The following is a 115,343-nucleotide window of genomic DNA, read 5'->3' as shown; positions in this document are numbered from 1 at the left end:
CGGTTGACGATGCCGGAAGGGTCGCGATGATCCGACAGTATCGGCATCCGGTGGGGCGGCGCCTACTCGAACTACCCGCTGGTCTACTCGACGGCGGACCCGACGAAACGGCTCTCGTTGCGGCGCAACGAGAATTGGCCGAAGAAGTCGATCTCGCCGCCGACGACTGGGCGGTGCTCGCCGACCTCGTCCTCTCGCCGGGGTTCTGCGACGAGGCCCTGCGCGTCTATCTCGCGCGCGGGCTCCACGAGCTACCCGAGGCGAAACGTCACGATGAAGAGGCCGATCTGGCTCTCGAGTGGGTCGATCTGGACACCGCGACGCGGATGATCGGGACGGGTGAGATCGTCAATGCCACCGCGGTTGCCGGAATCTTGGCAGCGGCCGCGGCGATCGCCGATCCAACTCTGTTGCGCGGGAATGACTCCGAGTGGGTCGATGAGCCGACGGCGTTCACTCGCCGACGGGACGCCCGGAACTGACGGCCGATGGTCGACGGGCTGGTGTCACGGTATCTCGACCATCTGGTGGTCGAACGAGGTGCCGCGCGGAACACAGTGGCGTCGTATACGCGCGACTTGTCGCGCTACGCCGACTACCTGACGCGCCGGGGCATCGGTGATCTTTCCGCAGTCACCGAAGAGGATGTCCGCGAGTTCCTGGTCGAATTGCGGCGAGGTGATGTCGACCGTGACCAGGCGCCCCTCGCCGACAGCTCCATCGCGCGAACTCTGGTGGCAGTCAGGGGTTTTCACAAATTCGCCGTCCTCGAGAATGTGGTGCCGGCCGACGTCGCGCACGCCGTGTCGCCGCCGCGTCCGGCGCGACGGTTGCCCAAGGCGTTGTCGATCGACGAAGTGACCGCCATCCTCGATGCCGCCGGTGATGCGGAGACCCCGCGTGGCCTACGCGATCGGGCGATGCTCGAACTGTTGTATTCGTGTGGGGCGCGTATCTCCGAGGTGGTCGATCTCGACGTCGACGACCTCGATACCGATCATCGCTCAGTTCTGTTGCGCGGCAAGGGGGGAAAGGAACGGATCGTGCCGGTCGGGCGTCCGGCGGTCGAGGCTGTCACGGCCTATGCGGTGCGTGGCAGACCCGCGTTGGCAAAGGGGCGTTCGCCAGCGCTATTCCTCAATGTGCGCGGCGGTCGATTGTCGCGGCAGTCGGCCTGGCAGACGCTGTCCGATGCCGCGCAGCGCGCCGGAATCGAGAAGACTGTCTCGCCGCATACGTTGCGGCACAGTTTCGCAACGCATCTGCTCGATGGTGGGGCCGATGTTCGTGTCGTACAGGAATTGTTGGGGCACGCGTCAGTCACCACCACTCAGGTCTACACATTGGTGACGGTCAACACGATGCGCGAGGTGTTCGCGGTTGCACATCCACGGGCCCGGTAGACGTCGATCGTGGGGTTGAAGTTGGCGAAGTGGCAGATGGGGCGAGAGACCAGTGTCCGGCGCCCGTTTGCCCGGCGGGTTGTCGCCGGGAGTTTTGATGTCCTGCATTAGGCTGGGTGACCAGATGTATATGGCCACCATCGAGAGGAGTGTCGCGGAGTGAATACGCCGGAGTCGTCCACACCTCAGGCAACGCCGCGACCCGACCCCACCGATTACCAGTTGGCGGTCAATCCCCGCCCAGTCGACGACGTCGATGACCGCGCTGAACCTGAACTGGGGCCTACCGGGCGTCCGACCCGGCCAGTTCCCGAGCCGGAGCTGATCGACCATCATGGTCCGGCGACCATCATCGCCGTGTGCAACCAGAAGGGCGGCGTCGGCAAAACGACGTCGACGATCAATCTTGGTGCGGCACTTGCCGAATGCGGTCGACGGGTGTTGCTGGTGGATCTCGATCCGCAGGGTGCGCTGTCGGCCGGATTGGGTGTCGCTCATCACGAACTCGAAGAGACCGTCCACAATCTGCTCGTGCCTCCGCACGCGGCGACCGACGATGTCTTGATGCGCACGCGGATCGAAGGACTCGATCTGCTGCCATCGAATATCGATCTGTCGGCCGCGGAGATTCAGCTCGTCAACGAGGTTGGCCGGGAGCAGACGCTGGCCCGCGCGCTGCATCCGATCGTCGACCGCTACGACTTCATCCTGATCGACTGTCAGCCGTCGCTGGGGCTGCTCACCGTCAACGCGTTGGCCTGCGCGGACAGTGTCATCATCCCAATGGAGTGTGAGTATTTCAGCTTGCGCGGACTCGCGTTGCTCACCGACACCATCGACAAGGTGCGCGACCGGCTGAATATGAAACTCGAGCTGGGCGGCATTGTCGTCACCATGTTCGATGCGCGGACTTTGCACTCGCGCGAGGTAATGGCCCGTGTAGTCGAGGTATTCGGCGATGCCGTGTACGACACCGTGATCAGTCGTACCGTGCGATTCCCGGAGACCTCCGTCGCGGGTGAGCCAATCACGTCGTGGGCTCCGAAATCGACTGGGGCAAAGGCATATCGGGCGCTGGCGCGTGAGGTCATCGCGCGCAACGGCCCCAAGAAATGACCGACGAGCCAGACTCGAATGAGGCGGCGAGCGTTGCCGACGCTGCGGCGCCGATCGACGTCGCATTCGCAGATGCCGCTGCCGCCAACAAGTTTCAGGTCAAACTCAAGAATTTCGAGGGCCCGTTCGACCTACTGCTCAACCTCATCAGTCAGCATCGACTCGATGTAACTGAACTGGCGCTACACCAAGTCACCGACGAGTTCATCGCCTATACGCGAAGTATGGGTGCGCAAATGGGCCTGGAGCAGACCACCGAGTTTCTCGTAGTCGCCGCGACATTGCTGGACCTCAAAGCGGCGCGACTGTTGCCGTCGGGGGAGGTCGACGACGTCGAAGACCTCGCGCTGCTTGAGGCTCGCGACCTGCTCTTTGCCCGGCTGTTGCAGTATCGCGCCTACAAACAGGTTGCCGCACTTTTCGCCGAGTTGGAAGCTGCTGCGCTGCAACGGTACCCGCGTGCGGTCTCATTGGAGAGCCGGTTCGAAGAACTGATGCCCGAGGTAACCCTCGGTGTCGACGCGGATACCTTCGCATCGATCGCGGCGTCGGCGATGACGCCAAAGCCTAAACCGTCCGTCGGGCTGGGGCATATTCACCAGCATCAGGTGTCAGTACCCGAACACGCCCGCCGGATGGCGGAACTACTGACCGCCAAGCCGGGCACGTGGCTGACTTTCGGCGAGCTGGTAGCCGATTGCACCGAAGGAATCGAAGTGGTCGCGAGCTTTCTGGGGCTACTCGAATTGTTCCGGGAACGCGCCGTGGTCTTCGAGCAGGCCGAAGCGTTGGGCGATCTCTCGGTGAGTTGGACCGGCGACCGGGAAGCAGAAGAAGTCAGTATGGACGAGTCAGCGGAGGAGTACGGATGAGCGGGCAGGACGAGACGCTTGACGAGCCGGCGCAGATCGGCATCGACATTGGGCAGACCACACTCGACGCCGAAGACGAACGCGTCATGGACGAACAAGAGCTGCGTTCGGCGCTAGAGGCGGTCCTGCTCGTGGTCGACACTCCGGTCTCGACAGAGGAACTGGCAACCGCCCTCGAACAGGATCTACTGCGCATCAATCGGACCCTCAAGCAGATCTCGGCCGATCTGACCGAGGCGGGAAGCGGCATTGATCTGCGGTTCGCCGGCGATGGCTGGCGGTTCTACACCAGGTCGGATTATGCGCCCTACGTCGAGCGGCTATTGCTGGATGGGGCACGTACCAAGCTGACCCGCGCAGCTTTGGAGACTCTTGCCGTCATCGCCTATCGACAGCCGGTCACGCGTGCTCGGGTGAGCGCGATTCGCGGCGTCAACGTCGACGGCGTAATCCGCACGCTGGTCGCGCGCGGACTGATCAGCGAGGCGGGAACCGATCCGTCGACCACCGCGACGCTATATGGCACAACCGAGTTATTCCTGGAGCGCCTTGGTTTGGCGTCGTTGACTGACCTGCCCGATCTTGCGCCGCTGCTGCCCGACGTCGACGTCATCGACGACTTGTCCGAGGAGCTCAACGACGACCCTCGATTCGCCAAATTGGCTGACCGGCGGGCACAATCAGATGAGGCCGACGCGTTATCCGACGCCTCGGCACCTACTGACGATCAGGACTGATACTCAATGGCATCCGCTAGCCGAGACGGCAAACCGGGACGTGGACAAGATGACCGACGAGGCTCCAAGCGCGGTGGCGCAAAGGGCGGATCGGGCAAGAAGCCCACCAAAAAGCCCGCAGCCCAACAGGTCTCACGTAAGAAACCGCACCGTAAAGGCGCGCGGTCGACGCCGGATGTGGCGTCGGGCCGGGTGCGCCTGAACAACGCGAAGCTCGCGCGCACGCAGTTGACAGGGGAGGGCGGCAGCGGTGCGACCTACGAGGCTGACGGTGTGCGATTGCAGAAGGTGCTCGCGCAAGCCGGTGTCGCATCTCGACGCGGAGCCGAAGAACTTATCGCAGCCGGGCGAGTGTCCGTCGACGGCGAAATCGTGGTCGAGCAGGGTATGCGAATCAATCCCGATACCTCGATCATCCGGGTCGACGGCGCACGTGTCGTCATCGACGAGACACGCCAGTATCTGGCGCTGAACAAGCCCAAGGGGTACCAGTCGACGATGGCCGACGATCAGGGCCGTCCCTGCGTGGGCGATATTGTCGCCGAGCGGGTCATGGCTGGTCAGCGGCTATTTCATGTCGGCCGCCTGGATGCCGATACCGAAGGTTTGCTGCTTCTCACCAACGACGGCGAGTTGGCGCACCGGTTGATGCACCCATCCTTTGAGGTGCCCAAGACGTATCTGGCGACGGTCAAGGGCGAGGTGCCGCGCGGAATCGTGCGCACGCTGCGTGACGGCGTGGAACTCGACGACGGGCCGGTGCGGATCGACAAGGCCACGATCCTGGAGGTCCATGAGGGGCGGTCGCTGTTGCGGCTGACGTTGCATGAGGGCCGCAAGCGCGTTGTGCGTCGGCTGCTCGACGAGGTCGGGTTCCCGGTGACCAGGTTGTTGCGCACCGATGTGGGTGCGGTGCACCTGGGTGAGCAGCGGCCAGGCAGTTTGCGGGTGCTGGGCAGCGACGAGGTTGGGGCGCTGTATAAGTCGGTGGGAATGTGACCGGGGCGACGGGAAATGCGACGGTGATCGCTATCGACGGGCCGGCTGGTACCGGTAAGTCGTCGGTGTCGCGGTTGCTGGCACAGCGAGTCGGTGCGCACTACTTGGATACCGGCGCGATGTACCGGGCGGCGACGCTGGCGGTATTGCGTTCGGGTGTCGACGTCGAGGACGCCGAGGCGATGGCGCGGGTTGTCGACGACGCGCGGGTCGAGTTGGTCGAGCGGGATGAGAGTCCGTCGGCCGTAGTGCTTCTCGACGGCGAGGATGTGTCGAGTGCCATCCGCGAGGCCGACGTGACGGCGAATGTGTCTGCGGTATCGGCGAATTCGGCCGTGCGGGCCAAGTTGGTGGAGCTGCAACGCCGGCTCGCCGGCGACCGCTATGTCGTCGTCGAGGGGCGTGACATCGGCACCGTGGTTTTTCCGGATGCCGAGTTGAAGGTGTATCTCACGGCCACTCCCGAGGCGCGGGCGGCGCGTCGCCTGCGGCAGGATACCGCGGCTGGTCGGGACACCGACTACGAAACCGTGTTAGCGAGTGTGAATCGACGTGATCATCTCGACACCACCCGCGAGGCGTCGCCGCTACGGCCGGCTGACGACGCGGTGATATTCGATACCAGTGAGTTGACGTTGCCGCAGGTGCTCGACGGGCTGATTACGTTGACTGAGAAGCGAATTGGGGTCAAGTAATGACGGAACCAACGATCGGCGGCGACGTCGAGGGCATCGGGTCGCTGCCCGGCGACGGTGTGTGGACTGACGAATCCGATTGGGACCTAGACGATTTCGATCTCGACGGTGACGAGGGTGGGGTAGCGGCACTGCCCGTCGTCGCCATCGTCGGGCGGCCCAACGTCGGCAAATCGACTCTGGTGAATCGTATTCTGGGTCGACGCGAAGCCGTCGTCGAGGATGTTCCGGGAGTGACGCGCGACCGGGTGTCGTACCGGGCCGGGTGGTCGGGGCGTGATTTCACGCTCATCGACACCGGTGGTTGGGAACCCGACGCCAAGGGGATGCACCAGGCGATCGCTCGGCAGGCGGAGCAGGCGATGTCGACCGCCGATGTGATCGTGTTGGTGGTCGATGCCACGGTTGGCGCAACGTCGACCGATGAGGCGGTGGCGCGGGTCCTGCGTCGATCCAAGACTCCGGTTGTGCTGGCAGCCAACAAGATTGATAGCGATAAGGCCGAGGCCGAGGCGGCGGCGTTGTGGTCGCTCGGGCTGGGCGAACCGTATCCAGTGTCGGCGGCGCATGGTCGGGGAGCGGGCGATCTGCTCGATGAGATCCTCAAAGTGTTGCCGGAAACCACGCAGGTTGTTCCGCAGTTGGGCGGACCGCGACGCGTCGCGCTGGTCGGTAAGCCGAACGTCGGGAAGAGTTCGCTGCTGAACAAATTGTCGGGCAGCGAGCGGTCCGTCGTCGACAATGTTGCCGGCACCACCGTCGATCCGGTCGATGAGCTTATCGAATTGGGCGGTCGCCCTTGGCAATTCATCGATACCGCTGGGTTGCGACGGAAAGTGCGGACGGCGTCGGGGCATGAGTATTACGCCTCGCTGCGAACCAAGTCGGCGCTTGAGGCGGCCGAGGTGGCGATCTTGTTGATTGACGCCTCGCAGCCGATCACCGAGCAGGATCTTCGAGTGTTGTCGTTGATCATCGAGACCGGGCGCGCGCTGGTCGTCGCGTTCAACAAGTGGGATCTGGTCGACGAGGACCGACGTCTCCAGTTAGACAAAGAGATTGACCGAGAGTTGGCTCGCGTGCCGTGGGCGCAGCGAGTGAATATCTCGGCGATGACCGGACGTGCGGTGCAGAAGCTGGTGCCGGCGCTCGATACCGCGCTCGAGTCGTGGGATAAGCGCGTTTCGACTGGGCGACTGAACAATTGGGTCAAGGAAGTGATCGCGGCCAACCCGCCGCCGTTGCGCGGTGGTCGGCAACCGCGGGTGATGTTCGCGACGCAAGCGGCGACGCGACCCCCGACCTTCGTCTTCTTCACCACCGGTTTCCTGGAGGCTGGCTACCGCCGCTTCCTGGAGCGGCGGCTGCGTGAGGAGTTCGGCTTCGACGGGTCGCCGGTGCGGGTGAATGTGCGCGTGCGGGACAAGCGGGAGATGCGTAAGCGCTGAGATTCATCTGGTTTAGGTGAGGCGCATCGTTCCGGCGCGTCTAGGCTTTGATGATGCTGATTATCGGAATCATCCTGTTCGGAATGCTCATCGGTGCTGCTGCGCAATTGATTCTGGGCGCCAAGGCTCGGAGTATCGACTGGGGTCTGGCAATTGTCGCCGGCCTCGTTGGGTCGTTCGTCGGCGGTTTGCTGATCAGCCTGCTCAGCGGCGACGGACTGCATTTCCGGGCCAGCGGGATCATCGGATCGATCGTCGGTGCGCTGATCGTGACCGGTGGGTGGTATTGGTTCACGAAGCAGCGGGCTTCGAACGTCTAGTTCGCGGAAGCGTTTGTGCGCCAGGTGATTTGATCTGCTGGTCGAGTGCCGTCGTGCGAGCTTGCGAGCTCGTCGGTGTATCGAGGCCTCGCGGGTAGATGCTGCTGCCAGGCGATTGGCGTTTAGGTGCCGACGTCGGATAAGATTTTCCAGGTTGTCGGCGAGTAGTCGGTGACAACGGGCTGTGGCGCAGCTTGGTAGCGCACTTGACTGGGGGTCAAGTGGTCGCAGGTTCAAATCCTGTCAGCCCGACGTAAGATCCAGTGTAAATACGCTGGATCAGGGTCACCGCGCAATAGCGACCTCGGCTCCGTTGGGAGTCGGGGTCGTTTTCTGTTGCGGGTAACCATGTCAGGGTGACCGACTATCGTGCTCACATGACTACTGATGACTCCGTGCGGAGAACCGCTGAGGCCTTCAGCCGAGCGAGAGAGCTAAACGAGCGCGCCGTGCCCATGGGGTACGCGGTGCTCACGACTGCCGGGGAGGAGCAGTCCCAGAGTGGTCGGGTGTTCGAGTCTCATTATGCGGTTCGGCCGTTCGGCACGGAGGACGGTCGAGCGGACCGCTACTTCCCCGACATTGAAGCGGCCGCGGAGTACATCGATTATCTGGAGACACTTCCACGCTGGACCCTCGATCTGACTGACAGTTCGATTGAGGTGGACGGTGTGCGTAGGACCATCGCAGTCAAGGAGACAGGGCAGGTGCATGACCTGTCCGGCGGTTGGCTGTCGCTCGGCGGCAAGAGTAGGAGCGGTGTCATTGGTGACGGTTTGACCTCGCTTTCCATCCGCGCCAGCCAACCTCCGGCGTTCGGTCGTTGGCGGAAGGACGCGTAACGGTGCACAACACTGTTTGCTGGCACTGCAATGCGGTGTCTCACCATGTGCTCAAGGCCGCAGTTGCCGTTACCTCTGCGCGCGATCCGGCGATTGAAACGAGGTGGACTCACGTCTACGGCGCGTTTCAGTGTTCGTCATGTCTGATCTACTCCGTGGGCATCGCCGCTCTGCACGAGAGCGATGTGTGGGGAAGTGCCTCTGAGATGCTCGCACGTAGCGAGATCCAGGTTTGGCGGCCGTCGCCTGGCATGACAAGGAGTTACGAAGATGTACCGACACATATAGCTGACGCGGCGACTGAGGCCTACGAATGCCATGCGCAGAGCCACTACCGTGCCTCAATTCTGCTGGCCCGCTCCGTGATAGAGGCGAGTGCCAAAGAGGTTGGGATCACCAAGGGGCGACTGATCGACAAGATTGAGAAGCTCTACGACGACCAATGGATTCGCGAGCATGTCAAGGACGGCGCGGACAGTATCCGAGACTTCGGTAATGACATGGCTCATGGTGATTTTGTCCAGCCTGTTACGGAGGAGGAGTCGGCGTTGGTGATCGCTCTAATGGAGGAGATCCTGGTTGAGGTCTTTCAGTCTCGCGCCAAAGTAGCCAAGGCCCAGGCCGCGGTGGCCGCGCGAAAGCAGCATGGTCAGGTCACTCCGTAGTCACCAGTGCCAACGGCCCCGATCTCCCACCCGGAGATTCGGGGCCGTTGGTCATGCGGTGGGTTACGCGGCCTGGGTGGCTACCCGGCAGATCGCAGCGGGCTGGTAGACCTCACGCCGATCCGGGTCTCCGCTCGGGCGTGGGCCTGGTTGTGGGAGAACAACTCACCGGACTCGGTGGACCATTCGACATCCAGGCCAGGCCGCCGAGGGCGTTGATGGACACCGCGTACGGGCACAGGACGCACTCCCGCCCTGGCGGGAGCGCGGTGTACAGGGATCACGCGCAAGAGGTGAGCCACGACGATTACGTGGCCGCCTATGGTCTGGTCTCCTATGGCGGGGGCATTCTCAGCTCGCCCGAGATGAGGATGTGCGCTCAATACCTGCCGCCCGCCAGATTAGTCAGCGCGTCCGGCGATGTTGAAGTTCTGCCGAGTAGTCGCGTTACGGCAGCTCCTGCGAGGACCATTAGGGCGGTGCCGACGCCGGCAAGAATCAACCCCGAGGGAGGCGATAGGGCCGCGACAACGGGGGCGCCGAGCATGAATCCACACAGCATTGCCGCGGTGTTGACCGAGCCCATCGTGGACAGAGCACGGGGTTGTGTTGCTTCTGGTACAGCGTCGACGATGACTAGTCGGATTGCGGCGACTTGTACGGCGTTCGCGATTCCTGCGACTGCGAAGAATATGCCAGCGAGCCACGGATTTGGGACGAGGCCTGGGATGGCCAGGGCGACTCCCATCGCGAGTCCGGCGTATACGAGGATGCGGGGAGCCTGGTCGCTGGTAATTCTGGCCGCGACGCGTGATCCCGCAAGTCGGCCGGCGATGAAACATTGCCCCAGTACCGCGTATCCAAGCGGTGGGAGGCTCAGTGTGTGTAGGGCGTAGAGGGCTTCGGCGACTGAGTAGACCGAGGTGAAAACAATCGCCGCGCACAAGCCCATCATTGCTCCGCGCACCCGGACGTCGGACCACAGTAAGGCTGGAGCTTCACGTACTTTTGTCCACCAGCTCGCAGGCTTAGACATACCCTGTTCGATGGCTTCCGGTACCCATGCCGCAACTAATGCCAGCGTGATGGCACACGCGGCATCGACGAGCAGAACAACGGAGATTGACGACCATTGGACTAGCGCACCGCCGATCGCGGGACCGAGGAACATTCCGGCGATCCGGGCGGTGTCCATCCGTGCGAATGATCGCGCTGTGGTGTGCTCACTGGATCGTTGCGCCAGCGTCAGCAGCGCGGGTGCGCTCAGTGTGCTGACCACGGCGATCACTCCGGCCATCGCAATCAGTAGGCCGACGTTCGGATGGATCGCAGTCAATGCCAGGGCTATTGCTTCGGCAAGGCCGGCGGTCATCACCAGCCTGCCCAAACGGCGTCCATCGAGCAGGGGAGCGGCGAGCGGCGCGAGTACTAATGACGGCAGTGCCCCAATGAGCAAGATTGCGGCGATTGCCCAGCTTCCGTACCCGGATTTTGCAACCACCACGGCCACGGCTGTCGATGTTCCCATCGACGTCGCCGTGGCCGTGAGTTGGGCGCACGCCAACGCCAAACCTGGATCTGGAGTGCGCGGTTTCAGCGTCATGCAGCTGCGGCGTCCTTGACCCAGTGCTCTACCGACACATCGTCGGCAGTGAAACCGAGTCGGCCGAACATGCTGGTGTGGTCAGATGCGGAGAAAATTTCCCGTTTTGCACGGTAGAAGTCTGTGTCGTACCAGACCACACCGAAATGCACTTTGCCCGACCCATCTGCCATGTCTTCGCGGAAAACGATCTGCCAATCGTAGCCGCCAGTGCCGGGCCCCATTGTCGCCAGGCGGCGGTCGGACTCTTCTAACGCAGTTAGACACTTTTCCATAGTCGCTGCGTCGGGGACCACGATTGTCACTTTCGACTCGGCTACTGGTGTGCGCCCCTTGCGACGTTCTTCTGTCGAGCCACCCCATGACACCACTTCAGTTGAACCCTCGATATACATCAGCACCCCTTAGTCGTCCAGTAATGGATGTCGGACGAAGAGCCTCGTTCCCAGGGCATCATTAGTGACGCTAACGATGAGCTGTGATCAGTAGAAACGTGTGATCCCAACCTGAAAATTGAATCCCCTACGACCCGACACCGCGAGCATAACCCCACCCCACGACAACCGCCACAGATAACGCATGTTGACTGGCGCCCTTCCTCGTCTGCCATCCTGACGTCCGCGAGTGCAAGAAGCGATCGCGGCCGAATCCAGGCGGTACTGTCGTGAAATGGTCAAGCGGATGCGATCGATTAAGCGCATCGCTTCGGTGGTCGTCGTTCCCATCGCGCTGGCTGGTGCGTTATCCGGCTGCGGCGACTTGATGGAGCCAGATGTAAGCCCCAAGGATGTCGACGCAACGGAAGCCCGCAATGCGTTGGGTGGCGAAGACCTGAAGCTCCCGGACGATTACGTGTTCATCGCCGGGGTTGCGTTCCCGCCGGGCTTCTCGGGGCATACCGGGTATCAACTGAAGTTCGAGGCGCCTGGCGAAGTCTTCGACAACCCAAGGGAACTCGCGGACACATATGTCGGCGACGTCTATGGACACGAATTCGGCGTGTTCCGCCCAATCGCTTGCACCGCTGGCCTCCTTGCCGCGGCCCGACAGAAGCAATGGGTGACGTGCACCGCGGCGACACGAGCCAAGTACAGCACTAATGACGCCGACAACCCTGACAGCACCGACGTCGGTTATGGCTCAGAGGCGATCGTTCTGGTCGCCGACGCGGGAAAGACTCAGGTCCACGTGGTTATCGGTGGAACTTAGATCGTCACGTGCCCGACTTAGGGCGGACCGACAGTTGGCGGACAAGTCGCCCTACTCGAATGGATTGCCTTGCGCCGCATCAAGTCTCGGCCTCATCCTGCTGAACTTGCGTCGGGTCCCACAGTCCCGCGACGCTACCGTCGCGCAGGTGTTCCGCGTAGACCTCCGACTTCCACGCGATGATTTCCCGCGCATGCTCCAGCGCGTGGATCTGAGCATCGACGCGTTCGCGTTGCGCGTCGAGTAACTGCAGGCGTGCGTCCTCGTTGCCAGGTCCCTCGCGGACGAGGGCCGCGAACTTTTTGAGCTCGGCAAGCGGCATGCCCGATTCGCGCAACCGGATACAAATCCTTAACCAGTTGACGTCGACCGGGCTATAGCGACGTTGACCGCCGCTAGTTCGCACGACGTCTCCGACGAACAGCTGCTCATGCTCGTAGAAGCGGAGAGCGTGGACACTCATCTCCACCAGCTGTGCGACCTGGCCAATCGTCAACGACGGTTCGTTGCTGTCATTCACCTAAAACGCTCACTTGACCTAGAGGGAACTCTAGCTTTTAGCGTAGAGCCATGACCCTGACTGAACAGCGTCCGATCGGCTCCGGCTTCAACTATGCCTCGACTGCCGCCGACGTCATGTCCGGTATCGACCTGACCGGAAAGACTGCAGTTGTCACCGGCGGATATTCGGGCCTAGGCCTGGAAACGACGAAGGCGCTCGCTCTAGCGGGAGCTCGGGTCTTCGTGCCGGCCCGTCGGGCCGAGGCGGCTCGCGAGACATTGACCGGCATACCTGGTGTGCACGTCATCGACGGTCTTGATCTCGCCGACCTAGCGAGCGTCACTCGCACCGCCGAGGCGATCTCGGCGAAAGTGGAAAGTATCGACCTGTTTGTCGCCGCCGCTGGAGTGATGGCGACGGTCCAACGCCGCGCCAGAACTGGGTGGGATTACCAACTCACCGTCAATCACCTGGGTCATTTCGCGCTGATCGTCCGCTTGTACCCACTGCTAGCAGTCCGTGGAGCTCGCGTTGTGGTGTACTCGTCGGCCGGGCATCATTCGTCCGACATTCGTTGGGATGACCTGCATTTCCATGCCGGCTATGACAAATGGGCGGCGTATGGCCAGTCCAAGACGGCGAATGTGCTCTTCGCGGTTCAGCTGGACCGGCTCGGATCCACTGACGGTGTTCGAGCGTTCGCGTTGCATCCGGGCAAGATTGCGACTGGACTGCAGCGTGAGATTCCCCTCGACGAACAAGTCGGGCTCGGATGGGTCGATTCGACCGGAAAAGTAATCGGCTCGGATTTCAAGACACCTAGTCAAGGCGCGGCCACCGGCCTCTGGGCTGCCACTTCGCCGCTTCTAGACAATAGGGGAGGCCTCTACCTCGAAGATTGCGACGTCGCGCGGGTTGCATCGTCGGACGGGTCGATGGATGACGGCGGAGTGAAGCCGTATGCAGTGAATCCTGTTGCTGCTGAACGGCTTTGGAAGATTTCAGTGAACGCCGCCGGGGTCGATATCTAACTGTTCTCGCTTACGCCGTTCGGTGAGAACCTACTGGACGATACCGGGGTGGCCACGCCTCCGCGTTGCCGCCGGAACGGTTCATCCTGCTCGGCAGGCAGCGCCGATGCATCATGAATCAGATACAGTTCATGATCTCAATGTCGCGTTGAATGCTTCAGAAGGGGAGGATCCGATGACCGATCGAATGGCTGCGAGTGTCGTGCTCGGATTGGCGACTGGCCTGGTAACCGCGGAAGTCATTGGTAATACGCGAATCGGCTTGGCGATCGGGCTGGCGCTCGGCGCGATCTTAGGTTGGGTTCCAACAAAGCTGTTGCCGCGAACGATCGTTGCCCTGGCGTGTCTTGCCGGGCTGATTGGTGGCTTCGTCTTTGGCAACCTATGGCTGTTGATCGCATCCGTCGTCAGCGTCATTTCGCTATGCGGGTACTTGGTGCGTGTGCACCCGAACAACCAAACCCGAACCCAGACTCTCCGAAAGTAGCAGCGCGTAAGAGTTCATCTCTCGGGTCGCTCGATGTGTGATGCAGCGCCCCATCGAGTACGTCCCTCGGTGGGGCGCTGCAAGTCCGGGACGCCGTAAGCGCTCGGGAAGGCGGGCCCGAGCGGCGGAGGTCCGGAGTCCCGGGGCAACAACTTTACAACTGTCCAAAGAATTTCGCGCGGTGGACTACTGGCGGGTCATAACTCATGGCGCTCACCCCCACGCCTCCGACGTCACCTCGGCAACAGTGCGACGTGTTCGAGTGGATGCTCCAACGTCGGCGGCTACCCCGACCGCGATGATCGAGCGGATCGACCAGCCATACGCCGGCGCCAGTTCTACGGTCAGTCCATCCAGATCGAAGCCGCGGAACTGATGGCATGAAAGCCCTACAGCCTGGGCTTGGATCGTGAGATACGCGGCGGCCTGCCCGAGGTCGTAGTCAGCGAATTCGGAATAGGCGATTGCCTCATCGACCCAAAGATGGGCAGCGGTCACGATCAGCGCGCTCGCGTCGAGTGCCCAGGAGCGAGAACTGGGCGCCAGATGCTCGACGATGCGCGCATGCCGGGCGTCCCCGCGCCGAGCTGGCAGAAAACCCCACGGCTGCGAGTTTCCGGCCGACGGCGCTGACCGCGCGGCGTCGAGCAGCGATGTCAACGCGGCGTCGTCGAGGGTGTGGGCGGCATCGAAGCGGTACGGGCTGAATCGGGATGCGATGAGTGGATGCAGCGTTTCCGGCCCGGCCTCAATGTCCATGAACGTTGCAACAGGAGTTCCTGGGCCGATGTTCCGAGCCCGGTATCCGCCGAGCCAAGCATCTAGGGCAGCGCCCAGTCCGACAGTCATGGCGGCCGCTGCGGGAGATATGGAAAAGGCGTTGCGCGGCGAGGCGACCGGAGCCCGAGTGAATTCGACAAGGTGTCGCGTGAAGTTGCTTTGCAATAGCGGGGCAACATAGTGTGCTACTAAGCGTCGAGTTACGTGTTCGAGTAACAATCACGACGAAATTTAATATGTCGGTCACGCAAATGACTCGAGTCCCCACTTTGGCAACGCAGTGTTATTATCGCACGCTTCTATTCTCATTCGTGGGCGAGATGTATTCCATCCAAGGGTGGGCAATTCCCCTGCTCGCTGATGTAGCCCCATTGAATGAATAGTTCCGAATCTACGTGGGTGAGTAACGATAGGGCTCGCGTGAGGCGGTCCTGCTGACTCGACACAAAACCCGCTGCGACCTGCAATTACCTTGCCTAGGTCAACGTCATTTGACAGACCTACTCGCAACTCTCTGCTGCGCCAATCTCGATTCCTGGTTGTAACGATCTTCGTTCGCCGGTCGAAGTACCCCATACGAAATTAATCGCGCACACACCGGAAAATTAGTGCATTGACGAGGAGAGCGAGGCGACGCATGTTACATAGTGCAAATGTTGGTGAGGGTCCGGCGTACGGAATTATCGGTATGGGCATGCACCTGCCCGAAGGCGTGGTGAGTAACGATGTGGTCGCCGCTGCTGCCGGAGTCACGCCGGAATGGATAGTCGAGAAGACGGGTGTGGAAGAACGACGTCGCGCTGGTGAAAATGAGACCGCCGCTGGCATGGCGTCAGTCGCATTGCGCAAGGCCATCGACGATGCCAAGGCGCGTAACGGTGTCGACGCAGACCCGGCAATGCTGATTGCCGCCACGTCTACTCCTGACCGAGTGGTGCCGGCCCCCGCGTTCGACATTCACGGCCTGTCCGAGCTTCCCCAAATTCCGACGTTGAGCATAGATGGCGCATGCGCCGGCGTAGCGCAGGGAATGATTACCGCGCTGGGCTTCTATCGGGCAGGTATTGCCGACACCTCAATAGTGGTGGGCACCAACCGAAGCGAGGTCTACTTCGACCCCGCCGATCGGAAGACGGCAGCCCTATTTGGCGATGGCGCGGGCGCGTTCATGCTCGGCCCTGTGCCGGAGGGTTACGGAATTCTCGGGATGCGCATGCTGACCGATAGCGTGCACCGTGAGGCGGTTCACGTATCTGACGTCGTATCGCCTACCAACGGCCGGAAGTTCAACATGAACGGTCGGCAACTCGTTGAAATGTTTGTCAACGAACTCCCCAAGATGATCTATGAAGCACTTGGCGAGGCGGGGTTGACGCTTGCCGACGTCGATCGACTGATGATTCATCAAGGAAACGTCCGGATGGTGGAAGCATTCACCGCGTTGCTCGGACTCGATAGCTCGCAAGTACCGACTACGGGGAGAGTTGTGGCAAATACGGCGTGCGCGTCGCTACCGATCACTGCGGTTCTCAGTGACCGGGAGCGTCCACTCAAACGTGGCGACATCGTGGTCATGGCCACCGCCGGCGCAGGCGTCAACGGCGCCGTAATCGTCCTACGTTGGTACTGATGCCGACCATGGATAAGCAACGAGTGGCATTGGTGACCGGCGGGTCGGGCGGAATTGGCCGGCAGATCGTCAAACAGCTTGCTGGCGACGGGTTCCGAGTGGTGCTGACCTATAACCGAAGCGGTGGGGAAGCCGCTTCACAGGTCAAGGAATATACGAGCGCGGGACTCGCTGTCGAAGCAGCCCAGGTCGATCTAGCTGATTCCGATGAACTGAGTCGTTTTCTCGACGAATTCGTCGGGGACTACCAAAAGGTCGATGTTCTGGTACATGCTGCTGCGCACGGCGTGTTCACCTCTTTGCCGAAATTGGTTGATCGCAAATACGACGACTACTTGAAGACTTTCGCGGTGAACACCCATGCGCTGACACAACTAGTGGCGTGGTGCGGCAAATCGATGGCCGACAACGGGCGCGTAGTGAACGTGTCGTCAGTGAATTCCGCGGTGGGAATGTACGGCAGTGCGGCCTATTCGGGCAGTAAAGCTGCGGCGGAAGCGATCATTCGGGTCGCTGCGCGGGAGCTGGGGCCTCGTGGCATTACCTGCAACACTGTCCAGCTCGGGTTGGTTGAAACCGAGTCGATGCGCGCCGTGGTCAATCAGCAGGCAGTGGACTGGTACGCGCTGCAGGCTGCTCTCGGTCGGATCGGCACTCCCGAAGAAGCTGCCGGCCTAATAAGTCACCTGGTCTCCGAAGGGTCGTCGTGGACGACGGGGCAAACAATTCGTATGGACGGCGGGTATCACTTCTAATGCTCAAACGACAACGCTTCCTGGATGCCGATGGATGCGATGCGGTGGCGTCATGGTTGGCCGATCGGTTGCCCGGTGACGGCCCGGTCGCCATCGCCGAACTCGATCAATCCGCGGGCAATAGCCATCAAGTATTTCTGGTGAAGCGCGCAGCGAAACAGTGGGTAATGCGGGTCGCGCCAACTGGTCGTGAATTCACCGGCGACGGCAGATTCGACCTGCACCACGAATGGCGGATACTCAACGCGATCTCGGAAAGCGCGATACCGCATGCCAAGGCGGTGCTGGTCAGTGATTCGTCCTGCCCGGTCGGCAACGCGATCCTCGTCATCGAATACGTCGACGGACATGTATTGCATGGTCAGCTACCAGAGGAATACGCGACTCCCGAGTCTGCACGGCAGATCGTCGATTCCCTTGTCGACACGCTGGCGACGATTTCGCACTTCGATTGGGAGCGTGCCGACATCGCGCCTCCGGGCATTGATACCGACACCTACCTCGAACGGCAATGCACCAAGGGGCGTCGACTCATGGAGTCGGCGAGGACGCGCGAGGCGCCGCTCGTGGATAAGTTGTTCGACCACTTAGAACAGGCGATGCCGTCAAGCTCGACGTTAGGTCTTATCCACGGTGACTACAGTTCGATGAACGTCATGGTCCATCGAACTGGCGATCCATCGGTGGCGGCCGTAATCGATTGGGAGACAGGGACTGTCGGAGATTCGATGATCGATATTGGGTATCTCACGGCACGATGGGTTTCGCCCGAGGAGAATCCACTGCTCGCGAATTTCGCTCTGGGCGGCGGCAACGCGGAGCACCACCGAATACTGCCTGATCGGGCATACGTCGCCCGGCGATTTGCCGAGTCGGCCGGGAAGTCAGTCGACTTGTTGCCCTATTACCAAGGTTTCGCGATGGCTCGGTTGGCCGTTGCCATCGAACCCCGAGTGCAGCGGGCACGTCAGCGCGAGGATGAGCAGACGGCATCGATGTTCGCGGCGATGGTCGACACCTGTGCACAGCATGGGTTGACGCTGGCCGGCGCATGACGACCGCCGGACTTCTCGAGGGCGTGCGAGTGGTCGAATCCGCTTCGCTATTGACCGGCGCCGCAACCGGATTGCTGTTGGCCGACATGGGCGCCGACGTCGTCAAAGTGGAGTCGCCATCGGGCGATCTGATGCGATTCGCGCTTGGCCAGATCACCGCTGGAAACAGCCCGGCACATTTGCAGCTGAACCGAAACAAGCGCAGCGTGACTGCTGATTTGCGGAACCGGGACGACGTCGCGCGGTGGGAGAACTTGATCGCGGGCGCCGATATCCTCATCGACGGCAACGCGGTCGGTACGTTGGCGCGGTTCGGCTACGACGCCGTGCGCTTGGCGGCGTTGAATCCTCGACTGATTCGCTGCACCGTGACCGGGTTCGGGAGAACCGGGCCGTACTCGTCGATACCCGCGCACGGCCTGCTGATGGGGGCGGTCGCCGGTGCCTACCCGGGTGACGGGGCGGCTGAGGGAGCGGCCGTCGATGGCCGCGGCGGGGGACCGGCGTTGTCGGCGGCGACGGCGGCGGCGACCGCGATCTGCGCGGCGCTGTATCGACGGGAGCGCAGCGGGGAAGGCATCGACATCGATATCTCGGCCGCGGATGCGCTCCTGGTGGGGTCGATGCTCCCAATCACGTACGCCGCCAACAAGTCTCGTATGAGCGATACCAGTACGCTGCCGATACTCGCCGATGGCGTCAGCGGACCTCGTTACCGGATGTACCAAACGGCTGAGGGTAGAACGGTTGCGTTCGCCGCACTCGAGCCCTCGATGTGGTTGCGTTTCTGCAAGGCGGTCGATCGCGCGGATTTGGTTGACGCCGGCTACGAAAGTGACTGGCTGAGTAGTCAACTGGCGGAACTGATTGGTGATCGCACATTGGCCGAATGGCTCAGTTTCGCTGCGACACACAGAGTCTCAGTCGGGCCAGCTAATCAGACGGTAGAGCATCTGCTGATCGACGAACAACTGACGAGTCGCAACGTCTTTTGTGAGACCGAACATCCGACGGCCGGGGCGTTCACCGCGGTTGGTTTGCCGGCGGTGATCGATGGGAATGAGTTCGTGATCCGCAGGCATGCACCTGATCTCGGTGAGCACAATGACGAGTTGGCAGACGGCTGGGGTTGCGCGGGCGGCGGCTAGTAGCTGCGAGACGACTCGGATATCGCTGGGATCGTCGGGAGTCGAACTAGCGGCGATGTTTTGCTGGCGGCAACGTCGTAGGTCGTTGTGACAGTGTGGGTTTCGACGGCGGGTTGCGGGGTCTCGATACACCGACGAACTCGCAGGCTCGCTCGTCGGCACTCGACCATCGAGGGGGGCTGTCTCGCTCGTCGGCACTCGACCATCGAGGGAGGGGGCTGTCTCGCCTTTCGGTACTCGACCATCGAGCGTGATGGCTGTCCGACGGCACTCGCCCGGTCCACCTAAGCTGGATCTTCGATACGAGTCGGAACGGGAGAGCGCATGCCACGCGAGGGTGAACCACTAGACAAACTCGGCTTTCTGACGATCGGCCGGTTCAACGAGGACGATCCGCGAGCCGGACATCTTGAGACCTTGGGCATCATCGAACGTGCCGAACAACTTGGCTACGACAGTGTCTGGCTGCGTGATCGGCATCTTCAATTCGGCATCTCGTCGCCGGTCGCGATGCTCGCCGCGGCGGCGGTACGCACCAGCCGGATCGAGTTGGGTACGGCGGTAATTCCGCTTGGGCTGGAGAATCCGCTGCGCCTCGCCGAGGACCTGGCCACGGTCGACCTGCTCAGTGGCGGGCGACTCAATCCTGGTGTCTCAGTTGGGACTCCGATGCGGTACGACGACTACAAGACCGCGTTGTATCCGGACTCTCACGATGTCGAAGACTTCTCCAAGCGACGCGTGACTCGATTGCTGGAATGTTTGAGAGGCGAGCCGGTCAGCGAATTCGAGGGCACGGTTGGAATCGAAGTGTTTTCGCGTCGGGTGCAACCACATTCGCCGGGTCTGGCGGGCCGGGTGTGGTACGGCGGCGGTCGGGAGTCGGCGATCTGGGCCGCTCAGAATGGGCTGAACTATCTGACGTCGTCGGTGGTGACCATCGAAGACACCGACTCGCGCGATTTCGCGACAATTCAGGCGGAGCATATCGATGCCTATCTGAAGCACGTTGCGGATCCGACGTCGGCGCGAGTATCCCAAGGGTTGGTCGTGATTCCGACAGATTCGGCGACACCGGATCAAGTGCGCCGGTACACGGAGTACGCGCAGTCCCGATTTGAACGCACCCAGCAACCGCAGGGGCCGCGCGGCATGATGTTCGCGCCCGATCTGGTGGGGCGTTCGGATGAACTCGCCGAGCGGCTGTACGCGCATGCGGGATTCCAGCGAGCCAATGAGGTCGCGTTCGCGCTGCCGTTCAGTTTCGAGCCAGCCGATTATGAACAGATCATCGAGGACCTGGCTGGCAACCTGGGTCCCGCGTTGGGATGGACGCCGAAGGTATAGACGAATCACCAAGGGCCACACGATCTAGTCAAAATCAAACGGTCAGCAGCACTTTCGTCGCGCGACGTTGATCCATCGCGGCATATGCCTCGGCGGCTTGCTCAAGTGGCAACGTCAGATCGAACACCGGTCCCGGATCGATGGCGCCGGACATGATCAGATCGATCAGTTCGGGGAGATATTGCCGTACCGGCGCGGGCCCGCCGTGCAGGTGAACCGTCGCCGCGAATAGGCCGCGACCATCGATCTCGACGCCGTGGTTGACTCCGACGAACCCGATATGGCCGCCGGGACGCGTTGCGCCGATTGCCTGCTTCATCGATTCGTCGGTGCCGACGGCCTCGATAACCGATTGTGCGCCAAGGCCATCCGTCAATTCTTTGATTCGTGTGATCCCGGCGTCGCCGCGTTCTTCGACTATGTCGGTCGCACCGAATCGTCGGGCGAGTTCCTGGCGGTCGGCGTGGCGACTCATCGCGATGATCCGCTCGGCACCAAGGTGGCGGGCGGCGAGAATCCCGAGCAGCCCGACCGCACCGTCGCCCACCACGGCGACCGTCTTACCCGGACCAGCTTGAGCGGCGATCGCGGCGAACCAGCCGGTGCCTAGGACGTCGGATGCGGCGAGCAATGCGGGAATCTGTGCCTCGGTCGGCTGCGACGGGGTGGCGACCAGTGTGCCATCGGCCAGCGGTATGCGCGCAAAGGTCGCTTGCGTACCGATCGCGCCCATCGGATGCACATTGACGCACCGACTTTGATAGCCGGACCGGCAGATCTCGCAGGTGTTATCCGACGCCATGAACGATCCGACAACGAAATCGCCGACGCTGAGCGTGGATACCTCGGAACCGAGTTCGGTGACTACACCGACGTACTCGTGGCCCATCGGCGCATCGGCAGGGAATTTCTGAATTCCACGGTAGGGCCACAGATCCGAACCACAGACACAGGTCGCAGCCACTCGGATGATCACGTCCGTTGGCTCAATGATCACCGGATCATCGCGATCTTCGACGGTGATATTTCCTGGGCCGTGCAATATGACTCCACGCACTGTGCGGCACTCCTTCGATGGCTGGTTGTGGCGTAACCAAATATCAATGACCCGGGAACATTTCCTCGGTCATTGAACTCGAACACAAGTAAGACTACGCAGACGTCACACGTAACTTCCGGCTGTGGCGAGTGGACAGATGGGGCGAAGATCGACAAATATTTGACCAAGGGGGAGCGATGGACGTCGACTTCAATCTTTTCGAAGCGCTTATATTTTGGTTCGCGATAGGAGCCATAAGCACCGCGTGGATCTGGCTGCCACTGGGAACCATCGTTCTGGTGTGGGTGTCGCGGAGGCGATTTCGCACGCGCAGGGCGTTGTTCGACCAAGGCGTGGAGCCTCGGTTCGCGTGCATGGCCGCGAGTAAGTCACTGTGGTGCTGGATCATCGTCGTAGTGGCGACGTCGCTGTTCGGAGCAGGACTGTTCGGCGGACGCGTCTGGATTGCCTTCGCCGTCTTGGCGACCGTCTCGCTGGTTGTTGGCGCATTGTTACTGGTGTCGGGCTGGTCGACACGCTCGGTTGGGACCGTAGTCATCGTTTTGGGTCTGGTTCAGGCGACGCAGACCTATTTGTATGGTTCCGCGCCATCGCTTGGGACCGACGCACCGTCGATTCCAGTCGACAACTACGTGGTCGCGCTACTGTGCACGACCGCCGCGATACTGCTGGCTACCGAACCACCCTGGCCGGCAACCGATGGAATCCGCCGCAAGCGGACGGGCGTCGCCGGCGCCTCAAACGGCCCCGGTCAGGGCCTGTGAAATCGTGGCGGTTGCCCGACGCAGTGCCGGGATAGCTCGGTGTTCGAAATCGGCATCGACGCGGGGGACCGGGCCGGACACTCCGATCGCCATCGGCGTCGGAGCACCGGGAACTGACATGGCATAGCAGCGAACGCCGAGTTCTTGTTCTTGATCGTCGAGTGCGTAGCCCTGGTTGCGGATGCGTTCGACTTCGGCGAAGACCGTCGACAGACTGGTCAGCGAATTTGGCGTGGTGGCCGGTAGGCCCGCTTGGGTTAGCAATCGCGCGATACGCGGGTCATCGAGTGCGGCGAGTACCGCTTTGCCGACGCCGCTGTTGTGTAGATTCACGCGCCGCCCAACTTCGGTGTTGGTACGCATCGTGTGCGGCGACGGTACCTGACCGGTGTAGATGACCATGTCGCCGTCGAGAACCGCGAGGCTGGCCGATTCTGATAGCTCCTCGACGAGCGAATGCAACACCGGCGCGGCGAGCGCTCCCAATTGTCGATTGGCGACTTCCCCGAGTCGGATCAGGCGGGGGCCTAGGGAATAGCGGCGATTGGGCAACTGACGCACATAGCCGATACCGACGAGGGTGCGCAGCAGGCGATGGATGGTGGGCACTGGCACGGGTGAGTGTTCGGAGATTTCACTGAGCGAGCATTCGCCGCCGGCCCGTCCGATAATTTCGAGGATCTCGAAGGCGCGCTCGACGGATTGGACGCCGGGACTCGATTGCGCGGGCATGGACTTCTCCTCATCGTTGGAGCGGCGGTGGCGGCCCGCCGAATATGTTGTGAGCGTAACGCCTCTGGAAGACTCTACTTCCGCATCGTGGAATACCGAGGATATTCGGCACGTCGGCGTTCTTGCGTCTGTCGAACTCGAAACACTAGACTCCACTATATGGAAAAATGTTTCCATAACGATCTTTCGCCCTACCGGAGGTTCACTGTTGTCGATACCAGCACGCGTCACCCTGGGTGTCGCCGAGTACGAGGCAGTCGACACCGCATTGGCCGCATGGGATACGACTCTGGCGAGTAACTACCCCGGTGATGATGGGCGACGCCAACCGGTCCAGACGGCCTATGTGTCGGCGGAACGCTTCACTCCGGGATTGGGCGCCGAGTGGGGCGGTTTGGCCAAGTCGGCCGCCGATTCGGTCGGTGGGCTTGCGGCGGTCGCTCGCCTGGTAGGGCTGGGCGATGCGTCCGACGTCGAGCTACTGGCCGAACTCGTGGCTCGCAAACTGGACACCGAGCCGATCGAAGATCTTCGCCTCGACTTCGAAGACGGTTATGGCGACCGTGGCGACGAGGCAGAGGACGCGGATGTGTCACGCGCGGTCGAGCGGGTCGCCGAAGCCCTGGCCGCCGGAACCGCACCGCCGTTCATCGGCATTCGATTCAAATGCCTTGAGTCGTCGACTCGGTCGCGCGGTCTGCGGACGCTCGATCTTTTCGTGAGCGGCCTGCTCGCGGCGGGGGAACTTCCCGCCGGGCTGGTATTGACATTGCCGAAGGTCACGTCGGTCGCGCAGGTCGAAGCGATGACGGACGTAGTCGGAAAACTTGAGTCCGCGCATGGCCTGTCATCGGGCCGGTTGCGGTTCGAAGTGCAGGTGGAAACCCCGCAACTGATCCTCGGGCCCGACGGCTCGGCGCCGGTCGCCAAACTGTTGCATGCGGCGCCGGGCCGAGTGTCGTCGCTGCATTACGGCACCTATGACTATTCGGCGTCGATGGGGATCGCCGCGGCGTACCAGTCGATGGATCATCCGGTCGCCGACCATGCGAAGAACGTCATGCAACTCGCCGTCGCGGGCACCGGAGTGCACCTGTCCGACGGCTCGACCAATATCTTGCCGATCGGTGACGCCGACCATGTCGCGTCCGCGTGGCAATTGCATGCCCGTCTCGTCCGGCGGCACCTGGAGCGGGGGATCTACCAGGGGTGGGATCTGCATCCGGCGCAACTGGTGACTCGCTACCTCGCGACCTATGCGTTCTATCGCGATGGGTTCGACTCTGCCGCAACACGATTGAGAAACTTCGTGCACCGCTTCGAGTCGGCGATCCTCGATGAACCCGCGACCGCGAGGGCGTTGGCGTCGTTCCTTCACCGTGGCGTCGAATGCGGTGCGATTACCGCCGACGAGGTGCGGGTCGCCGCCGACATCGACGTGCCGACGTTGCGCGACATCGCGCTCAGTCGACCAACTTCCTGACCGTCAGCCCAGCTCGAGAGGAACCCTGATGACCCGAACCGGACTGCCGGCAACCGTCGCTCCCTACTACGCGCCGCATGGCGGCTTGCCCCCGCAGACAGATTTGCTCACCGACCGCGCAATCGTCACCGAGGCGTATACGGTGATTCCGCGCGGCGTGCTCAGCGACATCGTCACCTCCGTTTTCCCCGGTTGGACCGGGACACGTGCCTGGATACTCAATCGCCCGGTGGCCGGGGGAGCAACGACATTCGCGCAGTCGATCGTCGAGGTGGAACCGGGTGGAGGGTCGTCGGATCCCGAGCCGCAACCCGAGGTCGAAGGGTTCGTATTCGTGCTCGACGGCGAGCTGACGGTGACTCTCGACGGGCAGGCGCACACGCTGACTCCCGGCGGATTCGCGTTCGCGCCAGCGGGGGTCGAGTGGAGTGTCGCCAACGAGGGTGCGGCCCCGGCGAGGTTCCAGTGGATCCGAAAGCGGTATGAGCAATTGGCGGGATTCACACCGCGGGTCGTCGTCGGCAATGAGCGGGATATCGAGCCCACCGCTATGCCCGGTACCGACGGAAAATGGCGTACCACCCGCATGCTGGACCCGCAGGACCTCGCCTATGACATGCACGTCAACATCGTCACCTTTGAGCCCGGCGCGGTAATCCCGTTCGCTGAGACCCATGTGATGGAACACGGTCTTTATATGCTCGAAGGCAAAGCCGTGTACCGCCTCAACGATGATTGGGTTGAGGTCGAAGCGGGGGACTATCTGTCGCTACGCGCCTTCTGCCCGCAGGCGTGCTACGCGGGCGGTCCGTCGAATTTTCGGTACCTGCTCTACAAAGATGTGAATCGTCAGATCTTGTTGTAGATAGGGCTCACGCTACCCAGATTCGAATTATCCCCTGTCGCGTTGGCAGCTCTTACGAGTTTGCGGGGATTCTGGCCTCTGAGCGCCGTCGGAGTTCCTATGCGAACGGCCAGCCGGTGATCTTCTTCGGACGCGGGGCGGCATAGGTTCGCACCTTCGACGTCGACAGCCCCATTCGTACCAGTCCTTCGGCGATGGTTACCGCGGCTCGCACGCCATCGACGATCGGCACGCCGGTCGCCGCTGCCACCGACTCCTCCAATTCGGCCATACCGCCACAACCGAGGCAGATGACCTCCGCGTGATCATTCTCGACGGCCTCGCGCGACTGGGCGACGATCGCCGCCACCGCGCGCCGCGGATCGGATTCCAATTCGAGGACACCTAACCCGGACGCTCGCACAGAGGCACAGCGAGCGTCGAGGCCAGCGAGTTTCAGTCGGTCCTCAATCAATGGCACGGTTCGATCGAGGGTGGTCACCACCGAGTATTTGTGACCGAGGTACATCGCGGTCGATGCCGCCGCCTCGGTGATGTCGACGACCGGGACGTCGAGTAACTCCTGGAGCCCCTCGCGGCCGTGTTCGCCGTAGCCCGCCTGGATCACGGCGTCGAACGGCTCGGGGTATGAGGTGATTGCGTCCATCACCGCGAGGGCGGCGAGATACGATTCGAAGTTGCCTTCGCACGAGTCAGCGCCGAATCGTGGTGTGACGCCGACGATCTCGGTGCCAGCGGAGGCCACCGACCGTGCCGACTCGGCGATGGCCGCGGTCATCGACTCGGTGGTGTTGACGTTGGCGACCAGGATGCGCATCGGTTCTCCTAATGTTTGCTCGGCACGGCGATCGACTCGCCGGAAACGTCGACAAAGGTGCGATGGCGATCGGCCACCGCGAGGTAGATGATCGCGCCGAGTCCGGCTCCGATGAACCAGGAGAACGACGACGTCGACTCGAAGGCCGGGACAAACGCGAGTAGCAATGCGACAGTCGCAGTTGGGATCAGCGCGATGATCGCTCTGGGGTTTACACCCGAGCGGTAGTGATAGTCCGAGTCCGGTGCCGCGCGGTACAGGTCGGGCACGTTGATACGCGCACGTCGAATCAGCCAGTAGTCGGCCATGATGATGCCGAACAGTGGTCCGAGGACGGCACCGAGTCCGCCTAGGAAATAGGTGATGACCGCAGGGGAGTTGTAGAGATTCCAGGGCAGGATAACCAGCCCGATCACCCCCGACACGACACCGGCGCGGCGGAAGTTCAATTTGGTGGGGAACAGGTTGGTCAGCGCGTAAATGGGTGCGACGAAATTCGCCATGAGGTTGACGGCAATCGTCAAGATAAGCAGCGCCAAGCAGCACAGGACAAGGAGCAGCGTGTTAGGGACGGTCTGCACGATATCTGCGGGGGACTCGATGATCTTGCCGTCGATCTTGAACTGCGCACCGGCGAGCACCACGACGATGGCGCCGAAGACGAGCATGTTGATCGGGATGCCGAAGAAGTTGCCGCGGACGATTGCCCGGCGTGAGGTGGCGCTGCGGGTGAAGTCGCAGAAGTTGAGTACGAAGGTGCCGTAGATGGCGACCCACAGTCCTGCGTCCCCAATGATCTTGAGCCACATATCAATTCCGGTTTTGGAATCCGGTGTCGACCAGGCGATCGATCCCCCGGCTCGGATGAACATCCAGATGGCCAAGCTCGCCATCGTGACGAGAATGATCGGCCCCGCGAAGGCTTCGTATTTTCGGATGGTCTCCATGCCGTAACTCACGATGACCATCTGCACCACCCAGAGGATGAGAAACGCGATCCAGCCGAGGGTGGACAGTCCGAGGACGCGGTTGTCATCGAGTGAGCTCGCGCTGGGCGCTACTGCCACGATCATCACGCGGAAGACCACCGACGCCAGATAGGTCTGAATGCCGAACCAGGCGACCGCGACCGCGCCGCGGATCAGTGCCGGGATCTGCGCCCCGCGTGTGCCGAAGGAGATGCGGCTCATGACCGGGAATGGCACGCCGGTCTTCTCGCCCATGAATCCGGAGAGATTGAGCAGTAGAAACAGGAACAGCCCGCCCAGCCCAAGTGCGACCAAGATTTGCCACCCGCCCAGCCCGAGTGCGAACAAGCCGATGGCGAATGCGTAGTTGCCAAGACTGTGCACATCGTTGGCCCACAGCGTGAAGATGTTGTACGACCGCCAGGTGCGCCCGGCGCGCAATGTGGGGGCCAAGTCCTCGTTGTAGAGATGCGGCGACAAGCCGGACGGGGTGGCGTGCGAAGAATCGGTGTGCGGTGTCGGGGCGGTGGCCACCGTGGCATTCTCGGAGGTGCTCATGGGCCGTCTTTCGTTGATCGGCCCGCGGGCCTCGGTTATTCCATATAGTGGAATATTCATTCCGATGTTCTGGTTCCAAGTAACCACTATTACCCGACCAACTGTCAAGTGTTCTCGTATTATGGAAATTTGAGACCATAAAGTGGAAGTCGTTGCGTTGACAGCGATCCGGAGCTATCCATACTCTTCTCGCATCGGGGAACTACGCTTCCGCATTATGGGAGCCGACGAAGGAGCAGTGAGCCGATGAGTGACACCCGAGACCAGCTAGGCGACGCTGCTGCCGCCGGCTCCGCCAACTACGACCTGGTTGTTCGTGGCAGCCGCATCTTGACGACGGCCGGCATCGTCGCGCGGGAGATCGGAATCCGTGCCGGACGAGTCGTCGCCATCGAGCCCCTCGGAAACAATCTGTCTGCCGATGATGTCATCGAACTCGACGATTCCCAGGTAATGATTCCCGGTCTGGTGGACACGCATGTCCACGTCAACGAACCTGGGCGTACCGAATGGGAGGGTTTCGACTCCGCGACCCGGGCAGCCGCGGCAGGTGGGGTCACCACGTTGATCGACATGCCGCTCAACTCGATTCCACCGACTGTCAATGCCGAGGCGCTGGCGCTCAAACGTGCGGCGGCACAGACGAAGTCCCATATCGACGTCGGCTTTTGGGGTGGGGCCATTCCGGGGAACAAAGGCGACCTGCGGCAGTTGCACGACGATGGCGTCTTCGGATTCAAATGTTTCCTGCTGCACTCGGGGGTCGACGAATTTCCGCATCTCACCGCCGATGAGATGGAGGAGGACATGGCCGAGTTGGCGTCGTTCGATTCGCTGATGATCGTGCACGCCGAGGATTCACGCGCGATCGACCGTGCGCCGCATGCCGAGGGCGATCAATACGCCCGTTTTCTGGCATCGCGCCCGCGAGGTGCGGAGAACGTGGCCATCGCCGAGGTCATCGAACGTGCCCGCTGGACCGGCGTCCGCGCACACATTCTTCATCTATCGTCATCGGACGCGTTGCCGATGATCGCATCGGCCAGGCGCGACGGAGTCAAGCTGACGGTCGAGACCTGCCCGCATTATCTGACCCTTCTCGCCGAGGAGATCCCCAATGGCGCAACGGCTTTCAAATGTTGTCCGCCGATTCGTGAAGCGTCCAACCGAGAATTGCTGTGGAAGGGCCTACTCGATGGGACCATCGACTGCATCGTCTCCGACCACTCACCGTCAACGATCGATCTTAAAGATGTGGAAAACGGAGACTTCGGTGTGGCCTGGGGTGGCGTGGCATCACTGCAACTCGGTCTGTCGCTGATTTGGACCGAGGCCCGTAAGCGTGGCATCTCGTTGGAACAGGTAGTGGAGTGGATGGCGGTGAAGCCGGCGCAGCTCGCCGGTATGACACGTAAAGGCCGCATCGCTCTCGGCTGCGATGCCGATTTCGCCATCTTCGCGCCGGACGAGGGGCAGATCGTCGACGTCCGCGAACTTCATCACCGCAACCAGATTTCACCGTATGACGGCCGGGCCCTGGCCGGCGTGGTCTCGGGCACCTGGGTGCGCGGGCGCAAGGTCGATTTTGCGACACCGCACGGCCGATTGATACGCCGGGGAGAGGCGTAGCTATCGGTCCGATTCACCTGGACCTCGACGTCGGCACGTGTTGTACCGGCATACTCGACGGGTGAGTACGCATCGAGTTCGGCGCCGCGCGATCGGCCTCGGGATAGTCCTCTTGTCGGCGATGGGAGTTGTCGTCGGATCGCCTTCGGCGCTTGCCGAACCGTCAGCCACGCGCTTACAACAGGTCGACACCAGGCTCGCGCCGGGGACTGCTGGCCTCACCCCGACGCTGGCTCGTGCCTATACGCGGGCACATAACGAAGCTCGACGACAAGGCGTGACGATGTGGATCACGTCGGGCAAGCGTTCGGTGAGTGAACAACGCGCGTTGTGGCGAGATGGCATCGCGAGATACGGAAGTCCAGGGGCGGCCCGGCGCTGGGTGCTGCCGCCCAATGAATCGACCCATGTCACCGGAGACGCCATCGACGTCGGCCCGCACGCCGGTGCGGCCTGGCTTCAGGTCAACGGTCGACGGTGGGGGTTGTGTCGCACCTTCGACAACGAATGGTGGCATTTTGAGCGTGCGACGCTCCCGGGGCTGCCGTGCCCGCGGCGGATACCCGACGCGAGTTCACGCTGATCGACGAACATAAAACTCGGTTGACGACGCGGGTGACATTCGAGAACCTCGATCAATGGACGTGACTTTCACCAAGTTGGATCGACGCTACGAGGTGACTATCGAACGGTCGGTGTCGCCGGCTCTCGCGCCGCGTGTTGGTCCGGGTTTTCACAAGTGCGTACCCCATGACGCCGCGCACCTGTTCGTCGAACTGGAAGCCGGACTGCGCGGCGCTGTATTCGGAAGGCTCGCAACGGGATCCGATGACGGGCTGTTCTGGCCGAGGGAGACACGCGACCGCAAGAGGCCGCGTCGTCAAGCGGTCACCGCGCAAGACCGAGCCGATATGGCACTTTCGGAGAAACTCGCGGGCGTGACCGTTCCGCTGTGGGAGGTCGAGCGAGGCCTTGCTGAGAAAGATCCGACGTGGCCGGGTACAGCTCGCGACAACGACATCGACCCGCGGCTGCTGACTTCCATTTACGCGCGGTATGACGAATTTTCCCGACGCTGGCATGAGGCACGAATCGGGGAGTCGGTAACGGTCGTGTGGCCCTCACCCCGCCGATAGTGTTGGACCCATGACTCTTTCGGTAGCCATGATCACCGTCGACACCACCGATCCGCTGCCGCTGGCACGATGGTGGGCCGAGCAGACCGGTGGAACGATCCTCGCGGAGAACGACGGATGGTTCGTCACCGTCAAAGTGGCGGGCGAAGGACCGCTACTCGCGTTCCAAAAGACTCCTGACCCGACACCGGGAAAGAACCGCATCCACCTCGACTTCGTCGCACCGAATCGCACCGCGACAGTTGAGCAGTTGCTGACGGCGGGCGCGACTCGTGTCGCCGATCATGAGATGTCCGGGTTCGGTTGGACGATTCTTGCCGATCCCGACGGCAATCAGTTCTGCGTGGCGCAGCACGACAACTGATAGCGATGGGGTTCACACGCGACGAGCTCGCGTCATTCGCCGGCCGCAGCGTCGATGACTTGATCGGTCCGGCGTGCAAACTGCTTTTCGTAGGCATCAATCCGGGGCTGTGGACCGCCGCGACCGGCGCACACTTCGCCCGACCGGGTAATCGCTTCTATCCCGCATTGTTTCGCGCCGGGATCACCCGGACTCTGATCGACGCGTCAGAGGGGATGAGCGCCGCCGACCGGGATCACCTGCTGGAGCGCGGCATCGGTATCACGAATGTCGTCGAACGGGCATCAGCAAAGGCGTCTGACTTGAGCGCCGACGAGCTTCGCGAAGGTGGACGTCGACTCGTCCGTACCGTCGAGCGAGTCTGCCCGAATGTCGTTGCGATAGCAGGGATTACCGCCTATCGGACCGCGTTCGGTCAGCGTGCCGCACAAGCCGGGCGGCAAGAGTCGCGATTGGGTGACGCGGCGAACACACAGGTATGGGTCGTGCCCAACCCCAGCGGACTGAATGCGCATGAGACGGTTGATTCGCTGGCGGCCGCCTACAGCGCCGCGGCGCGAGCGGCGGGCATATCGCTGTTCTGACTCACCGCGCTGACGAGGCCCTAGCATTACGACCATGCCCATACTGAACAAAGACATGTTGCTCTGTATCTCGCTGTCCGGGCGGCCGTCGAATATCGGAACCCGTTTTCACAACTATCTGTACGACGAGCTCGGCGTGAACATGATCTACAAGGCATTCAGCACCGCCGATATCGCCGCCGCGATCAGCGGCGTGCGGGCGTTGGGTATCCGGGGTTGTTCGGTCTCGATGCCATTCAAGGAAGCGGTCATACCGCTGGTCGATGAGATCGAAGAATCCGCAGCGGCAATCGAATCGGTGAATACGATCGTCAACGAAGACGGGCGGCTGGTGGCATCGAATACCGACTACGAGGCGATCGCGGCGTTGATCGCCGCGCATCAGCTCGATCCGGCCCTACCGGTTTTCGTACGCGGTTCGGGTGGGATGGCCAAGGCAGTCGTCGCGGCGTTCCGGGGCGCTGGCTTCGACGATGTGACGGTGATCGCGCGCAATGTCGAAGCCGGAGGCGCTCTGGCCGCCAAATACGGCTATCGACATGTCGTCGCCGAACCCGCGCCCGGTCCGGCCATCCTGGTCAACGTCACACCACTGGGAATGGCCGGGGCTGATGAGAACGCATTGGCATTCTCCGCCGAGCAGGTGGCTGCGTCGACGGTCGCCTTCGACGTCGTCGCGTTCCCGGCCGACACGCCGTTCATCCAGGCTGCCCGCGCCGCGGGCAAACCGACAATCACCGGGGCCGAAGTGGTCGCATTACAGGCGGCCCGACAATTCGAGCGATACACCGGAGTTGCCCTCAGCGCCGACCAGATACGGCGAGCGTCTGAGTTCTCGCGCTCGGTTTAGGCTTCCGTCAGCGTCGAATTCGGCTCTGGCGCACCGTGACCGGCCACCGCCGGGCGCTCAGAGCAGGTGGCGCTCACCGCGGCTCGACACTCGCCGGCGACCGGTTGGTGGACGAAACGGTGGTGTTCGGTAGGGTCGTCCGGGTGAATTCGAGCGCTCCCGCGAAGTCTGTTGTTGCCCGTCTTGCCGACGAACTATCGGTTGCCGAGCGTCAGGTGGCCGCGGCCGTGCAACTTCTCGACGACGGCTCCACGGTGCCGTTCGTCGCACGGTATCGCAAAGAGGCCACCGGCGGCCTCGACGACGCACAGTTGCGCACCCTCGAAGAACGACTACGGTACCTGCGGGAACTCGACGAGCGACGGGACGCAGTCATCGCCTCGATCGAGGAACAGGGCAAGCTCACTGATCAGTTGCGATCGGATCTTCTTGCGGCTGAGACGAAGTCGCGTGTCGAGGATATCTACCTGCCGTATAAGCCGAAGCGTCGGACCAAAGCGCAAATCGCTCGCGAGGCGGGTCTCGAACCGCTCGCGGATCGGCTATTGGGCGACCCGTCCCTTGACCCGACGGCCAGCGCACAGGAGTTCGTCGCCAACGGTGTGGTCGACAGCGCAGCCGCTCTGGACGGCGCGCGACAGATCCTGATCGAGCGCGCCGCGGAGGATGCCGAGTTGGTCGGCGCGATCCGCGAGAAGTTCTGGAACGAGGCTTTGCTGCGCACGGCCGCGCGATCCGAACAGGTCGCGAATACGGCTGCCGCACAGAAGTTCCGCGACTACTTCGACTACTCGGAGTCGCTTGAGACGATGCCATCGCACCGAGTGTTGGCGGTGCTGCGCGGCGAGAAAGAGGAAGCGCTGTCCGTCAGCTTCGACGGCGGCGAAGACGAGGCATACCAGGCCCGGGTCTGCGCCACCCTGGGGATCGACGCGTCGCGTGAGGGACCGGCGACGAAGTGGCTGACCGATACCGCACGGTGGGCGTGGCGGACCAAGCTGATGATCATGGCCACCGTCGATGCCCGGATGAAACTACGCCAGCGCGCGGAAGAGGAAGCCGCGGCGGTATTCGCGACTAATCTCAAGGATTTGTTACTCGCCGCACCGGCTGGAACCCGCACCACCCTGGGGCTGGATCCGGGATTTCGGACCGGAGTCAAGGTCGCGGTCGTTGATGACACCGGCAAGGTTCTCGACACCGCCGTGATCTATCCGCACCAGCCGCAGAATCAGTGGGCCAAGTCGAAAGCGGCGCTCGCCCAACTGGTTTCCCGGCATAAGGTGCAGCTCGTCGCGATCGGAAACGGGACGGCTTCGCGGGAAACAGATGCTCTGGCAACAGAACTCATCGCTGAGTTGGCAAAGGCGGGTGCCGGTGCACCGGCGAAAGCCGTGGTAAGTGAAGCCGGCGCCTCGGTCTATTCGGCGTCCGAATACGCCTCTCAGGAGCTGCCGGACATGGATGTCTCGTTACGCGGCGCGGTCTCGATCGCACGTCGTCTGCAAGATCCGCTCGCCGAACTCGTCAAGATCGATCCCAAGTCAATCGGGGTGGGGCAGTATCAACACGACATCACTCCGGGAACTCTCGCTCGTAGTCTCGACGCCGTCGTCGAGGATGCGGTGAACTCGGTCGGTGTCGACTTGAATACCGCGTCAATCCCATTGCTGGCGAGGGTATCTGGGGTAACCTCCACCCTTGCCTCAGCCATTGTCACCTACCGGGACAGCGTGGGTGCTTTCCGGAGTCGCCAAGACCTCCTCAACGTTCCGCGCCTCGGCCCCAAGGCTTTCGAACAATGCGCCGGCTTCTTGCGGATTCGTGATGGCGACGATCCGCTGGACTCCTCCGGCGTGCATCCGGAGGCGTATCCGGTGGTCCGACGTATCCTCGATCATTCCGGATCGACACTCACCGGACTCATCGGCGACTCTCGGACGCTGAAATCGTTGCGGCCCAGCGACTTCGCCGATGATCGTTTCGGCATCCCGACGATCACCGACATCTTGGCCGAACTAGAGAAACCCGGCCGCGACCCGCGTCCGGCATTCGCGACCGCGACCTTCGCTGCCGGGGTTGAGAAAGTGTCGGATCTGAAACCCGGAATGGTCCTCGAGGGTGTCGTCACCAATGTCGCCGCGTTTGGCGCGTTCGTCGATGTCGGGGTGCACCAGGACGGACTCGTCCACGTGTCGGCGATGGCTGATCGGTTCATCTCCGATCCACACGCGGTGGTGCGGTCGGGGCAAGTCGTTCGGGTAAAGGTGATCCAGGTCGATGTCGATCGTCAACGCATCGGACTTTCCTTGCGCCTGAACGACGAAGTGGGCGGAGATAGCCGACGGCAGTCTCGCAGCGGCGATCGTGCGGAATCGAAAGATCAACGCCGTGGCAACGCTAACGGTCGTGGCGACAGCGGCCGGGGCCGAAATCCCCGGGGAAACAACCAGTCTCGCGGTGACCGCGGCGGCGTCCGTCCGCCGTCGGGATCGATGGCGCAGGCGTTGCGCGAGGCCGGATTCGGTAAGTAGCGAGCTTTATCCGAGGGCCGAATTCAGGCCTTCGCCGACGTCGGTGCGACGGGGACATAGGACTGCGCGGACTTTGGCTTGGCGGATCCGATCTGACCCGAATCGGCCAGGAAGGCAACCAGATCGGCGAGGGTCTGCTCGGAGGAGCGTGGCTGGTATCCGAGTTCGGCGGTCGCTTTGGAAATGTCCACCACCGGATGTGCCTCCAGCGCGCTGATCGACGCCTTGGACACCAAGTCCGATCCGAATAGCTGACTGATCGGCTCGATCAACGGGACCACCATCTTCAGCACGCTCAGCGGGATGGCGAAGAGGGGCCGAGGGCGCCCGCAAAGTTCTGCCACCCGTCGCATCGCGTCGAATAATCGGACGGGTGCGCCGCCGAGGAGGTAGTTCTCGCCGGTCACTCCGCGCTCGCCCGCGGCGATCAACCCCAGAACCACGTCACGGACGTCGACGAGGTCAAATGTGCCGTCAACGAACAGTGGCACGCGCCCGCGTGCGGCATCACTCAACATTCCGTTGATTCTGGACAAGCCGTGATCGACGGGTCCGTAGACGCCAGTCGGATTACAGATGACGGCGTCGAGCCCGTCGGCGACGACTGCTCGTAATTCCTGCTCGCCGGCCCACTTAGACCGGTCGTATACCGGTAGCGCCGGGTCTGCCGATCGGGCAGATGTCTCGTCGACCGTGCCGCTGTCGGTGTACTGGTCAAACGAATGGATCGAACTGCAGTGCACAAAACGTCGTACCCCGGCGGCCAGTGCCGCCCGTGCCACCGAGGCCACCCCTTCGGTGTTCACCCGCCACGCCAACTCGTCCCGCTGTTTGAGGGTGATCATGGCGACCAGGTGATACACGGTGTCTACGCCGTCGAAGGCCGTGGTCATCGCGTCGGTATCGAAGATATCTGTCAGTATCCACGTCGCCGACGTCGCTGAATCAGGTTCGGGCGCAACACGATCGATGGCTACTACGGTGTGTCCGTCGGTGAGCAACTGGTTGACCAGGTTTGTCCCGACGAAACCGGCCGCACCGGTGACAGCGACTCTCATCTATTTTCTTACCTCCGCCGAGCAAACGTGAGAATTAGAACACGTTCTAGTAACGCCCACGGTAGCACGAGGTAGTCGAAGTACGCGTCCGGGGAAGGACGAGGCCAGGAGTCTTCGGCAACTCAGCACGCCCGCCGGTCCACTCCGGCTCCGCCGTCGCGGCCGGATAGACTCTGGACCGCGAAAGCGCTTTTCGTATGTGGCGAAGGAGAACACTGGTGCGCAACTACGACCCGGCCGATCCCGCGGTTCACATGCATTCGCTGCTTAACGCGGTGGTACTGCCCCGGCCGATCGCCTGGGTAGGTTCGCGTAGCGCCGACGGCATCGACAACCTCGCGCCGCACTCGTATTTCACGATCTCCTCGCTCAACCCACCGGTCATTCAGTTCACATCGATCGGTACCAAGGACACGCTCCGCAATGTACGACAAACGCGCGAGTTCACCGTCAGCCTCGCCAACCGCGAATTGATGGCGCAGATCAATACCTCCTCGGCGCCCGTCGCCCCGACGGTGAGTGAATTCGATATCACCGGCCTCACCAAGCGTTCGAGTGTGAAGATCGACGCGCCGTCAGTCGCGGAGTCGCCGGTGTCGATCGAGTGTCAGCTCTTCGACACGATGGAGTTCGCCGGGGGAGACGTGGTGGTGTTCGGGGAAGTGGTCTGGGTGCGCGTCGATGAAGACTGTCTCACCGATGGCTACCCCGACGTTGAACTTCTGGCACCACTATCTCGATTGGGTGGTCCGTTCTGGGGTGACATCGGCACAGTTTCGGCCTTGAACCGGCCATCGGCTGATGAAGCTCTGCATGACAGCGACAATTGACCGTCGTTACGAAAGAATCAGGGGCACAAGCTGTTCCGCGGGTGTCCACGCACCGTGATGCCCGGCCATCGTTGATTCGACCGGCTCGGCGATACTGCGCGTCAAGATCGTATGACCGGTCGCGACAGCGACGATGTCACCGATTCGCGATGCGATGTCGGGGCCGACCCGATCGCCGAACCATCCCTCATCGATTGCACGATCGCGTGTGACCACATGTGCATCAGTGCCGAGAGTCGCGCTCCACGCGTCATAGACGGCGCCGTCGGCACCGTCATGTGTATAGACATGTCGTACCCGCGCCTCGCCGGCAACCGCGAGAACGTCCGCCATTAACTCGGGCGTGGTCTCGACGTCGATCACGTGTCCGGCCGGCACCATACCGTGGTCGCCAGTTACCACCAAGGTGCACGACTCAGGCAACCCGTCCACTATTTCGCTCACCATCGTGTTGACCTCGGATAGGGTCGCAGTCCACTCCGGCGATCCCGGACCGTGCAGGTGCCCCTGCATGTCAAGGTCGCCGAAATACGCGTATACGAAACGCCGTCCGGCATTGGGTGAACCGACAATCCGGCGCACCGCGTCGCGAATCTCACCAGTCGTTGAGGCGGGATGGTGCTCGCCGCGCTCGCGGAACGCGGCCCGGGTAAGGGGAGAATCGCGTTGGTAGGCGGGAGTGACGTGACTTATCTTGACGCCTGATTCGGCGAAGCGTTGCAGGAAGCTCGTACTCGACTGAATCGACTCGGGTGGGTACTCATACACGGCCGTTTGCCCGTCCGCGGTGTCCAGGCTCCAGCGCAGCGAATTGAGTATCCGTCGGTGCGATGTCGCCCCGGCTGTGATATCGGGGATGAAGCTGTATCCGATGATTCCATGTACTCCGCAGGGGGCTCCGACCGACAGGCTCGTCAGACTGGTCGCGGTCGTCGCGGGGAAGCCCGCACGTATTGTCGTAGTCGCTAGTGAGGCAAGGGTCGGCGCCAGATCGGTATGCGCGGCAAGCAATTCGGAGCCGAGGCCGTCGATCAGGAGCAGTACGACCGATTGGTTGACTGGGATTCGCATGGCGGTATCGTCGCTCGCCCGGTCCGGAAGCAATCCGAATCCCGCGGCTATGGCGGGGAGCACGTCGGACAGCGAGTTCGTGGGCAACGAGTCGAGCGGATTGATCATGGTGCGTCCTCGGCAGGTTTTATTGCAACGGTTGACAATTGGTGGACCAGAGTGACCGAGGTGACTGCCGTGGCAGCCATGATCGACGCTAAGACGATTAGCTGGAATCGGCCGGCCTCGACCGGAGAGGCGCCGCCGAACAATGCCCCGACGAACGCACCCGGCAGCGTTACCAGGCCGGTAGTCTTCGTCTGGTCTGTCGAGGGAATCAGCGCCTGCCGGACCGCCTTTCGGGCAAGTCTCGATGTCGCCTGGCGCGCGTCGGCGCCGATCGACAGCCACCCCTCGACTTCGTCCCAGCTAGCCGCGGTAGTGGCGCCGAAATGCTGCGAAGTCAGCGTCGCGACAGTCATCGTCGCCCCGATTACGATCCCACCCGCCGCGAGCACGTATCGGCCTTCGAAACTTAATGCGCCGCTGGCGAATACCGTCGAGAGCGACACACCAGCACCCGCTCCCATCGACATCGCGACAATCAGCAGATGGTGTGGCGACCAGCCGACTCGGCGCGCGGCAGTCACCACCGCGACCGAAAACATCACTGCCAGAGCCACTCCCACCAGAACGCCGTTCGTCAGGACGCCGGACAAAATGAGGCTCAGTGCGACCAATTGCGCTGCCCCACGCGCCAGGGCGGTGACCTGTCGCCACGGTGCCCGAACCTGATACGACCGCAACAAGAGCATCGTGATCGTGGCGAGCACGAGCACACAGATGAGGGTTCGGACCCACGTGTAGTCGACTGTCATCGACGCGCGTACCTGTTGTCAGACAATGTGACCGCCACCTCGGAGACTGTCAATCCACTGGCCTATCGGATAGACCACGACGACCGGGCCCGGCTCGACCATGACCATCTCATTTCGGCGGAAGGAGGTTCTAGTCGACACTAACGCACGCGGGGCATCCGAAACCTGCTCGACAGTCGGCTCGGATAGATGTGCTGCGCCAATTGACGTTTGCGTTCGACATTGGTGCGACGCGCCGCTTCGGGGAAACCGCCCGCTGTCGGCCTCGAGGGCAGTTGCTCAGGGTCGCTAATCAGACTCCAGCGAGATCCGGCGTCGATGAGAGACTGGTGCTTGGTTGCGTAGTAGTCGGGGTGCGGCACAATTGCCACCCCGCAATCGCCAGCGGCAGCCGCGAGAAGATGTGGATGAAATCGAGTGCTGATCCATGTTTTACCGACGCCGAGCGGCAAGCCATCGCGCCAGACATCGAGGAATGGCACCACCGTGGCGCCGTCGAGTCGCTCTCCCATGAGTTTTGGCACCGTAAAGTCAATGCCTGGAATACATTCGACGACAGTGACTTGGGAGCCCGCCACGTTCCACTCGTCGAGAAGCGCGGTGACAAGCGCCGCGATGGCGTCCACCCCCGTCTTGCCGTGAGCGACGAAATCGTCGGTCAGATCCGACTGCAGACACAATACGATGTCGTCTGATGCCGCTGCCTGGGGTGCTTTTGTCGGTATCGATAGCCAGGCGTCGTCGCCGGAATGACTCGGCTCGATCGCCGCGAATGCGGCTGCCGAAGCGCGATCGCGTACGTCGACCACGGTGAACCGGCCCAAGGCCTCGGTCAAGATATCCGCACGCTGTCCTGCGATCGTCGGCGTCAGTCCCTGTCCGGTGGTGTACGTCGCCGCACCACTACGTTCGCCGACCGCGGCGATTGCGGTGACCAGTGAAAGATGTTGCGGCCAAATGTTATTCACATAACCGCCGCCCAAGAGGTGGATTGACGCCGCACGTAGGAGCAGATCAACCCCCGCGTCCAGGTGGGACGCGACGCCGAGGTTGCTTGCGGCGCGGGTGACCCATTCCCACCCGCGCTCAGGATCAAGACCGTCCGGCCGCTCGATGTCGTGCCGCTCCACACCAGCCGCGAACAGCGTTAGCCGCCACAGGGTGTCGACGAAAATGACGCGAGGATGGCTGCGCCGCAACATGATTGCCGCTTGTCCTGGCGAGTGGCAGTCCAGCACAACCAATGCGTGCGGTCGAACTCGGGCCAGATACTCCAACCAGGTCTTGGCGATGAATTCGTCACCGAAATTCGGATTACCCGACGGCGCGACCAGATAGATGATCTCGTCACGAGTCAGGCGGTTGCGTACCCGCGCGGGAAACTCCGTTAGCTGCACCCGCAAATGCTATCCGGTTTTGCCGAGATGTCAGCTCTCAGCGTCGCCGACCAGTGTCGCGACGTGGTCGGGAACATATTTCGACAGTGACCGAGGTGGTCGGTGGTAGTTGCCACTGTGTACCGGTTTGCGAGGAAGGGAGACCGGTGCGTGTTCGACCGGGTGATAGTCGATGGTGGAGAGCAGATGCGAAATCATATTCAGCCGCGCATGTTTCTTGATGTCGGATTCGACGACATGCCACGGACAGACCGCCGTATCGGTATGCACCATCATTTCGTCTTTCGCGCGGGAGTAGTCCTCCCAGCGGTTGATCGACTCGAGGTCCATCGGACTCAGCTTCCACTGTCGCACTGGGTCCTTCATTCGCGACCGAAAGCGCCGTAGCTGTTCTTCCTCCGATACCGAGAACCAATATTTGCGCAGGATGATGCCATCGTCGATGAGCATCTGCTCGAATTGCGGTGTCTGGCGCAGAAACAGGCTGTGCTCCTCGGGGGTGCAAAAGCCCATGACCTTCTCGACGCCCGCACGGTTGTACCAGGAGCGATCGAACAGCACGATCTCACCCGGAGCGGGCAAGTGTGCGACATACCGCTGGTAGTACCACTGCCCACGTTCCCGATCGTTGGGCGCGGGCAGCGCCGCTACCCGCGCGATGCGTGGGCTCAGGTATTCGGTGATCCGTTTGATGGTGCCACCTTTACCCGCCGCATCACGTCCTTCGAATACGACGACCACGCGGGCACCGGTGGCCTTGACCCATTCCTGAAGTTTGACCAGTTCAGTCTGGAGTCGGAACAACTCCGCCTCGTAGATCTCGTTGGAAATCTTCGGTGACTTCTTGGGAGCATCCTTAGCTGATCGGCCGTTCTTCGACTTCGACGCCATCGGTTAGCGATCAGTGCGTGCGACGAATCCCACGCCCTCGGAGTTGACGACCGTTAGCTTCTTTCCGTCGACGACGTAGTTCTGCAGTCCGCCCAACGCCTTAAGCAACGATTTCTGCACTTGGCGTTGTCCCGGATCCTTGCACGGGCGCCCCGACGTTGATACCGGCCCGAAGACGATCATCGACGTCACCGGTATTGCCACGCCGCTCAAACTGTTACAACCGGTCGTTCCGGAAATCTGAAAGTTGTTGAACCGCAACGTCGGAGCCGACTTCGTCAACGATGGTGCCGCAACCACGGCGCCCTTGTTGAGCAGGGCGGTTACCGTCCACTTGGTGCCGATAAAGGGTCGGTCCGCGGCCTCCTTGCGGTCAACAAGTCGTACCCGTACGTTGCTGGTGTTCAACGTGAGATCGGCATCATCGAGGCGCCAGGTGGGCTTCTTCATGAGGAAGCCGGTAATCCACGCGTCCGCGCCCCGGACCGCACCAACGCATGCCTTGCGAGTCGAAACCATCGGTTGTGCGACCCGTAGCCGGCCCCGCGCCAGGTCGACGGTAGAGCGCATCTGATTGCAGCCCGCATTGATGCTTACCTGATTGGTGGCACCGAACACCATGGTGATCGGTCCGCCGCCGGGGAGCGGGTTGTTGCCGCTGACAGTTTCGGATACGAAAGTCCGGCCCGACAGTGGGTTTTTGCCCGGCTTTGCGGGCGCCGCGGTGGCGGCAGAACCTACGAGCAATGCCGCGATAGCAGCTATCGCGGCCGCTACGGTAATACCGACTGCTGATCTATGTGGGTTCAACGGAGTGCGCGAAAGTCGCGTAGACGCTGGCATGGGAAATAATTTACCCAATCGCGGGCTCGGCGGGACAGCAACACAGCGGTAGCTCGGACGAGTCGCGTCGCTGACACGTCGACGGAGTCGGATCTCGCATAGAAGGAGTGGGCTGATGGATTCGGTAACTTGTCGGACCGAGTACCTCACTTCACGCCACGAGTGGGGTGCTCGCGGTGCCTGGATAGCGCTCGTCGCCGGATTGCTCGCATTCGTGGCGCTCAAGGTAGTCGGCGTCAGCGGATCGACGACGGCACTAGTTGTGTTCGGAGCGGTGGCGGTGTCGTTGACGATCGCGGCCTGGGGGCGATTGGGTGCGCGTGGCGCAATGCTTCTGGCTGTCAACGGTGAGACCGTCACCTTAGGCAACGAGGGAAAGAGACTGACGTCCTATCCGCTGTCGACGTTGGTGTCGGTGTCCAGAGAAGGACCGGCCTCGGCTACTTCCCAATCAGGTCAGAACCTCACCGTGGCGGGCTTGAACTATTTGGTGTTGGAATTCTCCGATGGGGTGACGCCGGACCGGTCGACCGATATCTGGCAGATCGCCGTGGTTGAGACCGACCCGGCCGCCACCGTGCTTCTCGATAGGCTGCGCCCCGCATCGGCCTCATCGCCGGTAAATCTCGCGAAGCCGTTCACGCCGGACGCGTACCGCGACACATCAGCTCCGAATACCTCCCGCAGAGCGTCGGCAACTCCGCGAGTCGATCTCAGCCGCGAAACTTCGGCTGCGGTGAGCGACACCGGCTATGACGATCCGCGAATCGCCAATGCCAGTAGCGACGAAGCCGCACAACGTCTTTGGGAATCAGCGACCGGCCGCCATGACGAGATTCTGCGCGCCTACGGGGCTTACGAACTGCAGCCCGAACAGATGTTGCGCTATCCGGCGGTCACCGACGTCACCCTCGAACCGGTCCAGGACTTCCACGACGCGCTCAGCGACGCGCAGGCGTTGCGTAGTGAGAGCTTTCCCGATGAGCGCGAGGTCGCCGACGATTACCAGCAATCGGTCCGGAGGTTGTCGCGGGCCTGGATCGCGTGTGAGGCCAATGGCCGCAAATTGGGCACCGAATATTTGGGGACCGACGAACGCGATGGACTCGACACGGCATTGAAACTCGTCAGTCATGCTCGCGGCAGCGCTACTGGCGAGGAGGAAGCCGCCTATTATCAGCGCGCGCATCGCATCGTCGTCGATTTACGTGACAAAGGGGCCATACACCTGCCGGCCGGCGCCGTCGCGCAACTGGAGGCAAGCGCGCGCCGCGCGTTGAAGTGATACTTCCACCTCAATACGGTTCGTCGCTTGCCCGATGAGGTGACAGGCATTCAGTAGTAGCCCGACATCAAGAACGTCCCGGTCATCGAATACCTGCCGCTCGCCGCCTCGGATTTCGACATTTTCACCCGAATGAACGGTGGGTCCACGTCGTATGACGACGAATCCGTTGCCTCGATGTCGATGGCGTTCCGGTCGAAACTCTTCACGTTTCCACGCGCCATGGCCTGCGCCCGGACCGAGTCGAACACTGTAGGACTGAGTTCGTTGAAGGAGAAACCTGCGGTCGGCAACTTCCCTGGAGGCCGAATTGCTCCTTACCCGCGGAAACTGACCGGGGCGAAGAGCGATATCACCCCACCGGGTAGTCGTGGTGAAGTCGAGCAACACGCCGCCGCTGTTCTGGATACTTCCGGCGAACATGATGGGCGTCGACGGTGCGGTGCCGCGGATCTCGAAGCGATCGAAAATCTTCATACTCAGTGGCAGTCGCTGAGCGATCAGAGCGTCGCGAGCGATGCGGAATGATGTCGCGAAGTCGCCTGGATCGAAATACTCGGCGACTACACCGTTGGCGTCGGCCTCCATATCGTCGATGTCTGAGTCCTCGAAAGACACTGATATCAATGGCTTCTCGTAGTCGTATGGCTTCGTGATCGCGATGTCATCGACGGTCGTAGGTCGAGCGGCACGTGCCAGTGCGTCCTCCGTCGTCGTGACTACCGCGGCGAGGTCGGTGGTCAGAAACTGATTCGGATCGAAGGTATCGTCGTCGCGAGACTGGGAAGCGCGTCGAGTCGGCTCGCTGAACTCGCCGTCGGATTGCCGGTAGAGCGAGATCTGCTGACCGGTGTCGGGATCGTAGAAGTCGGCGTAGTCCGAACCCGACTCGCCCAGTCGAATGCTGAGCGCCGTCCGAACTGTGGTCGGCGCGATGGTCCGCATTTTGTCGATAAGCGCCCGCAGCCGACTGTTGAGGTTTCGGTCCGACGCCGTGGACGAACTCTCACCCGGCGATTCCGAGCCGGACGTCGATATCGACGGCAATGACACGTTCACCTGCCACGCGGTCGCCGGCACACCGAAGAGCACGATTGCGCAGACCACCAGCGTCACCGCCGGGTAGATGACCGCCCACGCTCCGGGGTAGTTGCTGAATTGCGGCGTCGTCGTCCGACGTCCGCGAGCAGGGCGGGGCGGCACCGACACCGGGAGCAGTTTCGCATCGCCCGAACTCAGCAGGGAGTCGGCAAACGACTTGTTCATCGCGGTGATCCAGGTCGTGCGGTACGACACGTCGCCGGCAGGTGTGACCGTGGCGGTCACCGACGTCGGCTGAACACTGGTCGCGTTGATGGCACTGCGGGTTACCGACTCCACCTGCACGCGTGTGCCCGGCGCACTGCCCGCGAGTTCCCACTGTCGCACCTCGGTGAGGCGCGAGGGCCGGGGACTGATCGCCAAACCCGCCACAATCCCACACCCGCCGAGAATGGCGACCCAGACCGGATTATGCGCGCCCAGACCGATGCTGACCGCGATGATCACGCCGGAGGTGACGGCGGTCAGCAATCGGACGGTTACTCGACGACGCGTCGAGAAGCGGGGGAACATCGCCATCACAGCACCTCCGGGCATCGACACACGGCGCGGCCGCCGGGTGCGCCACTGGATGGCCGCCGCGTCGACACACCCGAACTCTATGTTGACTCCTCGCGCACCTGGCCGGGCAAGTACCGTGGAGGCCGTCAGGTGCGCCGACACCGGTAACGTTCCGGTGCCCGCTGCGTCGAATACCGACAATACGCGCGCGACGCGCCCGTCCCGCGAAGGGACGCGCAGGTGAAGAGGAGAAGGTAGCCGGTGGGAAAGCTTTCCAACAGCATGTGGCGACTGCTGGGGTCGCAGACGACCCGCAATCAGTCCAAGTCGATCAGCCTGATCAAAGATTCGGCTGACCACGACAAGTGGGCCGCCAAGCTCGGCGACGAGGATTTCGTTACTGAAGCGGAGAAGCTGGACATCGGCGCCAATCTGGGGGATCGGGCGAAGTTCTTGGCTCTGGTACGCGAGGCATCCGACCGTGCGCTCGACATGCGCGCCTTCGATGTCCAGTTGCAAGGCGCGCTGCGTCTGCTCGAAGCGGACATCGTGGAGATGGCGACCGGTGAGGGCAAGACGCTCGCCGGCGCGATCGCCGCCATCGGTCACGTGCTCAGCGGCCACCGCGTGCACGTCATTTCGGTGAATGACTATCTCGCCACCCGCGATGCCCGGTGGATGAAGCCGCTATTCGAGGTTTTCGGCATCGACGCCCAATCCATAGATGAGAACTCGACCCGCGAGGAGCGCAAGGCCGCATACGCCGCCGACGTCACCTATGCCTCGGTCAATGAAATCGGCTTCGATGTCCTACGCGATCAGCTCGCGCAAACCGAGGATGATCTGGTGTCCCCGACACCCGATGTCGCGATCATCGACGAGGCCGACTCGGTCCTAGTCGACGAAGCCTTGGTTCCGCTGGTGCTGGCCGGGTCCACCGAGGGAGATGTGCCCGACCAGGCGATCCACACTGTCGTCGCGAGTTTGAAAAAGAAGCACTACGACATCGACTCCGACGGTCGCAACGTGACGCTCACCGACGAGGGCGCCGAATTCGTCGAAGCCGAACTCGGCGGCGTCAACCTCTACAGCGAACAGCACGTCGGCACCACGCTCGTACATGTCAACGTCGCACTGCACGCGCATTATCTGCTTGAGCGCGATGTGCACTACATCGTGCGCGATGGCGGCGTTCATCTGATCAACGCCTCGCGTGGGCGGGTTGCCCAATTGCAGCGCTGGCCCGATGGCGTGCAGGCCGCGGTCGAGCTGAAAGAGGGCCTGGCACAGACTGATTCGGGTGAGGTCATCGACACGATGACGGTGCAGGCGCTGATTGGACGCTACCCCACGGTGTGTGGCATGACCGGTACCGCCCTGGCCGCCGGTGAACAGTTCCGCCAGTTCTACAAGCTCGCGGTTTCACAAATACCGTCCAATACCAAGAACATTCGCGTTGACGAGCCCGACCGCGTGTATGACTCCAAGGCCAACAAGGTCGAGGCGATCGTCGCCTACGTGGCCGAGGTCCACGAGACCGGGCAACCGATCCTCATCGGCACCCACGACGTCGCCGAATCCGAAGAACTCGCCTACTTCCTGGAGAAGGCGGGAGTCACCTGCGTCATCTTGAACGCCAAGAACGACGCGCAAGAAGCCGCGATCATCGCCGAGGCGGGCAAGAAGAACGCGGTCACCGTGTCCACCCAGATGGCCGGGCGCGGCACCGACATCCGCCTGGGCGGGTCGGGGAGCGGCGGTGCCGTGGAGGGCGTAGCCGAAGGCGATGAGAAGGCGCGCGAAGAGATCGTCGAACTTGGCGGGCTATGTGTTGTCGGTACCGGTCGGCATGACACCGAACGTCTCGACAGCCAGTTGCGCGGTCGTGCCGGACGTCAGGGCGATCCGGGCGTTTCAGTTTTCTTCTCCAGTCTCGAAGATCCCGTCGTCACCAAAAACCTTGCGTTCAAACGTGATCCGGTCTCGCAGGAAGAGGACGGTTCGATGGGATCGAAGGGTATCGAACTCATCGAACAGGCCCAGCGGGTCGCCGAGGGTGTCATGTTGGAACTTCACGCCAACACCTGGCGCTACAACCAACTGGTGAACCAGCAGCGCGACATTGTTGTATCTCGTCGGATGGAGGTGCTCACCACCGATACCGCGATCGATGAGCTGAAGAAGGCCGAGCCCGCCCGCTATGCGCAGTTACGCGGTGAAGAGGTGCCCGCCGACGTCGACGGCAAGGACGAGGACGAAAAGACCGACAAGAAGGCCGGCAAAAAGTCGAAGGCCGCTCGACGTGTGACCGACAGTGCCGAAAAGGCGGCGGTCGACAAAGAGTCGGACGACCAATCGGATAAGTCGGAATCGGACTCAGTCGCCGACGCAGCCGAGTCAGTGTCGACCGAAACCGCGTCTGCTACCGACGATGACGTCGAAGCCTTCACCCCGGCCGAACCGGTCGATGAGGAAGTGCTTGCCGCCGCGGCCCGCGAGATCATGCTGTTCCATCTCGACCGCGCTTGGGCCGATCACCTGGCCTTCGTCGCCGACGTTCGCGCCAGCATCCACTTGCGGGCGATCGGCAAGCAGAGTCCGCTCGACGAATTCCACCGGTTGATCGTCGACGAGTTCAACAGACTGCCCGACGAAGCGGTTGCCAACGCGCGCAAGACATTCCGTGAAGCCACGATCACCAACGACGGTATCGACCTCGGCACGGCAGATCTGCATCGATCGACTACCACCTGGACTTATATGGTCCACGACAATTTGTTCTCCTCCGGCGGTGCCAAGACCCTGCAGGGGATCATCGGTGTCTTCCGCTGAAACTCCCGGCGCGCAGACGCCAGCCGCGGCGACCGTCGACGGTCCGATAACCAAAGATCAGATCTGGACTGTTCCCAACGCGTTGAGCGTCGGGCGCCTGATTCTCATCCCGGTATTCATCTATGTATTGCTGGTGGCGAAGGCCGACGGTTGGGCATTCGCGATTTTGATGGTGTCGGGTTTCACCGACTGGCTCGACGGCAAACTCGCACGGTTGCTCGATCAGTCGTCGAAGCTCGGCGCATTACTCGATCCGGCCGCCGATCGTCTCTACATCATCGTCATCCCACTATGTTTCGGCATCCGGGACTTCGTGCCGTGGTGGCTCATCGGAGTGATCATCGGCCGTGACATCCTGCTCTTCGCCACCGCTCCGCTGCTCAAATCGCGTGGCCTGGTCGCCCTGCCGGTGCTCTACATCGGCAAGGCGGCAACCTTCGCGTTGATGAGTGCCTTCCCGTGGATTCTTGCCGGACAATTGGATTCGGTTTTCGGCGACATTTGCTATCCCATCGGGTGGGCGTTCATGGTGTGGGGAGTGGGCCTGTATCTTTGGTCCTTCGTCCTCTACTGGATTCAGACTGTGTCAGTGGTAACGAAGATGCCACGAGCGGGCAGTTCGCCTGTGTGATCCGGGCGAAAGTTGACACAATTATCGGCGACCTACAGGAAGGTTCAAATCTCGTGAGCAATGTGCCCGATTCCCTGCGTTATACCGCTGAACACGAATGGGTTGAGAAAATCGACGCTGATACAGTGCGCGTCGGGATCACCGCGTATGCGGCCGAACAGCTCGGCGACGTCGTTTTCGTTCAGCTGCCCAGCGCGGACGACGACGTGACGCCCGGCGAATCGTTCGCCGAGGTGGAATCAACCAAAAGCGTGTCAGATATTTTCGGTCCGCTCGCCGGCGCGATCGTGGAGGTCAACGAGGCGCTTGATGCGTCGCCCGACCTCGTCAACTCCGATCCTTACGGACAGGGCTGGCTAGCGGTCATCCGCGTATCGGGTGATATCGATGCTGAGCTATCGAGCATGCTTGACGCCGCCGGGTACCGCGCACTGACCGACGGATAACGGGTCTCCGAACGCCAATCGCCGTTCCGGCCGCTGCACGACTATGCTGAACCTGATCACCCGCATACTCACTCGACGGCAAGCAGAACCTGCCGCGATACGGTTTAGGTGAACCAGCAACGGCTTAGAAAGATTATCGGTGCCGACACAGCAGGGTTTGAAACGCCCTCGACTGTGTCCGCCGCCCGCAGGCGCGTCCCAACCAGGGATTGCCCGGGGAAATAGTGAATAAACGATGACGATAGACCGACGACGACAGGAGACGTGGTGAGCGAGAGCGACAACGGCTACGAAGCACCGGTGGAGACAACTTCGGTATTCCGTGAAGACTTCATCAACGAGGTTGATGGTGCCCCAGCGGCCGCGAGTGAACCCACCGATACGGGCGTCGAGCGGCTCGCACCGGGAACGGCACTGCTCGTAGTCAAGCGCGGTCCCAACGCCGGTTCGCGTTTCCTGCTTGACCAGGCCACCACCTCTGCGGGCCGGCATCCCGACAGCGACATCTTCCTCGATGACGTCACCGTGAGCCGCCGCCACGCCGAGTTCCGTCTCGGCGACAACGACTTTCAGGTCGTCGACGTCGGCAGCCTCAATGGCACCTACGTCAATCGCGAACCGGTCGACACCGCCGCGCTAAGCAATGGCGACGAAGTGCAGATCGGCAAGTTCCGCCTGGTCTTCCTGAGCGGTCCGCGCGACGGCGAGAGCGCCTAAGAACCGTGACGGCAGCGTCTGCCGGGCAGCGCGGGGCCGGAGTCATGTCTATTGGCTCTGTCCTTGGACGCCTGCGCGATGACTTTCCCGACGTCACCATCTCCAAGATTCGGTTCCTGGAATCCGAGGGGTTGGTGACGCCCGAACGGGCGCCATCGGGCTATCGGCGGTTCTCCGATTCTGATTACGAACGCTTGCGTTTTGTGCTGACCGCACAACGTGATCGATACCTTCCGCTGAAGGTCATCAAGGAACAACTCGACGAGATGGACGCGGGTTCGTCGACGACGGGGGGCCAGCCGACACTGCTGTCGAGCGCGCGTGGAGCGGTTGCGCCGGCGACTGATTTCGGAACGCGCGGCTCACGGGTGTCGCGCGACGATCTGATCGAACGCACCGGGGTGGACAGCGCGTTCATCACCGAATTGATGCGTAATGGTTTGCTTACCGCCGGACCCGGTGGATTCTTCGACGAGGACGCGGTGCGGTTAGTCGAAGCCGCTGGTTCGTTGGCGAGCTATGGTCTCGAGACACGCCACCTGCGCGCGTTCAAAGTATCGGCGGACCGCGAAGCCGGACTCGTTGGTCAGATTGCCAGTCCGATCGCAAAAGGTCGCGGTACTGGTGCTCGTGATCGGGCGGAAGAGTTGGTACGCGAAATCGCGGCGTTGTCGGTAACTCTGCATACTCAACTGGTGAAAGCAGCGGTCCGCGATATTCTGGACTGAGCCACTTCAATGTTGGCCGGGGAGTCATCCCGACCGCTGGTTAGGCGAGCGGCGAGTGCGACCCGCGAGGAAGGTGGAGTCATGGGTGAGATGAAAGTTGTCGGCATTCGTGTCGAGCCACCGCAGAGTCAGCCGGTCCTCCTATTGCGTGAGGTTGACGGCGAGCGTTATTTGGCGATTTGGATCGGCCAAAGTGAAGCGGCGTCGATCGCATTGCGGCAGAAGGGGATTGAGCCCCCGCGTCCATTGACGCACGACCTGATCGTCAATCTGGTCAAAGCGCTGGGGCGCGAGCTGGTTCGGGTACGCATCGTCGACATGCAAGAGGGCACCTTCTACGCGGAGATGGTTTTCGACGATGAACTGACGGTCTCGGCGCGTCCCTCCGACGCGATCGCGGTCGCACTGCGCGCGGGCGTACCCATCGTCGCCGACGAGGATGTACTCGTGGAGGCTGGCCTGATCATCCCCGACGAAGACGCCGAAGGCAGCGGCGAGACGGGGGTCGACGCCGATGGTGAACTCTCCGAAGACGAGGTCGAACGATTCAAAGAATTCCTCGACAGCGTTTCACCAGATGACTTCAAGGCCGGGGAATAGGTCACGGTACGGCCACCGCAGCGTCACGGTAACCCTACATCTCAACTTTAGGTTTAGCCTCCAGCGCGTCGCGTTGAAGTAGTTTGCTCACGCGCATACGGTCTATTTATTGCCTTCCAGATCAGGCTGGCAATAGGAAAGAATGGCTGACACGGGTACCGTGAAGGTCGGCGCCGAACATCGTGCGCCGCCTAACGCAGTTTGAGGCCATCCGAGTGCTGCGAGGAGTGTGGAGTGGGCGATCAGCCGATCGACAACGGCGACAACCGTACCGAGGTGGGTGCGGGTGGGCAACAAGCCACCCTCGACGACATCGCGCCGGGTTTGTTCCCGAACGACACCGTGCCCGACGATCTCGTCGGTTACCGGGTGCCAAGTGCATGCCAGATCGCTGGTATCACCTACCGCCAGCTCGACTACTGGGCGCGGACCTCGCTGGTTGTGCCATCGATCCGCGGCGCCGCCGGTTCCGGTAGTCAGCGTCTCTACTCCTTCAAAGACATTCTGGTTTTGAAGATCGTCAAGCGTCTGCTCGACACCGGTATCTCCTTGCAGAACATCCGAGTCGCCGTCGATCATCTTCGCCAGCGCGGCGTCGAAGATCTCGCGCGGATCACCCTGTTCTCCGACGGCACCACCGTGTACGAGTGCACATCGGCCGAAGAGGTCGTCGACCTTTTGCAGGGTGGCCAAGGCGTGTTCGGTATCGCGGTGAGTGGTGCCATGCGGGAGCTGTCCGGCACGATCGCCGACTTCCCAGGCGAGCGCGCCGATGGCGGCGTCAGCGAAACCGCACCCGAAGACGAACTGGCGGCACGTCGTAAGAACCGGACGCGCAAAACAGGTTAGATAACCCACCGTCGAGGCGGGCCACTTACGGTCGTCGAGCCGGGCCACCGCCGATCGTCGAATGCCAGCCGGGCCACCGCTGATTGTCGAGTGCCGATTCGGACCACCGCCGATCGTCGAGTGCCGAAGCGAGCTTGCGAGCTTCGGTGTATCGAGACGCGGTGACCCCAACTCAAAACCCAGCCAAAAACCTTATGGCGCAGTAACTTTCACAGAACCTCCGAAACCGCCGCACCCCGGTTCGCGCCAATCTGAACCGCCCCCTCCGATCCAACCGATACCCTAAAGCCATGCGAAATCTCGTGCTATCCGTCATCGGCGACGACCGGCCCGGTTTGGTCTCAGCACTCGCGGACGCGATAGCGACAAACGGTGGTAGCTGGGATCGAAGTCAACTCGCCCGATTGGCCGGGAAATTCGCCGGCATCGTCGTGGTTACGGTCGCGGCCTCCGATGCCGACCAGGTGATCTCCTCGGTGACGAAACTCGACGGTCTACTCGACGTTGTCGTTCACGACGGCGGTGGAGACGTAATTTCCGGTAATGACTGGACTGCCCTGCGTATCGGATTGCTGGGCAACGATCGCGCCGGCATCGTGCAGGAGATCTCGACAGCCCTCAGCGCCAGTGGCGCCACCATCGAGAACATGGTCACCGGCACCCGAGAGGCGCCGATGGCCGGCGGGATTCTCTTCGAAGCCGACTTCGACGTCCGCATTCCGCCGGGAACCGAATTGTCAACGGTCCGTAGCGATCTCGAGCGCCTCGCCTCGGAGTTGCTGGTCGATCTCGAGATCGACGCCCCCTGACCGTGGCGGCGTGCCGGAAATACCCCACAGATTTTCGGCCGTTCACGTCAATTATTGCTATGTGGCCGCAAATTCCGGTGGGGTAGTCGGCGGCCATGATGTGATACACCCGACGCCCCGGCGAATGAGGTGTCTTCACGTGGGCGGTTAGTATTGACAACGCATCGCTGCGCAGCGGGAGAGCGCCGGACCGCAACTCGGATCTGGCCGCCGAAGGAGCAACACCTCTCCGTCAATCTCTCAGGCACCCCGGACCGTTGCGTTGACGATGTCTCTGGAAAGTGACACGTGTAGTAGCGTGTCCGCCCACGGTGAAAAGTCGTGGTCGTCTGCCCTTACCGGGGTAGCGGCGCGACCGAAACTCTCAGGCGCCGACCTTAGTCGGCATTGACAGAGGGAGAGGGCACTGATCGTCGATGCATCGGCATCGGCTTCGCGAGAGGTTGCCCTCATGGCACTGGAGTCCTCCCACACATCCGCCCAGTCGGCACTCTTCGCCGACCGTCACATCGGACCCGACTCCGACGAGACCACCCGGATTCTGGCTGCCGTCGGTGTATCCGACCTCGACGAGTTGGCCGCGCGGGTTGTGCCGTCCAGCATCGCTGATGGCGCGGATGGACTCGACGCCCTGCCGTCGGCACTCTCCGAACCTCAGGTGGGCGCAGAGCTCGCCGGCCTGGCGGCCAAGAACACCGTCGCTCGTTCGATGGTCGGCCTCGGCTACTACGACACGCATACGCCTGGCGTGATATTGCGCAATGTCGTCGAGAACCCCGCTTGGTACACCGCGTACACGCCGTATCAGCCAGAGATCAGTCAAGGCCGACTCGAAGCGTTGCTCAACTTCCAGACGATGGTCTCCGACCTCACCGGCATGGAGATCGCCAATGCGTCCATGCTCGACGAAGCGACCGCCGCCGCCGAGGCGATGACTCTATTGCGCCGGGCCGGAAAGTCCAAATCGCCGCGCCTGGTCATCGACGCCGAACTCTTTCCGCAAACCAAAGCCGTCATCGCAACCCGCGCCGAGCCGCTTGGCATCGAGGTTGTCGAAGCACGTTTGGATCCGGCAGCTCCCGACGCCGGTTTGCCCGACGGCGAGTTCTTCGGAGTCATCACCCAGGTACCGGGTGCGTCGGGCCGGGTCGTCGATGCCGAACCGATCATTACCGCCGCCCACGACCGTGGCGCGCTCGTCGCGGTCGGCGCCGACTTGTTGGCGATGACGCTGCTCACCCCGCCCGGCGAGCAGGGGGCCGACGCGTGCTTCGGTACCACCCAGCGGTTCGGCGTCCCGATGGGTTTCGGTGGACCACATGCCGGCTACCTCTCGGTCCATACCAAACATGCTCGTCAGTTGCCCGGTCGTCTCGTTGGCGTTTCCAAAGACGACGATGGCAATCTCGGGTACCGGCTGTCGCTCCAGACGCGTGAGCAGCACATCCGCCGGGAGAAGGCGACCAGCAATATCTGTACCGCTCAGGTGCTGCTCGCCGTCGTCGCGGCGATGTACGCCAGTTATCACGGACCACAGGGGCTTACCGCGATCGCTCAGCGGGTCCACGCTCACGCTGACACTATCGCCGCTTCACTCGGTGATCTCGTCGTCCACGCGAACTACTTCGACACCGTTCTCGCACATGTGCCGGGGCGCGCCGACGATGTCGTGGCCGCCGCGAAAGCTGGCGGTATCAATCTGTGGCGCGTCGACGCCGACCATGTATCGGTCGCCTGTGATGAAACGACCACCGACGCTGACGTCGCCGCGGTCCTCGACGCGTTCGGGGTCGACGCCGCGACCGGTAGCACCCCCATCGCCAACCGAACTTCAGAGTTCCTGTCCCACCCGGCATTTCATCGCTATCGCACCGAAACGGCGATGTTGCGGTACTTGCGCCGGCTTGCGGACAAAGATATCGCGTTGGACCGCAGCATGATCCCGCTTGGGTCGTGCACCATGAAATTGAACGCCACCGCCGAGATGGAGCCGATTACCTGGCCGGAGTTCGCGGGTTTGCATCCATTCGCGCCGGCTGAAGACACGGTTGGCATCCGGGAGCTGATCACCACGTTGGAAGGGTGGTTGGCGACAATCACCGGCTACGACCGAATCAGCTTGCAGCCCAACGCCGGATCGCAAGGCGAGTACGCCGGGCTACTGGCGATCCGTCGCTATCACCTCTCGCGCGGCGACGAACAGCGGACGGTGTGCCTCATTCCGTCTAGCGCGCACGGGACGAACGCGGCGTCGGCGGTGATGGCGGGTATGAAAGTCATCGTGGTGGCGTGCCGGGAAAACGGCGACGTCGACACCGCCGACCTCAAAGAAAAGATCGCTGCCCACGGCGACGAGCTTGCTGCCGTCATGATCACCTATCCGTCGACCCACGGTGTGTTCGAACATGAGATCACCGAGATCTGCGGTGCCGTACACGATGCGGGCGGCCAGGTCTACATCGATGGCGCGAATCTGAACGCGCTTGTGGGAGTTGCCCGTCCAGGACATTTCGGTGGCGATGTCAGCCATTTGAATCTGCATAAGACCTTCTGTATCCCGCACGGCGGCGGCGGACCCGGCGTCGGCCCCATCGGGGTGCGCGAGCATCTGGCGCCATTCCTGCCGGGCCACCCACTCGCGGCCGAACTGCCCGGTGATCTGACAATCTCTGCGGCACCATATGGTTCGGCCTCGATTCTGCCGATTACCTACGCGTACATCGCAATGATGGGTGGCGACGGACTTCGTCGTGCGACGTTGACCGCGATCGCGTCGGCGAATTACATCGCACGGCGTCTCGGCGAGTTCTATCCGGTGCTGTACACCGGAGACAGCGGCTTCGTGGCCCACGAATGTATCCTCGATCTGCGCGGGCTGACTAAAGAGACCGGCGTCACCGTCGACGATGTGGCAAAGCGGTTGGCGGACTACGGTTTTCACGCCCCCACTATGAGCTTCCCGGTGGCCGGCACCCTGATGGTCGAGCCAACCGAGAGTGAAAACCTTGATGAGATCGATGCCTTCATCGACGCGATGATCGCTATCCGCGGCGAGATCGACAAGGTCGCGGCAGGGCAGTGGTCAGTGGACGACAACCCCATGCGTGGTGCGCCGCACACGGCGGAATGTCTTGTCGCGGAATGGAATCACCCGTACACGCGGGAAGAGGCCGTTTACCCGAATGGCCTGCCGTCGGCCGGCGGTCGGGACAAAGTATGGCCCGGCGTGCGTCGTATCGACGGCGCGTTCGGTGACCGAAACCTAGTCTGCAGTTGCCCGCCGATCGAGGCCTTCGCGGAGTAGCAGCGGCGCGCGAACCCGGCTGATCGAGCGCCCGCCGGGTCGGGTGTGGCGCCTAACTTGGCTGGTCGAGTGCCGCCCGCCGAGGTCGGGAGTGCCGCTCAACTGGCTGGTCGAGTGCCGCCCGACGAGCGCAGCGAGACGCGCGGTGTATCGAGACCCCGCAAGCCGAACACCGAACGTGCCCACCACAACCCGGCGCCAGGCATCGACTGAAACCTGCGTCCTGAGCCTCGGCAAGGGAGGTATCCCCTCAGGTCGCCTAACGCCGCAGGTTTCAGCCTGACTTTCCGTACAACGCCTTGTTCACCGCGACGACGGCTCCGGGCTCGGGCACCGGCATTGGATTTGGGATGACCGGGAAGCTAACGGTCGAATTGGCTTGCGGCAGAGCGGCATCACCACGGAAACCGAGAGCGGTGAGCTTCTTCATTTGCTCGGCCTGGCGCACAAATGCGAAAAACTCCCCGACGCCGTCGGCCTGTGCCGTCGAGACTTTATCGCCGGAGAGGTGAGTGACCGGAAAGTCGGCCAGCGGTGAGGTTCCACCAAGCGTCAGCTCACGTAGATTCGCGCTCTTGCCGGCTCGGCTGAGGATGTACAACTGCGCCTCGGTAATCGGGACCGCGTGAATAGTTGCCTTGGCCGGATCGGCGGCATTCGCGATGGTGTCCGCGGCCCACGCCGACGTGTTCTCGTCGAGTTTGGGTGCCTCGTCTAGAAGCACCTGGATACTCGATCGCACTCGGGTCGAGTCGGCGTCCGAAGCGGTGAGCAACGACTGGCTGCGCGTTACCTCGGTAGCTACGGCCTGCGCGGAAAGTGCCGTCGGGTCGCTATTGGGCCCGGTGGGCATGGCCAATCGCAATGCGCCCCAACCGGTGAGCCCGAATCGCGACAGACTGCCGGCAGTGCGGGCGAGGGTCGGCAACTGTCCCCAGTCGATCTTTCCGTCGACCTTCTCCTTGAACTCCGGCGACACGGCAAGCACGATCGGCGACGTCACCAGCGACTCGGGCGTTCCGTCGAGCAGGGCCGGCTTAGTCACTTGCAACTGCGATGTCCACACCGACGATTGCGGCACCCACGCAGCAGGGAAGGCGCCCAGCGTCGACGAATCCCATTGTGACTCGGTCAATCCCTGGTACGTGATGCGAGAATCGCCCGGCCGAATATCGATGGTAATGCAATGATCTCGTACCACCGGATGAGTTTGGTTGTAGGACTTGGCAATTCCACGCAGTGCATCGGTGATATCCGGATCGGCGATGATCGATACCATCGCCTTACCCTCGACGCAGGTTCCAGCCGCCTGGTTGCCTTGCCTGTCGACGCGGTCGCCGAGCTGCCACCAGAGGACCCCGACGGCGACGATCAAAATAACGCAGAGCGCCGCGAAGACCAGTCCTCGACTGACTCCGCGGCGCCCCGCATCGGTCCGGTGGTGGGCCACCAACTAACTCCTTATGGATATGACTGTCAGTTGTTGGCAGCCTTGTATTCGCGACGACGCCGATGCAGGATCGGCTCGGTGTAGCCGCTCGGCTGCTTCGCGCCCTCGAGAATAAGCTCTTTCGCCGCTTGGAATGCGATGTTGGTATCGAAATCCGGAGCCAGCGGGCGGTAATCGGGGTCACCGGCGTTCTGCCGGTCGACCACTGGTGCCATCCGCTTGAGAGCTTCGACGATGTCGTCTTCGCTCACGATGCCGTGTCGCAACCAGTTGGCGAGCAGCTGACTGGAGATTCGCAGGGTCGCGCGGTCTTCCATCAAGGCGACGTCGTGGATGTCGGGGACCTTGGAACATCCGACGCCCGCGTCGATCCAGCGAACCACATAGCCCAGAATCGACTGCGCGTCATTGTCGAGTTCCTCGCGCTTCTCCGCGTCGGACCAGTTGGTATTCGCCGCGAGCGGGATGGTCAGCACGTCATCGACTGACGCTGGATCGCGTTTGGCGATGTCATCCTGACGCTCGAACACGTCCACCTCGTGGTAGTGCAGCGCGTGCAAGGTGGCGGCGGTCGGTGACGGCACCCAGGCAGTATTCGCGCCCGCCCGCGGGTGGGCGATTTTCTGCTCCAGCATGTCGTGCATCAGATCGGGCATGGCCCACATGCCCTTGCCGATCTGCGCCTTATGCTGCAGTCCCGCGTGCAGGCCGGTGTCGACGTTGAAGTCCTCGTAGGCCTTGATCCAGGTCTGCTGCTTCATGTCGGCCTTGCGCACCACGGCGCCGGCCTCCATCGATGTGTGGATCTCGTCGCCGGTGCGGTCGAGGAAGCCGGTGTTGATGAACACCACGCGATTCTCGGCGGCCTTGATCGCGGCTTTGAGGTTGACCGTCGTGCGGCGCTCCTCGTCCATGATGCCGACCTTGATGGTGTTCTCCGGCAGACCGAGCACCTTCTCGACGGCGCCGAACAGGTCAGCGGTCAGTTTGACCTCGTCGGGACCGTGCATCTTTGGCTTCACAATGTAGATCGATCCGGTGCGCGAGTTCTGCAAACCTTCGGAGGACAACCCATGGATGCCGATCAGCGAGGTCACCAACGCGTCGAGGATGCCTTCGCCGATCTCGTTGCCGTCGGCGTCGAGGATCGCGTCGGTGGTCATCAAGTGCCCGACGTTGCGCACGAATAGCAGTGAGCGACCGTGCAGTTCGAGTTCGGAACCGTCGGGCGCGGTGTAGACCCGGTTCGGGTTCAACACGCGGGTAAAGGTTTTGCCGCCCTTGGCGACTTCTTCCGACAGGTCGCCCTTGTTGAGGCCCAGCCAATTGTGGTAGCCGAGCACCTTGTCGTCGGCGTCGACCGCGGCGACTGAATCCTCGAAGTCCATGATCGTGGTGATCGCGGACTCGACCAGCACGTCTTTGACGCCAGCGGCATCGGTCGAGCCGATGGGGGAGTCCGCATCGATCTGAATTTCCAGGTGAAGTCCGTTGTGGCGCAACAGAATTGCCTTCGGCGCCAGCGCGTCGCCCTGGAATCCAACGAATGCCGCCGGATCGGCAAAGGTGGTGGTGTCGGTGTCATCGCCGAGAACCACCGTGACCTTTTCACCGTCGACCACATACTTGGTCGCGTCGGAATGAGAGCCATGCTCCAGCGGAACGGCCTTGTCCAGGAACGCCTTTGCGAACGCGATCACCTTGTCGCCGCGAATCTTGTTGTAGGACTTGCCCTTCTCGGCACCGTCGGTCTCCGGGATCGCATCGGTGCCGTAGAGCGCGTCGTATAGCGAACCCCAGCGGGCATTGGACGCGTTCAGCGCGAAGCGCGCGTTGAGAATCGGCACCACGAGCTGTGGACCGGCCGTGTCGGTGATCTCGACGTCGACATTCTCAGTGCCGATGGCGAAGTCGGCTGGCTCCTCGACGAGATAACCGATCTCGGCCAGAAACGCCTTGTACTCAGCGAAGTCGAGGGTCTGATGCTCCCGGTGCCACGCGTCGATCTTCGCCTGCAGGTCATCACGCACCGCGAGGAGTTCGCGATTACGCGGGCCGTGCTCGTTGATAACCGACGCGGCTCCGGCCCAAAACGCGTCCTGATCTACTCCGGTGCCAGGTAGCGCCTCATTGTTGACGAAGTCGTAGAGAACGGGAGCGACCTGCAGACCATGGACGGTGACGCGTTGCGACATGACAGCCTTTCTGTGCCCGGCGAGCACGTCGGACCCGACGCCCCGCGCAGCCTTGAAATGATCGACGACGACAGCGTTCCGCCGAGTACACGCTGCGGTGCGCTGAAGCCGCCACTCATGCTACTCGGAACTGTTTGCGCAGTTCCCAACACCTCCCAGTCGGCTACCGGCAAGTAACTTCAGGCGCGTGACAGAGTCGATCGCAACTCGGTGATGTGACGTAGCAGCTCGGTCCGCAAACGCGAACCTTGCTCCGCTACAACGGTTTGCGCTCGCACATATTCCGCCCGCCCGGCCGCCGTCTCTATTGCGATGGGGGCATACCCGTAGTCGCGCAGATCGTATGGGCTCGCACGCATGTCAATCTCTCGCGCCGCATACGCGAGTTCGAAAGTGCGCAACAACAGCCCCGAATCGATCAACGGCATCAACTTCGCCGTCAGCCGATACAGATCCATCGAGGCGTGAAGACACCCGGGCTGCTCGAAGTCCACCTGCGATGCCCGCGTCAGCGGTGCGGAGTTTCGCCCAACGGCGGGTTCAGTGAAGAACCGGAACGCGTCGTAATGCGTGCACTGCAACGACATCGACTCGACCACCCGGTCGGTACCGTCCACGCCCAGCCGCAGCGGCACCGAATGTTGGGGCGCGGCGGTCATATTCGGCCCGCTCGCTTCGCTCCCGGCGCTCGTCGTATTCGGCCCGCTCGCTTCGCTCCCGGCGCCGCGGTAGACCATGGCCCACTCGTGCAAACCGAAACACCCGAGTCGCGCCGGCCGGGAAGCGGTGGCCGACAACAACTCCGACGTATACGCGATCGTCGTAGCGCGTTTACGCAGGTACGCCTGGGACACGGTGACACCATCGCCGACGCGTTCATAGCCGCGCTGATCCGCATACGGGTGCGTGCGCCCGTCGGCATCGGCCAGTACCACCCCGAAGCCCGGATGCCAGCGCTGCAACAAAACAGGCCGATACGGGTAGTAGGTGAACAAGAAATCGATCACCGGATGTTTCGCGCCGCGACGACGTGCGGCCAAGTAGTCACCAATGAGCTCATCGACGCGGGTCCGATGCCGCTGGGCGGCGGCGCGCCAAGAGTCAGCCGACATCAACACGCCAGTGTCGGTCATCGAGCTGCTCACCTCACAGCCGGTTCGTTTCGTCGCGGACGGTGCCGACGACTTCCTCCACCAAATCAGCCAGCGCGACAACACCGATGGTGCGTCCGGAATCGTCGACGACAGCACCGAGATGAGAACTGGTCCGCCGCAGCGCGGAGGTTCCCTCATCGATAGGTGTGGTTGCCGAAAGCACCGGCAGTGGCCGGATCTTGTCGATGCCGATGATGGTGTCCGGCCCGATCTGCTCGTCGAGGATGTCGTCGAGAACATCTTTGAGGTGCAGATATCCGGTGTAGGTGCCGTCCGGAGAGCGAACGGGGAACCGGGAGAACCCGGTGTCGGACACCGCGCGCTCGACCGACCCCAGTCGCGGTCCCACTCCGCCGGTGGCCGGATCGCGGCGAGCCTGCACCGAGCGCAGACTTTCCAGCGGAATCATCACCTCGGACACCGTCCGGCCGACGCTCTCCAGCGCCCGCGTGAGTCGCTCATGCTCCTCGGCGTCGATCAAACCTTCGGCCTTCGATTCGCCGATCATCTGGGCGAGTTCACCGGTCGACACCGTCGCGTCCAACTCATCTTTGGGTTCGACCCGCATCGCACGGAGGCTGATATTCGCCAGCCAGTTGTAGAACGCGATCAGTGGCCGGACCACCTTGATGAAGGCCAAGTGCATGGGAACGAGCAGCATTGCCGATCGTTCCGGACCGGCCAGCGCGATATTCTTCGGCACCATCTCGCCGAGCAGGATATGGAGTACCACCACCAGCGACAACGCGATGGTGAACGCAATCGGATGCAGGAAACTCTCCGGAACGTGTACCCATTCCAGCGGCTTCTCGATGAGATGAGCGACAGCGGGTTCACCGACTCGACCGAGCAGGATCGAACAGATGGTAATTCCCAGTTGAGCCGCTGCGAGCATCAGGCTCAAGTGTTCGGAGGCGCGAATTACGGTGCGCGCCCGCGTCTTTCCGCTTTCGACGAGCGCTTCGAGTCGATCGCGGCGCGCCGAGATCAACGAGAACTCGGCGGCGACGAAGAACGCGTTGCCGGCCAGCAGCACGACGGTGAGTACTACACCCCACAGGTCGTTCATCGCGACACCTCCCCGCCGTCGGCCGATGGGCCGGTTGCATCAGATACCGCCCGGTCGTCCTCAAGTGGCTGAAGTGAGACGACATCGATCCGCCGTCCGTCCATCGTGGTGACCATCGCTCGCCAACGGGGCTGTGACAATTCGTCGTGTTCACTCGACGGGTCACGGCTCTCGTTGTCGGTGCCGTATTCGACGGTGGGGAGTTCGACGCTGTCGCCGACCGTCGCGATGCGGCCGAGACTGAACATCACCAGGCCACCGAGGGTGTCATATGCTCCCTCAGGCGCGCGATAGCCGATCGCATCGGTCAGCTCGTCGAGCCGGAGCAGGCCCGCACACAGATACCCGGCACCGTCTCTAGTGACGTCGGCGCGTTCGTTGTCGTGTTCATCGGTGACATCGCCGACGATCTCCTCGATGACATCCTCGGTGGTCACGATGCCCGCGGTACCGCCGTATTCGTCGATGACCACGCAGACTTCCAGTCCGTCGGCCCGCAGTTGTTCCATCACCGCGTCGCCGTCAAGGCTGGTCGGCACGGTGGTGACCGGTCGGGCGATACTCGCGAGGGTCGTGGTCCGTTGCGCCTCGGGGGGCACGGTGAACGCCTGTTTGATGTGGACGATGCCGAGCAGGTTGTCCAGATCTCCCTCAATCACGATCGGGAAGCGGGAATGCCCGGTCTGCGACGACGCGGTGATCAGATCGCGAATCGTTTCATCGCCATCGAGGCATTCAACGGTGACGCGCGGGGTCATCAGATCTTCGGCGGTCAGTTCACCGAACCGCAGGGAACGGTCGACAAGCGCGGCCGTCGTCGAATCGATGGCGCCGTGCAGAGCCGAGTTTCGCACCAGCGACCCCAGTTCCTGCGGCGACCGCGCCGAACGCAATTCTTCGGCCGGTTCGATTCCCAGCCGCCGCACAATCCAGTTCGCCGTGCCGTTGAGGCCGTTGATGGCCCAGCGGAAGATCGCGGAAAAGGCGGACATCGCGCCGGCTGTTGCCCGTGCGACATCCATCGGCCGGGCGATTGCGAGATTCTTCGGGATGAGTTCACCGAGCACCATCGACAGTGACGTGGCGATGATCAACGCGATGGCCAGCGCCACCGCGGTGACGGCAGCGTCGGGCAGATGAACGAGTTCGAGCAACGGCCGAATCGCCGTCGCTACCACCGGCTCGGCGATATAACCGGTGATCAACGTGGTGATGGTGATACCCAGTTGGGCGCCTGATAGCTGGAAGGACAGGGTCTTGTGGGCCCGTTCCACCTGCCGTGAGCGTCGATCGCCGCGGGTGGCGACGTCGTCGGTGATAGCCGACCGCTCCAACGCGGTCAGCGAAAACTCCGACGCCACGAACAGAGCAGTTCCCAGAGTCAGGGCAATGAACCCGACTACGCCGAGGACGTACAGCGCGATGTCCACGATGGTTTTACCAGCCTCCTGGCAGTGGGCGGCCCTCGGCGAAACCGGCGGCGGATTGGATTCCGAGTACGACCTTCTCGTGCAACTCGGTCAGGCTCCGGGCCCCGGTATAGGTAGCGGTGCTACGCACGCCGGCACAGATCTGGTCGATGAGATCTTCGACGCTCGGCCGGACAGGGTCGAGTCGGATGCGCGAGGACGAGATGCCCTCCTCGAACAGACTCTTGCGCGCGCGGTCAAAGGCGCTATCGGATGCCGAACGCGCTGCGACGGCGCGTTTGGATGCCATTCCGAAACTCTCCTTGTAGAAGCCGTGCTCGTCGCGTTTCAGGTCGCCGGGGGATTCGTAGGTTCCGGCGAACCACGACCCGATCATCACATTCGACGCTCCCGCGGCCAGGGCTAGGGCAACGTCGCGCGGATGCCGAACACCGCCGTCGGCCCATACGTGGGCGCCGAGTTCTCGTGCCGCAGTGGCACATTCGACGACAGCGGAGAACTGCGGCCGTCCCACTCCGGTCATCATTCGAGTCGTGCACATGGCGCCGGGCCCCACACCGACCTTGACGATCGTGGCGCCGGCATTGACCAGGTCCCGTGTTCCGGCGGCTGAGACCACATTGCCCGCTGCGATCGGCAGACCCAGGTCGAGCTCGGCTACCGACTCCAACGCGGTGATCATCTTCTCCTGATGCCCGTGCGCGGTGTCCATCACCAAGACGTCGGCACCAGCGTCGGCCAGCGCCCGTGCCTTACCCACGACGTCGCCATTGATACCGACGGCGGCGGCGATACGAAGATGCCCCTCGGCGTCGACGTTGGGTTCGTAGATACCGGCGCGCAACGCGCCCACGCGGGTCAGCACCCCGGCAAGGGTGCCGTCCCGGTTGGTAAGAACAGCTAGTCCCACATGCAGTTCGGCGACGGCGTCGAATATTTCGCGCGGTGGGGTGTCGATGCTCATGCTGACCAGATCCGGGTCGAGTACTTCGCTGACTCGGGTGAAGCGGTCCATATCGCGGCAGTGTTTCTCACTGACCAGACCGAGGGGTTTGCCGGCGTCATCGATAACAACGGCTACGCCATGCGCTCGTTTGGGGATCAGCGCGAGGGCGTCGGCAACCGAATTGTTCCGCGTCAAGGTGACCGCGGTGTCGGCGATCAGGTGACGCGATTTCACAAAGGCGATCGCCTCGGACGCCGCGGGAATTGGCAGGTCCTGGGGGAGGACCACCAATCCGCCACGGCGCGAAACGGTTTCGGCCATCCGCTTACCGGCGACGGCGGTCATATTGGCGACCACGATCGGAATCGTGTTGCCGGTGCCGTCAGCGGTCGACAGATCGACGTCAAAGCGCGACGACGCGTCGGACCGGTTGGGGACGATGAACAGATCGTCGTAGGTCAGGTCATGGTCGGGACGATGGCCTTCGAGAAACTGCACTTACTCCGAAACCTCACTTCTGTCTTCACTCCACAGGGTGTGGAACGTACCGGGCTTGTCGACGCGCTGGTAGGTGTGCGCGCCGAAGAAGTCACGCAGCCCTTGCGTGAGGGCTGCGGGCAGCCGCTCGCTGCGTAGACCGTCGTAATACGACAGCGAGGACGCGAATGCCGGCACCGGCACTCCCATCGTCGTCGCGGTGGCGACCACTCGACGCCAGGCGTCGATGCCAGCTTCCACGGCATCGCGGAAATACGGCGCTAGCAGCAGGCTTGGCAGCTCGGGGTCGGTCGCGTATGCCTCGCGGATTCGATTGAGGAATTGCGCACGGATGATGCAGCCGCCGCGCCAAATGGTGGCCAGTGAGCCGCGGTCGACATTCCAGCCGTATTCGGTACTGCCAGCGGAGATTTCATCAAAGCCCTGCGCGTAAGCGACCACCTTGGACGCGTAGAGCGCGGCCTTGATGTCGTCAACGAAAGCTTTCTTGTCGGCCGGTGCCGCCGACAGCGAACCCGACGCAAGACCTTGTGCGGCCTTGCGCTGGTTCGTCGAACTCGACAGCGCCCGTGCGAATACCGCCTCGGCGATGCCGGTTGTCGGGATGCCGAGGTCGAGGGCGGCCTTGACCGTCCAGCGGCCGGTGCCCTTCTGGCCGGCTTCGTCGACGATGACGTCGACGAGGGGTTTGCCGGTCTCGGCGTCGACCTGCGAGAGCACCTCAGCGGTGATCTCGATCAGGTAGCTCTCTAGCTCGGTGGTGTTCCATTCGCGGAAGACGTCAGCGATCTCGGCGACCGGCAGATCAAGCGCGCGGCGCATCAGGTCATAGGCCTCGCCGATCAGCTGCATGTCGGCATATTCGATGCCGTTGTGCACCATCTTCACGAAATGACCCGAACCGTCGGCACCGATATGGGTACAGCACGGCTCGCCATCGACCTGTGCCGCAACCTTTTCCAGCATCGGACCTACCGACTTGTACGACTCGGCTGGGCCACCGGGCATGATCGACGGGCCGTTGAGCGCGCCCTCCTCGCCGCCGGAGATGCCGGCTCCGATGAAAAGTAGGCCGCGGTCGGCGAGTGCCGCTTCGCGTCGAATGGTGTCGGTGTACAGCGCGTTACCACCGTCGATGATGATGTCGCCGGGCTCCATCGCATCGGCTAGCTCGTTGATGACGGCGTCGGTAGCATCGCCAGCCTTGACCATGATCAAGACTCGACGCGGCCGCTCAAGCGCGTCGACGAATTCTTCAACCGTCTCGGTGCGGACGAAATCGCCGTCGCCGCCATGCTTTTCCAGGAGCGCGTCGGTCTTGCCGATGCTGCGGTTGTGCAGCGCCACGGTGTAGCCGTTGCGGGCGAAGTTGCGGGCGATATTGGAACCCATGACCGCGAGACCGGTGACGCCGATCTGTGCGGTCCCAGTGGGGACGGATGACGGGGTGGCAGACGATGAAGGCGCGTTCATGACAGCTAGCCTATTGCCTCGCATTCGCGTCTGCCCCAGGCAGGTTCGTCAACCCGCGAGATTCGGTGGCGATCGAGAGTCAATTCACGGCCGCGATCAGTCGAGACAACTCGGTTAGCCACGGGATAGCCACCGCCAGCGTCGGCACAACCAAGATAGCGGCTGCCGCGACGTAGACCACGAAGGTAAGCGCGGCCGAGGGGGCATCCGCGAGTCGGGTGATGCGCGTGAGTGTTGTTGGTCCACCGACCGCCATCGCACCACGCGGGGCGACGGCGTCGGCGCAGGCAACTAGTGCGCGCCCGAGAGTCGTCGGCGTTGTCGCTTTCACGGCCTGGTCGTCGGCAAGTGCCTCGACCAATAGCTCGACGGAACCGAGTGCCGAACTGCTGCGCACGAACCGGGGGAACGCCTCTTGCAGCGCGATAAATGCTTCGAGAACAAGATCGTGGCGGGCGCGCAGGTGGGCGCGCTCATGCACGATGACCGCGGTGAGTTCGTCGACCGAGAGTCGGGTCACGACGCCTTCGCTGATCACGACGCGTTGACGCAGCCCCGGCAAACAATAGGCGAGCGGTTGCTCAACCTCGATCATCCGGACGTCGCGGGCCGAGAGCGGATTCGACGCCTCGGCTTCGCGGCGGTCAACGCGATCAAGTAGATCGATAAGTTGGCGATGCGCGGTGCGACGTGCGCGGGTACGGGCGCCAACCCGAACCGTCGTGAAGATCATTCGCGCGCCAACCACGAGGGTCAGGATGAAAACGCTGACGTAGATCAACCAGAGAGGGAGCCCTAGTCGATTGATCTCGTCAAATGGATTGGTAGTCGGGGCGCCGTCGGGCCCCGGGGCGAGCAGGTTGGCGGCGATCGCGAGTCCGCAACTGAATGCGGACAAGACGGCGGCGAGCGCCACTGACTGCCATAACACCATCGCGGCACGCGGGGTGCGCAGCGGCCAGGCCGCTCGCGACAATAGTTCGGGAACAGGACCGACCAGCACTACGGTGAGGATGCCGAAGAGCAGCGCGGTCATTTGGTCAGTTCCTTGGGCTGGAGAATCTTGGGTACATAGTGCGTACCCAAGAGACTAGTCGGATTTATAGGGTTGTTGCGATGCTTCGAGTTGATCGAGTGCACGACGAAGGGCCGCGGCCTCATCTGCACCGACGCGTCCGACGAAGGACACGAGTGCGGCATGGCGGGAGCCGGGGGCATCAGCTTCAGAGAGTGCGTCGACCATGAGGTTGGCGACCAGATCTTCGCGCGGGTGTGTGGCGGCGTACTTGTGCGCTCGGTCGTCGCGGATCTGGGTGACCAGATTCTTCTTGGCGAGACGCTGCAGCACAGTCATCACGGTGGTGTAGGCGAGGGATCGATCCTGCGACAGAGTTTCGTGCACTTGCCGCACGGTCTGTGCGTCTGGACTTGCCCACAGGGTGTCCATGACCGCGCGCTCGAGCTCACCCAATCCATTCATTTTTCTCATTTTACTGATGTTCTCCGTATCGGCGAATTCGGTATGCGGTGTGGGGTTGACAGGTTGGTAAGGCTAGCCTACATTAATAACTACGCGGACCGCGAGAGAGTCCTGAGGGCTGCAGAGACCCCCGGTCCACGCCACGGCAGGCCCCACGTTTTGATTAACGTGGGGCCTGCCGATTTAGTGCCCGACGTTTTTCGATACCCGCGGCAGTCCCACTCACCGCGCTGGGTAACTTCAACACTATGAGCGCAGATAATGACGGTGGACAGACTTTCTCGGCCGATGATTTGAAACCGGTTGGGTTCGACGCGACCCTTGGGCTGGAAATGCGCTCAGCGGTACCAGACGAAGTGGTCGCCACGATGACCATCGATCCGAAACACCACCAGCCGTACGGCATTGTCCACGGCGGCGTCTACTGTGCGATCGCCGAGAGCGTCGCGAGTATTTCGGGAGTCGTGTGGCTTCTCGACACCGGGTTGGGCACCAAGGCGGTCGGCGTGAACAACAGCACAGACTTCCTCAAGTCGGTACCGTCGGGCGTCATCACAGCCCGATCGACACCGATACATCGGGGCAAGCGGCAGCAACTATGGCAGGTCGACATGACCGACGACTCGGGTCAGTTGCTGGCGACGTCGAGGGTTCGGCTACAGAACCTCGCATAGAGGTGCGGCGAGCGTCGGGCGCTAACTAGCTTCGGACTCTTTTTCCTTGGCCGCGGCCGCGCGCGCAGCCTCTTGCTCGGCGTCGATGCCGGCCTCAATCTCAATCTCGGACTTCTTCGCCAGCTCGCTGAGGTGTCCGATCGCGGTCCGCGCGTACACCTGCTGTTCGGTAATCGCCAGTTGCGCGCGGCCACGCGTACTGAACGCGAAGAACCAGTTGACAATGGTATTGAGGCGGTTACGGAAACCAACTAGGTACACCAGGTGCAGTGCCAGCCAGCCGAGCCACGCGAAGTAGCCCTCTGTCTCGAATTTCTTCTTGGTGCCTGGGATCGGCACTTGCATAACCGCGCTGAACCGAGACACAGTCGCCATCGAGCCTTTGTCGAAGTAGCTGAACGGTTTTCGCTGATCCGGTGTTTGCTTGCCGTTCAGTTCGGCCTTGATCGCGTCAGCGGCGTATCGACCACCCTGGATCGCGCCTTGCGCGACGCCCGGCACTCCATCGACGGCCATCATGTCGCCGACGACGAAGACATTCGGATTGTCGGGGATGGATAGGTCGGGCAGTACCTTGACACGTCCGGCGCGATCGAGCTCGACGCCCGACTGTTCGGAGAGTTGCTTTCCTAGTGGGCTGGCCTGTACGCCGGCCGACCAGACCTTGCACTGCGACTCGATCCGACGAGTCGTGCCGTCCTTTTCCTTGACGACCATGCCGTCGTAGTCAAGGTCGACGACCATCGCGTTCAGTTGAATGTCCACGCCCAGCTTCTCCAGACGCGCGGCAGCTTTCTTGCCGAGTTTCTCGCCGAACGGCGGGAGTACGGCAGGCGCGGCGTCGAGCAGGATTACTTTCGCCTGAGTCGGGTCGATGTTGCGGAAACTGCCCTTGAGGGTCTTATTCGCCATTTCGGCGATCTGTCCCGCCAATTCGACGCCGGTCGGTCCGGCACCGATGACGACGAACGTCAGCAGCTTGTCGCGTTCGGCGGCATCATTGGACAATTCGGCCTGCTCGAACGCTCCGAGGATGCGTCCACGCAGTTCGAGGGCATGGTCGATGGTTTTCATACCGGGGGCGTACTCGGCGAAGTGATCGTTGCCGAAGTAGGACTGGTCGGCGCCGGCCGCGATGATCAGACTGTCGTACGGGGTTTCGGTGATGCGCTCGAGTAGCCGCGACGTCACGGTCTTGTTCTTCAAGTCAATCTTGTTCACATCGCCGAGCAGTACCCGGGTATTGCGCTGTTTGCGCAATACGATGCGGGTCGCGGGGGCGATTTCACCTTCGGACACGATGCCGGTCGCGACTTGGTACAGCATCGGCTGGAAGAGGTGCTGAGTAGTCCGCGCGATGATGGTGACATCGACGTCGGTTCTCTTCAGGCGTTGCGCGGCGAATAGGCCGCCGAATCCGGACCCGACGATCACGACGTGGTGCCGGGCGGTTGCGTTGTCAGTAGGGGTGCTCATATGCGTGAACATCTTCCTATCGCTGGGCGTGGTGAGCCGGGTGGGGCCCCATGCGTCAACGGTATCGTTAGGCAGAGTGTCGCGCGTGTTTAGGTGGCCACGACGGGCGATTCTCCGGTGGGCGTGACGCGTGGCGGGGCAGCCTATTGAACCAATGCTCGCGCATCAATTCGTATTCCACTTCGTCGCGTTCAAAACCGGAAAGAATTTGTTCGTCACTAATATGGATCGCCGACAGTCGCATGCCGAGTTTTTGCATCACGCGCCGCGACCCGGTGTTCATCGCAAGAGTGCTGGCGAAGATCCGTTGTGTCGCAAGTTGTTCGAAGGACATCGCCACGAGCGCGGTGGTCGCTTCGGTTGCGATGCCCCGACCCCAGCCGTCACGGCGCAATCGGTACGACAGTTCCAGTTCACTCCGATTGCTATGCCGAGGCGTGCGCAATGACGTCCATCCGACGAACCCGCCGCCAGCGCTACGACGGATAGTCCATAAGCCGGTGCCATAAGCGGCGTACTCGGCCTGGGCACGAGGGATTACCCAGTCGGCGATATCCCGACGCGGTGTCGGGATCCCACCATTGACGAATCGCATCACTGATCGGTCGCTGTCGAGTGCGTGCAGGTCATCAACGTCGTTATCGGTCACCGGAGCAAGCTGCAGTCGGGCGGTGCCGATGAACAACATGCCTCCCAGCGGTTATGCCAATTGCGTCAGTCGGATCGATGAGCGCGCGTGAGCGGGAACTAAGGAGCTAGTGTACGACGTCGGGCGGGCAGCGCCCATCATCTTCGGCGAGTGAGTCGGGTCGTACGCATTGTCGGGGGCTGGGAGGTCATGCCTTAATGTCGACCCTCATGACCGATTCTTCGTCCGAGACCGTCGAGGCAGCGAACCCCGACCAGTTCGAACTGCTGATTCACCTTCGGTGGGGTGATATGGACTCGCTGGCGCATGTCAACAATGTGCAGGTGGCGCGACTCTTCGAAGAAGCGCGGGTGCGGGCGTTTGCCGAATGGTTCGGCGCACGTAGGGAGAACATCTCGATGTTGGTGGCTCGGCAGGATATCGAGTACCACTCGCCGCTGGCCTATACGCCCGAACCGGTGCGGATCTTCGGTCGGGTCAGCCGAATCGGCACTGCTTCTTTCCAATTCGGCTACACCCTGGTCGACCCGGCCGGTACGACATGTGCTGTCGCACAGACGACGCTGGTCGTGATCGACGCCGAGACAGGTCGCCCGACGCCGATTCCAGACCCGATCCGCGCGATCCTCGAAGAGCATCACGGTGCCCCGGTGAAGTTCCGCCACTAGGCGACCAAATAGCGCTGGTCGAGTGGGTGACGGCCCACCCCGCCGGTCGAGTGCCCGGCGAGCCGCTAGGCGAGCCGGCCTAGCGTCGCTGGTCGAGTGTCCGGCGAGCCGTTAGGCGAGTCGGATGTATCGAGACCCCGCGACACGAATTCGACACGTACGCACCATGATTGGGTGTACGTTGGCTCTTCGTCTCGCGGCATCTCGATACACCGACGTCCTCGCAAGCTCGGTCGTCGGCACTCGATGATCCAAGTGGGTCGAGTAGGCAGGCCACCTCTGCTGGTCGAGTGCCCGGCGAGCCGCTCGGCGGGGGACCAAATACTGCTGGTCGAGTGCCCGGCGAGCCGCTGGGCGAGTTGGGTGTATCGAGACCCCGCAACACGAAATGCCAACGTGCCCAAAGCCATTCCTGCGCACCGACCATACCGACGATCAACGTACCGCAAGTTCCGACGTCGGCGACTCGCGCCGAGCTACCATCCACCTATGTTGCTTGCCGAGAAAACAGACTCAGTGCTCATTCTGACCCTCAATCGTCCAGAATCGCGAAACGCGTTGACGCCGCAGTTGATCGCTGAGATTCAGGCGCAGATCGCCGCTGCCGATACCGATTCGGAGGTCTCGGTCATCATTCTCACGGGCGCCGACCCCGCATTCTGTGCGGGCGTCGATCTTCGGGTGATCGGCGCCGAGGGTGGCTGGGACAATATGGGCGACTCGAGTGGAACCGGCGCAGGTGACGCACCGGCCGGTCACCCGTGGACACCGATCAGCAAGCCGATTATCGGCGCTATCAACGGCGCGGCGGTCACCGGCGGCCTCGAACTCGCCCTCGGCTGCGACATCCTGATCGCCTCCGACCGGGCACGGTTCGCCGACACTCACGCACGCGTCGGAATCATGCCGCTCTGGGGTCTCACGGCGCGGCTTCCAGAAGCGGTCGGCTTTGGCTTCGCACGGCGGATGAGTCTGTCCGGAAACTTCGTCGACGCACCGACCGCGCTAGCACGCGGGCTAGTGACCGAGGTCGTTCCACACGACGAATTACTCGCAACCGCAAAGAAATTGGCCGCCGACATAGCTTCGAACAACCAGTCGGCCGTCCAGACGCTCCTTGGTTCATATCGTCGCGTTCAGGGCCACGTATTCACACCTCAAGCCGACATTGAAGCCGCTACCGCGACTGCCTGGCTGGCCAGCCCCGAAGGCGGCAACGTTGCTAAAGACGCGCAGTCGGTGATCGAACGTGGTCGCGCGCAACTGAATTGAGCCGGGACTCTCGCTCTTTCAGACCCGTCAATCACCCCGGATACAGCGCCCGACGGAAGATCTCGCTGACCGTACGAATCGCCTCGTCATCGTCGGGCCGTTTCAGTTGCAGTTCACCGGCACTCGCGTACCACGTCCAGCAAAAGGACTCCATCATCGAGACGATGGCGGATGCGAATACGTTGCGGTCCAGCCCGACGTCGATTCCTTTGCGTTCCACTGACCGAACGACGGCGAGCACCCCCTTGATGCCTTCCATGCGGCGCTTGGACCACCACGCGGCGAACTGCGGGTCGGTCATCGATAACTGAAAAGCGCCGATCATCTCGGGTACGTACTCGCGGTATGTCTCGAAATACACGCGCACCGCGGCCTCGATATCTTGCTCAAGATCGCGTGTTACTTGCTCGCCGGTTCGGGACAGCACGTCGTCGGTGAATCGGTCGAGCAGAGCCTCGAGGAGGCGCTGCTTGTTGTCGTAATAGTTGTAGAATGAAGCGGCCGATCGTCCGGCCACATCGGCGATGTCGGCGATCTTCGCGTTCAGATAGCCGTCCCGGGCGAATACTTCGCGCGCCGCGGCGTGGAACGCGGCCTCGGTCCGACGTCCCTTAGCGCCGGCGGCCATACGAGTCTCCATTCACCGACGCCACGTTAGATCACGCCATCGGACGACAAGGCGGAAATTTCCTCAGCCGACAAGCCCAGCAGTTTCGTGTACACCTCGGAGTTATCCGACCCGGGCGTAGGCGGACCGGCGTTTCGGATCCGGCCGGGTGTCGCCGAGAACTTTGGCACGATGCCCGGCCCGAGTACTTCGCGGCCGGTCCGTTCGTCGAAATGCGGTGCGATCATGCCGCGTGCTCGCAGATGAGGATCGGCGAATACTTCGGCTACTGTGTTCACCGGTCCTACGACAACACCTGCGGCACTGAGGATTTCGCCGAGCTCTGCTGCGGAATGCTGCACTGACCAGGCGGCGATCAGATCGTCGATCTCATCTTGATTGCGTCCGCGCGCGGTGTGATCCCAGAAGCGATCGTCGGTGGCCAAGTCGGGCTGGTCCATCGCTTCACAAAGTCGCGCGAACACACTGTCCTGGTTGGCCGCGATGATGACGTGGGTACCGTCCGACGTCGGGTAGAGGTTCGATGGCGCTATCCCGTTGAGTCGAGTGCCCGACGGCCCACGCACAATCCCGCCCATCGCATAGTCGGCGATCGTCGACTCTTGTACCGCAACACAGGATTCCAGCAGCGAGGTATCGACCACCTGACCTTCGCCGGTCACCGTACGCCGATACAAGGCCGCCAATGCTCCCTGCGCCGCGTACATCCCAGACAAGGTATCTCCGAGGGACAACGACAGTCGCGGCGGCAGCTGCCCGGGGTAACCATTGATATGACGTAGCCCGCTGGCAGCCTCGGCGACCGACGCGTAGCCCGCTCGGTTCGCGTCCGGGCCGGTCTGACCGTAGCCGGAGACTCGCACCAGAATGATGCCTCGATTGCGTTCCCGCAGTGCGTCATAGCCCAGACCTAACCGTTCCAACGTGCCTGGACGGAAGTTCTCGACGATGATGTCAGTGGTGTCGACGAGGTCGAATAACAACTCCCGCCCGCGGTCCGACCGCAAGTCCAGGGTGATGGCCTTCTTGTTGCGCGCGTGGACCGTCCAGTAAAACCGGTACCCGTCGACTTCGGCTTCGCCCCACGTGCGAATGGGATCGGGCCGATTCGGTGGTTCGACTTTGATGACATCGGCGCCCATATCGCCGAGCAGGCGTGCGGCATGCGGGCCCGCGATTAACGTGCCCAATTCCAGCACGCGGATGCCGTCGAGGGGGCCGGCCGGTGTAGCCGGCGGCGGGGAGTCGTCCTGAATCGTCACCGCTACAGACTCGCAAAGTCTCGTTTCACAAGCCAGTCGGTGATGATTCCGACCGCGTGGCCGAGCGCCTCACGTTGGCCGTGGCCCGCGTAATAGTGTGTCGCGCCGGGTATTTCGTGGATTTCCTTATCGGGATGGCCGATTGCCTCATACAGCCGCCGGGTGTGGCTGGGGGTACACGCGTCATCGGCCATATTGCCGACGACGAGGGTTGGCACCGCGATATCCTTCCCGCATCGCACGCCATCGGCCCGCGCGTCGTCATAGCTCCACTGCGACAGCCAACCGCGCAGCGTCGAGAATCGCGCCAGGCCGACCGGTCCCATGTTGACGACCCGCGGATCGCCAAGATAGCAGGTGCCGGGCTCGCGGTCGTTGGGGTCGACGGTTGGGTCGAGCCAGCGCGGATCGGCCATCGTGCCGTGCACGATAAAGCCATACTCGTCGAGTGGCCGACCATCGGACTTCAACTGTGCCAGTTTGGCTTTCACCCATGCCGTGATCTGGCGATTGCGAGTGATCTGCGCTGCGCGATACCGCTCCAAGAATTCTTCGGTGTATGGCGGCTGATTGGGATTGTCCGGGTTGTAGAGATCGAGTTCCGGGTCGCGAACCGAGGGGTCGGATTCGTCGAGTATCGACGGGTCCATCCACTCGGTGAGTGTGCCGTGGCGGCTGATATGCGCCGCGAGCAACATCAGCCCGTCGGCGGGGATCAGGTCGCATCTGGTGAGGTCGGGGCCGTCGCCCGACGGGCTCGACGTTATCGTTGGATGTTGCGCCTGCTGCTGATAGAACACCGATAGTGATCCGCCACCACTCCAACCGGCCAGCACGATCTTCTGATAACCGAGCCGTTCTTTGGCGTCGCGGACGCAGGCGCCGAGATCTTGCGCGACCTTCTCCATCAACAAGGCGGAGTCGACGCCGCGGTAGCGACTGTTGCAATAGATGACATGATGGCCGGCCTTTGCCAGTGCTGTCATCATCGGCAGGTACGCACCGCCGCCGATCGGATGCATGAAGACAATCGCGGTATCGCTCTCGTGTTCGGTCGGTTTGAGTAGAAAGCTCTCCAGCACAACATGTTCGGATACGCCACCGTACGTGTCGCGGTAGGGCGATGTGTCTTCGAACATAACGAGGTAGGGGATGCGTTGGTAGGGGCGTTTGAGATCAGTCGACATCGAATTCCTATCGGGTTAAAGCAGTGTGGCGGCAGGCATGTTCACTTGGCGTGTGCCAGAAGGGCTTTCGACGGTGTCAGTCGACGTCGGGTATCGATGGAGATAACTTTCCATTCGACTCGCTCGTCGACGTCGAATCGCCGCCGCGCACGTTCGCGTGCCTTCTCCGGTGCTCCGTGGTGAATCCCTTGCGGCGCATGGGAAAGCAGGCCCGGGGGCATCTCGATGCCGGAGATCGAGCCCCCGTGGAAGAAGGCCACCTCGTCGAAGTCGACGTTGCGGTGATACCAGGGAGTTCGCTCGGTGCCGGGTACGCTCTCGGCGCGACGGGGCAGAAAGTTCATCACGTAGACGCCGGTGGCCTGCATAAACAGGTGCACGGTGGGTGGTAGATGCACCGATTCCGAGCTGATCGAGGTGTAGTCAAGGATGTTGAATGTGAACGGCGTGTTGTCTCCGCGCCAGCCGACTACGTCAATTGGGTTGTGTTCGTAGAAGATTGCCGAGGGGCCGCCCTCGTGGACCAGTCGCACCTCGTATTCATCGCGTCCGTCATCGTCGATCGGTGCGGGTTCGGGAATGGTGATCTGAGCGGGGTCGAAAGGGAAGTGGCGTCCGAGAGTGCCGGCGGGTGGCACTCGGAACTCTTCGGTCGCCTCGATCATGAACAAATGCGACTGATCATCGGGAATGTGCCGGTAGGTCAGCGCCTTGGGTAGGTAGACCCAGTCGCCGGGGCGGTAGCTCAGCGGCCCCATTTCCGTCTCGAAGACGCCGCGCCCTTCGTGGACGAAGATCAGTAGATCGCCGTCGATATGGCGGACATGAAATGGCATTTGTACGGACCGGCGGCTCAACGATATCCGGCAATCAGCGTTGTGAAACAACAACATTGGCTCGCCGCGCGGATCTTCGGTGTCGGTCGGCGTTAGGTCGGTGCATAGTGCGTCGATAGGTCGCAGTGGTCCGACCGCGCGGAAGTCGGTTGGATCATTACGACGGTAGAGGTGTGCGGTGCGGCCAGTGAAACCGTTGCGTCCAAGCTCGTCGTCTTTCAATCCGTCGAGGTCGGCGTGGACCCGCCGTGGAGTGACGCCGCGGCGCAGGTGAACGAACGATTCCATCGAGACTCCCTAAATCGGCCCATATGCGCATCCGACAAAAAACTGAATCTGATGTTAGATTAAGGTTTGGCGGGTGGCAAGCAAATGATGAGGTCGCACCGTGCCGATTTCTTCAAGACAGCGCCGCCGGCAATCTGCGATCGTCAAAGCATGAACACACGAAAAGATACGAATATCTGGCCCGGCCTGTCCTATGCCGACCCCATCGCCCAACGACGCTGGCTCGCTGCGCTCGGCTTCGACGAGGGGATTTGCGTCGACGGTGACGGCGCAGGGGAAGTGATCCATTCCGAAATGCTCTGGCCCGATGGCGGCCGCGTGATGATCTCGAGCGTCTGCAAGGACGACCCCACATTCGTCACGCCCGCTGGATCCGGCAGCGTCTACGTGGTGGTCGCCGATCCCGACGCGGTATGGACGCGCGCGGAAAGTCTCGGCGCGACGGTTGTCCGAGAAATGCGCGAGGAGGACTATGGATCGCGAGGGTTCTCCATCGCCGATCCGGAAGGCAACAAGTGGAGTTTCGGGACCTACGCGGGCTGACCGCATCGTTAGGAATCGCGTCGGTGGTGCCCTACGACATCACCGGCGCACTTCCGGGCACCCACCTGGGGATACCCTCGCCAAACCTCACCGTCGTCATCGACCTGCGCGACGGCCTGGACCTGTCCGGCCCGGGTCTTCCCGGTGTCACCCGCTTTCAGGTATGTCTGGGCGGACTGCATTCGACGCCCTATCTCATTCACCACGACGGAAATCAGGTCGGCGTACAGATCGGTTTGACGCCGGCGGGTGTTCGGCGCCTGTTCGGTCTTCCGGTCGCTGAATTGACCGACCGCGCAATCGATCTCGACGAACTGAACCCGGCGCTCGCCGATGAGATCGCCGGCCGGATCGCCGGCGCGGCACCGGATGACCGGGCGCGGATCGGCGCCGCGACGATGCTCGGCTGGACCGATGACCTGGACACCGCGGCCAAGAGATGGGCACCGCAACCAGACGCTGCCGCCGCCTGGGATTACATTGTGGCAACCGGCGGTCGGTGTGCGGTGTCAGAATTGACGGCGCGTTCGGGCTGGTCCGCGCGATACCTTACCGCCCGGTTCGTCGCGGAATACGGCATCGGGCCCAAACAGGCGGCTCGCCTCATTCGGTTCGACCGCGCGATGCTCGCGCTCCGCCGCGGTGTCGCGATCGATGAGGTGGCCGCGTGTAGTGGGTATGCCGACCAGGCGCACCTCACCCGCGAGTTCTCCGACTTCGCCTCGATGCCGCCAGCGCGCTATCTGGCGCTCGAGGAGTTCGCCTCCGCTGGCTGAACCCTATTTGCGCAGGTAGAAAATCCGCACTGGCGGTCGTGTTTAAGGCCACCGTACGCGAGTCTGGTTTCGGCGGGGCGCGGTTACTACCGTTTGTCGTATGCAGCTCAGCAGATTTAGCGACCTCGGCCTCCGGGCAATGATGCTGCTGGCTGCTGCGGATGACGGGCGTTCGACAACAAAGGCGATCGCCGCGGCCGCGCAGGCATCCGAACATCACATAGCCAAGGCGATCACCAGACTGTCGGCATTGGGATGTGTGTCGTCTCTGCGTGGCCGCGGCGGCGGTCTGCGGATCACCGATACCGGACGGGCGATGCGGGTGGGTGAGTTGATTCGTCTGCTTGAACACGACCGGCCAGTCGTCGAATGCGGTGGCGACAAGCCGTGTCCGCTTGTGCCCGCGTGCCGGCTCAGACGCGCGCTCGCCGATGCGCAGTCATCGTTCTATCGAGAACTCGACCGGTACACGGTCGCCGACCTCGCCGGGCCGACCCTTCTTCCGCTGACCGGGCTGCGTACCGCGGTCGGCTAGCAATTCCGATATTCCCAAAAGGACTGTGTGACAGCACATTCCTCTCTTCAACGACCCCGCAGGACCACAGAGAGAGATATGATGACGATTTACCGCGATACGGCACTAGTCGACACCCTCAGTGACGAGCACGCCGAAATCATCCGCGCGACACTGCCTCTCGTTGGAGCAAACGTCGACACGATCACCAGGACGTTCTACGACAGGATGTTCACCGCTCAACCCTCGTTGTTGCGCAACCTGTTCAACCGGGGCAATCAGGCGCAGGGCGCTCAACAGCGTGCGTTGGCCGCATCAATCGCCACGTACGCTACACACCTGGTAGACCCTGCCTTGCCGCATCCGGCCGAACTGTTGTCGAGGATCGGACATAAGCACGCGTCGCTGGGTATCACGGCTGATCAGTACGACATCGTCCATGAGCACCTGTTCGCGGCCATCGTCGAGGTGCTCGGTGCCGACACGGTGACAACCAATGTCGCCGAGGCATGGGAGGCGGTGTACTGGATGATGGCGCGCACACTGATCGAGCTGGAAGCGAATCTCTACGCTGACGCCGGCGTCGCCGCGGGCGATGTGTATCGCCGTGCAATGGTCACCCGTCGTGTCGACGATCCATCCGGTGTGGTGTTGGTATCGGTGGAGGCTGGCGATGACGGAGTCACTGAACATAGTGCGGCGCAGTATATTTCGGTCGGTGTGACTCTTCCCGATGGGGCACGACAGTTGCGTCAGTACAGCATTGTCAATGCGCCCGGAGAACGCGAAACCACATTCGCGGTCAAGCCGGTCGGGGCACGGCAGGGAACTCCCGCGGGTGAGGTGTCGAATTGGATCGCTGACCATCTGGCCGTCGGCGACCTGATCGATGTCACGGTGCCATTCGGCGATCTGCCGACCGCCGGCCTGGGTTCGGCGCCGGTAGTGTTGATTTCGGCGGGGGTTGGCATCACACCGATGATCGGGATCCTCGAGCACTTGGTTTCGACCGCGCCTCGATGTCCGGTTCAGGTATTACATGCCGATGAATCCGCCGCGTCGCATCCGCTGCGCGAACGGCAACGGAATCTGGTCGCGAACCTTCCCAATGCCACTATCGATATCTGGTACTCCGACGACGATGGGCGTGATTCACATGCGGGATTCATGAATCTATCGGAGCTGACCATCGACGACGGCGCTGACATTTACCTGTGTGGCAACAATGCCTTCGTCCAGAATGTCCGGGCACAATTGACCGACCGGGCGGTGGCGACCGATCGAATCCACTGCGAGTTGTTCTCACCGAATGACTGGTTGGTGAGTTAATACCCCTCGGTCTTGGGCGACTTCCAGGCTCGCATTCGTAAAGACCCGACTCGGTCGCGTCTCATGAGGCATGATTGACCACCGAACGTGACCCGATCAGCAGCAGGAGAGTCGATGTCGAGAATCCGGATCGCCGCCGCAGCCGGCGTAATGGCTATCGGAGCGGCGACGCTGGTCAGCGCCCCCGTATCCGCGGCGCCGGCGGGCAAAGTCGACCCAGGCGCTATGTTTTCGTCGGTGCACTACGGAACCGGTTGCATGTATCAGATGTCGGTTCCGGTGAATTCCTCCGGCTGGGTCGGCTTCTACGAGCGCAAAGGCCCGGGATACCCCGTGCGATTCATCGGTCGAGCAAAAGCCAATGGTGCGCAAGCTGTTGTCTCGTGGGTGCCGAATCGGCAGGGATTACGCCAGCTCTACGCGGTCCAGAACGGCAAGCGGGGTCCGATCGCGTTCGCTCGCGTCACCCAGGGATACGGTTCTGGCCCAATGTGTTTCGCATGGCCGTGATCGTATAGAGATTTCACCCGACTCACCTCCGCAATCTCGCCGGCTCACACTCGATAGGATTATCGGTGATGTTCACGGTGCATAGGGCGGAGCGGGCCGACACGCTGGCGGACGCGTTAGCCATGGAACTGGTGAAACCACTGGCCGACCCGATGCAGACCGAAATCGTCGCGGTGCCCGCTCGAGGAGTCGAACGATGGCTGCAGCAGCATCTGGCCACGAAACTGGGTGCGGCCCCCGGCGATACCGACGGGATCGCCGCCAACATCGACTTCTCGCCGCCAACGCGGGTCGTAGCCAACATCATCCATACGTTGTCCACAGATCCCGCGGCAGAAGAATTTTGGCGTACGGATCGTTTGGTCTGGCCAGTGCTGGCCACCCTCGACGACCATATTGACGACCCGCGGCTAGCGGTCATCGCCCATCACATCGGTCGCGACAAATCTCCCGATGCGCGGTTACGCCGTGGTCGACGCCTGTCGGCGGCACGCACCATCGCGAGCCTTTTCGATTCCTACGCGTGGCAACGACCGGCGATGTTGCGCGACTGGGCGGCCGGTCGCGATGTCGACGGTGCGTCGGTATTGCCCGATGCCCTGTCCTGGCAGCCCTGGTTCTGGCGACTGGTTCGGGAACGTGTCGGTGTACCGCATCTGGCCGAGGAACTCGATTCGATCCTCGCCCATCTGAGCGAGCATCCCGATTCGATCGATCTTCCCGATCGAATCGCTCTCTTCGGCCCATCACGCATTCCTCAGACGATGCGAGATATCATGCGCGCGTTGGCTGTTCACCGCGCGGTCAACTTGTATCTGCCGCACCCGAGCGATGCGCTGTGGCAGTCTGTCGCAGCAGTCGACGTTGCCGCGGGGCCAGTACACCGGTCCGCGAATACTGCCGTGGCGGTGAGCAACCCGCTGCTGTCGAGCATGTCTCGCGACGTCATCGAGTTGCAGCAATGCCTGGCGGGGTATACCGAGACGGCCTACCATCGCGCGTCGGGCGTGCCGCCGCGGGCACTTCTGGCCCATGTGCAGGCCGCGTTGCGCGCCGACATCGACACCCCTATTTCCGGCGCAACCGCCGATACGTCGTTGGAGGTCCACGCATGTCATGGACCCGAACGCCAGGTCGAAGTGCTTCGTGATCGACTGTTGCGGTTGTTCGCCGACGATCCGACACTACAACCGCGGGATGTTCTCATCATGTGTCCCGACGTCGAGGTGTACGCACCTCTCATTCGTGGCGCATTCGGACAACTCGGCCTCGATCACCCGGCCTTCACATTGCGTGTGCGGCTTGCTGATAGGGGATTGCGGCAAACGAATGACGTGCTCGATGCCGTCGCCGCACTGTTAGAAATGGCAGCGGGACGGGCCCCGGTGGGCGAACTGCTCGACTTCGCGGGACGAGAGTCGGTGCGAGCCCGCTTCGACTTCAGCGACGACAATCTCGATACGCTCGCGAATTGGGTGGAACGCGCCAATATTCGGTGGGGTGTCGATGACACCCAACGAATTAGGTTCGGGCTCAACGGTTTTCCGCAGGGCACCGCGCAGACCGGGGTGGACCGCATTGTGCTTGGCGTGGTCGCCGACGAATCTGAGGACGAATGGCTGTCGACCGCGCTCCCGCTGTCAGGCGTCGACTCCACCGACACAGATCTTGTCGGTCGGTTCACCGAGTTCGTCGATCGGCTCGGTGGCGTGTTGGCAGACCTGGCCGCACCACGATCCGCCAGCAAGTGGGCCGAAACCCTGGTCGCTGCCATTGACCTGCTTACCAGCACCGACTATGAGACGGAATGGCAACGGGCACAGGCGGTGGGGTTGCTCGGCGACGCGCTTGCGTTGCCGGCCGGGATTGATCCCGCAGATCTCGAACTCAACGATATCCGCGATCTGATGGCCAGTCTGCTGGCCGCGCGGCCGACCCGTGCCAACTTCCGTACTGGTGAATTGACGGTGTGTTCAATGGTGCCGATGCGGTCGGTGCCGCATCGCGCGATCATCTTGCTCGGGATGGACGATGGCTCATTTCCGCGCACTCAGGGTATCGACGGTGACGATGTCCTCGCGGTAATGCCTCTTGTTGGCGAGCGCGATATCCGAACCGAGGATCGTCAGGTCTTTCTCGACGCGATTACCGCTGCCCGTGACCATCTGTTGGTCTTCTACAGTGGCGCGGACCCGGTGTCGGGCCGGGTTGTTCCCCCAGCTGTTGTGGTCAGCGAGTTGATCGATGCTGTCAACACTGTGCTGGGTGCCGACAATCGGGCACAATCACCTGTCCTGCAACGACATTCATTACACGCATTCGACACGGCCAACTTCGACGGCTCGCCAGAGGAGACGCCACGCAGCTTCGACGCGACGCTGCTGCCGGGCGCGCGGGCACTCGCCGCGTTGAGCGCCAGTGGTGACAAGGGGGTTGCGAAGACGCTGCTGTCAACCGCACAGTTGCCGCCGCGGGCGCAGGCGGACATCGAGCTCGACGACTTGGTGCGTTTTCTGGTCAATCCCCTGGAGGGCTTTGTGCGGCAACGGCTCGGCGGGCAGATTCCCGAGGCGATTGACGAACACCCCGACCAGTTGCAGGTTACCCTCGATGGCCTCGACGCCTGGGGCATCGGCGATCGACTTCTGACGGCGTTGCTCGCCGGCAACGATGTGGGCGTAGCGCAGCAAGCCGAATTGCGCCGGGGCACCTTGCCGCCCTTTGCTTTTGGTGCTCAGGCGATGAGTCCGATCGTTCAACGTGCCCAGGCGGTAGCTGGTGCGGCGCGTGGATGGCGCACCGGCGCGGCGGATGCGATCGATATCCGAGTGCAACTGCCCGACGGTCGCCGGATCTATGGCACGGTCGGCGACATATACGCTATCGACTCGCAAACTGGACGGCTGTGCAGCGTCACGTACTCATCGCTGTCGAGTAAGCATCGCCTACAGACATGGACCAAACTGCTTGCGTTGACCGCGAATACATCGTCCGCCCCCTCGGTGGTCGAGGCGGTCGTAGTCGGGCGGGGTAAGGGGAGGGGAGCCGCCACGGCATCGAGTATGTTCCGTCCTCCCGCCGACGCACTGGACATTTTGACTATGCTCGTCGCATTCCGAGACGCCGCGCTGTGCCGACCGGTTTCGTTGCCCTTGTCGGCCGCGAATGCCTGCGCGCAAGAATTCGGGCGCACCGGCGATCACAAGCGGGCGACGAGTCGTGCCGGATATGCGTATGGCAACGCGTTCGCGGACCGCGATGACAAGTATCTAGGTCTGGTCTTCGAGGATCAGCCCGGTGCGGCAATCGATTTCACTACTATCCTCCATGCCATGCCGACAGACCTGGCGGACCTGGAGCATTGGCTACCCGGCGCGGCCGAAACACCGATGTTCGTGCGAATCGCGACGGCCATCTTCGGGCCGCTGCTCGCGCACGAGGATGCACGATGACCGCTACGAACGAACCTGCTCCTTTCGACCTCTCGGCACCGTTGCCGGTGGGCACCACCGTGCTCGAAGCCAGTGCCGGCACTGGAAAGACCTATGCGATCGTAAGTCTCGCCGTGCGCTACATCGCCGACGGTGTTCCAATCTCGCGGCTGTTGATGGCTACATTCTCCAACGCGGCTTCGGCCGAACTGCGAGATCGGACCCGCTCGCGATTGCTCGAATCCGCTGCCGCGTTGGCAGATCCGGCGACAGCGGCCGGCAGTGATGACAAACTGCTTGTCTTGTTAGCCAGTGGGACGCCGACCGAAATCGCGATGCGACGCAAGCGAATCACCAACGCCCTGTCCGACTTTGATTCGGCGACGATGGCGACAACGCACACATTCTGCAATCGCATGCTGGCGGCACTGGGATTTCTGGGTGAGCGGGAACAACAATTCCCAATTCTGGAGAATGTCGATGACCTCGTATCGGACGTCGCTCGCGATTTATACATTCGGAAATTCGCTGGGGCGCCTGATGATTCACTGACATTCACCGACGCTGAGCAAATCGCGAAGGACGCGGTGCGCAATCCGGTGGCGACTCTCGCACCGGTTGAGCAAGACGGTACCCCGCGGTCGGAGACGACCACTATGCGCATCCGATTCGCTGAGGCGGTACGTGCGACCACAGCCGTGCGTAAGCGGCTCGCGCGCGTTCGCACCTACGACGATCTGCAAGGCACATTGCATCACATCGTCACCGACGATCAGGTCGGTCCGCAAGCGCGCCAACGGATTCGCGAGCAGTTCGACGTCGTGCTCATCGATGAATTCCAAGACACCGACCCGCAACAGTGGGAGATTGTGCAGCGCTGTTTCCACGACGTCGACGGTGTCACCCTGATTCTAGTCGGCGATCCGAAGCAGTCGATATACGCCTTTCGTGGTGCCGAGGTGCTCAGCTATCTCAACGCGGTCGCCGCCGCTGGTCAACGGCAGATCCTCACCACCAACTACCGGTCCGACGCCGACGTAGTGCGCGGCGTCGGCACCTTGTTCGCCGACGCGACGCTTGGCCATCCACTGATCGCGGTGCATCCGATCGACGCCAAACATTCGGGCAGTAGATTGTCCGGAGCTGCCCCGGTCCGGTTACGGGCGTTCACCCGCCAGGACTTCACGATGCATACCCAGGACGGCAGCACGCCGTTGATTCCGGGAGTCCGGGCACGAGTGACCGAAGATGTCGCCGATGACATCGCGAGCCAACTTGCCGCTGACATCACCCTAGAGGTTGACGGCGAGCGCCGTGCCATCCAACCAGGTGATATCGCAATTCTGTTGCGGCAGAATAGATCTATCGAACCGCTGCAGCGAGCGTTGACTGAACGTGGCATCGCATCGGTGGTGCGGTCGGGGACGTCGATCTTTCAGACCGCAGCCGCCCGCTATTGGTGGTACGTCTTGCAGGCCGTCGAACAACCGTCACGGGTGCCCCGAGTACGGATGGCGGCATTGACTCCAATCGTCGGATTCGACGCGGCGTCGCTCGACGCATACGGCGACGCGGGCGTCGGTGAGCTTTCCGGTGAATTCGCCCAGTCTGGACGGTTTTTCGCCGAGGGCGGGTTCGCCGCGATGTCGGCGCGGCTGTTGTATGAGCGGCGTACGCATGAGAGGGTGCTCGGGTCGGAGAACGGCGAACGCTTGTTGACCGATCTACTCCAGGTCTCGGCCCTCTGTAACCGGCACGTCGCCGAAACATCGTGCGGCATAGCCGGATTGGTCAACTGGCTGGGAGAGAACATCGCCGACGACTCGAGGTGGAGTCAGCATGCGGAAGCGACACGACGCCTCGATCGTGATACGCAGGCCGTGCAAATTATGACGATTCATGGCAGCAAGGGTTTGGAATTCCCCATCGTCTATGTCCCATTCGGTTGGGATGGTGCCCGCAACTTCAAGCCGACCACGTTTGTCTACCACGAGGGTACGGAGAAGCGGTTCCTCGATGTCGGCGGGCAGTCCGCGGCGGGCTACACCAAGAGGTGGGCCGCCAACACCGAGGAGAACGCGGGCGAAGACCTGCGCCTGCTCTACGTCGCCGCGACGCGGGCACGATCTCAAGTGGTCTTGTGGTGGGCGCCAAGTACCACGACACGTAGCGGTGCCCTCCATCGACTGTTATTCACCAAGGCTGATCGGACAGTGTCGGCCAGGGCCGGAAATATCAGTCCCATCCCGGAATCGGTTGCGATTCCCGATGATTACCAATGCGTGCAAGTATTGCGCGACATCGCCGCGCAAGATCCGCTGATTAGCGTCGAGCGGGGTGGACAGCATGGCTTCGTCCCGCGATGGCGATCAACCGAGTCGGGTCGCGTGCCGTCGCTTTCGGTCGCGACTTTCGATCGGAAGATCGACGAAAACTGGCGCCGCACATCGTATTCGGCGATGACGGCAGCGGCCCACGCGGCCCATTCGTCAGCAGTGAGTTCGGGCAGTGAGCCTGAGGAGGGGCAACTGACCGACGAGCCGGCACCCTTGCCGCCGGACCCAGCCAGTGATTCCTCCGATGGTCGAGTGCCGGCGGCCGAGCTTGCGAGGACGCCGGTGTATCGAGACCACGCAACATCACCTCTAAACCCAGACCCAGCCACCACCCCCTCACTGATGAACGGGCTGCCCTTCGGCGCGGCCTTCGGCACGCTTGTCCACGAGGTTCTGGAGAATGTCGACACCGCCGCTCCCGACATGGAAACCCATGTCCGCGACCAGGTAGCGGCCGGGGCGCATCGTCGGGGATTCGCCGTCGACTATGCGCAACTGACAGCCGCGCTTATCGGCGTACTCACGACACCCCTGGGGCTCGACGGAGCGCCGACGCTTTGGGCGGTACAACCACGAGATCGGTTGAGTGAGATGGATTTCGAGATCCCGCTGTCCGCGGGTGGCGGCGGGTTCTCGTTGGACCAGGTTGGGGATCTGCTCGAGCGGCACCTGGGCGCCGACGACCCGTTGCGGCCGTTCGCAGATGTTGTGCGAACGCTCAATGACGACCATTTCCACGGTTACCTGACCGGAAGCATTGACTCTGTGTTGCGTACGGCCGAGGGATATGTCGTCGTTGACTATAAGACCAACAGAATTGAACCGGGCGATCTTGTCGTGGAAGATTTCCGCCAAGCCACGATGGCTCAGGAGATGATTCGAGAAAGTTACCCGTTGCAGGCCCTGCTGTATTCGGTTGCGCTGCACCGATATCTGCGTTGGCGGTTGGCCGATTATCGCCCCGACCGCGATCTGGGACCCGTCCAATATCATTTCGTGCGAGGTATGGCGGGCCCCGAGACCCCTTCGGGTTGTGGAGTATTTCACTGGCGAATACCCGCGGAGTTGATCGTCGACCTATCTGATCTGTTGGCTGGGAAGGCAGCGGCCCGTGTCTGAGGTATCCGAAGATGTCTTAGACGGTCAGCGTGTGCACTCTGTGCGCAATGCCCTGACTGCGTTCAATCGGGCAGGTGTTCTGTCTGCCGCCGACGTGCACGTCGCCTCGCGGCTCGCCGAGTTGTCGAAGAGTGACGTGGGCGACGAGGTCTTGCTGGCAGCGGCGCTCGCCGTTCGCGCGGTGCGCAGCGGTTCCACCTGCGTGGAGCTGAACCGTGTGAGCGAATTGGCGGCGGACTTTCCCGATGACGAATTACCTTGGCCAACAACCGAAGCAATGGTCACCGCGCTGTCGGAGAGCGCGCTCGTCATCGGAGGCGACGCCGGGCCACTGCGGCCGCTGGCAATGGCGCAGTCGGTCGACGGCCCGTTGTTGTACTTGCGGAAGTTCTTTCGGCAGGAGTCAGCGATCCGCAAGATTTTGGCAGAGCGAGTGGCGTCGCGTCCGGACGTCGATGTTGGTGCGTTGCGCGATGCGATGCGTACCGTGTTCCACGCGGTGGACCCGATGGGACAGACGCAGAACGGAGAGTTGTTCTACAACAGGCAGTTTGCGGCGGCGGTGTTAGCGGCGACGTCGTGGACGACGGTTCTGGCGGGAGGCCCGGGTACGGGTAAGACCTACACGGTCGCCCGGATCCTGCATGTATTGGAACTACTGGATGGCGAGTCATCCCGGATTGGACTGTGCGCGCCGACCGGGCGTGCGGCGGCGCAGTTGCAGTCGTCGGTGACCGACTATGGACGGCTCCCGGCCGGGACATCGGCCGTTACCGTACACCGGCTATTGGGATCGCGCTCGGATGGCACTTTCCGGCATGGGCCATCGAATCGGTTGCCGTATGACGTTGTGGTGGTTGACGAGACGTCGATGCTGCCGATGACGATGATGAGCCGTTTGATCGCGTCGTTGAGGTCGGATACTCGGCTGATTCTAGTGGGCGATCCGCATCAGTTGGCCTCTGTGGAGGCCGGGGCGGTACTCGCCGATCTTGTCGCACGAGATACATCCGGGCCGGCGAATCCGGTATTCGATCAAGTTGCTTTGTCGGGGCGCGGCGACTTTTCGCCGACTGAGCGAGCAGTGCTGGCTGATGGCGTAATCACCTTGGCTCGGGGTTACCGCTTCGGCGCACAGATAGGTGATGTCGCCGACGCGGTGAATGCGGGCGACGCGGACAAGGTACTGGAGTTCGCCGCCGATCCAGCTTATGAACGGATCACTATGGTTAGTCCCGAGGAGTTGGAAGGCGTCCGTGACGATGTGCTCCGGTGGGCACGTGAGTTACACGACCGCGCGGCAGCGGGTGACGCCGATGGTGCGCTGGACGCGCTGGACCGGCATCGCGTGTTGTGCGCACACCGCGATGGAAGTTCGGGCGTTAGCGGATGGTCGCGCAGGATTGCCGATTGGCTCACGTCGGTTGACGGCTATCAGCAGGTCAGCCTGGATGCGGCGAATTGGTATGTCGGACAACCGCTTTTGGTAACCGCCAACGATCGTCAGCATGATATCTACAACGGTGACAGTGGAGTAGTAGTAGCGTCGGGTGCGACGGTGACTTCTGTGTTTCGACGGGGCAAGAAGGTAAAAGCGTTGCACCCCAGTCAGCTCGGTAACGCAATCCCGGTGTACGCCATGACAATTCATCGAAGCCAGGGTAGTCAGTTTGACGAAGTGACAGTGGTCCTGCCGCCGGAACGGTCTGAGCTGCTGACACGGGAACTGCTCTACACGGCGCTCACCCGCGCGAAGGGCCGAGTGCGCATCGTGGGGACGCCGGAGTCGCTGCGAGCCGCTGTGGGACGACGGGTGCAGCGAGCGAGTGGATTACGCGGAGAGATTACTGTGATCGGCGAGGTCGACGCGACTCGCGGTTGATGTTTGTCTTACCTCAAGACGCCCAACGAAGTGTCGACCAGCGGCGTCAACTCCGGACGTTTGGCACAACGACCGTCACCGGTTGATACGCCCCGTACTCGCCGCCAAAGCCATGGTCGCACGGTTTCGGCGAGCCATGCCAAGTCACCGACAACTCCGCCTGCCTGATGACGCTCGGCATGCGGCGCTGGTAAGGACCACGAGTGGTCGGCGCCGTGGAGGCCGAGCGCTTCTGCGGCGGCAAGTGCGAAACGCGCGTGGCCGGGTGGCGACCCATGCAGCCGATCGCGACTCCACATCCGCAGATCAGACATAGCCGGCGCGGTGTAAAGGTCGACTAGTCGCAGGTCGTACTTGTTGGCGCACAGTTGAATACGGTCGTTGATCGATACCAATCGGGGACCGAATAGTCGTGCCGCGATCGGCACTATTCGGCGCACATCAGGAAACAGCGTGGTGAGAACGGTCGCGCCCGACGCCGTCAGGATGGCGTACATCTCCTCCATAATGTCGAGAGCTTCGGCCAGATCGCCATCGATGGCCGTGACATCATTCATGCCAACGCAGATTCCGACGAGATCAGGATTCATCGCTAACGCGGGGGCGAGTTGTTCATCGCGAATCTCCGCGGTCCGACGTCCGCGGACGGCGAGGTTTGCGTAGCCAAGACCTGGGTTATCGACAGCCAGACGTCGTGCGAGCCGATCGGCCCAGCCGCCCACTCCGCTATGGTCGTCGCCGTCCCATAGTCCTTCGGTCTGAGAATCACCGATCGCGACGAAGCGTGAGTAGCTCGATACTGTCATTACGCCCCTTCCGTCATTTCGCCCGAACGGCAGCAAAAGCATGGTCAGGCCCGAACGCTATCAACGATTCACGTTACCGAACGATTCGCGTGAGTCGCGGCCCGCTGTGCCAACGTGACCAATGTGTCGTCGTCGGCTGGGCGCCCGTTCGTTACGGGCCAGCCGTGGATCTCGCGACGCCACGAGTCGGGAATTGCTGACGCACCCCACCGCGCGCCGAGTAGCGCGCCGGCAATGGCGGCCACGGTGTCGGTGTCGTTACCTATCCGGATCGCGGTATTGAGCGACTCCTCGATATGCCGAGCCGGATCGTCGGCATTGTCGGGCGTGTGAGTGATGGCAGAGATCGCAGCCTGCAATGCGGTCACCGTAAAGCCGTTGGGGCTGAACGTATTCGGATCATCACGAAACGCGGAGTTCAGCCGCTTCACCCAATCGGCGCGGCGCTTGTCTGGCAACAAGTCCAGGCCGGCGACGATCTCGAAACGACCTTCGATGATCGCCACGCGAATAGCCTCCGACCACAGTACGCATGAATCGACGGCAAGAGGATCCGCGTGGGTGAGACGCGCGATGTCGTAAGCGGCACGGGCGGTCGCGACACGGTCGTGCGGATGAGACAGGGCCACCGGTCCGGTTCGCATAAGCGCGCCGTTGCCTGCCGAGTGTGGCTGATCGGCGGCGTAGGCGAGAGCCGAGACGGTCGATGCCTCGGCGGCGTTGAGTTTCCCTTCGGCGAGAAGGCTTTTCGCGCCTCGAAGGACATGGCGAGTCTGGACGCCGATATCGGGTGGTTGATCGTCGTACCATCTCAAGAAATATGTGGCCGCTGCGTCGAGCGCTCTGGATGAGACGAGCGATCCCTCGGCGGCCGCCATTGCGACCGCTACGGTCATGGACGTGTCATCACTCCACTGTCCCGGCGCGAAATCGCCCAATCCACCGCCGAGCATTTGTGCGGACTCACCCGATCGAAGCCGGGGCCGGCACTCGAATTCGTAAGGGACGCCCAGCGCGTCGCCGACGGCCGTGCCCACCAGCGCACCGGCCGCTCGGTCCAGTTGGGCTTCGGTAAGACGCTTGACGGCGGCCCTATCCATTGGCATCGAGCCGCTCGGCCACATCCTTCGGGAATCCGCCGGTCGCCAGGGGACCCCACGCGGTGGGGGTCACTCGGATGAGTGACTTGTTCTGAATCCGCATCGCGGCGCGGTACTCAGTCCAATCGGGATGCTCGCCTGAGATGGATCGAAAGTAGTCGACCAGTGCGTCTTCGGCATCCGGCATATCGAGGACTTCCGCGGTGCCGTCGACCTGAACCCACGGGCCATTCCATTCATCGGAGAGCACGCACAAGCTAACCTCGGGCGTCCGTCGTGCGTTGGTGACCTTTGCCCGGCCGGGATAGGTCGCGATGACGATTCGTCCCTGTTCATCGACACCCCCGGTAACCGGGGACAATTGCCGGGAACCGTTGGCGCGCAAGGTCTGCAGGATCATGCGGTGACGTGGCTTAAGAAAAGCGACGAGTTCGGCGAGCTCTACGGGAGTGGCTGTGGCGATGGTACGAGGCATGAATTGAGCGTACGCGGTGCTGGAACTGTCCCCGTGACATGCGCGGCCGCTATATTGCCGTCTGCTCACGTCACGGGGACAGTTTCAGGCGTCGAGTCGACCGAGAACCTCGTGGACGAGGTCCCGTACTTCTCGTTCCTCGAAGGTTTCGGAGGGATAGAGCACTTCGATGGTGCCCGGACGATCATTGTTCGGTGGGGTGATGGCGAAGTGCAGATCGCACTTGGCCACCTGGACGGGAAGTGGTTCTAGTCGTAGTGATCCCGTCGGACCCAGATCTATCTCGGAGGCGGCGGCGTCGGCTGATTCGGCCGACACCACTACCTGAAACAGCGGGTGATGGGGGCCGTCGAGATCCTTGACGGCCGCGGCGATGTCGAGATAGCCAACGTCGCTGTGGCGGAAGGCTTCCCGCTCGACGGTGACGTGCTCTTTGGCCACCGTTACTAGTGTGTCGCCGTCGTTGACGCGATAACGCAATGGCAGCGTATTAACGAACATGCCTACTACCCGCTGGAGTTCTGCGCTAGGTCGACCGTCGACTGGAGTGCCGATAACTAGATCGCGCGTGTGACTGCGCTCCCCGACAACCTGGGCAACGGCGGCACGGAGAACACCCAGCGGGGACGTCTGGCTCTCGACCGCGATACCGCGAGCGAACGCCCACCGCGACTCAGATAGGACCACCGACACCGTGGCACCCGGCGATGTCCTCGACGCGGGCCGTCGATGGCCCGCGATGTCGCCGAGTGGCTTGATGCCGTCGAGTGTTTGGCGCCAGTAGTCCAATTGCCGAGCCTGCCGACTCGTCGGATCGTCGGGATCGCCCATCAGGTTGCCTATCCATCGGGCGTAATCGAGGTAGTCGATGCCCGGCGGGGTGGGTATGTGACCGAAGTAGGCGGCTACGAGATCGGTGAGAATGATTCGCAATGAGGCACCATCGATCGCGGCGTGATGTGTGCAAATGGCAATGCACTTGTCGCGCAGGCCTATTCGAAGCGCGGACTCGGTGCGCAGGTCAAAGCCCCGCTGCGCGAAATTGACTACGGATTCCGTTATGTCAATGAGGGTGGGCGGCGGTACTGAGTCGGGAATCATGAGTCCACCGGAGAAGCCCGAGGTGAGTATCCGATGTGTGCTGCCAAGCGTGGCAACGGCTTGCGCCAATCGCTGCCGGTCCAGCTCGGGTACCTGTATCGCGAATGGGATGAGATTTGATGTCGAGTTGTCGTCGCGATCGACGTTGCGCTGCGCGGGCGCGAAGGGCACTGGTTCGGCACTCGCTACATGAGATATGGGTGGTTCCGACGATGTAATGAGGGCTGCGATGCCGGCGGGTGTTCGACCGTCGAACACGTCCCGTACAGTCAGCGTGCTGCCGAGGTTCCGGTTGATCATCGCCACGAGGGTCGTCGCCGACAACGAGTCGCCGCCGAGGCTGAAGAAGTCGTGGTCGACGCCGATGCCATCGATCTCGGTGGCGGTGTAAAAGGCCTCAACACAAGCAGATTCGTGGGGAGTAGTTGGCGCGCGATACGCGGTTCCCGCAGTGAAACTGGGAGTGGGAAGAGCGGATCTGTCGATCTTGCCCGTCGTCGTGAGCGGCATCGCCGCGAGCACGGTGATGGTGCTCGGCACCAGGAAGCCGGGGAGCACGCGGACGAGGGCCGAACGCAGTTTGTCACCGGACAAATCGGCGCCGGTGACATATGACGCCAAAACTGTTGCGGCGCCGCGGCGCAACGGAATCGTTACCGCATCTTCGACGTTAGCCAGCGTGCGCAAGACGGCATCGATCTCACTTGTCTCGACACGGAATCCGCGAACCTTCAGCTGGTGGTCGGCCCGACCGATGAAGTCGAGCGACCCGTCCGCACGACGACTGACGATGTCGCCGGAGCGATATAGGCGCGAACCGTTGCGGTCGAAGGGATTTGCGATGAATCGCGTCGCAGTGGTGGCAGCCGACTGATAGCCGCGCGCCAGCGATGGCCCACCGATGTAAAGTTCGCCGACCGCGCCGATGGGTTGCGGCCGTAACCGGGTGTCGAGCACCCAGCAGGTAACGCCCGGCATCGGAAGGCCAATGGGAACGCGCTGCGCCGATGACGCGAGGTCCAGCGCGGGGGTGATGGTGACGCTGCAGGTGGTTTCGGTCGGACCGTATGCGCCCCGCAGGCGGACACCCGCGCCAATCCATCGTCGGGCGACTCCGGGCGGACAGACGTCGCCGCCGGTAATGACGTCCCGTACGGTCGGCACGCTATTCGGATCGAGAGTGGCCAGCGCCGCTGGCGTAACCAGCAAATGGGTGACCCCGACACGGTTAAGGGCGGCAGCAAGTTCGTCGCCGCCGGCGATGGCGGGATCGATAACGCACAAGCGGGCGCCACTGACCAATGCGGCGACTACTTCGACGATGGCCGTGTCGAAACTGGTCGACGCGAAATGTGCTATGACGCAATCACTTCCGAGTCGATAGCTGGCGTCGATCTCCGCGACGAGCGCTGACAAGCCAGTTCCGGTCACCACTACGCCCTTGGGGGAACCTGTCGAGCCGGAGGTGAAAATTTCGTACGCGGCGTTGTCTGGACCGGGGATTGGACATTCGGCGCTGCGCGACGAGCGGCGTATGTCGATCGTCAGGCCGGTGCGAACCACAACGCGTGGATCACTCGAAGAGATGATGTGATCCACCCGAACTTGGGGATGCCGTGGATCGATAGGGACATAAATGCCTCCGGCGAGCGCGACTGCCCAGAGGGTGATTACGGATTCGATTGAGCGGGGCAGGATTACGGCGACGGCAGCTTCGGGCCCAACCCCGGCTGTGCGCAGACGTTCAGCGAATTCTGTTGCACGAGAGCGTAGCTCACCGAAAGTGACCTGGCCGGTCGACGATTCGACCGCGATCGAGTCATCGTCGGGAGCTCGATCGAGTAGTTGCGCAAGTGTCGCAACGGCCGGGGGCGTAACGCCGACCAGTGGGCGGTCGGAGAGCGCTATCGCGCCGATCGGCTCCCCAGGCGGGAGGCCAGCGAACTTCTCCAGATAGTCGACAAGCTGACTATGGTGTGCCGCAAGGGTTCCCGTCGGGTAACCAGCGGGGTTACCTTCCACTTCGATCTGACTGCCGCCGTCCGGCGCGGGATACAGGTTGACATTCAAGTCGGCCACGGGCCCGGTGCTTAGCACAGTGTAGTCGGCGTCGATGTCGCCGAGCGGGATCAGCGGATCGAATGGGAATACGTTTACCACCGGGCCGAATTGGTGGAGTCCGGCGGCCGCGACTCCGGCGTCTCGAAGCATGTCTTCGTGGCGGTAGCGCTGATGTCGAAGAAGCCCGGACAACGCACTCGATACTTGGGCGACATAGTCGTCGACACTGAGCTCGGCCGACGCCGTCACTACCAGAGGGACGATATTGGACATGCTGCCTGCGACCGAACGCACCGCGGCGTTGTGTCGCGCGGATACCGGAAGCGACAAGACGATTCGGTCTCGATCGCTCACGCGAGCGAGGTAAGCGGCGAGTCCTGCGATGACGACTGCTGATGGGAGAGTTCGCATCCGCGCAGAACATCGGTCGATCGCGCCCGCTGGGCCGCGCCCCAACCGATCGCGAACGCGGACCGGCAGTGCCGACGGTGTATGCCGGCCGATACCGATGGTCACGGGGTCGGGCAGCGCGGACATCACCTCTTGCCAGTAGGTGTGGTCGCGCTGATTCCGAGGGGAGTCGGCGTACTCCCGATCGGCGTCGAGCAGGAGGTGCGGTTGACCAATCGCCGTACTGGGGGAGGCGATTTCCGCACTCACCTCTCCACGGAGGGCCGCGCTATACAGATCTGCGGTGCGCTGGATGAGATTGAGCGCGCCATATCCGTCGAGGACAATATGGTGGGCGCGGGAGAAGTAGAACCATCGGTCGTCGGCGACCCGCAGCAACGTTGTTTGCACCAGCGCGTCGGCGTACAGATCCATCGGCCGGGTACAAGCCTGCTCCATCCAGCCGCGCGCGGCCGTGATCGGTTGGTACTCATGGCGGAAGTCGATCTGATCGATGACAAAATCGCGATGCGACCGCGACATCATCGGTCCCTCGTCGGTGTCGATGATGCGTGTCGCAGTGGTGCCGAACTCGTTGCCCGCTTGATATGACGCCGCGATGAGGATGTCGGTATCGACCTGCCCGGAGAGGTCGATGAAATGTGCTATCGCCAACGGCACGGTGCCGATGAGCTGCTGGGCGATCCACAGACTTCGTTGTGCGGCGGTCAGTGGGAGCGTCGAATAGATCGGGGAGTCGCCGGGTGTGGGATCGACTGGCCAGTACCGGCGGTGGCTGCCGTCGCAGAACGGTTTGCGGTCGCTGTGCCCGCACCGGCACAGCGCGATGACCTTGCGATCAGCGTCGAGCCGACTACCCTCGTCAGTGAGGAGGTGAAAGTTGCCGCGCACCAGCAGTGGACCGTTGCGGCGCACAGATATGGATGTCGCGATCTCGTCGCCGGGTACGTTATCTGCCATGACCGACCCCGCGCTGACCGAGTCGTTCACCGTGATGCCGTTGCCGCCCGCGCGCGGTGAACTCAGTGCCGCTGTAATCACGCGACTCCGTGGTGAGGGACCGGATATTGGAGTGGCACAAGTTAAGTCGGCCATCGCGCGTGCCGGTTCGGTGCTCGATGATGACGATTGTCAGCTCACGTTGACACTGTTGTACGAGCTTCACCTGCGAGGTATTGGCGAAGTCCCCGACGAGATGCAGTGGGCGCCGGACTTGCTCGCGGTCAGGTCCGTCTTGGAAGAGGCGATGTGGGCCGAGGTGGCCGCGTTGCTGCATAGCGATACGGTGGCCGAGGCCGCATCTCCCCGCTGGCCGGCGCGCGCCGGAGCACAAGTCGATGCGGCTAGGCGGTCGGATATCGTAGCTGAGCGCATCGAGACCTCCGCCCGCCCCGCCTCGGCGACCGTCGAGCGCCTGTGGCAGATGACCGCGGATGACGACGGGCCTGGTTTGTCGAGTCATATTCGCGACGATGCGACTTTGGCGGAACTTCGCGAAGTCCTTATTCACCGTTCCCCGTATCAGCTCCGCGAGGCCGACGTTCACACGTTGGGTATTCCGCGCCTCTCCGGGCAGCCGAAGGCAGCACTCATCGAAGTTCAGGCCGACGAGTATGGCGGCGGGCAGTTGTCCCATATGCACTCGGTGCTCTTCGCGCAAACCATGATCGCGGCCGGATTGTCGGCGAGGTATATGCACTACTTGCCTCGGGTGCCGGCGGTGACCCTGGCCTCGCTCAATGTGTTGTCTTATTTCGGCTTGCACCGAAATCGATTGGGGGAGTTGATCGGTCATCTCGCCGCGATCGAGATGACCTCCTCGGCGCCGGCCAAGCGGTATAGCGCCGGGCTGGCGCGATTGGGCTTTGATACTGGCGCTCGCAAATTCTACGACGAGCATATCGAGGCCGACGCCGTCCATGAGCAGATTGTCGCTCGCGATCTCGTCGCACAATGGGTTGGCGAGGACGCCGCCAGGTCGCGGCAGGTCCTCGACGGCGCGGCGGCATTCCTGTTGCTGGAGCAGCGAATCGGCGATCACGTGTTGAGCTCCTGGATGGCCGGACGCTCATCGCTGCTCGAATCTCCCTGAGCCGCAGGCGCAGCGGCGAGAATCGTGCTGACTCGCTCGATTCGTTTACCGGGTGAGATCAACCCCGCATCGACGAGATAGGGCACGCGTGCGGACAGAACCGGCCCGAACGGGATGTCGATCGACTCTTTGATCGCGACGGTGAATCCGGCGGTGCGCAAGTGATGGCACGTGGCCTCGACGCCGCTCAATTCGGATTGGACGATGATCAACGTGCCGCCCGGGCGGACGAGGTGGCGCGCGCGGTGACAGATCGGGTCGAGTATGGCGCGGCCGTCCGGTCCGGCATCCCAGGCTCGGCTCGCATTGCTGCGGTGCGTCCCCGATTGCGTTGGGACATAAGGCGGATTCGCGAACACAAGGTCGTATCGCTGAGTGATCCGCATCGTTCGGATATCGGCGCGAATGGCGGTGACCGGCAGGTTATTGAGTCGCGCGTTGAGCCGGATAGTGGCGATCGCTCGTCGGTCGATGTCGACCGCGGTGACCGGGACTCCCATCCGGGCGGCGTGGAGGGAGGCATAACCGGTCCCGGCGCACAGTTCGAGAGCGGTTAACCGCCTGTCGGCGCGATCGATCACTGCGGTGACGGATTTGGTGAGGAGTTCGCTATCGTCGGCTGGCGCATACACGTGAGGCAACCGGACAACCCGGACGTCATTGGGATATCGAGTCGAATGACCTGCGCTGAGCTCACGTTCGAACGGCAATTCGGTCCTCCGTCGGTGGTCAGGGACTTAAGACGGTTATTGAGTACTGCTCCCAGCCAACCTACAGGATGAACTTTGGCAGATCGGGCGGATTGCGTTGGTGCGATGGCCGGACTCCGCGGACCAGCCAGTTCGCACCACCGATTGGACAAGTTCGGTTCACCGAAACTATTGTGTCGACATGCCACAACCTAAGTCGCGATTGCGTATTTTCGCGCTCGTTTCCGTCGTAGCGGCTATCGGAGCGCTCGTCGGCGGATGTTCGGTGCCCGGTGGCGACGACGACGGCAGGCCGGTCGTGCTCACCACCTTCACGGTCCTATCGGATATTGCCTCGAACATCGCCGGCGATCGATTGCGCGTCGAGTCAATCACCAAGCCGGGCGCGGAGATTCACGGATACGAGCCGACCCCCGGTGATATTCGCCGTGCGTCGACGGCGTCCCTGATCGTCGACAACGGCTTGAACCTGGAAGCCTGGTTCGCGCAGTTCGTGGAAGGCCTCGATGTGCCCCATGCTGTTGTCAGCAATGGTGTGACACCAATCGACATCACGTCGGACGCATACGCGGGCAAACCGAACCCGCACTCGTGGATGAGTCCGCTCAATGTCGAGATCTACGTCGACAATCTGGTGACGGCGTTCACCGACCTTGACCCCGACGGTGCAGTGACATTCACCTCCAACGCCGCCGCATATAAAGCGAAACTTCAAGGCGTGCAACGAGAATTGGTCGTCGCACTCAAATCGCTACCGGTGAACGAGCGCGCGCTAGTGACTTGTGAAGGCGCCTTCTCATACCTCGCCCGCGACGCCGGCCTCACTGAGCGCTATATCTGGCCGGTCAACGCCGAACAGCAGGCAACGCCACAGCAGGTCGCCTCGACGATCGACTTCGTCAAAGCGAACAAAGTGCCGGCAGTATTTTGCGAATCGACCGTCTCGGCCGCGCCTATGAAGCAGGTCGTGTCCGCGACCGGAGCCCGGTTCGGCGGCGTCCTCTACGTGGATTCACTGTCGGAAGCGGACGGGCCGGTGCCAACCTATTTGGACCTCATCCGCCACGATGCGAAAACCATTGTCGCGGGCCTGACCGGAAAGGCCGCCTGATGAACGCGATTGTCGTGGACGACGTCACAGTCCACTACGACACCGTTCCAGCTCTCGAAGGTGCGTCGTTCACGCTGGCGTCCGGGACGGTGTGCGGCTTGGTCGGTATGAACGGCTCGGGCAAATCGACGCTGTTCAAGACCATTATCGGGATGATTTCTCCGGACCGTGGACTGGTGACGATCAACGGTGGGACGCCGGCGGCGGCGCGCAAGGCCGCGACCGTGGGATACGTTCCGCAATCCGAAGATATCGATTGGGCTTTCCCGCTGACCGTTCGTGACGTAGTGATGACTGGCCGATACGGACAACTCGGGTTCACCCGACGGCCCCGTCGGGCAGACCAGGCTGCGGTTGACGAAGCGTTGGAACGAGTCGAACTCGTCGACTATCAACACCGGCAGATCGGTCAGCTCTCGGGAGGACAGCGCAAACGTGCCTTCGTGGCTCGCGGCATCGCTCAGAACGCATCGATTATGTTGCTCGACGAGCCGTTCGCCGGCGTCGACAAGCGGACTGAAGCCACCATCACCACCTTGCTGCGGGAACTTGCGGCCGCTGGCGCGACCATCTTGGTCTCCACCCACGACCTGCACGCCCTGCCAAAACTCGCGGATGAGGCGATTCTGCTTATGCGCCGGGTTCTCGCACAGGGACACCCGGACGAAATCCTGACGCCGGAGAACTTGGTTCGAGCATTCGGCCTCGATCCGCTCGACCGCCCAGCGGAGGCAACCTCGTGAATTTCCTCGATCTGCTCGCGGACCCGTTCGCCTACCCCTTCATGTCGCGCGCATTGGTGGCGACGCTGGTCGCGTCGGTGGTTTGCGCGTTGCTTTCGTGCTGGCTGGTGTTGATCGGATGGTCCCTGATGGGCGATGCGGTCTCGCACGCCGTGTTGCCGGGTGTAGTGCTCGCCTATATCTTCGGTGCTCCATTCGCTTTGGGCGCAATCGTTTTCGGGTTTCTCGCCGTCGGGCTGATCGGCGCGGTCCGGGACCGTGGGCGGATCAAAGAAGACGCGGCCATCGGCATCGTCTTCACCACGTTGTTCGCGCTCGGGTTGGTGCTGATCTCGGTGACGCCGAGCCAAACCGACCTCAATCACATCATCTTCGGCAATCTGCTCGGTGTCTCGACGTCGGATTTGGTTCAGATCGCGGCACTTGGCGCGATCGTGGCAGGGGTGTTGCTGGTCAAACGCCGCGATTTCACCCTGTACGCATTCGATCCGACTCACGCATTCGCGATCGGTCTCAACCCGCGAATGTTGGGTGCGATGCTCCTCGGCCTGTTGGCACTGACCGCGGTCACCGCGCTGCAGGTGGTTGGCATCGTGCTCGTCGTCGCGATGCTCATTATCCCCGGAGCAACCGCCTATCTGCTGACCGATCGCTTCGGTCGGATGCTGATCATCGCGCCGGTGACGTCGGCACTTGCCGGCGTCGTGGGACTGTATGTCGCGTACTACCAAGACACGTCACCCGGTGGGATGGTCGTGCTGATCCAGGGGATTTTGTTCGCGCTCGTCTACGTGTTCAGCCCAAAGTACGGGGTCGTGACCGGGCGAAAGCGAAGGCAGGCAAGGGACCTGCCTGCCGCGGTACCAGCGAGCTAGCCGCGTCCCCTCCCAAAATTCTGGACATTATCCATCCGCCAGGGGCAACTTGCCCCGACTCGGACCGTAGTCTCCAGATTTTTGGAAGGCGCCCGCTACGGTGAATCTATGTCTCAACCGGGTCCTGCCACGACGATGCGGTTTCAGGGTGTGGCCAACGCACTCGTACGAACACTGCTGAGAACACCTGTGCTGTCGCGCTTCGCGGGCCGAAAGCTTGTGACACTGTTCGTAATTGGCCGCAAGTCGGGCAAGACCTATGCGATCCCGGTCGCATACACGCCTTATGAAGGTGGCCTGCTCGTTGCTACGCCGTTCGCCTGGGGCAAGAACCTGCGTACCGGCGAGCCTATCGAAGTTCAGTTCCGGGGCAAACGGAAAATCGCCGACGTACAGGTCATCGACGATCATCCGGGTGTTGCCCAGATGTATGGCGTAATCGCCAGGGACAATAAGCAATTCGCCAGCTTCAATGGAATCGGCTACACGCCCGCGGGAGATCCGGACCAACGCGATCTCAACCGCATCGCAGCTCAGGGCGCTCGCGCGTTCCTGTTCACTCCCCACTGAGAGTTACTGACTATGAACGATATTCGTGTCGAACATGACGGCGGCGTCACCGTGATCGTGATGAATCGCCCTGAGCGGCATAACGCTGTCGATGGACCGATGGCCGCCGAGTTGGTAAGTGCCTTCCGGGAATTCGAGCATTCCGACGCCAAGGTGGCTGTGCTTGCCGGGGACGGACCGTCGTTCTGCGCGGGCGCGAACCTCAAAGCGGTAGGTACCGACGATGGCAACAAATTAAATCTGGAAGGCGACGGTCCGATGGGGCCCACGCGGATGAACTTATCCAAGCCGGTCGTCGCCGCGATCAATGGGCACGCAGTCGCAGGTGGACTCGAACTTGCGATCTGGTGCGATATGCGGGTGGCCGACGATGACGCGATCCTTGGCGTCTTCTGCCGCCGCTGGGGCGTACCGCTGATCGATGGTGGCACCGTCCGCCTACCTCGCCTCATCGGGCACAGTCGCGCAATGGATCTCATCTTGACCGGCCGCCCGGTTGATGCGGCTGAAGCGTTGTCGTTCGGGTTGGTGAACCGAGTGGTGCCCAGTGGCACCGTCCGCGCGGCCGCAGTTGCCCTCGCTCACGACATCGCCCGTATGCCGCAGACGTGTATGCGCAACGATCGCCGGTCGGCTCGCGACCAGTGGGGGGACGACGAGGAGTCCGCGCTGCGCCGTGAGTTCGCGATCGGGATGAGTTCGTTGATGGCTGATGGCGTCGGGGGAGCAGCGCGATTCGCAGCTGGCAAGGGGCGCGGCGGTTCCTTCGATGACATCTAGTCCACGTATGCGAGATCGACGGTGAAATCTCGTCCCTCTCAGCGGACTCGGAGGGCATATTGCCCTTCGATGACACCCACGGGGACGAGAATTCGTAGGTGGCGGCCAAACGTATCTCCACGTTGTACTCGACCGGTCTACTTGTGTGCGCTAACATGTATTTATATATGTAAGTAGGCGTAAGGAGGGTCGATGACTTCCGCGGAGTCGCTTGATGCGCGTGCCCAGTTCCGATCTGGTGCCATTAGTTTCGAAGATGCTCTCGGTCGGCTGTCGCGGTTTCCGCTGACGCGTGAGCAGCTCGCTGACGTGCTCGACAATCTTTCTGATGACAATTCACCATCGCCCGCGGCGCTCTCGGAAGCCGACGCCGCGGCACTTGACTCCGCGGGCTTCGTCGAGCGACCGGGTGCCCTGACGACAGCGTCGGTTGCTCGTGACATCCAAATGCAACAGCTGGTCGCCGAATCGCTGACTGTCAACGACGCCGCGGACCGGGCGGGTGTGAGCACCGCGCGGATTCGTCAGCGGCTCGCAGCGCGAACGTTGTGGGCGTACAAGTGGGGGACTCGGCGCCTACTTATTCCCGCCCAGTTCACCGACGACGGTGTGATACCCGGTATCGAGGCGGTGGTAGCCCGGGTGCGGCCGGACGCGCATCCCCTCGAGGTGCAGTCTTTGCTCACGCTGCCGCAACCTACCCTCGCTGTCGACGGCGAGCCCGCGTCGATCGTCGCCTGGTTGTTGTCGGGACCGCGCTCGGCCGACGAGATCGAACGGGCTACCGACATTGTTGACGCCGCGTCGTGGGGAGCGGTGTAAGTCGTCAATGCTGCCCCCGCCGCCGTCTGTCGCCGAGCTGAAGCACGTTGGTGTCCGGTCGAAAGAAGTGATGACGTGGAAGACGCGATCACCGCTGTGGCGCGTGCATGCGACGACCGGCACCCACGTTCTGCCGTGGAATGCTCACCGCACGTGGGGACCGGTACTTCGCTTCGACCAACATCCGCTGCCCGTGGGAGAGCACCCGAAATGCGGAATCTGGTACGGCGCAGCCGATCCGCGCGGCGCGCTGGCAGAAGTATTCCAGGAAACTCGTGTCATCGACCGATATGCCGACGCCAAATACCTGACCGGCTTGCGGTTCACCCGGCCGTTGCGGCTGCTCGACGTCGCGGGTGTGGCCGGCGGTGTATGGATCACCCGTGCGGGCGGGACGCACGCCCTCGATTCCGCGCCGCATCGTCGATCGCAGGAGTGGTCGCGGGCCATCTATTCCGCATTCGACGACATCGACGGCATCGCGTATCGCGGACGATTCGCGGGCTCCACCTGTTTGGCGCTGTTTGAGCGGACGGCTGACGCCTTTCCGGCGAATCCCTTTCTGTCGCTGCCGCTTTCGCATCCTGGGCTGGAAGGCCGGATCGCAACCGCTGCCATGGACCTGGGATATCGCTTTCTGTGAACACTGAGCTGTGGTCACAGCCGCGGGTCGACCCCTTCGGATTCCATCGCCAGTACCGCGAACACCATCTGATGTACCCGCCACAGCGGCTCGCCCGCGACAAATCTGGTCAACGCTTCGATGCCGAGGCCGTGCTCGCGGGTCGCCAAGTGGCGCTTGTGGCCCAGCTGCCGCTTACGTAGCGACGCCAGGTCATCGACGTAGTCGGGGCCGTAGATGATCCGAAGATATTCCCGTCCGCGAACCTTCAGCCCCGGCTGTGCCTTGCGAGAAGCCGACACCGGTTTCACGACCATGCCTTCACCGCCGCGCGCGGTGAGATCGAGCCACCACTGTGTCGCGTCGTCGCATGCGCGCTCATCACGGACGTCGACATACCGGTGCCGAGTTGTCGTGATCAATGGATCAGTCAGCCGCCCAATGGTTTCCATATGCCACCGATGATCCCTGGTCACCGCGAACGCATTGTCGTGCGCCGCGAGTAGCTGGAACGGCGCGAATGTCACCCCGTCGAGGCCGGACGTCGGGCGGACGTAACGCGCATACGCCTCCCGATATGCCGCGGCGTTGGCCGCACGGCGTGCTGTACGTTCGCGCATATCTTCGACGTCGAGCCCGCGTTCTGATGCAGTCGCTAGCACGGCGCCCAACGCGGCTAGCGACGTCTCCGCGGCCGCGCCGACCGAGGCGTACTGCTCGCGAATGAGTGGCAACGCCTTCGCCGACCACGGCAGCAATTCGCCGTCGAGCGCCAGCCAGTCTGTATCGAACGCATCGTAGAGTTCGCTCACCGCGTCGCGCAGCGCGGCGACGAGCGGTGTCGATTCGTCGAAAAACGATCGGCCGGTCCGCGTGTAGACAACACCTGACGTGCCGTCGGCTATCCCAAATCGCCGCTCAGCGACGCTGGCGTCGCGGGCGAGCACCGCGACCGCTCGCGAACCCATGTGCTTCTCTTCACATACCACTTCGTTGACGCCCCAGTCGCGGTACGCGGCGAAGGCTTCGGCGGGATGTTCTAAGAAGCCGTCGTGAGCCGACGCCGCGACCGGCGACATCGTCGGCGGCAGATAGATCAACCATCGAGGATCGACAGCGAAGCGACTCATTACTTCCAGCGCGGCGGCGGCGTTCTCGGCTGGGATCTTCACTCGGCCCGCATACTCCGTGTCGAGCCAGCGGGTGCCGGTCACGTCGTCGATGCGCAGCGTCGACGGCTCGCGTTCGTCGACGGATGCGAGGGGTCGGGCAGGCTCATACCAGACCTTTTCCGCTGGGACACTGACGATTTCGCGGCTGGGATACCGAAGTGCCGTCAACGCGCCCCCGAATACCGCCCCGGTATCGAGGCAGATGGTGTTGTTGACCCATTCCGGCTTAGGCGTCGGTGTGTGGCCGTAGGCCACCATCGCGTCACCGCGGTATTCACGAGCCCACGGATAGCGAATCGGCAGACCGAACTCGTCGGTTTCGCCGGTAGTGTCACCGTAGAGCGCGAATGCGCGCACCCGCCCCGACGACCGCCCGTGATAGGCCTCCTTCAAGCCCGCGTGGGCGACGACGAGTCGCCCGCCATCGAGGACGAAGTGGCTGACCAAGCCGGTCATGAAAGTCGCAGCGGCGGAACGAAATTCGTCGTCGGTCTCAGCGAGCTGCGCGAGGGATTCGGCCAGGCCGTGCCGCGGCTTCACCTTGGCACCGCTCATTGCCCGCACCAGCTTGGCCTCGTGATTGCCGCTGACACATAGCGCGTGCCCAGCGTCGATCATGCCCATCACCAGTCGCAGTACGCCGGGAGTATCCGGTCCACGGTCAACGAGATCTCCGACGAAGACCGCCGTGCGTCCCTCGGGGTGGGCCGCGCCGATCGGGCGTCCCTCGCGGTCAAGTTCGAGCCGCCACCCGAGTTCGACTAGCAGAGAACGCAATTCGCTGAGGCAGCCGTGGACGTCGCCGATGATGTCGAACGGTCCGGTATCGCCGCGCCGATCATTCCAGGACGGCTCGCGCACGATCTGTGCCGAGTCGATCTGGTCGACCCCATCGAGGACATGGACCCGGCGGAATCCCTCTTTACGCATGCCGCGCATAGACTTCTTCAACTGGCCGCGCTGGCGGCCGATGACGTGGTCGCCGAAGGTGCGGTCGCCTCGCGCCCGATTACGTTGGACCGCAATACTTTCAGGCACGTCGAGAACGATCGCGTCGACCAGCACATCGTTATCCTTGGCGAGCTTGATCAGTGCTTTGCGCGCAGCGGGCTGCACGCTGGTGGCGTCCACAACAGTCAGCAGCCCACGACGCAACCGCACCCCGACGATATAGTTCAGTACGTCGAACGCGTCGGGTGTCGCGTTCTGATCATTCTCGTCGTCGGCGATCAGTCCGCGGCAGAAGTCGCTGGAGATGGTCTCGGTCGGTGCGAAGTGCCGCTGAGCGAAAGTCGACTTCCCGCTACCCGAAACACCCACCAGCACAATAAGTCCCATTGCCGGGACGCGAAGTGTTATCTCAGACACGGGTCAACACCGCCATCTGAGTCGGGGTGCCGTAGGTGTCGTCGACGTCGCCGATGCCTTCGAACCGCACGTCGTAGCCGTGCTGGTGCGCGATCCGCTCACCCCAGGCACGAAACTCGGCACGCGTCCATTCGAAGCGGTGATCGGGGTGCCGCATGCCAGACAGTCCTTCGTAGTTGACGTTGTATTCGGAATTGGGTGTGGTGACGATGACCGAACCGGGCCGAGCCCCCGTGAACACCACCTGCTCGAGTGCGGTGAGCCGCGGCGGATCGACGTGTTCGATGACTTCCATGAGAACCGCGACGTCGTAACCACGCAGGCGGGGATCCTCATAGGTCAGTGCCCCTTGGATAAGGGAGATACGTCGAAGCGTGCGGTCGTCGGCATCGTCGAGGTGTAGCCGGCGCGCGGCGATCTCCAACGAACGCGAGGAGACGTCGAGTCCGGTGATGCGAGTCAGGCTTCGGTTGTGGACCAGATCGGCGATCAGTTGCCCAGGGCCGCAACCCAAGTCGAGCACCGACTGCGCGTTGAGCCTGGCGATGGCGGTGCCGACCGCTTCTCGACGTCGGGCGTTGAGCGGCATCCGGGCCAGCGCGGTCGCCTCATCGAGTTGCTCGTCATTCGTCGCCTGGAAGGTGCCCGCAGTCTCGTCGCCGAGTTCAGCTAGTCGTTCTAACGCGGCGTGTACCAGGGAACCACGGCGGCCGAGATAGCGCTGGGTGATGAGGCGGTACTCAGGGTGCTCGGCCAGCCACCCGGTGCCGGCACGAATCAGCTTGTCCACCTCAACGTCGTCCTGCCAGTAGTGTTTTGACTCGTCGAGGGTGGGGAGCAGTACGTAGATTTGGCTGAGTGCGGTGGCCAGGCGCAGGGTGCCGCTGAGCCGGAGAGTGACGTATCGGGAGTCTCCCCAGTCGGGAAAGTCATCGTTGAGGGCAATGGGGGTGACGTCGACGCGCCAGCCAAGTGGCTCGAAGATCCGCCGTGCGATATCAGGTCCACCGTGGCAAGGCAGGACCGGGACGTTGATTTCCAACGGGATTGGTGTCTTAGCGAGTTCCGGTCGACTCTTGCATGTGCCTGCGCGGGCGGTGTTGAACACCTTGCCCAGCGCGACGCTCAACAATGATGAAGCGGCATAGGGACGGTCATTGACGTAGTGGGCCAGCGAGCGGTCCTGTCCGCGCCGGCCGAGGGTACGCGCCAGGCGGACTGGATCGACGTCAAGGAAAAGTGCTGCGGTGCAACGTTCTTCGCTTGCCTCGGGATAGAACACCGTCGTAGTGCCGACGGAGTCGGTGAACGTCTGCACGCGGTCGGGATGCTTGTGCAGCAGGTAGCCGAGATCGGTGGCAGGCTGGTGGGTCGTCGAGACGGTGAAAAGCACTCGTCGTATTCTTCCTGTTCGCAGGCGGAAATGTCACCTGATTTCTGCCAGTGTCGTGGCTATCCGGTGTGGGGTCGTTCGACGATATGACACCCTTGGGTCATGGCAGAGAGCACCGATGGAACAGACCGTGTCGCCGAACTCGCGACCCGACTGCTTGACGCTCAGGTGGCATTCGCAAAGGAGCAGGTGCTGTCGTCGGGCGCGTTAGCCGCGTTGGTGACCGATGAGGTCGACCATTTTCTGGAGTTGACCGGCGAGTTGACTCTTGCCGAGGCAGTTACCGACCGACAGATCAAAGACGTCGCGCATAAATACGCGGTGCAACTTCCCGTCGAGGGAGCGATCCCGGAACTCGTGGGGGAGATCGCCGCACGTATCTACCGGCATCGGGCGAATGATGAGACACCGCTCGATGAGGTGGTCGATGGTCGGCATTTCGACGAGTTGCTGACCGGTGCCGCCGAACTTCAAGTGACACAACGATTGATCCGCCTGGTGCTCGACAGTCCGATCACCGTCGATGCCTGCGTCGAGGTTGTGCAACGTGCGGTGGTGTCGTCGGTGCGAGAGTCGGCCCACGACGAACGAAGTCGACGTCGTATCGCCGATGTCGTGCGTTCCCGCATTGCCCGCATGGCCGAGCCGGCGCTCCCAGTTATCGAGTCCGGTGTCGATCGAGTGGCCCGGACCGGAGCGCGATTTGTGTTGCGCGGCAATAGGGATACCACCGACGAGGCGCTGCTGGAGTCAGCCCGTGAGCTGTGGCGTAAGCGCAGCGGCGACGCGGTAGGAGCGTATCGGGATCTGGTCACCGAGTCTGATCTGGAAGATGTCGTCGTTTTGGCCTTCGAATTCTGGCGTACCTTCCGCGATACCGACTACTTCCGGGCGATGCTTGACGAGGGCATCGCGCATGTCTTCGACAAATATGGAACTACTCCGCTGGCAGAACTGTTGGCAGAGTTGGGAATTGGGCGTGACGATCTCGTCGAAGAGGGACTGCGATTCGCGCCGTCGGTGCTGGCGACGCTCGATGAGCGCGGCTACCTGGATGAACTATTGCGGCGTCGACTCGCGCCGTTCTACTCATCGACGTTGTTCCGCGATGCCGTCGCGGACTAGCCGAATCCCAGAATTCTGGACATAGAGGTCCGGCCTGGGGCAATCTGCCCCCGGCAGTGGACCTGTGTCCAGAATTTTGGGCAGCCGACGTCGCGGGATCGTCGCGACGTGCTGGCTAGGGGCTGGTGCGCCAGCGACCGCTAGCACAGACGAGCGCCTTGCCCTTGCGCGTGACGGCCACCGAATACTTGCCTGTGCACGGCTGTCCGGCACTTCGTCGAACTGGGTCGGCTTTGGCCACCCGGACCCACTTGTAGGCGCCCGAGCCGAGATGAGCGCACACGGTCGGGGTGCCGGCTTTGGTGTGGCGGTAATTGTTGGCCTCCGCACCCGAGCATTTGCTGCCGATGCGCGGCGTGCTGGCGTCAGCGGTGACCGGGACCGCGGTCAGGAGTCCGGCCGCGATGGCTGTGGACGCGAATAGTGTTGCGGTAGCTCGTTTTATCACGTGGTGGATAGTACTCGTATTGGACGCCGATCGATTCCGCGACGCTCACGCAAACCCCACCTCATCGGACATACCCAACTCGATTTCGAGTTGGGTATGTCCGGCCGAGTTGGGTTTGCGAAGTGGGGCTGGCCTATGTCCGGTCCGACCGCACCGAGGCCTCCACCAGATCCAGCACGGCGTCGAGATTCGCGGTCGACTGCCCCATCGCCAATCGGGTGATCAATCCATCGAGAACAAGGTCGAGATACTTGACCAGAACCTCGGTCGGAATGTCGTCGCGCAGGCGTCCGGCAGTGCGTTGGCGTTCCAGACGCGCCAGCGTCGCCGAATCCAATTCCGCTGCACGAGCGACCCATTCATCACGAAATGAGACGTCCGTACGGATCTTTCGCGCGATCTCCAGGCGTGTCCCGAGCCAGTCGAAATCCTCCGGACGCGCGAGCATATTGCGCATGACCTGAACAAGGCCCTCTTCGGCTGCGACGTCGGCCATACGTTGCGCATCCTCGTGCGCGAGGGCGAGAAAGAGTGCTTCCTTGTCGCGGAAATGATGGAAGATGGCGCCGCGCGAGAGGTTGGTCGCCTCTTCCAGGCGTTTGACGGTGGCACCGTCGTAGCCGAACTCCGCGAAACAATGCCGCGCGCCGTCGAGGATTTGACGACGACGCGCGGCAAGGTGGTCCTCAGAGACCTTGGGCAACGTTCATATCTCCCGTCGCTCGTAGCCTCTGACTAGCTCTTCAGCATATTCCGCAGCACGTACTGCAGGATTCCGCCGTTGCGGTAGTAGTCGGCTTCACCGGGGGTGTCGATGCGGACCTTGGCGTCGAACTCGACAACCGAGCCGTCTTCCTTGGTCGCCGTGACGTGCACGGTCTCCGGGATGGTTCCGTTGTTGAGTTCCTCGATACCGGTGATGTCGAAGGTCTCGGTACCGGTCAGCTTGAGCGAATCAGCGCTCTCGCCTTCGGGGAACTGCAGCGGGACCACACCCATGCCGATCAGGTTGGACCGGTGGATGCGCTCGAAAGACTCGGTGATGACTGCCTTGACGCCCAGCAGAACGGTTCCCTTGGCTGCCCAGTCACGTGAACTGCCCGAGCCGTACTCCTTGCCGCCCAGCACGACCAGCGGGATGCCAGCCTTCTGGTAGTTCTGCGATGCGTCGTAAATGAACGACTGCGGCCCGCCCTCTTGGGTGAAGTCACGGGTGTAACCGCCCGACACGTCGTCGAGGAGTTGGTTGCGCAGACGGATATTCGCGAACGTGCCGCGGATCATCACCTCGTGGTTACCGCGACGGCTGCCCAGCGAGTTGTAGTCCTTGCGCGCGACGCCGTGGCTGTCGAGGTACTGCGCCGCCGGGGTGCCCGGCTTGATCGGACCAGCAGGGGAGATGTGGTCGGTGGTGACCGAGTCGCCGAGCTTGGCGAGCACGCGGGCGCCCTTGATATCGGTGACCGGGGTGGTCTCCAGGGTCATACCGTCGAAATACGGCGCCTTGCGCACGTAGGTGGAATCATCGCTCCACTCGAAGGTGTCGCCATCGGGAGTGGACAGGTTTCGCCAGTTCTCATCGCCCTTGAAGACATCGGCGTAGGACTTGCGGAACATGTCCTGGCTGATCGCCGACTTGATTGTGTCGTCGATCTCCTGCGGCGACGGCCAGATGTCCTTGAGGAACACGTCGTTGCCGTCGTTGTCCTTGCCGAGCGAGTCGGTCTCGAAGTCGAAGTCCATCGTGCCGGCGAGCGCGTAAGCGATGACCAGCGGCGGCGACGCCAGGTAGTTCATCTTGACGTCGGGGGAAATACGGCCTTCGAAGTTGCGGTTACCCGACAGCACCGCGGTGACGGTGAGGTCATTGTCGTTGACGGCCTTGCTGATCTCGTCAGGCAGCGGGCCGGTGTTGCCGATACAGGTGGTGCAGCCGTAACCGCCCAGGTAGAAGCCGAGCTTCTCCAGGTACGGCCACAGGCCAGCCTTCTCGTAGTAGTCAGTGACGACCTGTGAACCGGGAGCCATATTGGTCTTGACCCACGGCTTGGAACTCAGGCCTTTCTCCACGGCGTTACGAGCCAGTAGCGCGGCACCGATCATGACCGACGGGTTGGAAGTGTTGGTACACGACGTGATGCCGGCAACCGCGACGGCGCCGTGGTCAAGGATGAACTCGCCGCGCTCACCGGTGACTCGCACGGGCTTGCTCGGACGTCCTTCGGAGCCGTTAGCGGCCGACTGAACCTTGACGGCACCGTCGTCGGCGAAGGACAGCGCTACCGGATCCGATGCCGGGAACGACTCCTCGACGGCTTCGTCGAGCTGAGTATGAGCGGCCGGATGCTGCTCCTCGACGTAGTTGTGGATGTCTTTGCGGAACGCAACCTTGCTCTCCGACAACAGGATTCGGTCCTGCGGACGCTTCGGGCCGGCGATCGACGGAACGACGGTCGACAGGTCGAGTTCGAGGTACTCGGAGAAATGTGGCTCGTTCTCCGGGGCGTGCCACATGCCCTGCTCCTTGGCGTATGCCTCGACCAGCGCGAGCTGTTCGTCGTCGCGGCCGGTCAGGCGCAGGTAGTTGATGGTCTCGCCATCGATCGGGAAGATCGCACAGGTGGAACCGAATTCGGGGCTCATGTTGCCCAGCGTCGCGCGGTTGGCCAGCGGCACCTCGGCGACACCGTTGCCGTAGAACTCGACGAATTTGCCGACGACGCCGTGCTGGCGCAACATGTCGGTGACGGTGAGCACGACGTCGGTCGCGGTCACACCCGGATTGATCTCACCGGTTAGTTTGAAGCCGACGACGCGCGGGATCAGCATGGAGACCGGTTGGCCGAGCATGGCTGCCTCGGCCTCGATGCCACCGACACCCCAGCCCAGAACGCCAAGCCCGTTCTCCATGGTGGTGTGCGAGTCGGTGCCGACGCAGGTGTCGGGATATGCCTGTCCGTTGCGAACCATCACGGTCCGCGCCAAGTATTCGATGTTGACCTGGTGCACGATGCCGGTGCCCGGAGGCACGACCTTGAAGTCGTCGAATGCGCCCTGGCCCCAGCGGAGGAACTGGTAACGCTCCGCGTTGCGCTGGTACTCCAGCTCGACATTGCGCTCGAAGGCGTCGGCGGTACCGAAGACGTCGAGGATGACCGAGTGGTCGATGACCATTTCGGCGGGGGACAGCGGATTCACCTTGTTGGGATCGCCGCCGAGTGCGGTGACGGCCTCACGCATGGTGGCAAGGTCGACGACACAGGGGACGCCGGTGAAGTCCTGCATGATCACGCGAGCGGGGGTGAACTGGATCTCGATGCTCGGATCGGCACTCGGATCCCAGTTGGCGATCGCCTCGATATGTTCCTTGGTGATATTGGCGCCGTCTTCGGTGCGCAGCAGGTTCTCGGCCAAAACCTTCAGCGAATAGGGCAGTTTCTCGGTGCCGGGAACCGCGTTGAGGCGGAAGATCTCGTAGGAATTGTCGCCGACTTCAAGTGTGCCGCGGGCGCCAAATGAATCGTTACTCACGTGTATGCATCTCCTCTTGCCGACGGGCTGGGTGTCGGCGATTTTCTTCTACCGGTACGTGGCCGCAAGGGGCCGACGGGCTGAGTCGGCGGCCTTGATGGTGTTGCATCGAAGACAACTCTTGACGCGACGAGCTCCAGTCTAACAGTACGGGCGTACTGTTACCACCCGTGGGGGTGCGTGTCGCCGGTGGGCTCGCCGGGCGCCGGGAATTCTCTTCTCGGGCCCATTGTGTCGTAATGTGCAGCCATAAGTCTGCCAACAACCGGATCTTTCGTTGGCTGTTAACTTCCGTAACAGGTCATCCGCCGATAACTCGACGGAGTTGCTAGGAGAGGTGTTCTCGATGAGTCCTGAACCCATCGTTGTGGGGCGTGTGGGATCTACGGTGACTCATCTGGCCGAGCCAGAAGATCCGGCGGTGACCACGACGCCAACCGTGCCCGGCGAGGATCCTGCGGCTTCGACGTCGGGCAACAAGCCTGTCGAGGGCATTCCCTACGGCGCCAGCGTCCCGGCCAACGTGAATATCGAGAAGATTCGCAACGACCTGCTGACGACCGGCGTATCCGGCCCCGCTGACCAGGTGCCGCAGCTGAAAGAAGTTGTGGCGCATGCGAAGTCGAAGGGGCACGACATAAAGATCGTGGTGCTCACCGAAAAGCAACCAAAGTTCACCTACTACCGCGACGTCGCCATTGAACTGCAATCGAGCACGGGTGGCAATGTCTTGGTGCTGGGCCCTAATTCGGTTGGTAGTCAGGGCCCCGACTTCTCCCGGGTTGATCAGGAGGAGGCGGCGGCAAATAATCTGACGCTGACCAATCCTCCCCAGGCCGCCCGTCAGATGGTCGACTACCTCGATGGCCCCACCTTGGATTGGACCGCGATCACGCTCGTGCTGATGGCCGTGGTGTTTGTCGGCGCCGTGCTCGCGCGCATCTTCGGTCGTCGCCGCGCACGCGGGGGAGCAGGTGCGGAGACGACGCCCGATACGCCGAGCGATGGCTCGCCGGAGGCTGCCGAGCGTGCCTCCACGGAGACTTCTGTCGACGCCTCCTAGCGTCGTCTCCGCGGTGTCGATGCGCCAACACGCACCTGGCGCATCACTGTTGCAAATTTGAGACCTACCGCCGTCGCGGGCTTTCTCTGCTGTTCACAGCATTGTCGCAGGTAATCACCCTTATGTAATTCTGTTATGGGAGTTTCGGAATGGTCTGAGAGTGACGTACGGTTCTGTTGTCATCTATGGGACTCAAGCGTCGGCTGTGGCCGATGTGGCATAGGTGATTGGAACTGTGCGACGCAAGCAAGGGAGTTTCCGTGAAACGAGCCGACACCCGGGATATCGGCGAAGCAGCCTTCGTCATACCCGCGCGCCGCACGGCCCGCACGTCGTGGGGGCGACGTCTAACTACGATCGCCATGCTGTCCCTTGCCGTTGTCGTCGGTGCCGCGCAGGCCGACGCGGCACCGAAGAAGACCGATCACAACTCGGTCTCTGGGCTGGTCAATCAGATCGCACAGGTCAACCAGAATCTGGCCGACCTCGATCAGAATGTGGCGGTCCGGCAGGAGAACGTCAACCGCGCGCTCGTTGACTATCAAAATGCGATTGCCGCCCAGCGACTGGCGACCATCGCGTCGCGGGGTGCCAAGAAGTCGTTGACTTCGGCGGATGGGGCAGTGGCCGACGCGCAGCGCAAATTCAACACGCTCGCTCGCTCGATTTACCGCAAAGGCGGTAATCCCAGTTCGCTGTCGAGCTATGTCTCCGGCGACGATCCGCAAAAGGTGATGGATCGGGCGACCGTCGGCGATCGTCTCACCCAGCAACAGCAGGCGACTATCCAGAAGCTGCGGATCGCCCGTAATCAGAAGGCGAACCGCGTTGCGGCCGTGGAAGCGGCGCGCCGACAAGCTGTTTCGGCTACGCGCGGTGCGGCGACGAGAAAGTCTGATGCCCTAACGGCGATCTCGCAGGCTCGTCAGGCGGTCTCCGCCGAGCAGGCGCGGCGTAAGCAACTGGTTGCCAACCGCGACGTCGCGCAGCGTCGTCTCAACATTCTTAAGGGTGTGCGATCGACCAAGGTCGACGCACCGGTCATCGCGAAACTTCCGCCGGGCATTCCGGTCGCGGGTGGCAACGATGCCGCTCAGCTTGCCATCGAGGCGGCGGCCAAGTTGGCGCTCGACGTCGGGCAGAAACTCGTCGCGGCACTCGTTGGGCAGCAGCAGTTGCCCCACTCGAAACTGCTCGACGAGCTGGGTATCGGTGGTAGTGACTTGACGAGCACCGGACCGAACGGTTCGCTGTCGAAGCTTGGTTCCGGGTCGCTCGGCAGCCTCTTCGGCAGCTCCGGCGGCGGCGGTCAAGTGCAGCCGGGCCTACGTGGCCCGCAGGCTGTCGAAGTTGTTGTCAACCGTGCGCTGTCGCAGCTCAACCTGCCATACGCGTGGGGTGGTGGCGATGCGAACGGGCCGACGAAGGGTATCCGCGACGGTGGTGTCGCTGACAGCTACGGCGACTACAACAAGATCGGTTTCGACTGCTCGGGATTGATGATCTACGCGTTCGCCGGCATCGGCTACGACCTCCCGCATTACACCGGCTACCAGTACACGTCGGGCCCGCAGGTTCCGCTGGCGCAGATCCAGCGCGGCGACATGATCTTCTACGGGCCTAGCGCCAGCCAGCACGTCGCCCTGTATCTGGGTGACAACAAGATGGTCGAGGCGCCGGAGTCGGGCAGCGTCGTGAAGATCTCGCCGCTGCGCACAGACGGGGCCATGCCGAACGTAGTGAGGCTTTGGTAGTGCAGTCGAATGTAGTGAGGCTTTGGTAGTTGCAGTCGAATGTAGTGAGGCTTTGGTAGTCGTCTGCACCCTGTGAACCTCGTTTGAACACGCGACCGGTGCTCGCACCGACGGTTGCGCGCGGCTAGTGTGGACCCGATCGCGTATTTGTTCCACACGATAGAAAACATGACTTTCGACATCAGGGGAGTAAAGGTTTGACTTCATCGTCTCCGGCCGCGAGCACGAGCACGTCTGCGTCGGGCAGTTCTGCCACGCTCAGTGATGCTGACATCAAGCTTCTGGAGCGTGCGACCTACGAGGTCAAACGCGTTATTGTTGGTCAGGATCAGCTTGTTGAGCGCATCTTGGTCGGCCTGCTCGCACGGGGGCACATCCTGCTCGAAGGTGTCCCCGG

The 115,343-nt window shown here is 62.3% G+C and carries 102 protein-coding genes, 1 tRNA gene, 1 pseudogene and 1 riboswitch (1 of these 105 running past the window's edge); of the genes and pseudogenes, 64 read left to right on the top strand and 40 right to left on the bottom strand.

Annotated elements, in window-relative coordinates; all coding sequences use genetic code 11:
- The 12 genes from GOEFS_RS18265 to GOEFS_RS23845 form a co-directional block, all read left to right on the top strand.
- Positions 1–482 carry the 3' portion of an NUDIX domain-containing protein gene (locus GOEFS_RS18265; protein ID WP_007319427.1) on the top strand. It extends 184 nt beyond the left edge of the window, so only the last 482 of its 666 coding nucleotides appear in the window; its start codon lies off the left edge, out of view; its stop codon occupies positions 480–482.
- Between the two features lie 6 nt (positions 483–488).
- The gene (xerD, locus tag GOEFS_RS18260; RefSeq protein ID WP_007319426.1) at positions 489–1,403 is read left to right on the top strand and encodes a site-specific tyrosine recombinase XerD; all 915 of its coding nucleotides are present in this window, start codon (positions 489–491) and stop codon (positions 1,401–1,403) included.
- 222 nt (positions 1,404–1,625) lie between these two features.
- Positions 1,626–2,519 (top strand): ParA family protein, encoded by an 894-nt coding sequence (locus GOEFS_RS18255; protein ID WP_085949543.1) that lies wholly within the window; start codon positions 1,626–1,628, stop codon positions 2,517–2,519.
- The gene (locus GOEFS_RS18250; RefSeq protein WP_007319424.1) at positions 2,516–3,391 is read left to right on the top strand and encodes a segregation and condensation protein A; all 876 of its coding nucleotides are present in this window, start codon (positions 2,516–2,518) and stop codon (positions 3,389–3,391) included. The genes GOEFS_RS18255 and GOEFS_RS18250 overlap by 4 nt, the downstream gene beginning before the upstream one ends.
- Positions 3,388–4,128: an SMC-Scp complex subunit ScpB gene (gene scpB, locus GOEFS_RS18245; protein WP_007319423.1), complete on the top strand. Its 741-nt coding sequence runs from the start codon at positions 3,388–3,390 to the stop codon at positions 4,126–4,128. Before GOEFS_RS18250 ends, scpB begins: the two co-directional genes overlap by 4 nt.
- A gap of 6 nt (positions 4,129–4,134) precedes the next feature.
- Complete coding sequence (locus GOEFS_RS18240; RefSeq protein WP_007319422.1) at positions 4,135–5,127, top strand: pseudouridine synthase; 993 nt, start codon at positions 4,135–4,137, stop codon at positions 5,125–5,127.
- Positions 5,124–5,822, top strand: coding sequence for a (d)CMP kinase (gene cmk, locus GOEFS_RS18235; RefSeq protein WP_007319421.1), 699 nt, complete (start codon positions 5,124–5,126; stop codon positions 5,820–5,822). Before GOEFS_RS18240 ends, cmk begins: the two co-directional genes overlap by 4 nt.
- Complete coding sequence (gene der, locus GOEFS_RS18230) at positions 5,822–7,270, top strand: ribosome biogenesis GTPase Der (protein WP_007319420.1); 1,449 nt, start codon at positions 5,822–5,824, stop codon at positions 7,268–7,270. The genes cmk and der overlap by 1 nt, the downstream gene beginning before the upstream one ends.
- 53 nt (positions 7,271–7,323) lie before the next feature.
- Positions 7,324–7,590: a GlsB/YeaQ/YmgE family stress response membrane protein gene (locus tag GOEFS_RS18225; protein WP_007319419.1), complete on the top strand. Its 267-nt coding sequence runs from the start codon at positions 7,324–7,326 to the stop codon at positions 7,588–7,590.
- A 178-nt stretch (positions 7,591–7,768) separates the two neighbouring features.
- A tRNA-Pro gene (locus GOEFS_RS18220) sits at positions 7,769–7,842 on the top strand.
- Positions 7,843–7,967: 125 nt separating this feature from the next.
- Complete coding sequence (locus tag GOEFS_RS18215; RefSeq protein WP_138918055.1) at positions 7,968–8,432, top strand: hypothetical protein; 465 nt, start codon at positions 7,968–7,970, stop codon at positions 8,430–8,432.
- A 2-nt stretch (positions 8,433–8,434) separates the two neighbouring features.
- Entirely contained in the window at positions 8,435–9,097 is a 663-nt protein-coding gene (locus GOEFS_RS23845) for a DUF4145 domain-containing protein (RefSeq protein WP_007319417.1), read from the top strand.
- A 379-nt stretch (positions 9,098–9,476) separates the two neighbouring features.
- Here GOEFS_RS23845 and GOEFS_RS18205 read toward each other — a convergent pair whose 3' ends face one another.
- Both GOEFS_RS18205 and GOEFS_RS18200 read right to left on the bottom strand, forming a co-directional pair.
- Entirely contained in the window at positions 9,477–10,700 is a 1,224-nt protein-coding gene (locus GOEFS_RS18205; protein ID WP_007319416.1) for an MFS transporter, read from the bottom strand.
- Positions 10,697–11,101 (bottom strand): hypothetical protein, encoded by a 405-nt coding sequence (locus GOEFS_RS18200; RefSeq protein ID WP_138918054.1) that lies wholly within the window; start codon positions 11,099–11,101, stop codon positions 10,697–10,699. The genes GOEFS_RS18205 and GOEFS_RS18200 overlap by 4 nt, the downstream gene beginning before the upstream one ends.
- A gap of 268 nt (positions 11,102–11,369) precedes the next feature.
- On the opposite strand from GOEFS_RS18200, the gene GOEFS_RS18195 reads away from it, so the two are divergent.
- Positions 11,370–11,909: a hypothetical protein gene (locus GOEFS_RS18195; protein WP_007319414.1), complete on the top strand. Its 540-nt coding sequence runs from the start codon at positions 11,370–11,372 to the stop codon at positions 11,907–11,909.
- A 79-nt stretch (positions 11,910–11,988) separates the two neighbouring features.
- Here GOEFS_RS18195 and GOEFS_RS18190 read toward each other — a convergent pair whose 3' ends face one another.
- On the bottom strand, positions 11,989–12,429 hold the full coding sequence (locus tag GOEFS_RS18190) for a MerR family transcriptional regulator (protein WP_007319413.1): 441 nt from the start codon (positions 12,427–12,429) through the stop codon (positions 11,989–11,991).
- 50 nt (positions 12,430–12,479) lie between these two features.
- Between GOEFS_RS18190 and GOEFS_RS18185 the strand changes: the two genes are divergently transcribed.
- Together GOEFS_RS18185 and GOEFS_RS18180 are read left to right on the top strand one after the other, a co-directional pair.
- A complete protein-coding gene (locus tag GOEFS_RS18185) occupies positions 12,480–13,442 on the top strand; it encodes an oxidoreductase (protein WP_007319412.1) in 963 nt (320 codons plus the stop codon).
- 175 nt (positions 13,443–13,617) lie between these two features.
- Entirely contained in the window at positions 13,618–13,929 is a 312-nt protein-coding gene (locus tag GOEFS_RS18180) for a hypothetical protein (protein WP_007319411.1), read from the top strand.
- A 213-nt stretch (positions 13,930–14,142) separates the two neighbouring features.
- On the opposite strand, the gene GOEFS_RS18175 is transcribed toward GOEFS_RS18180, so the two are convergent.
- The gene (locus tag GOEFS_RS18175; protein WP_245549894.1) at positions 14,143–14,778 is read right to left on the bottom strand and encodes a nitroreductase family protein; all 636 of its coding nucleotides are present in this window, start codon (positions 14,776–14,778) and stop codon (positions 14,143–14,145) included.
- A gap of 568 nt (positions 14,779–15,346) precedes the next feature.
- Between GOEFS_RS18175 and GOEFS_RS22620 the strand changes: the two genes are divergently transcribed.
- From GOEFS_RS22620 to GOEFS_RS18150, 5 genes are all read left to right on the top strand, one after another.
- Positions 15,347–16,339 carry a 3-oxoacyl-ACP synthase III family protein gene (locus GOEFS_RS22620; protein ID WP_007319409.1) on the top strand — a complete coding sequence of 331 codons (993 nt, stop codon included), beginning with the start codon at positions 15,347–15,349 and terminating at the stop codon, positions 16,337–16,339.
- Positions 16,339–17,094, top strand: a complete 756-nt coding sequence (locus tag GOEFS_RS18165) for an SDR family NAD(P)-dependent oxidoreductase (protein WP_007319408.1) — start codon at positions 16,339–16,341, stop codon at positions 17,092–17,094. The genes GOEFS_RS22620 and GOEFS_RS18165 overlap by 1 nt, the downstream gene beginning before the upstream one ends.
- On the top strand, positions 17,046–18,149 hold the full coding sequence (locus tag GOEFS_RS18160; protein WP_170323191.1) for a phosphotransferase family protein: 1,104 nt from the start codon (positions 17,046–17,048) through the stop codon (positions 18,147–18,149). The genes GOEFS_RS18165 and GOEFS_RS18160 overlap by 49 nt, the downstream gene beginning before the upstream one ends.
- The gene (locus GOEFS_RS18155) at positions 18,146–19,297 is read left to right on the top strand and encodes a CaiB/BaiF CoA transferase family protein (RefSeq protein ID WP_007319406.1); all 1,152 of its coding nucleotides are present in this window, start codon (positions 18,146–18,148) and stop codon (positions 19,295–19,297) included. The genes GOEFS_RS18160 and GOEFS_RS18155 overlap by 4 nt, the downstream gene beginning before the upstream one ends.
- A gap of 324 nt (positions 19,298–19,621) precedes the next feature.
- On the top strand, positions 19,622–20,644 hold the full coding sequence (locus GOEFS_RS18150) for an LLM class flavin-dependent oxidoreductase (protein WP_007319405.1): 1,023 nt from the start codon (positions 19,622–19,624) through the stop codon (positions 20,642–20,644).
- Between the two features lie 34 nt (positions 20,645–20,678).
- On the opposite strand, the gene GOEFS_RS18145 is transcribed toward GOEFS_RS18150, so the two are convergent.
- Positions 20,679–21,701 (bottom strand): zinc-dependent alcohol dehydrogenase family protein, encoded by a 1,023-nt coding sequence (locus GOEFS_RS18145; protein WP_007319404.1) that lies wholly within the window; start codon positions 21,699–21,701, stop codon positions 20,679–20,681.
- Positions 21,702–21,880: 179 nt separating this feature from the next.
- On the opposite strand from GOEFS_RS18145, the gene GOEFS_RS18140 reads away from it, so the two are divergent.
- Positions 21,881–22,468, top strand: coding sequence for a hypothetical protein (locus GOEFS_RS18140; protein ID WP_007319403.1), 588 nt, complete (start codon positions 21,881–21,883; stop codon positions 22,466–22,468).
- On the opposite strand, the gene GOEFS_RS18135 is transcribed toward GOEFS_RS18140, so the two are convergent.
- Positions 22,442–23,200, bottom strand: coding sequence for an IclR family transcriptional regulator (locus GOEFS_RS18135; RefSeq protein WP_007319402.1), 759 nt, complete (start codon positions 23,198–23,200; stop codon positions 22,442–22,444). The two genes, GOEFS_RS18140 and GOEFS_RS18135, sit on opposite strands and share 27 nt — an antisense overlap.
- A gap of 208 nt (positions 23,201–23,408) precedes the next feature.
- Here GOEFS_RS18135 and GOEFS_RS18130 point away from each other — a divergent pair, with 208 nt between their 5' ends.
- On the top strand, positions 23,409–24,683 hold the full coding sequence (locus GOEFS_RS18130) for a DUF6986 family protein (protein WP_007319401.1): 1,275 nt from the start codon (positions 23,409–23,411) through the stop codon (positions 24,681–24,683).
- A 28-nt stretch (positions 24,684–24,711) separates the two neighbouring features.
- Entirely contained in the window at positions 24,712–25,548 is an 837-nt protein-coding gene (locus GOEFS_RS18125; protein ID WP_007319400.1) for a bifunctional allantoicase/(S)-ureidoglycine aminohydrolase, read from the top strand.
- Between the two features lie 97 nt (positions 25,549–25,645).
- Here GOEFS_RS18125 and GOEFS_RS18120 read toward each other — a convergent pair whose 3' ends face one another.
- A complete protein-coding gene (locus GOEFS_RS18120) occupies positions 25,646–26,365 on the bottom strand; it encodes an aspartate/glutamate racemase family protein (RefSeq protein WP_007319399.1) in 720 nt (239 codons plus the stop codon).
- An 8-nt stretch (positions 26,366–26,373) separates the two neighbouring features.
- Positions 26,374–27,891: an NCS1 family nucleobase:cation symporter-1 gene (locus tag GOEFS_RS18115; protein ID WP_007319398.1), complete on the bottom strand. Its 1,518-nt coding sequence runs from the start codon at positions 27,889–27,891 to the stop codon at positions 26,374–26,376.
- Between the two features lie 246 nt (positions 27,892–28,137).
- Here GOEFS_RS18115 and allB point away from each other — a divergent pair, with 246 nt between their 5' ends.
- The 7 genes from allB to GOEFS_RS18080 all read left to right on the top strand — a co-directional run bounded on the left by allB (position 28,138) and on the right by GOEFS_RS18080 (position 34,988).
- A complete protein-coding gene (gene allB / locus GOEFS_RS18110) occupies positions 28,138–29,520 on the top strand; it encodes an allantoinase AllB (RefSeq protein WP_007319397.1) in 1,383 nt (460 codons plus the stop codon).
- Between the two features lie 121 nt (positions 29,521–29,641).
- Positions 29,642–30,103 (top strand): M15 family metallopeptidase, encoded by a 462-nt coding sequence (locus GOEFS_RS18105; RefSeq protein WP_007319396.1) that lies wholly within the window; start codon positions 29,642–29,644, stop codon positions 30,101–30,103.
- A gap of 55 nt (positions 30,104–30,158) precedes the next feature.
- Positions 30,159–30,656, top strand: coding sequence for a hypothetical protein (locus GOEFS_RS18100; RefSeq protein ID WP_007319395.1), 498 nt, complete (start codon positions 30,159–30,161; stop codon positions 30,654–30,656).
- Between the two features lie 10 nt (positions 30,657–30,666).
- A complete protein-coding gene (locus GOEFS_RS18095; protein WP_007319394.1) occupies positions 30,667–31,020 on the top strand; it encodes a VOC family protein in 354 nt (117 codons plus the stop codon).
- 5 nt (positions 31,021–31,025) lie between these two features.
- Positions 31,026–31,604, top strand: a complete 579-nt coding sequence (gene mug, locus GOEFS_RS18090; protein ID WP_007319393.1) for a G/U mismatch-specific DNA glycosylase — start codon at positions 31,026–31,028, stop codon at positions 31,602–31,604.
- 34 nt (positions 31,605–31,638) lie between these two features.
- Positions 31,639–32,454: a shikimate 5-dehydrogenase gene (locus tag GOEFS_RS18085; protein ID WP_007319392.1), complete on the top strand. Its 816-nt coding sequence runs from the start codon at positions 31,639–31,641 to the stop codon at positions 32,452–32,454.
- Positions 32,455–32,597: 143 nt separating this feature from the next.
- Positions 32,598–34,988 (top strand): Tex family protein, encoded by a 2,391-nt coding sequence (locus GOEFS_RS18080; RefSeq protein ID WP_007319391.1) that lies wholly within the window; start codon positions 32,598–32,600, stop codon positions 34,986–34,988.
- Between the two features lie 23 nt (positions 34,989–35,011).
- Here GOEFS_RS18080 and GOEFS_RS18075 read toward each other — a convergent pair whose 3' ends face one another.
- Positions 35,012–36,046 carry an NAD-dependent epimerase/dehydratase family protein gene (locus GOEFS_RS18075; RefSeq protein ID WP_007319390.1) on the bottom strand — a complete coding sequence of 345 codons (1,035 nt, stop codon included), beginning with the start codon at positions 36,044–36,046 and terminating at the stop codon, positions 35,012–35,014.
- 218 nt (positions 36,047–36,264) lie between these two features.
- Between GOEFS_RS18075 and GOEFS_RS18070 the strand changes: the two genes are divergently transcribed.
- The gene (locus GOEFS_RS18070) at positions 36,265–36,876 is read left to right on the top strand and encodes a flavin reductase family protein (RefSeq protein WP_007319389.1); all 612 of its coding nucleotides are present in this window, start codon (positions 36,265–36,267) and stop codon (positions 36,874–36,876) included.
- 6 nt (positions 36,877–36,882) lie between these two features.
- On the opposite strand, the gene GOEFS_RS18065 is transcribed toward GOEFS_RS18070, so the two are convergent.
- The 5 genes from GOEFS_RS18065 to GOEFS_RS18045 form a co-directional block, all read right to left on the bottom strand.
- Positions 36,883–38,055: an alkaline phosphatase family protein gene (locus GOEFS_RS18065; protein WP_007319388.1), complete on the bottom strand. Its 1,173-nt coding sequence runs from the start codon at positions 38,053–38,055 to the stop codon at positions 36,883–36,885.
- Positions 38,052–38,804, bottom strand: a complete 753-nt coding sequence (locus tag GOEFS_RS18060) for an ABC transporter permease (protein WP_007319387.1) — start codon at positions 38,802–38,804, stop codon at positions 38,052–38,054. Before GOEFS_RS18060 ends, GOEFS_RS18065 begins: the two co-directional genes overlap by 4 nt.
- A gap of 140 nt (positions 38,805–38,944) precedes the next feature.
- Positions 38,945–40,201, bottom strand: a complete 1,257-nt coding sequence (locus tag GOEFS_RS18055; protein ID WP_007319386.1) for a polysaccharide pyruvyl transferase family protein — start codon at positions 40,199–40,201, stop codon at positions 38,945–38,947.
- Positions 40,202–40,231: 30 nt separating this feature from the next.
- Positions 40,232–41,092, bottom strand: a complete 861-nt coding sequence (gene ppk2 / locus GOEFS_RS18050; protein ID WP_007319385.1) for a polyphosphate kinase 2 — start codon at positions 41,090–41,092, stop codon at positions 40,232–40,234.
- Between the two features lie 3 nt (positions 41,093–41,095).
- Positions 41,096–41,935, bottom strand: a complete 840-nt coding sequence (locus GOEFS_RS18045; protein WP_050949956.1) for an META domain-containing protein — start codon at positions 41,933–41,935, stop codon at positions 41,096–41,098.
- Between the two features lie 115 nt (positions 41,936–42,050).
- On the opposite strand from GOEFS_RS18045, the gene GOEFS_RS18040 reads away from it, so the two are divergent.
- Positions 42,051–43,220 (top strand): hypothetical protein, encoded by a 1,170-nt coding sequence (locus GOEFS_RS18040; protein WP_007319383.1) that lies wholly within the window; start codon positions 42,051–42,053, stop codon positions 43,218–43,220.
- Here GOEFS_RS18040 and GOEFS_RS18035 read toward each other — a convergent pair.
- Positions 43,140–44,840, bottom strand: a complete 1,701-nt coding sequence (locus GOEFS_RS18035) for a hypothetical protein (protein ID WP_007319382.1) — start codon at positions 44,838–44,840, stop codon at positions 43,140–43,142. The genes GOEFS_RS18040 and GOEFS_RS18035 overlap by 81 nt on opposite strands.
- A gap of 243 nt (positions 44,841–45,083) precedes the next feature.
- Here GOEFS_RS18035 and secA2 point away from each other — a divergent pair, with 243 nt between their 5' ends.
- From secA2 to gcvP, 9 genes are all read left to right on the top strand, one after another.
- Positions 45,084–47,654 carry an accessory Sec system translocase SecA2 gene (gene secA2, locus GOEFS_RS18030; RefSeq protein ID WP_007319381.1) on the top strand — a complete coding sequence of 857 codons (2,571 nt, stop codon included), beginning with the start codon at positions 45,084–45,086 and terminating at the stop codon, positions 47,652–47,654.
- On the top strand, positions 47,641–48,285 hold the full coding sequence (locus GOEFS_RS18025; RefSeq protein WP_007319380.1) for a CDP-alcohol phosphatidyltransferase family protein: 645 nt from the start codon (positions 47,641–47,643) through the stop codon (positions 48,283–48,285). The genes secA2 and GOEFS_RS18025 overlap by 14 nt, the downstream gene beginning before the upstream one ends.
- Positions 48,286–48,338: 53 nt before the next feature.
- Positions 48,339–48,731: a glycine cleavage system protein GcvH gene (gene gcvH / locus GOEFS_RS18020; protein ID WP_040525495.1), complete on the top strand. Its 393-nt coding sequence runs from the start codon at positions 48,339–48,341 to the stop codon at positions 48,729–48,731.
- 264 nt (positions 48,732–48,995) lie between these two features.
- Entirely contained in the window at positions 48,996–49,448 is a 453-nt protein-coding gene (gene garA / locus GOEFS_RS18015; RefSeq protein ID WP_040525471.1) for a glycogen accumulation regulator GarA, read from the top strand.
- A gap of 44 nt (positions 49,449–49,492) precedes the next feature.
- Positions 49,493–50,176 (top strand): transcriptional regulator FtsR, encoded by a 684-nt coding sequence (gene ftsR / locus GOEFS_RS18010; protein WP_040525470.1) that lies wholly within the window; start codon positions 49,493–49,495, stop codon positions 50,174–50,176.
- 81 nt (positions 50,177–50,257) lie between these two features.
- Positions 50,258–50,776, top strand: a complete 519-nt coding sequence (locus tag GOEFS_RS18005; RefSeq protein ID WP_007319376.1) for a bifunctional nuclease family protein — start codon at positions 50,258–50,260, stop codon at positions 50,774–50,776.
- A gap of 234 nt (positions 50,777–51,010) precedes the next feature.
- Positions 51,011–51,625: a MerR family transcriptional regulator gene (locus tag GOEFS_RS18000; RefSeq protein WP_007319375.1), complete on the top strand. Its 615-nt coding sequence runs from the start codon at positions 51,011–51,013 to the stop codon at positions 51,623–51,625.
- A gap of 290 nt (positions 51,626–51,915) precedes the next feature.
- The gene (locus GOEFS_RS17995; RefSeq protein ID WP_007319374.1) at positions 51,916–52,434 is read left to right on the top strand and encodes a glycine cleavage system transcriptional repressor; all 519 of its coding nucleotides are present in this window, start codon (positions 51,916–51,918) and stop codon (positions 52,432–52,434) included.
- 165 nt (positions 52,435–52,599) lie between these two features.
- Positions 52,600–52,701, top strand: a riboswitch (glycine riboswitch).
- A 184-nt stretch (positions 52,702–52,885) separates the two neighbouring features.
- On the top strand, positions 52,886–55,738 hold the full coding sequence (gcvP, locus tag GOEFS_RS17990) for an aminomethyl-transferring glycine dehydrogenase (RefSeq protein ID WP_007319373.1): 2,853 nt from the start codon (positions 52,886–52,888) through the stop codon (positions 55,736–55,738).
- Between the two features lie 274 nt (positions 55,739–56,012).
- Here gcvP and GOEFS_RS17985 read toward each other — a convergent pair whose 3' ends face one another.
- From GOEFS_RS17985 to GOEFS_RS17945, 9 genes are all read right to left on the bottom strand, one after another.
- A complete protein-coding gene (locus GOEFS_RS17985; protein ID WP_007319372.1) occupies positions 56,013–57,188 on the bottom strand; it encodes a substrate-binding domain-containing protein in 1,176 nt (391 codons plus the stop codon).
- Between the two features lie 26 nt (positions 57,189–57,214).
- On the bottom strand, positions 57,215–59,383 hold the full coding sequence (locus GOEFS_RS17980; RefSeq protein WP_007319371.1) for a malate synthase G: 2,169 nt from the start codon (positions 59,381–59,383) through the stop codon (positions 57,215–57,217).
- A gap of 179 nt (positions 59,384–59,562) precedes the next feature.
- Positions 59,563–60,516, bottom strand: a complete 954-nt coding sequence (locus tag GOEFS_RS17975; RefSeq protein ID WP_007319370.1) for a hypothetical protein — start codon at positions 60,514–60,516, stop codon at positions 59,563–59,565.
- A 13-nt stretch (positions 60,517–60,529) separates the two neighbouring features.
- Entirely contained in the window at positions 60,530–61,606 is a 1,077-nt protein-coding gene (locus tag GOEFS_RS17970; RefSeq protein WP_007319369.1) for a hemolysin family protein, read from the bottom strand.
- A complete protein-coding gene (locus tag GOEFS_RS17965; RefSeq protein ID WP_007319368.1) occupies positions 61,603–63,036 on the bottom strand; it encodes a hemolysin family protein in 1,434 nt (477 codons plus the stop codon). The genes GOEFS_RS17970 and GOEFS_RS17965 overlap by 4 nt, the downstream gene beginning before the upstream one ends.
- Positions 63,037–63,043: 7 nt before the next feature.
- Entirely contained in the window at positions 63,044–64,480 is a 1,437-nt protein-coding gene (gene guaB1 / locus GOEFS_RS17960) for a GMP reductase (RefSeq protein WP_007319367.1), read from the bottom strand.
- Positions 64,481–65,953, bottom strand: coding sequence for an NADP-dependent phosphogluconate dehydrogenase (gene gnd / locus GOEFS_RS17955; RefSeq protein ID WP_007319366.1), 1,473 nt, complete (start codon positions 65,951–65,953; stop codon positions 64,481–64,483).
- A gap of 79 nt (positions 65,954–66,032) precedes the next feature.
- The gene (locus GOEFS_RS17950) at positions 66,033–66,989 is read right to left on the bottom strand and encodes a M56 family metallopeptidase (protein ID WP_007319365.1); all 957 of its coding nucleotides are present in this window, start codon (positions 66,987–66,989) and stop codon (positions 66,033–66,035) included.
- A 54-nt stretch (positions 66,990–67,043) separates the two neighbouring features.
- Positions 67,044–67,442 (bottom strand): BlaI/MecI/CopY family transcriptional regulator, encoded by a 399-nt coding sequence (locus GOEFS_RS17945; protein ID WP_040525469.1) that lies wholly within the window; start codon positions 67,440–67,442, stop codon positions 67,044–67,046.
- Between the two features lie 239 nt (positions 67,443–67,681).
- Here GOEFS_RS17945 and GOEFS_RS17940 point away from each other — a divergent pair, with 239 nt between their 5' ends.
- Complete coding sequence (locus GOEFS_RS17940) at positions 67,682–68,107, top strand: PaaI family thioesterase (protein ID WP_007319363.1); 426 nt, start codon at positions 67,682–67,684, stop codon at positions 68,105–68,107.
- A gap of 21 nt (positions 68,108–68,128) precedes the next feature.
- Here GOEFS_RS17940 and GOEFS_RS17935 read toward each other — a convergent pair whose 3' ends face one another.
- Positions 68,129–69,583 carry an NAD(P)/FAD-dependent oxidoreductase gene (locus GOEFS_RS17935; protein ID WP_007319362.1) on the bottom strand — a complete coding sequence of 485 codons (1,455 nt, stop codon included), beginning with the start codon at positions 69,581–69,583 and terminating at the stop codon, positions 68,129–68,131.
- A 67-nt stretch (positions 69,584–69,650) separates the two neighbouring features.
- Positions 69,651–70,271, bottom strand: coding sequence for a GNAT family N-acetyltransferase (locus GOEFS_RS17930; protein WP_007319361.1), 621 nt, complete (start codon positions 70,269–70,271; stop codon positions 69,651–69,653).
- A 170-nt stretch (positions 70,272–70,441) separates the two neighbouring features.
- On the opposite strand from GOEFS_RS17930, the gene GOEFS_RS17925 reads away from it, so the two are divergent.
- Positions 70,442–70,900 (top strand): acyl-CoA thioesterase, encoded by a 459-nt coding sequence (locus tag GOEFS_RS17925; RefSeq protein ID WP_040525489.1) that lies wholly within the window; start codon positions 70,442–70,444, stop codon positions 70,898–70,900.
- Positions 70,901–71,389: 489 nt separating this feature from the next.
- Entirely contained in the window at positions 71,390–72,172 is a 783-nt protein-coding gene (locus GOEFS_RS17920) for an enoyl-CoA hydratase (RefSeq protein WP_007319359.1), read from the top strand.
- 31 nt (positions 72,173–72,203) lie between these two features.
- On the opposite strand, the gene GOEFS_RS17915 is transcribed toward GOEFS_RS17920, so the two are convergent.
- Genes GOEFS_RS17915 through GOEFS_RS17900 form a run of 4 tightly spaced genes read right to left on the bottom strand, consistent with a single transcriptional unit; the run spans position 72,204 to position 76,373 of the window.
- Positions 72,204–72,800 carry a TetR/AcrR family transcriptional regulator gene (locus GOEFS_RS17915; protein ID WP_007319358.1) on the bottom strand — a complete coding sequence of 199 codons (597 nt, stop codon included), beginning with the start codon at positions 72,798–72,800 and terminating at the stop codon, positions 72,204–72,206.
- Positions 72,801–72,826: 26 nt separating this feature from the next.
- Positions 72,827–74,062, bottom strand: coding sequence for a CaiB/BaiF CoA transferase family protein (locus tag GOEFS_RS17910; RefSeq protein ID WP_007319357.1), 1,236 nt, complete (start codon positions 74,060–74,062; stop codon positions 72,827–72,829).
- A 2-nt stretch (positions 74,063–74,064) separates the two neighbouring features.
- Positions 74,065–75,249, bottom strand: coding sequence for an alpha/beta hydrolase family protein (locus GOEFS_RS17905; RefSeq protein WP_007319356.1), 1,185 nt, complete (start codon positions 75,247–75,249; stop codon positions 74,065–74,067).
- A 41-nt stretch (positions 75,250–75,290) separates the two neighbouring features.
- On the bottom strand, positions 75,291–76,373 hold the full coding sequence (locus tag GOEFS_RS17900; RefSeq protein ID WP_007319355.1) for a homogentisate 1,2-dioxygenase: 1,083 nt from the start codon (positions 76,371–76,373) through the stop codon (positions 75,291–75,293).
- Between the two features lie 150 nt (positions 76,374–76,523).
- Between GOEFS_RS17900 and GOEFS_RS23285 the strand changes: the two genes are divergently transcribed.
- The 8 genes from GOEFS_RS23285 to recD all read left to right on the top strand — a co-directional run bounded on the left by GOEFS_RS23285 (position 76,524) and on the right by recD (position 88,813).
- Positions 76,524–76,916 carry a VOC family protein gene (locus GOEFS_RS23285; RefSeq protein ID WP_007319354.1) on the top strand — a complete coding sequence of 131 codons (393 nt, stop codon included), beginning with the start codon at positions 76,524–76,526 and terminating at the stop codon, positions 76,914–76,916.
- A complete protein-coding gene (locus GOEFS_RS17890) occupies positions 76,889–77,692 on the top strand; it encodes a helix-turn-helix domain-containing protein (RefSeq protein ID WP_040525468.1) in 804 nt (267 codons plus the stop codon). The genes GOEFS_RS23285 and GOEFS_RS17890 overlap by 28 nt, the downstream gene beginning before the upstream one ends.
- Before the next feature lie 100 nt (positions 77,693–77,792).
- A complete protein-coding gene (locus tag GOEFS_RS17885) occupies positions 77,793–78,227 on the top strand; it encodes an Rrf2 family transcriptional regulator (protein ID WP_007319352.1) in 435 nt (144 codons plus the stop codon).
- Positions 78,228–78,308: 81 nt separating this feature from the next.
- Positions 78,309–79,535 carry a globin domain-containing protein gene (locus GOEFS_RS17880; protein WP_040525487.1) on the top strand — a complete coding sequence of 409 codons (1,227 nt, stop codon included), beginning with the start codon at positions 78,309–78,311 and terminating at the stop codon, positions 79,533–79,535.
- Positions 79,536–79,649: 114 nt separating this feature from the next.
- The gene (locus GOEFS_RS17875; protein ID WP_007319350.1) at positions 79,650–80,045 is read left to right on the top strand and encodes a hypothetical protein; all 396 of its coding nucleotides are present in this window, start codon (positions 79,650–79,652) and stop codon (positions 80,043–80,045) included.
- Between the two features lie 68 nt (positions 80,046–80,113).
- Positions 80,114–83,497, top strand: a complete 3,384-nt coding sequence (recC, locus tag GOEFS_RS17870) for an exodeoxyribonuclease V subunit gamma (protein WP_040525466.1) — start codon at positions 80,114–80,116, stop codon at positions 83,495–83,497.
- A complete protein-coding gene (locus GOEFS_RS17865) occupies positions 83,494–86,931 on the top strand; it encodes a UvrD-helicase domain-containing protein (protein ID WP_007319348.1) in 3,438 nt (1,145 codons plus the stop codon). Before recC ends, GOEFS_RS17865 begins: the two co-directional genes overlap by 4 nt.
- A complete protein-coding gene (recD, locus tag GOEFS_RS17860) occupies positions 86,924–88,813 on the top strand; it encodes an exodeoxyribonuclease V subunit alpha (protein ID WP_007319347.1) in 1,890 nt (629 codons plus the stop codon). The genes GOEFS_RS17865 and recD overlap by 8 nt, the downstream gene beginning before the upstream one ends.
- An 8-nt stretch (positions 88,814–88,821) precedes the next feature.
- On the opposite strand, the gene GOEFS_RS17855 is transcribed toward recD, so the two are convergent.
- From GOEFS_RS17855 to GOEFS_RS17840, 4 genes are all read right to left on the bottom strand, one after another.
- Positions 88,822–89,619 (bottom strand): SGNH/GDSL hydrolase family protein, encoded by a 798-nt coding sequence (locus tag GOEFS_RS17855; protein WP_007319346.1) that lies wholly within the window; start codon positions 89,617–89,619, stop codon positions 88,822–88,824.
- Between the two features lie 68 nt (positions 89,620–89,687).
- Positions 89,688–90,719, bottom strand: a complete 1,032-nt coding sequence (locus GOEFS_RS17850) for an ADP-ribosylglycohydrolase family protein (RefSeq protein WP_007319345.1) — start codon at positions 90,717–90,719, stop codon at positions 89,688–89,690.
- Positions 90,712–91,194: a PPOX class F420-dependent oxidoreductase gene (locus GOEFS_RS17845; RefSeq protein ID WP_007319344.1), complete on the bottom strand. Its 483-nt coding sequence runs from the start codon at positions 91,192–91,194 to the stop codon at positions 90,712–90,714. The genes GOEFS_RS17850 and GOEFS_RS17845 overlap by 8 nt, the downstream gene beginning before the upstream one ends.
- 84 nt (positions 91,195–91,278) lie before the next feature.
- Positions 91,279–95,727 carry a non-ribosomal peptide synthetase gene (locus GOEFS_RS17840; RefSeq protein WP_040525465.1) on the bottom strand — a complete coding sequence of 1,483 codons (4,449 nt, stop codon included), beginning with the start codon at positions 95,725–95,727 and terminating at the stop codon, positions 91,279–91,281.
- Between GOEFS_RS17840 and GOEFS_RS17835 the strand changes: the two genes are divergently transcribed.
- Positions 95,726–96,859 carry an iron-containing redox enzyme family protein gene (locus tag GOEFS_RS17835; protein WP_040525464.1) on the top strand — a complete coding sequence of 378 codons (1,134 nt, stop codon included), beginning with the start codon at positions 95,726–95,728 and terminating at the stop codon, positions 96,857–96,859. The genes GOEFS_RS17840 and GOEFS_RS17835 overlap by 2 nt on opposite strands.
- Here GOEFS_RS17835 and GOEFS_RS17830 read toward each other — a convergent pair.
- Complete coding sequence (locus GOEFS_RS17830; RefSeq protein WP_007319341.1) at positions 96,805–97,569, bottom strand: HemK2/MTQ2 family protein methyltransferase; 765 nt, start codon at positions 97,567–97,569, stop codon at positions 96,805–96,807. The genes GOEFS_RS17835 and GOEFS_RS17830 overlap by 55 nt on opposite strands.
- Before the next feature lie 181 nt (positions 97,570–97,750).
- On the opposite strand from GOEFS_RS17830, the gene GOEFS_RS17825 reads away from it, so the two are divergent.
- From GOEFS_RS17825 to GOEFS_RS17795, 7 genes are all read left to right on the top strand, one after another.
- Positions 97,751–98,680, top strand: coding sequence for a metal ABC transporter substrate-binding protein (locus GOEFS_RS17825; protein ID WP_007319340.1), 930 nt, complete (start codon positions 97,751–97,753; stop codon positions 98,678–98,680).
- Complete coding sequence (locus GOEFS_RS17820) at positions 98,680–99,423, top strand: metal ABC transporter ATP-binding protein (protein WP_007319339.1); 744 nt, start codon at positions 98,680–98,682, stop codon at positions 99,421–99,423. The genes GOEFS_RS17825 and GOEFS_RS17820 overlap by 1 nt, the downstream gene beginning before the upstream one ends.
- Positions 99,420–100,298: a metal ABC transporter permease gene (locus GOEFS_RS17815; protein ID WP_007319338.1), complete on the top strand. Its 879-nt coding sequence runs from the start codon at positions 99,420–99,422 to the stop codon at positions 100,296–100,298. Before GOEFS_RS17820 ends, GOEFS_RS17815 begins: the two co-directional genes overlap by 4 nt.
- Positions 100,299–100,406: 108 nt before the next feature.
- The gene (locus tag GOEFS_RS17810; RefSeq protein WP_245549891.1) at positions 100,407–100,868 is read left to right on the top strand and encodes a PNPOx family protein; all 462 of its coding nucleotides are present in this window, start codon (positions 100,407–100,409) and stop codon (positions 100,866–100,868) included.
- Positions 100,869–100,880: 12 nt separating this feature from the next.
- Positions 100,881–101,648, top strand: coding sequence for a crotonase/enoyl-CoA hydratase family protein (locus GOEFS_RS17805; RefSeq protein WP_007319336.1), 768 nt, complete (start codon positions 100,881–100,883; stop codon positions 101,646–101,648).
- A 192-nt stretch (positions 101,649–101,840) separates the two neighbouring features.
- The gene (locus GOEFS_RS17800; protein ID WP_007319335.1) at positions 101,841–102,470 is read left to right on the top strand and encodes a hypothetical protein; all 630 of its coding nucleotides are present in this window, start codon (positions 101,841–101,843) and stop codon (positions 102,468–102,470) included.
- Positions 102,471–102,477: 7 nt separating this feature from the next.
- Positions 102,478–103,113, top strand: a complete 636-nt coding sequence (locus GOEFS_RS17795) for an RES family NAD+ phosphorylase (RefSeq protein ID WP_007319334.1) — start codon at positions 102,478–102,480, stop codon at positions 103,111–103,113.
- A gap of 14 nt (positions 103,114–103,127) precedes the next feature.
- On the opposite strand, the gene GOEFS_RS17790 is transcribed toward GOEFS_RS17795, so the two are convergent.
- Together GOEFS_RS17790 and GOEFS_RS17785 are read right to left on the bottom strand one after the other, a co-directional pair.
- Positions 103,128–105,632: a polynucleotide kinase-phosphatase gene (locus tag GOEFS_RS17790; RefSeq protein WP_007319333.1), complete on the bottom strand. Its 2,505-nt coding sequence runs from the start codon at positions 105,630–105,632 to the stop codon at positions 103,128–103,130.
- Positions 105,625–107,025, bottom strand: a complete 1,401-nt coding sequence (locus GOEFS_RS17785; protein WP_007319332.1) for a 3' terminal RNA ribose 2'-O-methyltransferase Hen1 — start codon at positions 107,023–107,025, stop codon at positions 105,625–105,627. The genes GOEFS_RS17790 and GOEFS_RS17785 overlap by 8 nt, the downstream gene beginning before the upstream one ends.
- Positions 107,026–107,127: 102 nt before the next feature.
- On the opposite strand from GOEFS_RS17785, the gene GOEFS_RS17780 reads away from it, so the two are divergent.
- A complete protein-coding gene (locus GOEFS_RS17780) occupies positions 107,128–108,150 on the top strand; it encodes a hypothetical protein (protein ID WP_007319331.1) in 1,023 nt (340 codons plus the stop codon).
- A gap of 115 nt (positions 108,151–108,265) precedes the next feature.
- On the opposite strand, the gene GOEFS_RS22615 is transcribed toward GOEFS_RS17780, so the two are convergent.
- From GOEFS_RS22615 to acnA, 3 genes are all read right to left on the bottom strand, one after another.
- A complete protein-coding gene (locus GOEFS_RS22615; RefSeq protein ID WP_007319330.1) occupies positions 108,266–108,598 on the bottom strand; it encodes a hypothetical protein in 333 nt (110 codons plus the stop codon).
- A gap of 133 nt (positions 108,599–108,731) precedes the next feature.
- Positions 108,732–109,301: a TetR/AcrR family transcriptional regulator gene (locus tag GOEFS_RS17770; RefSeq protein WP_007319329.1), complete on the bottom strand. Its 570-nt coding sequence runs from the start codon at positions 109,299–109,301 to the stop codon at positions 108,732–108,734.
- A 32-nt stretch (positions 109,302–109,333) separates the two neighbouring features.
- The gene (gene acnA / locus GOEFS_RS17765) at positions 109,334–112,135 is read right to left on the bottom strand and encodes an aconitate hydratase AcnA (protein WP_170323192.1); all 2,802 of its coding nucleotides are present in this window, start codon (positions 112,133–112,135) and stop codon (positions 109,334–109,336) included.
- A 340-nt stretch (positions 112,136–112,475) separates the two neighbouring features.
- Between acnA and GOEFS_RS17760 the strand changes: the two genes are divergently transcribed.
- From GOEFS_RS17760 to GOEFS_RS17750, 3 genes and pseudogenes are all read left to right on the top strand, one after another.
- The gene (locus GOEFS_RS17760; protein ID WP_007319327.1) at positions 112,476–113,192 is read left to right on the top strand and encodes an Rv1476 family membrane protein; all 717 of its coding nucleotides are present in this window, start codon (positions 112,476–112,478) and stop codon (positions 113,190–113,192) included.
- A 260-nt stretch (positions 113,193–113,452) separates the two neighbouring features.
- Positions 113,453–114,946 carry an NlpC/P60 family protein gene (locus tag GOEFS_RS17755; RefSeq protein ID WP_007319326.1) on the top strand — a complete coding sequence of 498 codons (1,494 nt, stop codon included), beginning with the start codon at positions 113,453–113,455 and terminating at the stop codon, positions 114,944–114,946.
- A gap of 197 nt (positions 114,947–115,143) precedes the next feature.
- Positions 115,144–115,343 (top strand): annotated as a pseudogene (locus GOEFS_RS17750) (AAA family ATPase); the annotation flags it as partial.

It is taken from the genome of Gordonia effusa NBRC 100432 (genome assembly GCF_000241305.1).
Classification (GTDB): domain Bacteria; phylum Actinomycetota; class Actinomycetes; order Mycobacteriales; family Mycobacteriaceae; genus Gordonia; species Gordonia effusa.
This window is presented reverse-complemented; position numbering and strand designations above follow the sequence as displayed.

Coding starts and splice junctions, on each gene's coding strand:
- xerD (WP_007319426.1), top strand. CDS start 489: ATGGTCGACGGGCTGGTGTCACGGTATCTCGACCATCTGGTGGTCGAA.
- GOEFS_RS18250 (WP_007319424.1), top strand. CDS start 2,516: ATGACCGACGAGCCAGACTCGAATGAGGCGGCGAGCGTTGCCGACGCT.
- scpB (WP_007319423.1), top strand. CDS start 3,388: ATGAGCGGGCAGGACGAGACGCTTGACGAGCCGGCGCAGATCGGCATC.
- GOEFS_RS18240 (WP_007319422.1), top strand. CDS start 4,135: ATGGCATCCGCTAGCCGAGACGGCAAACCGGGACGTGGACAAGATGAC.
- der (WP_007319420.1), top strand. CDS start 5,822: ATGACGGAACCAACGATCGGCGGCGACGTCGAGGGCATCGGGTCGCTG.
- GOEFS_RS18225 (WP_007319419.1), top strand. CDS start 7,324: ATGCTGATTATCGGAATCATCCTGTTCGGAATGCTCATCGGTGCTGCT.
- GOEFS_RS18215 (WP_138918055.1), top strand. CDS start 7,968: ATGACTACTGATGACTCCGTGCGGAGAACCGCTGAGGCCTTCAGCCGA.
- GOEFS_RS18205 (WP_007319416.1), bottom strand. CDS start 10,700: ATGACGCTGAAACCGCGCACTCCAGATCCAGGTTTGGCGTTGGCGTGC.
- GOEFS_RS18195 (WP_007319414.1), top strand. CDS start 11,370: ATGGTCAAGCGGATGCGATCGATTAAGCGCATCGCTTCGGTGGTCGTC.
- GOEFS_RS18185 (WP_007319412.1), top strand. CDS start 12,480: ATGACCCTGACTGAACAGCGTCCGATCGGCTCCGGCTTCAACTATGCC.
- GOEFS_RS18180 (WP_007319411.1), top strand. CDS start 13,618: ATGACCGATCGAATGGCTGCGAGTGTCGTGCTCGGATTGGCGACTGGC.
- GOEFS_RS18175 (WP_245549894.1), bottom strand. CDS start 14,778: ATGACTGTCGGACTGGGCGCTGCCCTAGATGCTTGGCTCGGCGGATAC.
- GOEFS_RS22620 (WP_007319409.1), top strand. CDS start 15,347: ATGTTACATAGTGCAAATGTTGGTGAGGGTCCGGCGTACGGAATTATC.
- GOEFS_RS18165 (WP_007319408.1), top strand. CDS start 16,339: ATGCCGACCATGGATAAGCAACGAGTGGCATTGGTGACCGGCGGGTCG.
- GOEFS_RS18155 (WP_007319406.1), top strand. CDS start 18,146: ATGACGACCGCCGGACTTCTCGAGGGCGTGCGAGTGGTCGAATCCGCT.
- GOEFS_RS18150 (WP_007319405.1), top strand. CDS start 19,622: ATGCCACGCGAGGGTGAACCACTAGACAAACTCGGCTTTCTGACGATC.
- GOEFS_RS18140 (WP_007319403.1), top strand. CDS start 21,881: ATGGACGTCGACTTCAATCTTTTCGAAGCGCTTATATTTTGGTTCGCG.
- GOEFS_RS18135 (WP_007319402.1), bottom strand. CDS start 23,200: ATGCCCGCGCAATCGAGTCCCGGCGTCCAATCCGTCGAGCGCGCCTTC.
- GOEFS_RS18125 (WP_007319400.1), top strand. CDS start 24,712: ATGACCCGAACCGGACTGCCGGCAACCGTCGCTCCCTACTACGCGCCG.
- GOEFS_RS18120 (WP_007319399.1), bottom strand. CDS start 26,365: ATGCGCATCCTGGTCGCCAACGTCAACACCACCGAGTCGATGACCGCG.
- GOEFS_RS18115 (WP_007319398.1), bottom strand. CDS start 27,891: ATGAGCACCTCCGAGAATGCCACGGTGGCCACCGCCCCGACACCGCAC.
- allB (WP_007319397.1), top strand. CDS start 28,138: ATGAGTGACACCCGAGACCAGCTAGGCGACGCTGCTGCCGCCGGCTCC.
- GOEFS_RS18105 (WP_007319396.1), top strand. CDS start 29,642: ATGGGAGTTGTCGTCGGATCGCCTTCGGCGCTTGCCGAACCGTCAGCC.
- GOEFS_RS18100 (WP_007319395.1), top strand. CDS start 30,159: ATGGACGTGACTTTCACCAAGTTGGATCGACGCTACGAGGTGACTATC.
- GOEFS_RS18095 (WP_007319394.1), top strand. CDS start 30,667: ATGACTCTTTCGGTAGCCATGATCACCGTCGACACCACCGATCCGCTG.
- mug (WP_007319393.1), top strand. CDS start 31,026: ATGGGGTTCACACGCGACGAGCTCGCGTCATTCGCCGGCCGCAGCGTC.
- GOEFS_RS18085 (WP_007319392.1), top strand. CDS start 31,639: ATGCCCATACTGAACAAAGACATGTTGCTCTGTATCTCGCTGTCCGGG.
- GOEFS_RS18075 (WP_007319390.1), bottom strand. CDS start 36,046: ATGAGAGTCGCTGTCACCGGTGCGGCCGGTTTCGTCGGGACAAACCTG.
- GOEFS_RS18065 (WP_007319388.1), bottom strand. CDS start 38,055: ATGATCAATCCGCTCGACTCGTTGCCCACGAACTCGCTGTCCGACGTG.
- GOEFS_RS18060 (WP_007319387.1), bottom strand. CDS start 38,804: ATGACAGTCGACTACACGTGGGTCCGAACCCTCATCTGTGTGCTCGTG.
- ppk2 (WP_007319385.1), bottom strand. CDS start 41,092: ATGGCGTCGAAGTCGAAGAACGGCCGATCAGCTAAGGATGCTCCCAAG.
- GOEFS_RS18045 (WP_050949956.1), bottom strand. CDS start 41,935: ATGCCAGCGTCTACGCGACTTTCGCGCACTCCGTTGAACCCACATAGA.
- GOEFS_RS18040 (WP_007319383.1), top strand. CDS start 42,051: ATGGATTCGGTAACTTGTCGGACCGAGTACCTCACTTCACGCCACGAG.
- GOEFS_RS18035 (WP_007319382.1), bottom strand. CDS start 44,840: ATGGCGATGTTCCCCCGCTTCTCGACGCGTCGTCGAGTAACCGTCCGA.
- ftsR (WP_040525470.1), top strand. CDS start 49,493: ATGTCTATTGGCTCTGTCCTTGGACGCCTGCGCGATGACTTTCCCGAC.
- GOEFS_RS18005 (WP_007319376.1), top strand. CDS start 50,258: ATGGGTGAGATGAAAGTTGTCGGCATTCGTGTCGAGCCACCGCAGAGT.
- GOEFS_RS17995 (WP_007319374.1), top strand. CDS start 51,916: ATGCGAAATCTCGTGCTATCCGTCATCGGCGACGACCGGCCCGGTTTG.
- gcvP (WP_007319373.1), top strand. CDS start 52,886: ATGGCACTGGAGTCCTCCCACACATCCGCCCAGTCGGCACTCTTCGCC.
- GOEFS_RS17980 (WP_007319371.1), bottom strand. CDS start 59,383: ATGTCGCAACGCGTCACCGTCCATGGTCTGCAGGTCGCTCCCGTTCTC.
- GOEFS_RS17975 (WP_007319370.1), bottom strand. CDS start 60,516: ATGACCGACACTGGCGTGTTGATGTCGGCTGACTCTTGGCGCGCCGCC.
- GOEFS_RS17970 (WP_007319369.1), bottom strand. CDS start 61,606: ATGAACGACCTGTGGGGTGTAGTACTCACCGTCGTGCTGCTGGCCGGC.
- gnd (WP_007319366.1), bottom strand. CDS start 65,953: ATGAACGCGCCTTCATCGTCTGCCACCCCGTCATCCGTCCCCACTGGG.
- GOEFS_RS17950 (WP_007319365.1), bottom strand. CDS start 66,989: ATGACCGCGCTGCTCTTCGGCATCCTCACCGTAGTGCTGGTCGGTCCT.
- GOEFS_RS17945 (WP_040525469.1), bottom strand. CDS start 67,442: ATGAGAAAAATGAATGGATTGGGTGAGCTCGAGCGCGCGGTCATGGAC.
- GOEFS_RS17940 (WP_007319363.1), top strand. CDS start 67,682: ATGAGCGCAGATAATGACGGTGGACAGACTTTCTCGGCCGATGATTTG.
- GOEFS_RS17935 (WP_007319362.1), bottom strand. CDS start 69,583: ATGAGCACCCCTACTGACAACGCAACCGCCCGGCACCACGTCGTGATC.
- GOEFS_RS17930 (WP_007319361.1), bottom strand. CDS start 70,271: ATGTTGTTCATCGGCACCGCCCGACTGCAGCTTGCTCCGGTGACCGAT.
- GOEFS_RS17925 (WP_040525489.1), top strand. CDS start 70,442: ATGACCGATTCTTCGTCCGAGACCGTCGAGGCAGCGAACCCCGACCAG.
- GOEFS_RS17920 (WP_007319359.1), top strand. CDS start 71,390: ATGTTGCTTGCCGAGAAAACAGACTCAGTGCTCATTCTGACCCTCAAT.
- GOEFS_RS17915 (WP_007319358.1), bottom strand. CDS start 72,800: ATGGCCGCCGGCGCTAAGGGACGTCGGACCGAGGCCGCGTTCCACGCC.
- GOEFS_RS17905 (WP_007319356.1), bottom strand. CDS start 75,249: ATGTCGACTGATCTCAAACGCCCCTACCAACGCATCCCCTACCTCGTT.
- GOEFS_RS17900 (WP_007319355.1), bottom strand. CDS start 76,373: ATGGAATCGTTCGTTCACCTGCGCCGCGGCGTCACTCCACGGCGGGTC.
- GOEFS_RS23285 (WP_007319354.1), top strand. CDS start 76,524: ATGAACACACGAAAAGATACGAATATCTGGCCCGGCCTGTCCTATGCC.
- GOEFS_RS17885 (WP_007319352.1), top strand. CDS start 77,793: ATGCAGCTCAGCAGATTTAGCGACCTCGGCCTCCGGGCAATGATGCTG.
- GOEFS_RS17880 (WP_040525487.1), top strand. CDS start 78,309: ATGACGATTTACCGCGATACGGCACTAGTCGACACCCTCAGTGACGAG.
- GOEFS_RS17875 (WP_007319350.1), top strand. CDS start 79,650: ATGTCGAGAATCCGGATCGCCGCCGCAGCCGGCGTAATGGCTATCGGA.
- recC (WP_040525466.1), top strand. CDS start 80,114: ATGTTCACGGTGCATAGGGCGGAGCGGGCCGACACGCTGGCGGACGCG.
- GOEFS_RS17865 (WP_007319348.1), top strand. CDS start 83,494: ATGACCGCTACGAACGAACCTGCTCCTTTCGACCTCTCGGCACCGTTG.
- GOEFS_RS17855 (WP_007319346.1), bottom strand. CDS start 89,619: ATGACAGTATCGAGCTACTCACGCTTCGTCGCGATCGGTGATTCTCAG.
- GOEFS_RS17850 (WP_007319345.1), bottom strand. CDS start 90,719: ATGGATAGGGCCGCCGTCAAGCGTCTTACCGAAGCCCAACTGGACCGA.
- GOEFS_RS17845 (WP_007319344.1), bottom strand. CDS start 91,194: ATGCCTCGTACCATCGCCACAGCCACTCCCGTAGAGCTCGCCGAACTC.
- GOEFS_RS17835 (WP_040525464.1), top strand. CDS start 95,726: ATGACCGACCCCGCGCTGACCGAGTCGTTCACCGTGATGCCGTTGCCG.
- GOEFS_RS17840 (WP_040525465.1), bottom strand. CDS start 95,727: ATGGCAGATAACGTACCCGGCGACGAGATCGCGACATCCATATCTGTG.
- GOEFS_RS17825 (WP_007319340.1), top strand. CDS start 97,751: ATGCCACAACCTAAGTCGCGATTGCGTATTTTCGCGCTCGTTTCCGTC.
- GOEFS_RS17820 (WP_007319339.1), top strand. CDS start 98,680: ATGAACGCGATTGTCGTGGACGACGTCACAGTCCACTACGACACCGTT.
- GOEFS_RS17810 (WP_245549891.1), top strand. CDS start 100,407: ATGTCTCAACCGGGTCCTGCCACGACGATGCGGTTTCAGGGTGTGGCC.
- GOEFS_RS17805 (WP_007319336.1), top strand. CDS start 100,881: ATGAACGATATTCGTGTCGAACATGACGGCGGCGTCACCGTGATCGTG.
- GOEFS_RS17800 (WP_007319335.1), top strand. CDS start 101,841: ATGACTTCCGCGGAGTCGCTTGATGCGCGTGCCCAGTTCCGATCTGGT.
- GOEFS_RS17795 (WP_007319334.1), top strand. CDS start 102,478: ATGCTGCCCCCGCCGCCGTCTGTCGCCGAGCTGAAGCACGTTGGTGTC.
- GOEFS_RS17780 (WP_007319331.1), top strand. CDS start 107,128: ATGGCAGAGAGCACCGATGGAACAGACCGTGTCGCCGAACTCGCGACC.
- GOEFS_RS17760 (WP_007319327.1), top strand. CDS start 112,476: ATGAGTCCTGAACCCATCGTTGTGGGGCGTGTGGGATCTACGGTGACT.